This is a genomic window from Corynebacterium glaucum (assembly GCF_002287505.1).
In the GTDB taxonomy this organism is placed as follows: Bacteria; Actinomycetota; Actinomycetes; order Mycobacteriales; family Mycobacteriaceae; genus Corynebacterium; species Corynebacterium glaucum.
Genome location: NZ_CP019688.1, coordinates 395,255 through 506,946 on the forward strand (window position 1 = coordinate 395,255; position 111,692 = coordinate 506,946).

The following is a 111,692-nucleotide window of genomic DNA, read 5'->3' on the forward strand; positions in this document are numbered from 1 at the left end:
GGTCAAAGTCGCGGTTGAACGCGACGCCGAAACGGCATCTAATTGATCCGTCGCTGGCAGCGGCGGCAATGGGCGCATCCCATAGCGCTCTTGCGAAAGACCCCCGCACGCTGGGATTCCTTTTCGAATCTTTGGTGCTTCGTGATCTCCGTGTCTACTGTCAACCACTTCGCGGCACTGCCTATCACTTTCGGAACAAGGACGGTACGGCGGAGATTGACATCGTGCTCGAGTTGCGCGACGGAAGATGGGTAGGCGTTGAGGTGAAGCTCACCCAAGGCGCCGCAATTGATGCTGCGCCTCGTCTGCAACAGGTGGCGGACAGTATAAAGCGGCCTCCTGAAGCCCTATTGCTTGTAACTCCCACCGGTGTCGCCGCCCAGGTCAGTGAGACAGCTTGGATTGTGCCTATCGGTCTCCTCGGTCCATGATCTGAACCGCCCCGCTAACACAAATACTCGGTTTAAAACTCGAGCAGCACTTTGCCCTTCGAGCGGCGCGACTCCAGGCGCTCGAAGGCGTCTGCGTACTCCTCCAACGGGTAGCGGCTGTCCACGATCACTTCGAGCTCGCCTTCGTCGATAAGCCGAACCAGCTCAGTGAGGCCGGGGCCGTCAGGGTGCATGAGGAAGAACTCGAACTTGACGCCTGTCTTCGCGGCTTGGCCGCGCGCCTTGAAGCTGAACACCCGCTCGGCGATGGCCGCGAGCAGTGTGCGGTTGGGTTGTGCGACCTCGGTGAGGCTGCCTGGCGTCGGCGGGCCAACAAGCGAAACCACCTCGCCGCCATTGCGGACGACCGAGAACAACTCCGGCAGGTCGTCCCCAACCAGGTCGAAGACCTTGTCGAAGCGCTTGCCACTATTCTCGACGGCCTCAGTGACCGACTGCGACTTGTAGTCGATCAGCTCATCGGCGCCCATGCGGCGCACCAGCTCTTCGCTCTCCTTCGAGGCGGTGACCGTGACGTGGGCGCCGGCAAGTTTGGCCAGCTGGATCGCGATCAGTCCCACGCCGCCGGAAGCACCGGTGATCAAAAGCCGCTCATTTGGCTGCAGATCGAGGTGCTCCGGGCCAAGCGCCTGCTGGGCGGTAAGGCCGACAAGTGGGAGGCCGGCGGCGTCGACAAGCTCAATGCTCTCCGGAGCCTTCGCCGTCCACCTGGCCGGGACTACGACGAGCTCGGCGAACGCTCCGAGTTTGTTCACGTCGACCTTCGCGATCACCTGGTCACCGGGTGCGAACGCGTGCACGCCGGGACCTACGGCTTCCACGATGCCGCTGACTTCGTTGCCGCCGATTTTCGGGAACTCGTACGGGTCGATCATTTTGAATGTGCCTTCCCGCTGCATGGCATCAACCGGGTTCAAACCTGCCGCGCGGGTGCGGATCAAGACTTTGCCCGCGCCGAGCTCGGGCTTTTTGACTGTGCGGAGAGAGGTAACTTCGGGACCACCATAGGACTCATAAACCAATGCGCGCATGTGCGCGAATATACCTGCGGGCCCAATGCATGGGCGCGGTCGCTGGAATCGGTTGTGTCTGGCTGCGCGGGCGCGCTGCGCTGCGCTGCGGGAGTGGCGTATCGAGAATAAGCTAAGGATTTGCTGAGGAACCTGGCGGGCTGGCTGCCGGGTCAGCTCCAGCCCGAGCCGTTGAGGAGTCCTGATGAACCGTTCTTCCCGTCAACCTGTGCGCCGCTCTATGCGCAGCGCCGTCGCCGCGACAGTCGCGCTCTCGCTCGCAGTCAATGCTGCGCCGGCCGTTGCGGATCCGGCACCTGCACCTTCGGCGATCCCAGTGCAGCACTCTGCCACCGACTTCCAGCATGTGATGAAGCAGCACGTGGTAATCGCCGGTGTGAAAGCCCAGGCGCCTGCCGCACTGGCAGCGGCGGTCGCTGTCGCAGCCGTTCTGGGCGGCATCGGGGTAGCCATCCTCAGCGCGTTGACAAACGCGTTCGGGAGCTCTTCGCCCCTGGGCTCGTCCAATCAGAAGCCAGCGGATACGAACCCCGCTGACCCCGAGCCGGCGGCTCAAGCAGCTGAATACGTCAATCGATTCGACTTTGGCGCAGTGAGTGCGGAAAAGGCAATTGGCGGACTCAGCGGCATTGAGTACGTAGGCAACGGCCGCTACATCGCGATCTCCGATGACAAGAATGAGCACGGGCCGATCCGCGCGTACTACTTCCAGACGAGGGACCTCAAGCAATTCGAAGAAGACGGCATGGTGGCGTTGACCAACGCCGCAGGAGCAGAATATGCCGAGTTCACCGACGCTGAAGAGATCCGGCTCCTTCCGAACGGAAACTTCCTATGGACCACAGAGGGGGATGCCCGCGAGGGACAGGTTGTGCCGCCGCAGCTCGTCGAGTCGAAACCGGACGGCAAAGAAGTGCGCCGAATCGACATGCCGGAGTACCACGTACCGGACGGGAAGACTACGCGAGGCGTCTACCACAACAATGGTCCCGAAGCGATGGCCGTGCTGCCAGGCGGAAAGACCGCGGTGACGATCAACGAGAACGCGCTTGCCCAAGACGGCAAGGCAAATTCGCCCGAGAACAGCTCGCTCTCGCGTGTGACATTCTTCGACCTGAAAACGGGTCAGCCCACGAAGGAATACGCGGTAGGAGTGGATGCCGGGCGCGGCGTGACATCGGTGATTGCCGACGAGCACGGAACGCTCTACATGCTGGAACGCGGCTTCTTCAAGGATCTCGGCGAAAACGGCGAGAACCGCGCAGAGATTTACAAGCTCGATCTCACTGGCGCTGAGGATGTGCTTGACAAAGAGGCGCTCGACGGGGGCGAAGCGACAGTGGGCAAGAGTAAGATCCTCGACTTCGCTGCGCACCCACCGCACCCGGATAACGTCGAGGGACTCGCTTGGGGTCCAGTTCGCGAGGACGGCCACCGCACCATGATCGTCGTGTCGGACGACAACTTCAACGACACGCAGACGACGCTGTTCCACACGTTGTTGCTGCCGTAGCTTCAGGGTGGGCCGCGGTGCCGGGTATTGAAGTCTTCAACCCCAACTCTCTAAACCCCAACTCTCTAAACGGACGCGAACTCGCCTGCGTAGATGCTCATTGAACTTTCGCTGACCAGGCCGGCGAGCGCGAGGCCGGCTTCGCGAGCTAGCTCGACCGCAAGAGAGGACACCTCCGCGGCGGTGACAACTGCTGCGAAGCCGGCCATTGCGGCCTTGCGCACCAGCTCGTAGGACGCGCGGGCGTCGGTGGCCAGGATCAGTCCATTCGCCGGCAGGGCATCTGCCAGCATGAGGTGTCCGATGACCTTGTCGGCAGCGTTGCACGCGTCGACGTCCTCGCGCATCACTACCGGAGAACTGTCAGCGTGAACAGCGCCGGCGATATTAAGGCCGCTGCGCTTCTGGGCGCGAGCGTCGTGAAGCATGCCTGGCAGAGCTGTGACCAGGGCGGGGTCGAGTGCCATGGGTGCGATGGGGCCAGGTAGCCCCATCACCGTCTCCGCCACGTATTGGGATACCGGCACGCCGCACAATCCGGTTGCGGGTTTCGCCGGGGCTGAAGCCAATCCGGGTGCGAGCCCCGCCCGTTCCGGTTCCACCAACGCGATGTCGAGGAGGTTGTAGGTGTTCTCGCCGGTGCCTGCGGCCCCCGCGCAGTAGCGGGCGGTGACTACGTCCTCGAGGTCGCGGATCAGCCCCTGGGTGAAGAGCCACCCGTGCGCGAGCTCGATGTCGTGGCCGGGTGTGCGCATCGCGGTGGTCAGCGTCTTGCCCGCGGCGCGCAGCTCCAGCGGTTCCTCGGCCGGCACCGTGCCGGCTCGCGTGTCCGCGGTGATGTGCCCAGGGCCGTCCGGGCCCGTGTTCACACTGACCGTCGTGACCGCGAAGCGGCGATTGCCCCTACTCATGCCAAATCCAGGTCGAACTCAGTTTCAGCCATGCAGCCCACCCTACTTGCGGTTACGTCGAAGCATCCACAGGGGCGAAACCGCGAATTCCACAGGTTGATGCCGCGACCCTTGGCGGTGTTGGTGCCGTGGGATATAACTTGAGGCACTACAAAATGAAACAAACGAAAATGGGGGACGCCACATGCGTGACATCGACAAGATTAAGGAAAAGGTCCAAAAACTCCTCAACCAAGCGTCCGACCGGCAGGGTACACCGGAGGGCGATTCCTTTTACGCCAAAGCATTCGACTTGATGGCCACCTACGGGTTCGATCAGCGCGATCTCGCCGCACCGGACGATGGGGATGAGGTGATTCACAAGACGTACCGTTTTGCCGGGGCCTACACCGACATGCAATCCCGGCTGCTGTTCGCAATTGCTCGCGCGCTGCACTGCACCGGCTTCTTCCAGGGTGTACGTAACTCCACGCGCGTCGAGGAGGCTACCGTGTTCGGCCTGCGCCGCCACATGGAGCGCGTCGACATGCTCTACTCGCTGCTCGCCCCCGTGATGATCACCGGCGCGAGACGCCTTCGCGCCGACAGCTGGGCGGACTCCACGGTGGTGATCCGCAGATCGTTCATGACAGGGTTCGCAGCAACCATCGAGCATCGGCTCTCGCAAGCAGAGGAGACCATTGCTCAAGGAGATCAGGGGTATGCACTTGCGCTTATCGACGACTCCTTGGCCGCCGATCTCGCTCGCGACGCGTTTGTGCACGAGGCGGGTCTGTATCTAAACAGCAGGCAACAGCACCGGTCGTTGGACGCAGATGCGTACTTCCGGGGCAGGGATGCCGGCGATATGACAGACCTCGGCCAAACGCGGGTCAATGCACGTCCGGCGCTGCCGTTGTGACCACAGGGGGCGTCGATAAGCAATTTGCTTCTTCGCCCTGGAAACGGGTAGCGTAGCCCGTCGGACTTGTGCGCCGGTGATCCGGCGTGCGCAAGCCGTAAAGCAATATACATCCAACTTTGTTGTAGGCCCCCCGCCGTACATGCGGACCGCGTGTCAGGGAGGCGGCGAGCGCCCCACGTTACTGAGCGTGGGGAGCGTGAAGTAGCCCCCGACAGATCACACGGAAAACGCCCGGGTGGGTCATGGGAACCGCAACGAGAAAGGGAAACGGTCACTTATGACCATGACTGATCCGATCGCGGACATGCTGTCTCGCGTGCGCAATGCAACTACTGCGCAGCACGACCAGGTGTCCATGCCGTCCTCCAAGCTCAAGGCGAACATCGCTGAGATCTTGAAGCAGGAAGGCTACATCGACGACTACAAGGTTGAGGACGACAAGGTGGGCAAGAAGCTCACCCTTGACCTCAAGTACGGCCCGACCCGCGAGGCTTCCATCGCTGGTCTGCGCCGCGTGTCCAAGCCGGGCCTGCGCGTGTACGCGAAGTCCACCGACCTGCCTCAGGTGCTCGGCGGTCTGGGCGTGGCCATCATCTCCACGTCCCAGGGTCTGCTGACCGACCGTCAGGCACAGGAGAAAGGTGTAGGCGGGGAAGTCCTCGCTTACGTCTGGTAAGGGGAGGTTGAAAGACTTATGTCGCGTGTAGGTAATGCACCCATCGCCATCCCGAATGGCGTGGAAACCAAGATCAACGGCCAAAGCGTTGAGGTCAAGGGCCCGAAGGGCACCCTGAGCCTCGAGCTGCCGGAACCGATCACCGCTTCCGTCGAGGAAAACGAAATCGTGGTGTCCCGTCCGGACGACCACCGCTCTAACCGCGCTTTGCACGGTCTGTCCCGCTCGCTGGTCAACAACCTCGTTGTCGGCGTGACCGAGGGCTACAAGATCAACATGGAAATCTTCGGTGTTGGTTACCGTGTGCAGCAGAAGGGCAAGAACCTCGAGTTCTCGCTCGGCTACTCCCACCCGATCCTGATCGAGGCGCCGGAAGGCGTCACGTTTGCCGTTGACGGCAACACCAAGTTCTCGATCGAGGGCATTGACAAGCAGCAGGTTGGCCAGATTGCGGCAAACATCCGTCGCCTTCGCAAGGATGACCCGTACAAGGGTAAGGGCATCCGCTACGAGGGTGAGCAGGTCCGCCGCAAGGTCGGAAAGACGGGTAAGTAATCATGAGCAACACTGCAGAAAACACTGCGTCCACCAAGCGCACCCCGGTTGGCAAGGACATCTCGTCCCGCCGCCGCGAGGCACGTCAGCGCCGTCACTACCGCATCCGCAAGGACCTGCGCGGCACCCCGGAGACCCCGCGTCTCGTCGTGCACCGCTCGTCCCGCCACATCCACGTCCAGGTCATCGACGACCTCGCAGGCCACACCCTGGTCTCCGCTTCCTCCATGGAGCCGGAGATCCGCGACATGACTGGCGACAAGAAGGACAAGGCAGCGAAGGTCGGCGAGCTTGTGGCTCAGCGCGCCAAGGAGGCTGGCATCGACGCCATCGTCTTCGACCGCGGCGGCTACAAGTACCACGGTCGCGTTGCGGCCCTGGCTGACGCAGCACGTGAAGGTGGTCTGAAGTTCTAATGAGCACCGCAATTTTCACCATCAACGGAAGGATCGCGTAATGGCCGAGCGTGAACGGCGTGACGGCGGACGCACCGCCGAAGACCAGAACAACAACGACGAGCGCAACAACCGCGGCGGCGACCGCGGCGAGCGCAACGACCGCGGTGAGCGCGGTGGCCGTGGCCGCCGCGACCGCGACGACCGCCGTGGCGGTCGCGACGACGAGCGCGATAAGTACATCGAGCGCGTCATCACCATCAACCGCGTTGCCAAGACCGTCAAGGGCGGCCGCAACATGTCCTTCACCGCACTCGTCGTCGTCGGCGACGGTGAGGGCATGGTCGGCGTCGGCTACGGCAAGGCAAAGGAAGTCCCGGCTGCAATTCAGAAGGGTGCAGAGGAGGCTCGTAAGAACTTCTTCCGCGTCCCGATGATTGGCGGCACCATCCCGCACCCGGTTCAGGGCGAAGCAGCTGCCGGCATCGTGATGATGCGCCCGGCTGCTCCCGGTACCGGTGTGATCGCCGGCGGCGCTGTCCGCCCGGTGCTCGAGTGCGCTGGTGTCCAGGACATCCTCGCGAAGTCCCTGGGCTCCGACAACGCGCTGAACGTGGTGCAGGCAACCGTCGACGGCTTGAAGCAGCTTGTGCGCCCCGAGGAGATTGCTGCCAAGCGCGGCAAGGCTATCGAGGATGTCGCACCGGCTCGTATGCTGCGCGCTCGCGCAGGGCAGGAGGCGTAAACCACCATGGCACTGAAGATTACGTTGCACCACGGCAAGGTGGGCGAGAAGCCGGTCACCCGCAAGAACCTGGAAGCTCTGGGTCTGCGCAAGATCGGTCAGTCTGTGATCAAGCAGGACAACGCCGCGACCCGCGGCCAGATCCTGAAGGTGCGCCACCTGGTCACCGTCGAAGAAGTTGCAGGGGAGTAGATAGCACATGGCTGACATCATCAAGCTCCATGACCTGCGTCCGGCTCAGGGCGCAAACAAGGCTAAGACCCGCGTCGGTCGCGGTGAGGCCTCCAAGGGTAAGACCGCAGGCCGCGGTACGAAGGGCACCAAGGCTCGTAAGCAGGTTTCCGCTGCTTTCGAGGGTGGCCAGATGCCGCTGCACATGCGTCTGCCGAAGCTGAAGGGCTTTAAGAACCCGAACCGCGTCGAGTACCAGGTGGTCAACGTTTCCGACCTGGCAAAGGCGTTCCCGAACGGTGGCTCCATCGCCATCGCCGACATCGTCGCAGCGGGCCTGGTCCGCGCGAAGGAGCCGGTGAAGGTGCTGGGCAACGGTGACATCGACGTCAAGCTCGACGTGACCGCCACCAAGTTCTCCAAGTCCGCAGTTGAGAAGCTCGAGGCTGCTGGTGGCTCCGCGAACGCTGAGGAGTTCTCCTCGCGCGCGCCGAAGAGCACCGACGGCCCGTCCGCTTCCGCTGCAGGCGAGGCAAGCCCGGCCGCTGAGGCGACCGAGGGTGCTCGTGGCGTGCTGGACTCCGACCCGCTGCAGGGTGGCTCCACCGTCGTCGAGGCTGAGCCTGAGGACACCACCGAGGCTTAAGCACACGGTTCGACGCTAACGCGTCGTCATTTCGACCCCCGCTTCCGGACATGCTCCGGGCCGGGGGTCGTTTGCGTGCGTCAACCATCCAAGCGCTGATCGCCCGGCACGGCCACCGCAAATACCGTTTTCGCGCATCCTGCTGCTAGGGTAGTGGGGTCATAGACAGCCGGTGGGCTTTCGCCTGCCTTTTCGCAGCGCACGCGCCGGCTGACGGCAATGAAAACTGTCCGCTACCTCTCGTCGCGCCACTGCGGTGGGAGCCAGGAGGCTTTGTGTCCGCTATTGCTCAGGCGTTCAAGGACCCTGATCTTCGCAAGAAGATCCTCATCACCGTTGCGCTGATGATCCTGTACCGCGTTGGTTCTCAGATTCCGACGCCGGGCGTCGACTACGCATTGATCAACCAGCGTCTGCAGGACATCTCCCAAGGCGAGCAAGCCACGATGTTCTCCATCATCGGCCTGTTCTCCGGTGGTGCGCTGCTGCAGCTGTCGATCTTCGCCATCGGCATCATGCCGTACATTACGGCGTCGATTATCGTCCAGCTGCTCACTGTGGTGATCCCGAAGTTCGAGGAGCTGAAGAAGGAAGGCCAGGCCGGCCAGACGAAGATGACGCAGTACACGCGCTACCTCACCGTCGCGCTTGCGCTGCTCCAGTCCGCCGGCATCGTCGCGCTGGCTGACCGCGAGCAACTCCTTGGCCAGGGCATGCCGGTGCTGGTGGAAGACCGCAACGTCTGGACCCTGATCATGATGATCGTGGTCATGACCTCGGGCGCGATCCTCATCATGTGGCTCGGCGAGATCATCACGGAAAAGGGCGTGGGCAACGGTATGTCGCTGCTCATCGTCGCCGGTATCGCTACTCAAATTCCTTCAGAGGGTGCCTTCATTCTCGCGAACTCGGGCGTGCTCACGTTCACCCTGGTTGTGCTCGCGCTCGTCATCCTGGTTGTCGGCATCATCTTTATCGAGCAGGGCCAGCGCCGTATCCCGGTGCAGTACGCAAAGCGCATGGTGGGCCGTCGCCAGTACGGTGGTTCTTCCACCTACCTGCCGCTCAAGGTCAACCAGGCCGGTGTGATCCCGGTGATCTTCGCGTCCTCGCTTATGTACGTACCGGTGCTGATCACCCAGATCGCCACCATGAACAAGCCGACCCCGCCGGACAACTGGTGGATGAACAACATCATGGCCTGGCTTCAAAACCCGGGTTCGTGGCAGTACATCCTGACCTACGTTGTGCTGATCATCTTCTTCTCTTACTTCTACGTCTCCATCCAGTACGACCCGGTGGATCAGGCAGAGAACATGAAGAAGTACGGCGGCTTCATCCCGGGCATTCGCCCTGGCCGCGCAACCGCCGAGTACCTCGCGTTCGTGATGAACCGCCTGCTGTTCGTCGGTGCAATTTACCTCGCGCTGATCGCGGTGCTGCCGAACCTGGCAATGGACGCTGGCGTGACCGGCTCCGGCCAGATGGGCATGAGCGCGTTCGGCGGTACGGCAATCCTAATTATGGTTTCGGTCGCGCTGACTACCGTCAAGCAGATCGAATCCCAACTCCTCCAATCCAACTACGAAGGACTTTTGCGATAATGCGTCTCGTTCTCCTCGGCCCTCCCGGTGCTGGCAAGGGCACCCAGGCGGCCATCCTCTCCGAAAAGCTCGGCGTCCCGCACATCTCTACCGGTGACCTCTTCCGCGCCAACATCGGCGAGGGCACCCCGCTCGGCCTCGAGGCGAAGAGCTACATCGACGCCGGCAAGCTCGTGCCCACCGACGTCACCGCCCGCATGGTGGAGGCACGCCTGGACGAGGACGACGCGAAGGACGGCTTCCTTCTCGACGGCTTCCCGCGCACGGTGGAGCAGGCAGAGATCCTCACCGACCTGCTGGACAAGCACGGTCACTCCCTCGATGGCGTGCTGAACTTCGTCGTCGACGAGGACGTGGTGGTTGAGCGCATGCTCGCCCGCGGCCGCGCAGACGACAACGAGGAGACCATCCGCACCCGTCTCGGCGTCTACCGCGATGAGACGGCTCCGCTGATCGACCACTACGGCGACGCGATTATCTCCATCGACGCTGTCGGCGATGTGGACGAGATCAACTCCCGCGCGATGCAGGCGCTGGGCAAGTAACGCTCGCTTGTATATCGGCCGGTGCTTGCACCGGCCTTTCGCATTTTCGCTTATCGACGACCCTTTGAAGGACGCATTTCCCACCATGGCTTTCCGTAAACGCAAAATTGCCGCGAAAACCCCGGAGGAGCTCGACGCGATGGAAGCCGCCGGGCGCATCGTCGGTGTTGCCCTGCAGGAGGTCCGCGCCGCTGCGAAGCCCGGTGCGACCACCCTCGATCTCGATACCGTCGCCGAGACGGTGATCCGCGATCACGGCGCCATACCGACGTTTTTGGGGTACAACGGCTTTCCCGGCTCGATCTGCGCAAGTGTGAACGAGGTCGTGGTTCACGGCATTCCAAGCAATGAGGTTGTACTCACTGAAGGGGACTTGGTCTCCATCGACTGCGGCGCCACGTTTAACGGCTGGGTCGGGGACTCCGCTTGGTCTTTTGGGGTAGGGCGGTTGGAAGGTGCCGTCGACAAGCTCAATGCTGCGACTGAGTGGGTGCTGATGGAGGGGCTCAAGGCCATGGTGCCGGGCAACAAGCTGACCGATGTGTCGCACGCGTTGGAGCAGGCGACATATGCGGCGGAGGAGCGCTTCGGGGTGGAACTTGGCATCCTCGATGGCTATGGCGGGCACGGTATCGGGCGCACGATGCACGAGGATCCGTACCTGGCGAATGAGGGTCGGCCTGGTCGCGGGCCGGTGATTCAGGAAGGCTCTGTGCTGGCGATTGAGCCGATGTTGATTCTCGGCGGCGAAACCGATTCGCGGGTGCTTGAGGATGACTGGACAGTTGTCACACTTGATGGTTCACCTGCGGCGCACTGGGAGCACACCGTGGCCGCGACCGCGAATGGCCCGCGCATTCTCACACCGCGGGACACGGCTTAAACCGCTGTTCGCGCGCGTAAGACATAGGGCGCGGGTTATACTTTTGCCCATGTCATACTCTTCCCGCCACGCAGCGCTGTCTGTGCCGTCCAAGGTTAAGCGGCGCGTGCTCTCCGTTGCCGCCAGCGCAGGCGTTGTTGTCTCCCTCATCGTGAACCCTGCTGTCGCCGCCGCGCAGCCGGCATCACCGCTTCAGCAGTTCTCCTCCAGCGCCTCCAGCACCGGGCTTGACGCTTTCGTAAGCCAGGTAAACGCGCAGTACGCTTCGTTGAGCTCGAGCCCGGATGTCGCCGTACGCGACGCCGCGTGGAACCTGCGCACCTCGCTGCGCCAGCAGGCAGATGCCCTTGGCGCACTGAACCCGGAGCTGCCCGCCCAAGCGAAGGCCGCCATCGACCAGACGGTGGAGACGTTCTTCCCGGGTCTGATCGCGGAACGCACTCCTGCACCGGCCCCGGCACCCACACCTGCACCGGAAGCTGCTCCGGCTCCCGCACCTGCACCGGAAGCTGCTCCGGCCCCGGCACCCGCGCCGGCGTTCGACTACGGTTCTTGCCCGAAGGATGCGAAGGCCTGCATCGACCTCGACGGTCGCCGCTCCTGGCTGCAGCGTAACGGCGAGGTGTACTACGGATCCGTGTTCATCGGCCCGGGCCGCCCTGGTCACGAGACCCCGCGCGGCACCTTCTACGTGAACCGCAAGGTGATCGACGAGATCTCCTGGGAGTTTAACAACGCCCCGATGCCGTACGCGGTGTACTTCACCAACAACGGCATCGCGTTCCACCAGGGCGATCCGAACATCCTCTCCCACGGCTGCATTCGCATGCACCGTGCGGACGCGCAGAAGTACTACAACGACCTGCAGATCGGCGACAAGGTTTACGTCTACTAAACCGTCGGCACCCGCCCGCTCCGAGTCGCAACCGCGGCCGGGGCGGGTTTGTCTTTTCGCAGGTGGGTGGCTATTATCGTGGTTTGGTGCAGAGCGGGCGGTGGACGCCGACCCTGCCTGCGCCGCGTAGCAATTCGGAAAATACGTCAAGTACCTGCGCGAACGCGCGGGTGCTGTAGGAAGTGGAGTGTATGGCAAAAGAAGGCGCAATCGAGGTTGAGGGCCGTATCGTCGAGCCCTTGAAGAACGCGATGTTCCGAGTCGAGTTGGACAACGGGCACGAGGTTCTCGCCCACATCAGTGGCAAGATGCGCCAGCACTACATCCGCATCCTCCCGGAGGACCGCGTCATCGTGGAGCTTTCCCCGTACGACCTGGACCGCGGGCGTATTACTTACCGCTACAAGTAACAACTTTCGCCTCCTTACCCACGGCGCATCCCTAGGTGGATGTGTCTTTTCACCTCCGGCCACGGTGGCCGGAGCCGCGTGAAACCCCAGCCCATCCTCCGGCACGGCCCGGACAAAGTGTTGGAAGGCGCGGACGGGTGGGGAGAAAACCACCGTAACAACCCGAAAGGAACGTGACCCTCATGGCACGTCTTGCTGGTGTGGATCTCCCGCGCAACAAGCGTATGGAGATTGCACTCACCTACATCTATGGCATCGGCCCGACCCGATCCAAGGAACTGCTCGAGATGACGGGCATTTCTCCTGACCTGCGCACCGACAATCTGTCGGACGAGCAGCTCTCCCAGCTGCGCGACGCGATTGAGAACAACTACACGGTCGAGGGTGACCTGCGCCGCGAGGTACAGGCTGACATCCGCCGCAAGATCGAAATTGGCTCTTACCAGGGTCTGCGCCACCGCCGCGGTCTGCCGGTTCGCGGCCAGCGTACGAAGACCAACGCGCGTACCCGCAAGGGCCCGAAGAAGACCATCGCAGGAAAGAAGAAGTAACACATGCCACCGAAGACTCGTCAGGGCGCGCGTCGCGGACGTCGCGTCGTCAAGAAGAATGTGACCTCCGGTCACGCATACATCAAGTCCACCTTCAACAACACCATCGTGTCCATCACGGACCCGTCCGGTGCTGTGATCTCCTGGGCATCCTCCGGCCACGTCGGCTTCAAGGGTTCCCGTAAGTCCACTCCGTTCGCCGCACAGATGGCAGCTGAGAACGCTGCGCGCAAGGCGATGGAGCACGGCATGAAGAAGGTTGACGTGTTTGTTAAGGGTCCGGGCTCCGGCCGCGAGACCGCAATCCGTTCGCTCCAGGCCGCTGGCCTGGAGGTGTCCTCGATCTCGGACGTGACCCCGCAGCCGTTCAACGGTTGCCGTCCGCCGAAGCGTCGTCGCGTTTAAGGCAGAAAGGAAAAGAGGTACTACATCATGGCTCGTTACACCGGCCCTGCTACCCGTAAGTCCCGTCGCCTCCGCGTCGACCTTGTCGGCGGCGACATGTCCTTCGAGCGCCGTCCCTACCCTCCTGGGCAGGCTGGCCGCGCTCGCATCAAGGAATCCGAGTACCTGCTCCAGCTGCAGGAGAAGCAGAAGGCTCGCTTCACCTACGGCGTGATGGAGAAGCAGTTCCGCCGCTACTACGAGGAGGCTAACCGCCTCCCGGGCAAGACCGGCGACAACCTGCTGGTGCTTTTGGAGTCCCGCCTGGACAACGTTGTCTACCGCGCTGGTCTGGCCAACACCCGTCGTCAGGCTCGCCAGCTTGTGTCGCACGGCCACTTCACGGTCAACGGCAAGCAGGTCGACGTTCCGTCCTTCCAGGTCACCCAGTACGACATCATCGATGTCCGCGACAAGTCCCGCAACATGCTCTGGTTCGAAGAGGCCCAGGACAACTTGCTTGACGCTGTCGTTCCGGCCTGGCTGCAGGTCGTTCCGGAGACCCTGCGCATCCTCGTGCACCAGCTGCCCGAGCGCGCTCAGATCGACGTTCCGCTGCAGGAGCAGCTCATCGTCGAGCTCTACTCGAAGTAAGCACTCGCTTTTCGACGTTTACTTCAACCGCGTAATCTTCCATCACCTACCGGCATCAAATAGCGGGTGCCGAAAAAGGAGAAGTCATGCTCATCTCTCAGCGTCCCCAACTGACCGAGGAGTACATCGATACCAACCGCTCGAAGTTCGTCATCGAACCGCTTGAGCCTGGTTTCGGCTACACCCTGGGTAACTCGCTGCGCCGCACGCTGTTGTCGTCCATCCCGGGCGCGGCAGTGACCTCGATCAAGATCGAGGGTGTGCTGCATGAGTTCACCACGATCAACGGCATCAAGGAGAACGTCTCTGAGATCGTCCTCAACGTGAAGGACCTGGTGCTGTCCTCCGACTCTGACGAGCCGGTGGTTATGTACCTGTCCGTTGAGGGCCCTGGCGATGTCACCGCAGCGGCAATTGAGCCGCCGGCTGGCGTGGAGATCCACAACCCGGATCTGCACATCGCATCCCTGAACGAGCAGGCTCGCCTCGAGATGGAGCTTGTTGTCGAGCGTGGCCGCGGCTACGTCCCGGCCATGCCGAACTCCGGCGGAGAGGTCGGCCGCATCCCGGTCGACCAGATCTACTCCCCGGTCACCCGCGTCGCCTACAAGGTTGAGGCGACCCGTGTCGAGCAGCGCACCGACTTTGACAAGCTCATCATCGATGTTGAGACCAAGAACTCGATGACTGCCCGCGACGCACTGGCTTCCGCTGGCTCCACCTTGGTGGAGCTGTTCGGCCTGGCTCGCGAGCTGAACACCATGGCTGAAGGCATTGAGATCGGCCCGTCCCCGCAGGAGACGGAGTACATCGCCGCCTACAACATGCCCATCGAGGACCTGAACTTCTCCGTGCGCTCCTACAACTGCCTGAAGCGCCAGAACATCGCGACCGTCGGCGAGTTGGCGGAGCACACCGAGTCCGACCTGTTGGACATCCGTAACTTCGGCCAGAAGTCCATCAACGAGGTCAAGATCAAGCTCGCTAACCTGGGCCTGGCCTTGAAGGACACCCCGGAAGATTTCGATCCGACCCAGATCGAAGGCTACGACGCCGAGACTGGTGACTACATCGACACCGCCGCGGACGACGCCGAGTAAGGCGTCGAGCACAGAGTAGACGCAAGAGACACTCACAAACCGCACACGAGGAGTTACAACCATGCCTACCCCTAAGAAGGGTGCCCGACTCGGAGGGTCCGCCAAGCACCAGGAGCACATCCTGTCCAACCTGGCGCAGTCCCTGTTCGAGCACGGCGCAATCACCACCACCGAGGCAAAGGCGAAGATGCTTCGCCCGTACGCCGAGAAGCTGATCACCAAGGCGAAGAAGGGCACGCTGGCTGACCGCCGCGCCGTGGCCGCTGAGCTGCCGAACAAGGACATCGTTGCGCACCTGTTCAACGACCTTGCCCCGGTGTTTGCAAACCGCGAGGGCGGCTACACCCGCTCCATCAAGGTTGGCAACCGCACCGGCGACAACGCTGCGATGGTCAACATCTCCCTTGTCACCGAGGAGACCGTGTCCAGCGAGGCAACCCGCACCGCCCGCGCCGCTGCATCCCGCAAGGCGCAGGAGGAGCAGGCCGCTGAGGCTGAGGCAGCTGAGACCGTCGACCCGGCTGAGACCGAGACCGTCGAGGCCGAGCAGGCTGCCGAGGTTGAGGCTGCTGAGGCTGCCGACGATGCAGCTGTTGACGCTGACGCCGCTGAGCCGGAGACCCCGGAGCAGGAGCAGCAGAAGTAAGTTCTGACTCGCACCGCTGAACTAGCCGGCAACCGGATTGATTCTCCGGTCGCCGGTTTTTTCGTGCTGCTACGCTGCCAACACGATGGAACCCACACCCAACGCTGCGCCCGAGATGATGCGCCTGCGCCTCGACATCGCCTACGACGGCACCGACTTCCACGGCTGGGCGCGCCAGACCGACGGCACCCGCACCGTGCAAGCCACGATTGAAGACGCCATGTCGCTCGTGCTCCGGGTACCCGTGTCGCTTACCGTCGCCGGGCGCACGGACGCGGGCGTGCACGCCGCCGCGCAGGTCGCCCACACCGATATTCCCCGCGCCAGTTTGCAGCAGCGTTCGCTGGATGGGGATGCGGGCAAAATGGTCCGTCGATTAGCAAAACTGCTCCCTGAAGACGTGCGGGTGTTTGGGGTCCAAGAAGTACCAGAGCTTTTCGACGCCCGGTTTGCCGCACTTTCCCGCAGCTATACGTACCGGGTGACCACCGATCCAGCGGGCGCGCTGCCCACCCGTGCGCGCGACACCGCTGTGTGGGGCAAACCCGTCGACCTCGCGCGGGTGCAGGAGGCGGCAAAGGCACTGGTGGGGCTGAACGACTTCGCCGCATTCTGCAAGCCCCGCGAGCACGCAACCACCATCCGGGAGGTGTTGGGGTTTGAGTGGCGCGACGCCTCGAGCGCGCACGAGCCCGGGTTGCTGGAGGCGCATATCACCGCCGACGCGTTTTGCTGGAACATGGTGCGCGCGCTGGTGGCTGCGAGCCTGACGGTGGGGGAGGGCCGCCGCGATCTGGAGTGGGCGGTTGGGCTGCTGGCGAAGGACGCGCGCGACCCCGAGGTGCCGCTTGCCCCGGCGAAGGGGTTGACGCTGACGGGCGTGGAGTACCCGCGGGAGGAAGACTTGGCGGCGCGGGTGCAAGTTACCCGTGACCGGCGTAGCCTCTAACGCGCAATACAATGCATGCGGTAAGTTTCCTCTGATACATCCCGGAGCTTGGAGGCGCCATGACGACGACTGCCGCCGCGTGGTTCGCCGTCGCATTTTTCTTGCTTCCAGGCTTTGTTATTAACTGGGTTGCGGGCATGCGGGCGCCAGCGGCCGCTGCGGCAGCGCTGCCGGTGACCTTCGGCGTGATCGGTTTGGGCGCCTGGGGCTGGGGGCTCACGACCGCGCCGTTCAACCTGTGGACGTACGGGGTCTCCGTGGTCATCGCGGTGCTTGTGGCCGCGGTGTGGCGCGCCGCGTTCGTGCGCAGGGCCCGCAGGTGGAAGACCGTGACGTGGCGCAGGGCGTTGTTCCCCGGCAAGTGGCGCGAACGCAGCCTGCTTGATCCGTATTGGATTCTGCCCGGCGCGGGCATCGCGGTGGGGGCGTTCATGTTGATCTCGGATCGGCTCGCGTGGCTGGTGCGCCTGCCGCACGGGGTGAACAACATCGTGCAAGGGTGGGACGTGCAGTGGCACGCGAACACGGTGCGCTTCATCATGGACACCGGAATCGCGTCCTCGACGCGCATGGGTGAGCTGCAAAACGTGGAGACGCACGCAGATCTGCTCTACCCGGCGGCGTTCCACGCGGGCATTGCGCTCTTCGGCGAGGCGGCGGGCCTAGACCCGGTGCCCGCGCTGAACATCGGGCATGTGGTGCTGAGCGGGTTGGCGCTGCCGATCACGATGGCGTGCCTGGTGTTCGCGTTCCTGCGCTCGCGCGGGGTGACGGCGCAGATCGGCGCCGGATTGGCCGCGATCGCGATCTACGCCGCGCCGCAGGTGGCGTGGATTGGCGACTACGTCGGCATGTGGCCGTACCTCTTCGCCATGTCCATGACGGGCATTGTCATCTGGCAGTTCATCTCGGTGCCAGGGGCCCGGGCCAGCGCGCTGTCTGCGGCGATCGGGTTTGTCGGGGTGCTGATCGCGCACCCGTCGGCGGTGACCGTGATTGTCATCGCCGTGGTGCTGTTCTGGCTCACCTCCACCCTGGTGCGCCCGGAGCGCAGCCGCGTCATGGACACGGTCTGGATGGCGCTGCCGGCGGTTGGCGGTGCGCTCGCGTTCCTGCCGATCGCACTGGCCGGCTCGGATCAGGCGGAGGAAGTCTCCGGCTGGCAGGCGTATGAGGATCCTTCGAATACCGACGGCTGGGAAACCGCCTTCTCGATGGAGACCCGCCACATCCTTGAGTTCTTCCCGGATTTCGACGCGACCATTGCGCTGTGGCTCGCCGGCTTCGGTGCCCTTGTGGCGCTGTTTTGGCGAGGACAGATCTGGCCGGCGCTGCTTTACCTGATCAGCCTCACCGCCACCGTCAACGCCGTTGAACCGTTCGACACCTGGTACGGCGATGCGTTGGCGGCGATTGGCAACCTGCACTACAACACCGCGCACCGCCTCATCCTGCCGGTGGCGATGTGCGTGGTTGCCGGCGCCGCGATCGCTGTCGCGGCAATGATCCGGCTGATCACCCTGGCACCCATCGCAGCGCGCCGTAACAGCCCCGCCTGGGCGCGGGCGACCACTGCGGCGTCCGCGGCGGTGGCGGTTGCCGTTGGAGCATTCGCCGTTCCCGCGGTGCGTGAGGCGACGTTGGACGGGGCAAAGGACGCGTTCTCGTCCGCTCGCACCGGCGAGCGCATGGTGAGTAACGACGACCTCGCCGCCTTCGACTGGCTCGCCTCCCAGCCCGCGGCGTTCGAGGGCTACACCATGGGCGTGCCTTCGGACGGCCACTCCTGGATCTATGCCATCGAGGGTGTGCCGACGCTGGCGCGTCACTTCCAGTGGCCCACTGGCGGGCGCGGTTCTGACTTCGACATCTTGTACTGGCAGCCCGACTTCATCGGCGAGGGCCTGCGCGGCGACCCGACAGCAGAAACCATCGCAGATAAGGCAATTGAAGAGCTGAACGTGAAGTTCTTCATCTCCAGCCCTGGGTTGTTCTGGTGGTACCAATTGCCACGGTTCGAGATAATCCGCGGGTTCTGGGTATCCAAGGGTGTGACACCCGTCTACCGCAAGGGTGACGTGGTCATCTTCGCGGTGAACAGCCAGTTCACCGACATGGAACTCAAAGACATGCGCCGCGACGCACTCGAGCACGGCTCCGAAGAGTTGGCCGAGCTCTCGCCCTCCGGTTTGCCGGCTCCGCCAGACCCCACCGGCCCCACCGGCCCCACCGGCCCCACCGGCCCCGCCGGCCCCGCCGAAAACGACTCCGCGGGCAGCGGCACCGCCACCTGGAACACCATGGGCGTGCTGAACTAGCCCGGTCTCGTCCGAAGCTCGGTCTTGCACAACCCAGCGCATCCGCCCCTCAAGCGCTAAGGTGAACCCGAAGCTGGTTCGGGGGAGCCGGCGCAAGCACACGGGGGAAATTGCACGCCATGGCGAAACGTCTTTTGCCAACCACAAAAACGCAGGTTTCAGGCCACCGCTTCATGCGCCGACGCGTCGAGCACGGGCTGATCTTCGGCGACGTGCGCATGATCCACGACCCGCTGGGTTCGCGCCGACGCGCCATGATCTTCGGGCTGGTCGCCGTGTGCATGATCTCCGGCGTGATGGGGCTCTTCGCGTGGATGCGGCCCAACCCCGACCCCGGCGACGCCCCGATCCTCCGCGCAGCGGACGGCACGCTTTACGTGCGCGTCGAGGATGCCGCACACCCGGTCACGAACCTCACCTCCGCGCGCCTCATCGCCGGCGGCCCCGCGGAGCCGGCGCGTGTCGGCGACGAGTATCTCACGGCCCTCGCCAGAGGCGTGCCAGTCGGCATCGTGACCGCCCCGTCGATGTTTGCCACCGACGCCAACACCCACGACTCCTGGTCCGCCTGCACCAGCGGCGATGCGATCGTGGTTCGCGCGGGCGATGCCCCACCGCCGCTCGCCTCTGACGAAGCCGTGCTGGCCACTGCCGATAGCCGGGAATGGGTCGTGACCGCCACCGGCCGCACCGAGCTTCCGCCATCAACCACTCCGGAAGGTCGCATTCTGCGTCGTGGCCTCGGCATCGACGCATCCACTCCGCGCTGGGAGCCGCCTGCCAAGGTCCTCGTCGGCATCCGCGAACTCCCACCGTTCGCCTTCCCCTCACCAACGCCCGCCGTGCTGCGCACCGAGGCAGGCTCCTGGTTGCGCACCGCATCCGGAGGGGTCCAGGAGATCACTTCATTGCAGGAGCAATTGCTTATCGACGCCTCGGCCCAACGCATCAATATCACCAGAGCCGACATCGCCACCTACCCGGATGCAGACCCGCCGGTGGAGCTGCAGTTGCCGGAGGTTGCACCAACCTGGGTCGACCCGGAATCGCGTGCGATCTGCGTGAGCCCAGACGGCGGCGGTGCGGTCCTCGCTCCGGATGAAGCGCTGGCGGGTGCGATCGAGCTGTCCGGCTCCGCGGTAGCCACGCATTTCGCAGGTCTTGCCAACGGGTCTGTCGGCGCCGATTCCGGCCACGGCTTTCACGTGATTGCGGGCAACGGGCTGCGCCATTCGGTGCCGCAACGCGAGACGCTGGAGATGATCGGCGTGGAACGGATCGACGAGGTGGCGTGGCCCATTTTGGCGCTGCTGCCGGAGGGTGATGCGCTTACGCGTGAGGCAGCGCTCGTCGCCACGTATTAGCAACCGCGGCCGCGGTGAGCAGTGCGAGCGCTGCAGCCGCAAGCACCCAGCCCCTGACCGCGACGTCCGAGGATTCCTCGGCCGTAGGCGTGATCAATAGCGGCGCCGCCTCTTCGGCACTGTCAGCAGGCAGGTGGGTGATCACCCCGTACGGATCGACCGCGCCGTCGCCGGGCTCGGCCGCGGCGTAGATGAGTTCGCGGATCTCAGCGGGGTTCAAATGCGGGTGGCGCTCTCGCAGCAGCGCGACAGCTCCCGAAACCATCGGTGCTGCGAAGCTGGTGCCGGTGTAGGGCGTCACGGTTCCTTTTGTGCCGTGGGTGCCTGCGGCCCACCCGGATCCGTCGGAGGCCAGCGCCGCTTCCACCTGGCCCGGCGCGGACACGCTGCGATCCGGTGCAGGAACGGAATAGCTTGCCAAGGAATAGTCGTCAGCGCGGGCACCCACCGCAATCACCGTCGGTGAGTGCGCGGGTACCACCGTGTACCCGTCTTGGCATTCATCGCTGGCGTTTCCAGCCGCAGCAACCACCACTGCACCCTCGGCCTCGGCCCTGGCGAGTGCCGCATCAACCACGCGTGTGTCCACCCGTTTTGCGACTTCGGGCGGCAAACACGAGACCACAGAAATGTTGATCACCTTGGCGTGCTCGTCGAGGGCGTTATGGATCGCGTCTGCCAAGGTCTGCAATGTGCCGCCGCTGTCCGCCGCCTCCGTGTCTTCGCCGGGGTCAGTCCAAGGGTCAGTCCCAGGGGCGGTCACAGTGCGTTCGCGGTAGTGGGCCGAGGTCTGCCGGATCGACACCACCTCCGCGCCGGGAGCCACGCCGCGACTGCGCCCCGCGATGATGCCGGCGACCACAGTGCCGTGGCTGTCGCAGTCAAACTGCGGATCGGGTGCTGCGGGGTCGACAAAGTCGCGCCCCGCGATCACGTTGCCGAGTTCTGGGTGCGAGGCCACGCCGGTGTCGATCACTGCGACCCGCACGCTTGCGCCCGTCGCAAAGCGATGTGCCTGGTCAAGGGCGGGATCACCCGCCGGCAATGCGTCTGTACCAATGTGGGCGGGTTCTTTGCAGGCGTAGTCTTGCGCGTCCGCGGCGGGCGCGAGCGATAGCGCGGCGAATGCAGCGACACCCGTTGATGCCCAAAAGCGTGCGGCTCGAATGCGACGAGGTGGACGGCCCATACTTACAGCCCCCGGATCAAGGTGAACAACCCGGTGAGGTGCACCGCCAGAGGAATCACCGCGATGATGGCGGCTGCTTCAGCGCGTTCGAACCACACCACCGTGGTGGGCTCGAATTGCGGTACGCGCGGCGCCCACAGGGGTGCGATGCTGGCAACCAAGACCACCACGATGGCGAGTGCGACTAATACGGGGTGCGGCTCCGGCATCCTCGCCACCACGTAAATGCTTGCTGCGGCCCCGGCTAGCGCGGTGAGCATCAGCGGCACCCGCGCCCCGGGGAAGTGGTGCCGCGAAGCGTAAAGCCCGAGCGCGCCGGCGGCGCTCAACGCCGTCGCAACCACCCAGCCGCCTCCCGCCGCCGCAAGGACAGCAAGCGCAGGGATAGCGCACACGGCAACAGCGCAGGACATTGCCTGCGTGATCGCTACGGCAACAGCACTGCGCGCATCCACGTCTGCCTGGTAGCCGTCGGAAGCCTCGAATTCCTCTCCGGCAGTTGGAATTCGCGGGATCTGCAAACCTGCGGCGCGGCTCGCAACACCAGGAGTCGCCATGACGGTAAGGACGGCCCCGAGCACGATCACCGCAGCAGGCGCGTTCGCCGCAGGCAGCCAAGCGCCGCCAGCTCCAACGCCGAGCAACACGGCAGCGGTGAGATAAAACGCGCTCATTGTGGGCCCGGCCAGACGCAGGACACCGCCGACCGCAACCAGCACCGCGGCCGCGAGTGCACCGGTGAGAACCCCGATGGCGGGATCGCTCGCGCTGAGCCACTCCGCCCGTGGGCCCGCCACCCACATCGCGGCCGCGATTGCCCCAAGAGCTGGAACGGGCCAGAACATGCCGCGCGAACGGGCCACTACGCCGACGACGAGCAAGACTAAGGCGCCGAGGCACAATGCTCCCGGCGTGGGAACAAGCCGATGAGCCAGCAGTGCGAACCCCGCAGCGCCAGCAACCCCTGCCGCCACGTCGAGGCCCTGAATCTCGCGTGCCTGCTGCGCTGCGGCACCCAAGGATTCCGCGGCGTCGCGTACAACGGGTGGTGCTGGCGGTTCGATGGGGTGGAGCGTGAGCACCGAGCCGTCGTAAAGCTTGAGCTTGTGAAGCGGGGTGTGCATGTCGAGGGGTGCTCCGCCGAGTGTCGAGGCCTGCCACGGACGGTGGATGTCCGGCACGTCGATGAGCCGTACGAGCTCGGGCAAGATCTCCGCGAGTGTCGATGCTGTCGGAAGCGTGACGTCGATGTCGCGGTGCAGGTTCGCCACGCTCACGCGCACCGTGACGCGCACGAGGTGGTGGGCCGAAGTGGCAACCACAGTAGATCCCCCCAGGGTCAAACACAGGTCAAACACAGGTCAAACTCGCGCGGACCCCCAATTGCCGCGCGGTGTGTGCGTCAAGTATGGCCGATCAGCGTTTGCGCGTCCACAGGAAATCGAAAAGCCCGGGTGCGGCTGGCTCACTCAGCGCCCCGCGTGCGACTGCGGTTTCCGGGTAGTCGAGTGGGGCGACGTTGCCGAATTCGCGCAGCACGTTCACCAATTGCGGAATCTGGGACACCCCGCCGACCGGGTAGATCGTCGCCGCATTGTTCAAGTTCTGCAGGTTCGCCTTTTTGTGCACCCGCTCCAGTAAGCGTCGGAGGTCATCGGTGACGTAGCGCAATTGCGGCTCGACCTCGGAGCGCAGAATGCCCAACTCGACGGTGTGACCACCGACCCTCACTGGAACGGTTACCACCGGCGAGTGGGAAAGGGCGTGCATTGCGCGTTTCATCTGGCGGAAGAACTCGTAGCGCTCCTCCATGTTGCGCGTGTTGTCCAGCGCGTTGGATAGGTGGGGGTATCTCTCCTCGAGATGGGTGCGTGCCGTCGAGAGCACCGCCTTATCCGTCGCCTTACCGTTGTCGTAGCGGGCAGAATCCGCTAAGACAACAGCAAATTCTCCGCCAGGCTGCGCTTCAAGCACTGCCGCTCGGGTATTGCCCGCGCCGCAGTCGCACACGATGATCCGCTCGCCGGGCCGCGCCCGGTGATGGGATGCGAAGTGGCGGGCGGCGGCGATGGGCTCCGGCATGAACCTCACCGCGGCGTGGGGTAGCCCCAGTGTCGCAGCAGCGTGAGTGATCTGCTGCATGGGGTCGGAGTCCTCGTCCCACTCGTACGGGTGGGTGATCACCACACCGCTCGGCGGGGTGTCGTTGTGCACCGCGATCGCCCGCTGCACCACGGACTGCATCACTATGGCTGCTGGCCAGTGCGGGGGCAGTGCTTGGCCCAGGACGTAGTGGCTCTTGGCGGACAGCATTTCCTTCGCGGACGGGATGAACCCCACCGGGTGCGCGACCTGCCTGGCCACAGCCTCGTGCCCGGCAAGGAATCTGCCCGGGTAGTCCCAGAACACACTGGACGGCATCCCCGGGCCGTCGTTGCTCAGCCACAGCGTCTCGGCCCCGCCGCGCCCCGCGTACGCATGTGCTGCGGTGGTCGTGGCGGTGCCGAGGTCGATCGACAAGGTCCATTCGTTGGCCATTGGGCAAACCTTTCAAGTGCGGTGCGCGATGTCTGCTGTGGTCTCCCCAGTTCAATGGGCTTGAAGCGCCAGAAGTTCCGCCATCGCTTACACTTCGAAGCAACGTCCGCAGAGAGGGGGACTGGTTCGGGGGAGCCGGCATCTGCATCGGACATCAACAGGGGGATTCATCACCCATGCTTGGTCTTGACCACAATCCGGTGATCGCGCCGGTTGCGACCCATCCCGCGCCCGCGGAGCTCGCGCCACCGCTACCGGCAGGCAGCCTCCACGCTGAACCGGTGCCCGCCGCGCAAAAGGATCAGCCGGTGCCGATCATCCGCGTGCTCATCCCCGTGGTCATGCTCGTGGCCATCGGCGCGGTGATGGCGCTGATGGCGCTATCTGGCCGGGGTATGAGCCCAATGATGCTGGTCTTTCCGCTCATGATGGTCATCGGCATGGTCGGTTTGTTCACACCCCAGGAGCGCCAGGGCGACATCGATGAGACGCGCCGGGTCTACCTGCGCCACCTCGGCGCGCTTGCTGTCCGCGCCCGGAAGAACGCGGAAAAGCAGCGCGCGCACTTCGCCTACCTGCATCCCGCGCCGGGCGAGCTTGCCGCGGCGGTGCCCACCGAACGCGTGTGGGAACGCGGCGCGCACGACCCGCAGGCACTCCAGGTGCGCATCGGCACCGGGGCAACGGCGCTGCACACGCCGGTCGAGGTGGACGATCCAGGTTCGCCCGAGGATCTCGATCCGGTTTGCGCGGTGAGCCTGCGCCGCACCGTCGCAGCGGTCAATGCGGTTCACGGAATGCCGATTGTCGTGCAGCTTGCTGCCTTTCCGGCCGTGACTCTCGCAGGTCCACGCGCAGCGGAACTTGCCCGGTCCATCATCTGTCAGCTTGCGTTCTTCCACGGCCCGGAGCTCGTCGGCATTGATGAGCATCGCGCGGGCTTCGGCTGGGCCAAGTGGTTGCCGCACGCTCGCTCGCCCGAGCGGGCACAGTTTCGTCTTTCGCTTATCGACGCCTCGTTGCAGCCGTCATCCACAATCGCCACCGCCATCGCCGTCGAGGACAGTGATTGCGTAATCACGATCCACCCGGACCCGGAGTACTACGTCGACGACTTCGCACTTCACTTGGTCTGCGACGAAACCATCACCGCACACACCGGCAGCGGCGTCGAACATCTTGGCGCGCCCGATGCCTTCCCGGAATCTGAAGCAGAGTTCGTGGCCAGACACCTTGCGTTCTACCGGCGTCCGGAAGACGCGGGTGAAGACGGTAGCGGTGATGCTTTAGCGCTCCTCGGTCTTGACCGGCTTTCAGAGGAAACGGACCCTGCGATGATTACCGCGGCCGACGTCACCGCCATGTGGCCCGGGCGCGAAGGCACCAAATCGCGCCTGACGGTGCCAATCGGTGCCACGCCCACCGGCCAGGCCGTCTATCTGGACTTCAAAGAGGCTGCGCACGGAGGCGCAGGCCCGCACGGGCTGTGCATCGGCGCGACGGGTTCCGGCAAGTCCGAGCTTCTGCGCACGTTGGTGGTGGCGCTGGCCGCCACCCACTCGCCGGATGAGCTCAATTTGGTGCTCGTGGATTTCAAAGGCGGTGCAACCTTCCTCGGCTGTGAGGCGCTGCCGCACACCTCAGCCGTGATCACCAACCTCGAAGACGAGGCTGTGCTGGTGGAGCGCATGTACGACGCGCTGTCCGGCGAAATGCACCGCCGTCAGGAGCTGCTGCGCAAACGCGGCAACTTCGCCAACATCACCGACTACACCGCCGCGCGCATGGGCGGCGCCACCGATCCCGACGGTGCGCCCCTCGACCCGCTGCCGGCACTCATGGTCATTGTCGACGAATTCTCCGAACTGCTCTCCCAGCACCCGCACTTCGCCGATTTGTTCGTGGCTATCGGCCGACTCGGACGCTCGCTTGGAGTGCACTTACTGCTCGCCTCCCAGCGCCTCGAGGAAGGCAAACTGCGTGGGCTGGATTCGCACCTGTCCTACCGCATCGGTTTGAAAACCTTTTCCGCCGCCGAATCCCGCCAAGTGCTCGGCGTGCCCGATGCCTACGAGCTGCCCGGCGAGCCTGGATCCGGCTATCTCAAAGCGGCGTCGCCCGAGCTGATCCGTTTCCGCGCGGCGTACGTCTCCGGGCCGCTCACCCGCAAGGTCACCGCGCAGCATGACGCGGTTCACCTTCCCGTGCGCGAGTTCGTGAGCTGGGACGACGAGCACGCCTTACTCGCGGAACAGCTTGCCGCCGCCCCGGCAGAAACCATTCAGACGGACCCGTCGACAACTGTGCTCGATGCAGTCGTGGCCCGGACGAAAGCGCTGGCGGCGCACGCAGGCATGCACGCGCACAAGGTCTGGCTCGAGCCGCTGCCGGACACGCTCGCGCTGCACGCGATCCGCCGCGGTGAGCCCGACCTAGGTTTCTTGCACGTACCGGTTGGCCTCGTCGACGAGCCGTACTTGCAGCGCCAAGACACCCTCATCGTGGACCTCACGTCCGCCGGCGGCCACCTCGCGATCGCTGGTGCACCGCAAACCGGCAAATCAGAAGCGCTGCGAACGCTCGTCGCATCGCTTGCCCTCACACACACCACCGACCAAATCGCGGTCTACGCCATCGACGCCGGGAGTGGCTCGCTTACCGAGCTCGAAGTTCTCCCGCACGTCGCAGGCGTGGCAACCCGCACCGACGAGGAGCGCGTCCGCCGCATCGTCGACGAGGTCCTCGGGGTCGTCGACGACGTCGCCGTCTCCCAGCACACCCCGCAGCGCCACACGCTTTTGCTTATCGACGGCTGGCACGCGCTGCTGGCCACCGACTCCAAGCTCGAGGACCTGCGCGATGCGTTGACCCGCATCGCCTCCGAAGGCCCTGCTGCGGGCGTGCATTTGGTGCTGACCACGCAGCGGTGGAGTGCGGTTCGCGTCGCGGTGCGTGACTTGATTGGCACCCGTATCGAGCTCGCGCTCACCGAGCCGATGGATTCACTCATCGACCGCAAAGCGCAGCTCGCCCTCCCACAGCGCCCCGGAATCGGCCTCACACCCGAGGCCAAAGTCATGCTGATCGCCCGCACCAGCCTCGAAGACCTCGCCCACATCGCGCGCGTCACCGCCGAACAACCCCGGGTCCCACAGCTCAAGGTGCTGCCTACCCATGTGCATGTGCGCACGCTTATCGACGGCTTCGCTACCGCCGCACCAAGCATCCCAATCGGCGTCGGCGGACCACGTCTTGAGCCGCTCTACTGCGTCTCTGGGCATGCCCTCGCTATTGGCTCAACAGGCGCGGGTAAGTCGACGTTCATTGCCAGTGCGATCACCGCAATCGCGGCGATGCCTCGAGAACACGCGCGCATGGTCATCCTCGACCCTCGGCGCGCCCATCTGGGGCGGGCGCCGGAAGACATGGTGGCGGCGTACGGGGCGTCGGCAAGCACGATCAGCGACGCGGTGCGTGCGCTGACTGTGACCCTGAACTCGAGGTTGCCTGACGCTGACGTTTCGCCGCAGCAGCTCGCGGACCGCTCCTGGTGGGAAGGCCCCGAGCTCTACCTGGTGATCGACGACCTGGACCTGGTCGGCGATGCGGTGCTGCGCGACGTGGTTGAACTGCTGCCGCACGCGCGCGACATCGGTCTTCATGTGGTCTGTGCCCGCAAGTTCGGCGGGGTTTCGCGCGCGTTGTTCGGTGGGTTCCTCGGTGGGCTCAAGGACCTGCACCCGGACGTGATGATCATGGACGGCAACCGTGACGAAGGCGCGCTCTTTGACGTGCGACCCGGCCCACTCGCGCCAGGGCGAGCAACGTTAGTACAGGGCGGCGGCGCAATCGGGACGGTGCAGCTCGTCGCGCCGTTTAGTGAGGGGGAGCAGCTATGACGCAGACGCATGCATTTCCAGCGACGCAGGCCAGCGAGGCCGCGCTGCGCATCACTGTCACTGAGACTTCAACGGTGTTCACTGGGGTCGCGAACTTGCACCGGATGGATGCGCCTTCCGCGCGCGAGATCGCCAATTATGTGCGCAATGTCTTCGGCCCGGAACCTGCGGGCGCGCACGTGCACGTTGCCGCTTCTCCGGCTCGGCTAGCGGAGCTTGAGGCGGCGCTGGCGGGGTACGAGATCAGGTTGACTACGGAAGCGCTGCCCGGCGACGCGGATACAAATGCCTTCGGCCTCTACGACTCCGGTGAACTTGATGCCCTCGTCCGCGGGGTAGATGCGGAGAGCGGTCGCCGACCGGAATGGGTGGTGCTTGCGGTGGCTGCCGCGGTGGCGGTCGTATGCGCGGTGGTGATTGGGGTGACCGCAGCAAACCTGGTCGGCCGCTCGGCGCCCGTTGGTGAACACAACGCTGCTGATCAGAACGACGCTGGCATGACTCCCACCGATAGCGAGGACGCGCCGGGGTCCGCCGCGGCGGTGACGGAGGCGTCGACAAGCGAACAAGCTGCGGACACTGTGGTGCTGGAGCGAGACGGGGTGCGGGTGGAACTGCCTGCGGGCTTCGAGCTGGAAGAGGTCGACGGGATGTGGCGGGCAACGGGCCCCGACCCGGACTTCCGGCTGTTGATTAGTGTCGACGAGCTGTACAACCTGCCTGCCGAAACGATGGCGGAGCAGCTGCTTCGCGATGTGGAAGCTGACCCCGAGACCGAGCTTGTGGATACCGACGGGCACTCGCTGACGTACCGGGAGCTGCCCGCCGACGGATCTGAAGTGCTGTGGAAGACCTGGCCGCACGACAACTATCAGGTGTTCGTCGCGTGCCACACGCGCAGCGCACCGACGACAGTGCAGCAAGCCACTTGCCGGATGGCGTTTGAATCCGCTGTGTTCGAACCGTCCGATCCCTTCGAACCGGAGGAAGAGGTGGGCGCCATGAGCGGATGAAAAAGTTTTGCATCCGGGGGAACCGAACCGCACTTTTGGCAGTCCAATACATGAACAGTTCAACGCAATCCGGCTGTTCTACCTGACACCTTCGAGGGGGAAGCAACCATGAGCCAATTCGCAACTGAAGCCGAGGTCATGCGTGCCACTGCGGGGCACGTCGACGCGGTCAACGCTGAAGTCAACCAAGAGATCGACCGGATCCAAGATGTCGCGCAGTCCGTGCGCGGGTCCTGGGAAGGTCGTGCGCAACGCAGCTTTGACGAGCTGATGGTGCGTTACGACGATGCGCAGCGCCGCCTTACCGAGGCTCTGACCTCCATCGCCGTGAACATCCGCGACAACGCCAAGCACTACGAGCACACCGACGTGACCACCACTGAGGGCCTCGACCGCATCTCCGCCGGCTCCGGCCTGGCGCTCTAATACGAAAAGGACAGATATCATGCAGATCAAATACGACTTCGCGCAGATCTCCGGCACCGCCTCCGACATCCGCGGTTCCGTGGCACGCATCAACGGCCAGCTCGATGACCTGAAAAGCTCTATCAAGCCGATGACCGACTCCTGGGAAGGCGAGGCAGCGGCGAGCTACCGCGCACACCAGGCGAAGTGGGACAACGCCGCCAGCGACCTGAACGCGATCCTCAACCAGATCGCCGACACCGTAGAAGAAGGCAACAACCAAATGATGGCGGTGAACACCGCTGCCGCCAACAGCTGGGGCTAATTTATAGCCTCAGCGCCGCGGGGGCTCGGCCGGTTTGGGGGAACCGTCCGGAGACTTACGGGGGAACTGGGGGACAGGGGGGCTCGGGGGATCACCGGGGGAAGCGCACCCGCGCGCCGCTTGCATGTTGCAGGCGCGTGGGTGCGTTTTTGCGCCAAAGGCGCGGTTTGGATGGGGCAGCGGTGGTGGCGTAAGGTGAAACACCTGTGTGTCGTGCCAATTTGGCGCGCCTCCCGCCGGGTCTCCACCGGCCGCCGGCGGGTTTAGCGGGCACACCTGCTTTGGCCGGCAGCCTTCTAGACAGACTTTGAAGGAGTCATGCATGTCTACTTACCACCCGAAGAGCGGTGACATTACCCGTAAGTGGTACGTCATCGACGCAACCGACGTGGTGCTGGGCAAGCTTGCTTCCACCGTAGCTGACCTGCTGCGTGGCAAGCACAAGCCGCAGTTCGCACCGAACGTTGACACCGGCGATCACGTGATCGTGATCAACGCCGACAAGATCCACATCTCGTCCAACAAGCGTGATCGCGAAATGCGCTACCGCCACTCCGGCTACCCGGGTGGTCTGAAGTCCATGACCCTGGGTCGTGCACTCGACGAGCGCCCGGATCGCGTGATCGAGGAAGCTATCAAGGGCATGATGCCGCACAACAAGCTTTCCCGTCAGTCCATCAAGAAGCTGCACGTTTTCGTTGGCGACGAGCACCCGTACGCCGAGCACAACCCGGAGACCTACGAGTTTAAGCAGGTGGCACAGTAATGACCGAGCCGAACAACTACGCAGACGACGCTGTGAACGCCGCAAGCGCCGTGGACGCAGCGGACAACTTTGCCGCTGAGGACCTTGACCTCGACGCCGCTACCGCTGCGACCGAGGAGTTCAACTACACCATCGGCGATGCAATTGCTCCGGAGGTCGACGAGACCGAGGGTGAGTTCGCTGAGCCGGTGCAGCTGCACGAGGGCCCGATCCAGACCGTTGGGCGCCGTAAGCGCGCCATCGCTCGTGTCACCGTGACCGAGGGCGAGGGCAAGATCACCGTCAACGGCCGCGAGTTCGAGGACTACTTCCCGAACAAGCTGCACCAGCAGGACATCCTGCAGCCGCTGACCCTGCTCGAGCGTGAGGGCCAGTTCGACATCAAGGCCAACATCTCCGGTGGCGGCCCGACCGGCCAGTCCGGTGCACTGCGCCTGGCAATTGCCCGTGCGCTGAACATCTACAACCCGGCTGAGCGCCCGACCCTGAAGAAGGCCGGCCTGCTCACCCGTGACGCTCGTGCCGTGGAGCGCAAGAAGGCTGGTCTGCACAAGGCCCGTCGCGCACCGCAGTACTCCAAGCGTTAATTCGCGCTGGCGCGCAACCGCAGAAGGCCGCCGCCTCCGACGTTTCTTTGTCGGGGCGGCGGTTTTTTCGTCGTTAAGCGAAAACTCTCCGGAGTGCTGCAGGTGACATCGATAAAACCACCCGTGAAGCTTCGGTTGATCATTTCCGGATGGGCCACATGTGTGCAGTTTCGCTGGCCGTTAGTTCAGGCCATTTGTGCAGATGCGGTCGAGCTCAAGGAGTGAATCGAAGACGGGGGAGATAGACCCGATCCCCAATTTATATTTTGATCACATCGTTTACTAAGTGTTATCTCAGGGTTTACTGTGCTTTCACTCTAGGTAAATAGGCTTCTCGCTGGTGGCTTTGGTCTCCACAATCGGCTTTCACCAACGAGGTTCTACAAGTGGCTAGTGTAAGTTTCGAAGACGCAACGCGCGTTTACAAAGCGGGCACTCCTCCTGCCGTTGATCACCTAAATCTTGAGATCCAAGACGGGGAGTTTCTCGTTTTGGTCGGCCCGTCAGGCTGTGGAAAATCTACTGCTTTGCGGATGTTAGCTGGGTTGGAACCGGTCGATGGTGGTGCCATCCTCATTGATGGGGAAGACGTCACCGAGGTGGATCCGCAAAACCGCGATATTGCAATGGTTTTTCAGAACTATGCGCTGTACCCGCATATGACGGTTGCGCAGAACATGTCGTTCGCTCTGAAAATCGCCAAGGTACCCAAGTTAGAGCGCATGGAGATGGTCCGAGATGCGGCGCGGCTTCTGGACCTAGAGCAATTCCTTGACCGAAAACCAGGCCAACTTTCGGGCGGCCAACGCCAGCGCGTTGCCATGGGCAGGGCAATCGTCCGCTCGCCAAAAGTCTTTCTGATGGATGAGCCACTTTCGAACCTCGATGCGAAATTACGTGTTCAAACGCGAACCCAAATTTCTGAGCTGACGGAGAAGCTCGGCGTAACAACCGTGTACGTCACCCACGATCAGGTAGAAGCCATGACGATGGGGGACCGAGTCTGTGTCCTCAAGGACGGCAAGATCCAGCAGGTTGGGACGCCGATCGAAATCTATGATTCTCCCGCGAATCTCTTTGTAGCGGGATTTATCGGCTCCCCAGCGATCAACTTCGTGGCAGCCGAATATGTCGACGGTGATCTTCGGGTTGACGATGCTGTGTTTACACGAGTCGAACTAACCAAGGCGCCGGAGGGCTCAAAAGTTGTTCTCGGTATCCGTCCAGAGCATGTCCACATCGTGGATGGGTCGCAATCCGCGAATTCGCTCCCTCTGGTCGTGGATGTCACAGAACTGCTGGGCTCGGATACGTTCATTTACGGTCGCATGAATGGCGGCCAGACGCGATCCAAATTTGCGGTCCGGACGGACACCCGAGAGCTCCCAGCACTGGGAGACACCTTGCAGGTCGCGTTTGACCCGGCGAAACTGCATGTCTTCGATGCATCGACTGGGTTGCGCCTTAACGGCCACATTCCCGACGAAACCCCGCACTCAGCCCTCGCGGCGGCAGAGATACTTCAAATTAACCAGTAGATAGCTCACAAGGAGAGCAACTCAATGATCAATTTTCGACGCTCAGTAAAATCCATACTGACAACCATCGCCAGCGTCTCTGTTCTTGCCTTGGCTGCTTGCTCCCCAACAGGTGGTGAAGATGCTGGTAGCCCCGGCGAAACAGGTGATGGCTTGTCGGGCTCAATCACTTTTACGGCCACGTTTCCAGAGGAAGCCGTTCAGCCAGCGATTGATGCATTCAACAAGGAATACCCAGATGCGGAGGTTCGCTATGAAGCGCTTCCGTTCAAAGATCTCAACGACGTTATCCAGACGCGAATCGGATCCGGAGATTCCACGCCTGACGTATATGGCGCAGATCAGCCGCGCATCGCAAATCTTGTGAACAGCGGTCTGTTGACGGATATCTCTGAGGAATTTCCAGATGCGGACGAGATTTTCGATCCGGTAACCGTGGAAGTCTCCACAGTTGATGGCAAGCTGTACGCCGCTCCAGTTAACACCTCGTCGATCGTTCTGTACTACAACAAGGAGTTGCTAGACAACGCTGGCATTGAGCATCCCGGCAAGTCCCACGAGGATCGCATGACCTGGGAGGAACTTCGCGACAGTGCTGAAGCGGTTCAGAAAGCCGGTGCCAAATGGGGCTTCCAGTTCTTCCGCATCAGCCAGATCTTCCAGATGCAAGCGCTCCCCGAGTCGCTAGGTGGTGGCAATGGTATGAATACCGAAGTTGAGCCTCACAAGCCAGAAGTAACCAATGACGCCTGGGTCGAATCCATGCAGTTCATGCAGGACCTGCACGAGGACGGTATTTCCCCGCGTGGTGTCACTCCAGAGCAAACTCCCGAAATGTTTGCCGCTGGTGAAATCGCGTATTTCTTGGCAACAACAGCCCACCATGACACTTGGGCCAATGATCTGGACTTTGAATACGGCATCGCACCGCACCCATACTTCGAAGGTGGAGAGGTCATGACTCCTACTGGCGCATGGTCTCTCGGCTTGAATCCGAATTCTGAAAACGCTGAGCTGGCGAAGGCGTTCATCCGTTTTGTAACCGCAACTCCAGAAGGCAGCGGGGCATGGGCAGAAGGCGTCGGCAACATCCCAGCAAATCTTGCTACCCGCGCGGACTACTTCGAAGACCCGTTGTACGCCGACGATCCTAGCTACTCTATCGCCGACCTCCTGAACTACGAGCTGCACAACACTGCCAAGAACCGCGCCCGGACACCGTCTTTCATCGAATTTGAGACTGTGATGGGTACTACGTTCGAAGATATCCGTAACGGTGCGCCGGTCAAGGAGGCGTTGGAGAACGCAGAATCCTCGATGGGCGGAGCTCGAGGTCGCTAGATGGCAACCTCGCCGCAAGCTACTTCCCAAGGGGAGGAAGTACAGCCCACGAGACTGCGCGGGCCCGTGCTCACGTTTTGGCTCTTTCTATCTCCTGCGATCATCCTGCTGGTGGTCACGAGACTCTGGCCCGTTCTCGAAGCGATCACGATCAGCTTGAGCGATCCGGTTTCTGGATCACCATTTGGGGCTTACTCAGCGTTGCTCACTTCTGATTCATTTCGGAACTCGCTCAAAGTTACCTTGTGGTTCAACCTGATTATTAACCCGCTTCAGCTCCTCTTGTCGCTGGCATTGGCCGTTCTGATGTGTCAGAATCTGCCGGCTCAAGGGATCATGCGTTTGATGATCTTTCTACCGGCGGCGATTCCGCAGTCGGTGTCGACCGTGGTGTGGGGCATCATGATGCGCCCGGACGATGGCTTGCTGAACTCGATCCTTGGTCCTTTCGGAATTTCGAATAAGCCGTTCTTAATCTCGCCCGAACTCGCGCTTTATTCGATTATGGTTATCGCTTCCTGGGTGGGTGTCGGCTACTGGATGATGTTCCTAATAGCGGGAATCAATGATATTCCAGCGTCGGTAATTGAAGCCTCGAAGCTCGACGGCGCCGGGTGGTGGCAACGCTTGTTCAACATCATCCTCCCGATGATGACACGATCTTTGGCGTTCGTTCTGGTTGCTACCACGGTTGCAAACTTCTTGCTCTTCGTTCCTGTACAAGTGCTTACTCAAGGTGGTCCAGCAGGATCGACGGATCTTCTCATGCATCAAATTTATCGCCAGGCGTACACGTATTCTGATATGCCGTTCGCGATGGCTGAGGTAGTTGTTCTTACAGCTATCACCCTCATCATTGTCATTATCCAGTTCCGATTCCTGAGGCCTCGAGCATGATCGCCCAACAGTCAAGGTTCATCAAGGTTCTACTAACCGCCATAGCGATTCTGGTGACGCTGACTTTCTTAGTCCCTACGGTGTGGATGATCGCTTCGTCTCTACGTCCGCAGTCAGAAACATTCGCGAACGCTTCCGACATCAGTATCTGGACGTTTGTGCCTGAAACTTGGACGTTCCAGCATTACGTCAATGCGTTGACTGGTGAATTTGCTCGAGCCTTGTTGAACTCGCTATTCATTGCCGTAGTCAGTGTCGTGCTCGGTTTGGGGGTGGCAGCACTTGCTGCGTTCGCGATCTCTGCAATGCAGGTGCGTGGATCGGGGGTCGTGTTCGCGATTATTGTGATCAGCTTCTTGGTTCCTTTCGAAGCTATCGCCGTCCCTCTTTCGGCTAGCTTCCGGGAAATAGGTTTACACAACACCTACGTGGGCTTGATTCTTCCGGGCCTTGGGCACGGGCTGGCAATCTTTTATTTACGCCAGTTCTTTGACAGCTTGCCAAAGGAGCTGACCGAGGCTGCCCGAATGGATGGAGCACACTGGTGGACAATTTTGACCCAGGTTTACCTACCCCTATCGAAGTCATCCCTAGTTGGTGCGGGGATTATTTTGTTCATGTTTCAGTGGCAGGCGTACTTGTGGCCACTTCTGGTCGCGTCGCGCAGCGACATGCTGGTTGGGTCGATCGCTGTCGCGCGCATGTTCGGCGAGTATTCGACGGACTATGGCACGATCTTTGCTGGGTCCGTACTGCTGGCTCTGGTTCCTGCAGCCCTTCTTTTCTTCTTCCAAAGACAATTCACACAGTCGCTAGCAACCTCCGGCATGAAGGAGTAAACGTGTGTTAGATCCGCGAGGACTGTTCCACGATGCGGGCCCGCTTCCGATATTGATTGACACCGATTTCGCTACCAATGTGGATGACTTGTTGGCGGTTCTCTTCGCCGTGGGTTCGGAGAAGCTGGAGCTAGCGGCGGTGACTACAGTTCACGGGTTGCCGGACGTGCGTGCTCGCGCGGCGCGCCGTGTGTTGGACTTTGTGGGGGCGTTCTCAGTCCCGGTAGGTGCTGGGCGGGCACCGGTTCAGGGTGAGCTGTTCGTTTCGGGCTATGAAAGCACGTACGCCCTACCAGGGACTGACCCAGATCACTTTCCGTCTGCATCCGAGGTATTTCGTGAAGTCTCAGGACAGCATGGTGACAATCTAGTGGTAGTCGCCATCGGCCCTTTGACCAATGTCGCTAGCTGGCTCTCTGAACCCCTTGAGCATCGTCCAAGGTGCGTCGTGGCGATGGCGGGTTGCTTCCGAAAAGGCGGAACGGACCGGAACGTACAGTCGGATGCGGTGGCCGCTCGAAGATTGGTTGAGGCCGGCATTCCTGTCATATTCGTAGGTATCGAGATCTGCCGGCAGGTCACCTATGACACGAATGATCTCTATGAGATTCAGAAGGGCGGCAATGGAAGCGAACTTTGTGAGCTGCTAGAGGTTCAGTCAAAGAACTGGTGGAACTTTAAAGGGGCAGGTTTTTCGAACCCGTGTGACCCGTTAACTCTTCTGGCGTTTACCTCCCCAAGCCTCTTCGAGTTCCAGCGGACTGATGTATCGTTCGTCGTGGGCGGGGAGCTGAATGGTCAAACGGTGTGGAGTGACCACGATTCAGGGCAGTTTCTCCGCGCTACAGCCGTTGATTCGGAGCGAGCGCGCTGTGCGATTGTCTCCACGATTAACCGTGTTGTGCGCACCACGGGGCCACACTCGTAAAGGCGCTGCTGCGCAACCGCAGAAGGCCGCCGCCTCCGACGTTTCTTTGTCGGGGCGGCGGTTTTTTCGTCGTTAAGCGAAAAGCTCTTTAGGGTGCCGCGGACGGGTGACCACGAGGAAGGTACCACCAACGAGAAGGCATAGCTTTCGTGGTGCATAATCGTTCGCATGACGCGACTTTTTGGAACCGACGGTGTCCGTGGCCTAGCCAACGAGACACTCACCGCCCCTCTAGCTATGAAGCTCGGGGCCGCAGCTGCCACTGTGCTGACCCGTGAGCGGAGCTCCGGCGGGCGCCGACCAACGGCCCTGATCGGCCGCGACCCGCGTGTCTCCGGTGAGATGCTCGCCGCCGCGATGGCTGCGGGTATGGCATCGAAGGGCGTCGACGTGCTGCGCGTCGGCGTCATCCCCACACCGGGCTTGGCATTTCTTACCGACGACTACGGTGCGGACATCGGAGTCATGATCTCCGCATCCCACAACCCGATGCCGGATAACGGCATCAAGTTCTTCTCCGCGGGCGGCAAGAAGCTGCCGGACGATGTGGAAGACCAGATCGAGGCGGCAATGAAGGAGCTCGCCGAGACCGGCCCGACGGGCACCGGCATCGGGCGCGTGATCGAGGAGGCTCCCGACGCGCGCGAGCGCTACCTCGCGCACCTCAAAGAAGCCGTGCAGACTGACCTCGCGGGCATCAAGGTGGTTGTGGACTGTGCGAACGGCGCCGCCTTCGAGGTCGCCCCGAAGGCGTACGCGGCGGCTGGTGCTGACGTCACCGCGATCTTCAACACCCCGGACGCCTACAACATCAACGACGGCTCTGGCTCCACGCACATCGAGCAGATTCAGGCCGCAGTGGTTGAACACGGCGCGGACATTGGACTCGCGCACGACGGCGATGCTGACCGCTGCCTTGCAGTAGATGCGAAGGGCAACGTGGTCGACGGTGACCAGATCATGGCGATCCTGGCGACCGGCATGCAGGAGCGCAACTCGCTGCAGGACAACACCCTGGTGGCCACGGTGATGAGCAACCTGGGTCTGAAGATCGCGATGCGCGAGCACGGCATCGAGCTGAAAGAGACGGCAGTGGGAGACCGCTACGTCCTCGAGGAGCTCGGCCGCGGCGAATACTCGCTGGGCGGCGAGCAGTCCGGCCACCTCGTCGTGCCGGCGTACGCCACCACCGGTGACGGCACGCTCACCGGCCTGCTGCTCATGGCGCGCATGGCCGAGACCGGCAAGAGCCTGGAAGAACTCGCCAGCGTCATGCAGGTCCTTCCGCAGGTGCTGATCAACGTGCCGGTGTCGGACAAGGCCAAGATCATGGACTCCCCGAAGGTGCAGGAAGCGATTCAGATCGCTGAGGCTGAGCTGGGGGATTCCGGCCGCGTGCTGCTGCGCCCCTCCGGCACGGAGGAGCTCTTCCGCGTCATGGTGGAAGCTGCGGACGAGGAGCAGGCCCGCAAGGTCGCCGGCCAGCTCGCGGCCGTGGTTGCCGCGGTGTAAGTTCTCCAGCGGGAGAAAACTCGCCCGTCGGGGGAACCGGCGGGCGTTGGGGGGAGTCTGAATAGGGGTAAGACTCATTCAGATTCGGGTCGCGCTAGCTGTGCGATCCGCACGTTCTTGGGGGTAGGACATGGATCCAATTGTTGGGCCCGACCTCGACATATCCGCGATGCGCGCGCACTTCACCGCCGCAATCTCGGCGCACGAGGAGGGCCGCAGCAACTTGCAGCGCAACCAGGTTCCGCTGAGCACCGCTGATTTCGGGGAAGGGTTTGCATCGCACGGCCGGGAGGTCATCGAGTCGCTCGAATCGCTGCGCCGCACCACACACCAATTCTTGCTCGCCAGGGAGCAGAGCTGGGGGAGCATTCTTTCGCTTATCGACGACATCGAGGAACGCGACACCACAGCTTCCGACGAACTTCGCGGGGTGACGGGGCGATGAGCACCATGCATGGCGACGGCTCGTCCGCGACAAAAGAACTGCAGAAGTGCATCGCTGCGGTGGATGCTGCTCCGGGGGTTTCCGCTGAGGTGCGATCGCGCGTGCGTACGCGCGTCGATGAGGTGCTGGCGCAACTTGGTCGCTCGGCTGGCAGGGATTTGGACGCACTCGTCGCTGCCTCACACACCCTTGGCGCGAAAGGCTGCGGGCTTGGGCCTGCAAGCGCTGCTACCGCCGCGAGCACCTTGGTTACTGGCGCTAGCGAGGGCTGGGCTGAGGCGGTAGGTGTGTTGGCGAAGGAGCGCAGCGATGAGGAGCGCCAGTGCGAGTTTTTCCGCAGCGTCGACCAACTTGGCCGCGACATCCGCGACTGCTGCTGCGCGGTAGAGACCGTGCAAAACACCACTGACAGCGGCGTTTCACTCGTCCTTGCAGTGCCCCGCAAGATGGTGCAAGCAGCCACCATGACGAGGATGCAGGCGCTCATCCCTGATTCGGTTGAGCTGCTTTTGACCGGACTTGGTTTCGCCCTGCAAATGGTTCGCGACGGCAACCGCACCATCGAGGAATGCCTGACCAGACTGACCACCCAAATCGGCCAAGTGGCGGAAGCCCGCCCTGCCGAGCCCGCGGACTACCGCACGCCTGAACCCGCGAAGTCAGCGCAATGCGATCCGCCGGCAGGGACCGCCCCGGCTGCGCAGCCAGCGCCAGCGCCAGCCCCGGCTCCACCGGCCCCACCGGCTCCACCGGCCCCACCGGTTTCACCGGTTCCACCGTCGGCGCCGGAACAGCCGGGTGTGACAGCGCCCGAGACAAAGCCCGCCGCGGCGACGGTTGTCGACGCTCCGAGTTCGGCACCGGCTGCAACTCCGGCCCCGGCACCGGCCTCTGTGGCCACCACTCCTGCGCAGGTTGTACCGGCTCAACCCCTTCCGCAGACCGCGCCACCGGCGCAGACTGAACCATTCAGCCGACTGTGCCGGTGCGTGCCGGCAGACTGTCCTCCGGTTCCGCAACCTTCCACCACGCCTCAGCAGAGCTTCCAACCTCCGACACTGCAAGAAGCACCGGCAACCCCGGCGAACCCGGTGAACCCGGCCGCCCAGCCGACGCTGCCGGCTTCCACTGCGGTGGTGGACGCTCCGGTTCAGCCCAGTGCCCAAGCATCTGAGCGGGTGACCGTCGAGTTCGATTTTGACATCGATGGCACGGTGAACGTCTCGCTGAACGACATCCCGTGCGAGACCGCCGCCGCGTTCACACCTCCAGCTCCGGAGCACGATCAGGTCAACCGGATGCTCGGCACCTTCGCGGAGATGGGCGCGGCGGCCGTCCTCGGCGGTTTGGAGTGCTTCAGCACTGCCCTGCAGGAGGCCGTTGAGTGTCCCGGCGTTGACTGCGGTGCGCACGCTCCGGAACCTGCGCACCCGCCGGAACCTGCGCCCGCAACGGTTCCTGCGCCCCCGCCGGTAGCGGAACCCGTGGCTGCACCCGAGGAACCGGCTCCGGCTCCCGCACCGGAGCCCACGCCAGACAAAGGCGTAATCCCTCCGCCGCCCGAGCTTGCCCAGGTGGAGGAGCCGGCGCCTCCACCAAAGAAGCAGTTGCCAGTTGACCCGCCAACCGTTGCTCAGGCCGCGCCTGATTCTTCGGCACCGGCCGCGGAGCAACCCGCAATCCCCGATACCAACCCTTCGACCGACAACCCGACCCCGCCCGAGCAAGCCCCGTGGGCTGTGAAAAAGACAGGTGACTGGTAATGGACTTCATCGAGTTCGCCGAGATGTACCAGCGGCGCACCGCCAAGCGGATGCAAGATTTCGAGGCCGTGCTCAAAGATGCGCAGCGGAAGATGGAATTTACCGCTCAACAGCAGGCTGCTGCGCGGGAACTCTATCCGCGCCGCGAGCCCCAGCCAATCGCCCGCGGGGACTATTCCATTCCCCGCAAGCGTGTGAAATCAAACGGGCAAGTCCGTTCGGTGCTGCGTCGTGAGGGGCCGGGCGCTTCCGTCGATAAGTAAAGCCCTGAGAGCGAACCGCTTAGAAAAGCGAGAACGCGGTGTTGTTGCGGGCGAGGCCAGCGGCTTTCGCCAGATTGTCGCCGACCAGCGACTGCACGTTCTTGCCCGCTGCCTCGGGGTCGGAGAATGCGGCGTACTTTTTCTCCTCCGCAAGCTGGTGCAGCAGGTAGCCGGTGAGCAGCGCGCGGGTCGTGGCCTGGTTCTTCTTGTCCGAGGAACCCAGACCCGTCAGGCGCCAGCCGAGTCCGTCTTCGGAGAAGCCTTTCTGCTCGCCCTTCTTCACTGCGCGGTAGACCACCTCGCCAGCCCAGTTGTAGGCCAGCTTCGCTGGGTTGCCGGGGTTGAACAAGGAATCCGAGTCTTCGCCCGGGCCGACCACCATCGCCGGAAGCACGATGTGGCGCGCGGCCTCGACTGCAGAAGGTGCGACATTCGCCGGGTAGAGCGCGGCGACGGCCTTGGCCTTCGGGTTGTCCACCGCCGCGAGTACTGCAGCGCCGCCGCCCATGCCGTGGCCGGCCACGCCCAACTTCTTCGGGGAGACGGTGATGTTGCCGTTACCGATGCGTACACCGGCGAGAATTTGCATCGACGTCTCGAGGTCTGCGGCGAAGCCCCGGTGGTCCGGGGTGAGATCCGTCTCCGTGTTCGGGGCGGCAACAACAAATCCCCAGCTGGCCAGGTGGCGCAGGGTCTCCTCGTACGCACCAATTTCACGACGCCAGTCGTGGCCAAATGCCACACCAGGAAGATCTCGACCCTCGGCCGGTGCGTACACCTTGCCCGGCAGACCGGTGTAGCCGAGGTCGCCCTCCATCACCCGGTGGGGGCCGCGCTTGGACAGCTCAGAAAGTTGTTTCAATTTCGCAGACACGCGCACCACTCTACTTGAATCTTTCTCCCAGGCTGGTGATGTGAAACGGTTTCGGCGAGGCCATGGTCTAGTGTGACTGGGGTGCTAGGCGCCCTCTCGCTCGCGTTCATCGACTCGATCAACCTGCTGCTCATTGCGGTGATCGTGGCCGTCGGCATTCTCGCGCCGCGCGCTGGCGGCCGCTTTGGCAAGATCACCGGTCTGCTCATCGCGGGCGACTGGCTCGGCGTCGCCGGCTTGGCGCTCATCATGCTGCTGATCTTTGACAGCCTCGGCGAAGCGGTCCAGCGCATTGTCAACGGCCCGATCTTTGGCATCGTCCTCATCGCCACCGGCGTTCTCACGGGGCTGCTCGCGCTGCGCGGCGGTGATAACTCTGCGCTGGTCAACCGTATTCTCGCACCGCTGCGCAGCCCGAACCCGCTCACTGTGCTCACCGGGTTCATCCTCGGCCTCGTGCAATCTGCGACCTCCGCGCCGTTCTACGGCGGGTTAATGCTGCTTTCCGCCGCGGGTGTCGATCCGGCGACGCGCTACGCCACCATCCCGCTTTACGCCACCGTCGCGCTGTCCTTGCCCACTCTCACTGCGCTGCTGGTCGCATGGGTACGAGCCAAGCCCGAGTCCGCAGCGGGTCGCGCGTTCGACTGGGCCCGCGCAAACCCGCAGACCGTGTCGCTCGCGGCCACGTGGGCGGTGTCCTTCCTGCTCATCGTGCTCGGTGTGGTGCACCTGCTCTAGCGCGCGCATGGCACACTTAACGCGTATGAGCCCGCTCGTTGCACGCATCGATCTCAGCGCCATCGCCCACAACACCGCCCTTCTGAAGAAGCAGGCCAGCGCGGCGCGGCTCGTTTGCGTGGTCAAAGCCGATGCATACAACCACGGCATCGGGCGGTGCGTGCCAGTCATGGAGGCTAACGGCGCCGATGCGTTCGGCGTCGCCACTCTCGCCGAGGCCCGCGCGGTCCAGGCACTCACCAGCAAACCGGTCATTGCATGGTTGTGGTCACCGCAGGAAGCAATCCCGGAGGGCATCGAGCTCGCCGTCGCCACAAAAGAGCACTTAGCTTCGCTTATCGACGCCCCGTTCAACGCCACGGCGTACCTCAAAGTGGACACTGGTATGCACCGCGCCGGATTCACCGAGTCAGAGTGGGATGACGTCTTCGCCCAAGCTGCCGCCGCGGAACGCGATGGGCACGTGCGTGTCGCTGGCCTGATGAGCCACCTTGCGGACGCCGACAACCCGGACGGCGACTACACCTCTTTACAGGCAGCGCGCTTCCGCGACGCCATCGCGCGCGCCCGCGCCGCCGGGTTAAACCCTGTGTGCAACCACCTTGCGAATTCCCCGGCGACGTGGACTCGGCCCGACCTCGTGTTCGAGCAGGTCCGCCCCGGTGTGAGTCTGTACGGCATGGAGCCGATCCCGGGGGAGGACCGCGGGTTGCGCCCGGCGATGACGTGGGCAGCGACCATCCTCGCGGTGAAACCGCTCGCCGCGGGAGAACCGGTAAGTTACGGACTCACCTGGCGCGCGCCGAGCGATGGATACACGGCCCTGGTACCCGCCGGTTACGCCGACGGCATCGCCCGCTCGTGGCAAGGCGCGATGCAGGTGACCATCGGCGGGCACCGCTACCCAGTGGTGGGACGGGTGTGCATGGATCAAATTATCGTGTGGTTGGGCGAGAACGAGCACAGCGTGCGCGCCGGCGACGAGGCGGTCCTCTTCGGTGAAGGGGGAATGTCTGCCGCCGAGTTCGCCGATTCCGTCGGCACCATCAACTACGAAGTCATCTGCGCGCCGAAGGGCCGCACCCGCCGCGAGTACCTCGAACCCGAACAGGAGCGACCGTGAAACCCCAGTTCCCACACAGCGGTAGCCGCATCTGCACCACCGCGGCCGACACCCGCGAGCTCGGCCGCGAGCTGGGCGCAACGCTTGAAGCAGGAGACGTAGTCATTCTCGATGGCCCATTGGGCGCGGGAAAAACCACCTTCACTCAAGGCGTCGCGGAAGGGCTTGAAGTGAAGGGCCGGGTCACAAGCCCCACGTTTGTCATCGCACGAGAACACCGCTCCACCTGCGGCGGTCCGAACCTCATTCACATCGACGCCTACCGCCTGCTTGGCGAGGGCTCGTCTGGTGACGCCCTCGGCGAACTCGATGCCCTCGACCTCGACACGGATCTTGACTCGGCAGTGGTCGTCGCCGAGTGGGGCGGCGGTCTAGTTGAGCAAATCGCGGAGCGCTACCTCCTTGTCCAATTCGACCGTGACGCGCTGCTTGACACCTCGCCCGACACCGAGCCCGACACCGAGCCGGACACCGACCCGGACGCGGAAGCCCGCGTGATTACCTGGCGAACCGCCGACACCACCCACAGCTTCACCGGTGACGGGTTGTAGGCTGGCACCCATGCTGAAGCTTTCGAATTCCCAGCGCAATTGGGTCATTCTCGCCATCGTGCTGTGGCTGGTGTTGCTTGCTGGTCTCATCTTCATCCCGAAGGAACGCCCGGTGCAGGCGCAAGGCCCGGTAGTTGCACCGACAAACTCCCTGTCCACCACCCTCGCGAACACGCCGCAGACCGGCGGCGCAGTGTCTGGGCAGATCCTCGACCCGTCGGTGATCTACGACGCCAACACCTACGGCGGCTTCACCACGCTGTGCCCGAACGAGCCGCAGGAAATCAAGGACCTCAAGCTCGAGCAGCTGGAGCTTGACGGCGTTGACCTCGACGGCGCCTACGGCTACGTGGTGTTGATCCCGTACGAGGAGGGCACCGACCTGATGCTCGACCAGGTGGCCCTGAACGATGTCGATGTCTGCCTGCAGCCGCTGAACGCGACGCTGCCGCTGAACTCCCCGATCCTGGCTTCCTACGGCGAGGACAAGTGGCACGTCGCCTTCCAGTAGACCATGCTCGTCCTCGCGATTGACACGGCCACCGCGCAGCTTGTCGTCGGTCTCGTCGACACTGGTACCGACACCGACACCGACACCGACACCGTCCTCGCCGAGTCCGTAGAGACCACGCGCGCGCACAACGAACGTCTCGTGCCCACCGTCGACGCGGTGCTCGCTGAGGCTGGCAGGACCTACGGCGACCTCGACGCCATCGTCGTCGGGTGCGGCCCCGGCCCGTTCACGGGGCTGCGCGTGGGCATGGCCTCAGCTTCGGCGTTCGGTCAGGCGCTTGGCATCCCGGTCCACGGGGTGGTCACCCACGATGCGAGCAGCACGCTTATCGACGCCCCCTCCACGCTCATCGCCACCGACGCTCGCCGCCGGGAGGTCTACTGGGCCCATTACGTCGACGGCGAGCGCGTCGCGGGTCCCGAAGTCTGCGCCCCGAGCGCGATTCCGGTCGAGGAGGTCGACGTGCTCAGTGTGCCCGAACACCTCGCGGACCAGCTCACCGTGCGTGCGCGCGAAGTCACCTACGCCGCCCCGCGCCCGGAGGGGTTGGTTCGCGCTGCCGACCTCAACTCGGCGTCCGCGCCGCTGGTGCCGCATTACCTGCGCCGCCCTGACGCTGTGGAGCCAGCGCCGAAACCGAAGTCCCCGGCCCTTCCGGACGTCCATGAAATTTAGGGAGCTTTCGCTTAACGACGCCACGTGCGCCGCAGAAATCGAAGCGGAATTGTTCGCGGGGGACAACCCTTGGTCGCGCGACGTCTACCTCGCGGAGATCGCCCAGCCGTACACCTTCTACGTCGGCGCCTTCGACGACGGCGGCAACGGTAACGGCAACGGCGACGGCGACAGCGATGGCGGGGAGCTGCTGATCGGCTTCGCCGGGCTCGCCATGCTCGGCCCGCGCGATGATCCGGAGTTCGAGGTGCACACGATAGGCGTCGACCGCGCCTACCAGGGCCGCGGCATCGGCCGTGCACTCATGGACCAGCTTGTCCACACCGCCGACCTGCTCGACGGGCCGATGTTTCTCGAAGTGCGCACAGACAACACACCTGCAATCGCGCTGTATGAGAGCTACGGTTTTTACGTGCTGGCCACGCGAAAGCAGTACTATCAGCCCTCCGGTGCGGACGCTTACTCCATGATGCGGCCCCGCAAATCGGAGCAGGGCGTGGAAAGGAGCAACACATGATTGTGCTCGGCATTGAATCCTCGTGCGACGAGACCGGGGTCGGCATCGTGCAACTGCACGATGACGGGCAGATGGAGATTCTCGCCGACGTGGTCGCCTCCTCCATGGAGCAGCACGCGCGCTTCGGCGGCGTGGTTCCGGAGATCGCGTCGCGTGCACACCTTGAGGCGATGCCGCAGGTCATGGAGGCTGCGCTCAAGGACGCCGGAATTGAAAAACCGGATGCTGTCGCCGCGACGGTGGGGCCGGGTCTTGCCGGCGCGCTGCTTGTCGGTGCCTCGGCGGCGAAGGCGTACGCGGCCGCGTGGGGTGTGCCGTTTTACGGCGTGAACCACCTTGGCGGCCACGTTGCGGTGGCCAACCTCGACGGGGAGGCGGAACTCCCGCACTCCATCGCTCTCTTGGTCTCCGGCGGGCACACGCAGCTGTTGGAGGTTGACGCGGTGGGTAAACCCATGCGCGAGTTGGGGTCCACGCTCGACGATGCCGCCGGTGAAGCCTACGACAAAGTGTCGCGGCTATTAGGCCTGGGATATCCGGGCGGCCCGATCGTCGATAAGCTTGCTGCTTCTGGTGAGGCTTCGATTGCTTTTCCGCGAGCCTTGACCCGAGCCGAAGACCTGCGCGGCGAGCACCGCTACGATTTTTCTTTCTCTGGGTTGAAGACAGCGGTGGCGCGCCACGTTGAGGCCGCTGAGCGCGAGGGGCGGGTGATCTCGATTGAGGACACGTGCGCGTCGTTCCAAGAAGCGGTGTGCGATGTGCTCACGATGAAAGCCGTGATGGCCTGCGAAGACACGGGCGCGCGCACCTTGTTGCTCGGCGGTGGTGTGGCGGCGAATGCACGGCTCCGGGAGCTGGCGGGCGAGCGGTGCGCGGCGAAGGGGATCGAGCTGCGAGTGCCGCGGTTCGGTCTGTGCACGGATAACGGGGTGATGGTCGCGGCGCTGGGCGCCCAGCTGATTCACGAGGGGGCGCAGCCGTCTGGACTCGGAGTGGGGACCGACACTTCGCTCGAGATCGAAGTGCCGTTGGTGTAGCTGCCTTCACCCGGCGTGTTCAGGCGTTTCGCACTAGTGTTGTCAATTGCTTGGATAAGCGATGAAGCGCTTGACGCGACATGAAAGGACCTCACAGAATGGACGCTCGCAACGATCGCGAACGCTTCGGGTTCATGGTGAACCCGGATCTGACCTACCGCCGCCTGATCTTCGACCTCGACCATGCCAACCAGTTTCTTGGCCCTGTCGTCCGGGAGAACGTGCGCGTTGCGTTCGTCGGCCAAGACGACATCTTCGAGGCGCTGTTTAGCCCGCAGGCGCGCGAGAACCGCGCGCAACCGAACCCGGTTGCGTCGATGGCACGCAACACCGCTGCGACTGAAAACCCGAACTTCCTCCAAGACCCGGGTAGCGCGATTTCCGGCCCGGTGATCTTCCTGGGTCGAGATGGCCACAGCATCGACGACGAAATTGTGGAGCAGGTCAAGCAGGCCATCCGCGCAGTGCGCAACCACCGCGAGGACAACGAGGAGGAATTCCGCCTCTGGGAGAACGCGGTGCTGAATATGGGCACGCCGCAGGAGTAGTTTGGCGCAGTAGCACGCGTTGTTGTCGGTTAGCACTCGCGTAGGTAGAGTGCTAAACGGGTTGTCTCGAGCACAGTTGTTCACCCGCGACGACGGCTGCGCGACATGGGATACCGCAACACATTCCAACGCTCATAGAAGACACGAAAGGTCAGATACCGATCATGGCTAACGTCAACATCCGCCCGCTCGACGACAAGGTGCTCGTGCAGATCGCCGAAGCTGAAACCACCACTGCTTCCGGCCTGGTCATCCCGGACTCCGCTGCGGAGAAGCCGCAGGAGGCCGTGGTTATCGCTGTCGGCCCGGGCCGCCACGACGAGGACGGCGAGCGCATCCCGATGGACGTCAAGGAAGGCGACACTGTCATCTTCGCGAAGTACGGCGGCACCGAGCTGAAGTACAACGGCGAGGAGTACCTTCTGCTGTCTGCTCGCGATCTGCTGGCAGTCATCGAGAAGTAGTACCGAGAAGTAGTACAAGGGGAGCAAGCCACCCATGGCAAAACTCATTGCATTTGACCAGGAGGCCCGCGAGGGCATCCAGCGCGGCGTGGACACCCTTGCCGACGCGGTCAAGGTCACCCTCGGCCCCCGTGGCCGCAACGTCGTCCTCTCCAAGGCATGGGGCGGGCCAACCGTGACCAACGACGGCGTGACCATCGCCCGCGACATCGACCTCGAGGATCCGTTTGAGAACCTCGGCGCGCAGCTGGTGAAGTCCGTGGCTGTCAAGACCAACGACATCGCCGGCGACGGCACCACAACCGCGACGCTGCTCGCCCAGGCACTGGTCGCCGAGGGGCTGCGCAACGTTGCCGCTGGTGCGAACCCGATCGAGCTGAACAAGGGCATCGCGGCCGCGGCCGAGAAGACCGTGGCAGAGCTCAAGGCGCGCGCCACCGAGGTCTCCGCATCCAGCGAGATCGCGAACGTGGCCACCGTGTCCTCGCGCGACACCGAGATCGGCGACATGGTCGCAGGCGCAATGGACAAGGTGGGCAAGGACGGTGTGGTCACCGTCGAGGAGTCCACCTCCATCGACTCGTTTGTCGACCTCACCGAGGGCATCTCCTTCGACAAGGGGTTCTTAAGCCCATACTTCATGACGGATCCGGACGCCGGGCAGGCAGTGCTTGACGACGCCCGCGTGCTGCTGGTGCGCGGCAAGATCTCCTCGTTGCCGGATTTCCTGCCGCTGCTTGAGCAGATCGCGCAGGCGAACCTGCAGCTGCTTATCATCGCCGAGGATGTCGAAGGCGAGCCGCTGCAGACCCTTGTGGTGAACACGCTGCGCAAGACCTTGAAGGTTGTCGCGGTGAAGGCGCCGTACTTCGGCGAGCGTCGCGTCGCGTTCATGGACGATCTGGCAGTGGTCACCGCGGCCACCGTCATCGACTCTGAGGTTGGTATCAACCTCAAGGACGCAACCCTGGATCATCTCGGCTCCGCGCGCCGCGTCACCGTGACCAAGGATGACACGGTCATTGTCGACGGCGCGGGTACCGCCGAGGCAGTCGAGGACCGCCGCGAGCAGCTGCGTCGCGACATCGCGACTACCGATTCGACCTGGGACCGCGAAAAGACCGAGGAGCGCCTGGCGAAGCTGTCCGGCGGCGTCGCGGTGATCAAGGTCGGCGCTGCCACCGAGACCGAGATGAACGAGCGTAAGCTGCGCGTCGAGGATGCCATCAACGCCGCACGCGCTGCGGTGGAGGAGGGCATCATCGCCGGCGGCGGTTCTGCGCTTGTGCAGATTGCGCGCGAGCTCGAGGAGTTCGCGGAAGGTTTCGAAGGCGAGCAGAAGACCGGTGTGCTGGCTGTGTCGCGTGCGCTGACCAAGCCGGCGTTCTGGATTGCGGAAAACGCTGGTCTCGACGGCTCCGTTGTGGTGTCGAAGGTTGCTGAGATGGGCAACGGTGAAGGATTCAACGCGGCGACGCTTGAGTACGGCAACCTCATCGAGCAGGGCATCATTGACCCGGTGAAGGTCACCGACTCCGCAGTGGTCAACGCTGCGTCGGTGGCGCGTATGGTGCTGACCACGGAGGCTTCCGTGGTGACCAAGCCTGCGGAAGAAGACGAGCCCGATCACGGCCACGCCCACTAATTTCGCTGCAATACCGACGCGCAAGGCCCCGCCCCAGGATCCTGGGGCGGGGCCTTCGTCGATAAGCGAAAAGCTCTTACTTGGCGGAGGCTGCAGCAACCTTGAGGCCGCCGCGAGCGCCGCGGAGGATGGCGTGGCGCTCGGACTCGCTCATGCCGCCCCAGATGCCGTACGGCTCAGCGACGCGCAGCGCGTGCTCGCGGCACTGGGTGAGCACCGGGCACTGGTAGCAGATCGCCTTCGCACGGTTCTCGCGCTGCGTACGCGCGCGGCCACGCTCACCGTCCGGGTGGTAGAACACCTCGGAGGCTTCGCCGCGGCAAGAGCCGTGCAGCTGCCAATCCCAAAAGTCAGCGTTCGGTCCAGGAAGCAGGTGCGGCAGGGACATATTCAGTGGTGCTCCTTCGGTGTGCCTCGACGTGGATGCATCCGTTTATCTGGGGATGCCTCGTTGTCGCGTGTTTCTAGCTGTGGCCGGTGCCGAAAAAGCAGTCTGGCGTGTGATGGTGAACTGTGGGTGACCTCTCGGTAACGCGAATCTTTATCAATTCGTAATCCTGTTGATAAAGTAGCGCTAACCTGGGATTTTGCTAAAGGTTACGTCGAGGTGAACTTCTATGGAAGAAAATATGGCCAGCGGAACCGCTCACGTTGTGCCACCATTTCACGATTCAGACGTAGGTTCCGCTTGTGCGGGATTGGTCTCCGCGTAGTATGACCATTGCGCTGAGATGCGTGTACTGCGTTGAGCTGTTTTGAGGTGCGTTAAATCGCGTTGAGGTGACCGGGGAGCGGAAGGAAAACCGTGGCTGAACAGGGCAATGACGACGAGCTAAGGGAGCTTGTCCCGCTTGCTGCTGGTGGGGACCAGCGAGCGCTTCGCGACGTACTGCGCATCATCTACCCCCAGGTCGTCCGCTACACGCGTGCACGCATCGGCGGGGGCCGGATGCCGACGGCCGAGGATGTCGCGCAGGAGATTTGCCTCGCCGTTGCAACCTCGATTCACAAGTACGAAGACCTCGGACGGCCGTTCATGGCGTTCGTGTACGGCATCGCCTTTAACAAAGTTGCCGACGCGCACCGTGCGCTGTTTCGCGACAAGCTCACGCCCACCGAAGATGTTCCAGACTCGGTTGCGACCGGTGTCACACCAGAAGATTTCGCCTTAGAAGTCGATGGAAGTAATGAAATCCGCGCGTTGCTCGATCTACTGGGTGATAAGGCGCGCGACATCATCGTTTTGCGAGTGTTCGTGGGCCTCTCCGCGGAAGAAACAGCCGAGGCCGTGGGCTCAACGCCCGGGGCAGTGAGGGTTGCTCAACACCGCGCGATTGCAAAGTTGCGCAAAGCGCTTGAAGAACAGGACCGAGACTCATGACACGTCGCGAAGAGCACCACAGCGAGGACGCCCAGTCGGCGCCCGTCGCGGCGACCGACGCGTTCCTTGACGCGTTGGCGCGTGGCGAGGACCCCTCGAACAGCAGCGACCCGCTCGCTGCACTGCTCCTGGATTTGAAGACCGACATTGATCGCCCGATTGCAGCGGATCACGTGTTCACCCCGGGACGTGCGAGCGGCCCGAGCCAGCCAGCTTCGCTGGATGCTGCACGCCAGCGCCGCGAGCAGAGCGGTGTCCGCCCCGGTGGGAAGAAGGCGCGCAAGCACGGAATGAACCCGTGGGCCGCGGGCCTGGTGGGTGCTGCCGCCGCCTCCACGGTGCTGGCCGGCGCTGGCGCGGCGCTGTACAACGCCACCCCGGATTCGGCATTGTGGGGTCCGGCGACCACCGTCTTCGGTGAGCGTGCCGCCGCCGTGGAGTTGGCGACCACGCTGAAGCAGCTCGAGGTTGCGAAGCAAGAGGGCGACGAAGACCACGCCAATGAGCTCCTGCGCCAGGCCCGCGAGTTGGTCGAGACGATGAAGGCGCCGGCTCAGGCGTCCCGCGAGGGCGCAGAAGGGCGAGGGAGCACCTCCACCACCGCGGAGCCGACGCCGAAGACCACGACTGTCACGGTCACCGTGACGACCACGCCGGAGGCCCCGGAGCCAGAGCAGTCTCAAGAGCCGACGCAGCAGCCGACTCCGGCGCCGCAACCGCCTGCAAACTCACCGGCGCCTGCGCAAGGCAACCAGGGCAACCAGCCGGTGAACCCACCGGCCGCGCCTGCACCGGTGCAGCCCCGGCCCGTTGCACCACAGCAGCCTTCGCCGTCGGCCGCGGCCAGCCAGGCGAACGTGTCGCCAGCGCAGCCATCAGCTGACTCAGGCGATACCGGCGGCGGAAACGGCGGGCCGGGCGGGAACGACGCGGGTAACTAGCGGGGGTTTTACTATCGCGCGTCGAGGCCGTCGAGGTAACCCATCGCGTACTCCCACGGCACGTAGGCGTCGACGTTTGGGTCGGCGCTTGGCTCGTGCACCGGCGGCAGCTCGCCGCGCAGGGAGGCGAGCATGTTCTGCTCCATGATCTCCCAGTCGTAGAAGTGCAGCTCCTCGCAGTCCTCGCACTGGAAGTAGATCCCGAGGATGCCGCGCGGGCGCAGCCGCCGCATGCAATCGCGTACGTAATCCAGATCCTGGGTCACTTCTGCACGTTCCTGGGGTGACAACGGCACCGGCTGTTCATCGTCCTCGATGAACGACGCCGGATCGTTCGGATCGTTCGCGAACGGGTCCAGCGGCATCATGTCGTCGTAATTCACAAGGCATAGCCTAGTGGGAGTGCGTGGGTTGCCAAAGACGCCTCGTCGTCAAGCAAAAGCCCCGCGTAATATCATTGGCCAAAGCCAAAAACGGGAGAGGAGACTTGAGGAGCTCATGTCAGAAGAAATCGAGCGCGTACTCACAGGCGGGGATGATCCGGACAAGGTGCTGCTGCGGGGCCTGACTTTTGACGACGTGCTTCTCCTGCCGGCGGAGTCCCACATCGTGCCGTCTGAGGTGTCGACCTCGACGCAGTTCACGCGCAACATTCGCCTTGGCATCCCGGTGGCGTCCGCGGCAATGGATACCGTGACCGAGTCGCGCATGGCGATCGCGATGGCGCGCCAGGGCGGCATTGGCGTGCTGCACCGCAACCTCAGCGCGCAGGAGCAGGCCGAGCAGGTCGACATTGTGAAGCGCTCCGAGTCCGGCATGGTGACCAACCCGGTGACCGCGACGCCGGAGATGACCATCCGCGACGTAGACGCGTTGTGCGCTCGTTTCCGTATCTCCGGCCTGCCCGTGGTAGACGATGCGGGGCGTCTGGTAGGCATTATCACCAATCGCGACATGCGCTTCGAACCGGACTTTGACCGCAAGGTCGCCGAGGTGATGACGCCGATGCCGCTGGTGGTCGCGCAGGAAGGCGTGGACAAGCAGGAGGCGCTCGCGCTGCTGAGCGCGAACAAGGTGGAGAAGCTGCCGATCGTTGCCGACGACGGGGCGCTGGCCGGCCTGATCACCGTGAAGGACTTTGTGAAGTCCGAACAGTATCCGAACGCGTCGAAGGACGAGGCGGGTCGGCTTATGGTCGCGGCGGGCGTCGGCACCGGCGACGACTCCTACGACCGCGCGGGCCTGCTCGTTGAGGCGGGTGTGAACGCGCTGGTGGTGGACTCGGCGCATGCGCACAACAACCGCGTGCTGGAGATGGTCTCGCGGGTGAAGCAGGACTTCGGCGACCGCGTGGATGTCATCGGTGGCAACCTGGCGACGCGCTCTGCGGCGCAGGCGATGATCGACGCCGGCGCCGACGCGATCAAGGTGGGCATCGGCCCGGGCTCGATCTGCACCACGCGCGTGGTGGCGGGCGTGGGCGCGCCGCAGATCACCGCGATCCTTGAGGCTGCGGTGCCTGCGCGCAAGGCAGGGGTGCCGATTATCGCCGACGGCGGCATGCAGCACTCCGGCGACGTGGCGAAGGCGCTGGCCGCCGGTGCGTCCTCGGTCATGCTCGGCTCCATGCTGGCCGGTACCGCTGAAGCCCCGGGCGAGATTGTCGTCGTGGGCGGCAAGCAGTACAAGCGCTACCGCGGCATGGGTTCCATGGGCGCGATGCAGGGCCGCGGGCTGACGGGCGAGAAGCGCTCGTTTTCCAAGGACCGCTACTTCCAGGCCGACGTGGCCAGCGAAGACAAGCTCGTGCCGGAGGGCATCGAGGGTCGCGTGCCGTACCGTGGCGAGCTCGACGCGATCACGCACCAGATTGTCGGCGGTCTGCGCGCGGCGATGGGTTACACCGGTTCGGCGTCGGTGGGGGAGCTGCAGACGAAGCAGTTCGTCCAGATCACCGCTGCCGGCCTGCGTGAGAGCCACCCGCACGACATCACGCAGACCGTCGAGGCCCCGAACTACCGGGGGTAAGAGGATGAGAGATTACGTAGAGATTGGCATCGGACGCGAGGCTCGCAGGGCTTATTCGCTTGACGACGTCGCGTTGGTCCCGGCTCGCCGCACCCGCTCATCCCAGGACGTGGACCTGGAGTGGCATTTCGACGCGTACAGCCTTGAGTCGCCGATTCTGTCCCATCCGACGGATGCGCTGGCCAGCCCAGAGTTTGTCATCGAGATGGGCAAGCAAGGCGGGCTCGGCGTCATTGACGCGGAGGGGCTGTGGGGGCGCCACGCGTCATTCGAGGACGCGGTGCGCGAAGTCGTAGATGCGAATTCGCCCTTGCGGCAGGCGTTCGACCCGCGTGAGCTGGACGAAATGCTGAACACCATGCACCAGGCGACTGCAACACTCCAGCGGCTGCATGCGGCAGAGCTTGACCGGGATCTGCTTTCGGAGCGCATTGCCCAGGTGCGCGATTCCGGTGTCACCGTGGCCGTCCGGGTAAGCCCGCAGAACGCGCGCGAACTCGCTCCGGTTGTGATTGCCGCAGGCGCGGAGATCCTGTTCATCCAGGGCACTTTGATCTCCGCCGAGCATGTGCAGCAGGGTGGCGAACCGCTGAATCTGAAGGAGTTTGTCGGCTCGCTTGACGTCCCGGTGGTGGCTGGTGGGGTGTTCGACTACTCCACTGCGACGCACCTGATGCGCTCTGGCGTGGCTGGCGTCATCGTTGGTTCGGGCGACACCCATCACTCGCAGGCGGTGCGCGTGCCGCTGGCGACCGCGATCGCGGATGTGGCTGCCGCGCGCCGCGACTACTTGGATGAGACCGAGGGTCGCTACGTGCACCTCATCGCAGACGCGGACGTCAACAACGCGAACGGCATCGCGGTGGCGCTGGCGTGCGGTGCCGATGCCGTGATGACCGGCCGGGCGTTCTCCTACGCCTCCGAAGCTGCAGCGGGCGGGCTCTACTGGGAGGCGCAGGCGGCGCACCCACGCAACCCGCGTGGCAGCGTGCAAGACGTGGCATTCGGACCGAGGCAGCCGCTTGAGGTGGTGCTGCACGGGCCGTCGTCGAATCCGCACGGCGCGCTCAACCTGATTGGCGGTCTGCGCCGCGTAATGGCGAAGTGCGGTTACACCACGGTGAAGGACTTCCACAAGGTCCCGCTCACCGTCAGACCGACCTACTAATTTTTTGTAGACGTGTCCTGAACTTCGGGCGGGAGTTCATTACGATCGCCCTCATGTCGAATCGAGTTACTGTACTGCGCGGCGCACCGGACGGGGCGCCGTCGCACGAGGTCGATGTCAATGACATCTTCTTTTCCGTCACCGACGCGAAGGGTGTGATCACCCACGTCAACGACGTGTTCATGCGCCACGCTCAATACTCGGCGGATGAGCTGATTGGCCAGCCACACAACCTGATCCGCAATGCGGAGATGCCGGCGGGCGCGTTCAAACTGATGTGGGACACCATTGAGGCGGGCCGCCCGTTCGCGGCGTACGTGCGCAACCAGGCCAAAAACGGCTCCGCCTACGACGTGTTCGCCACCGTAACCCCGCTTGCGGACGGCAGCTACCTTTCCGTGCGCACCCGCCCGATGACACAGCTCTTCAACGCCGCGGGCGATGTCTACCAAGAGGCTAACGAGGTAGAGCACACCGACGAAGCTCAGGCGCTTAACCGGCGCGAGCGTGCGGAGCGCGGCGTGGGCAAGCTCGCTGAACTCATCCCGGACTACGACGCTTTCATCCGCGACGCGCTGCCCGCCGAAGTGATCGCCCGCGAGGAAGCCGGTTTCCGCTTGCCGGAGGGCGAGGGCGAAACCTACGAGGCTGCCGCCGCGCTGTACCGCGAACTCGACGAGTTCATGGCCGCGCTCACCGCCATCAACGATGCCGTCGAGGGACTGCGCACCGCGAACGCCACCCTCATCGAGGAAAGCACGGTGACCGACACCGTGCGCGCGGAGATGGAGAAGATCGACGCCGACGAGACCACCCGCACGCTGCTGCTCGCGCCGCTGCAGGTGTGGTCGACCATGCGCGGCGTGCTCGATCAGAACGCGCAGCAGCTCGCAGCAATCGCCGACGAGCTCTACGTGAGAACCTCGAACGCGCGCATGGCCATCGCACTCGCGCGCCTCCACACGGCGCAGACCGCGGAGTTCGCCACCGAAACCGTTTCCAATGCCGCAGAGGGCGACGCCGCTGCATCGATGCGCTTGCTTGTCGACGCCCTGGAGACCGACGTCCGCGGCATGGACGACGCCGTGTTCGCCCACACCTCCCTGCACGGCCGTGTGGAGATGAAAGTGAACTCGATCGCCGAGCTGACGAAACTACCCCTCGACATGCTGGGTAGCTGGAGTGAGACCACTGCCGCCTCCAGCATGAGCTCGGAGATCGCACCCTTGGCCGCGAAAATCGATGAGGCCATGCGGGCTGCCGAGGCGTCGGTGGAGGAACTACAGCGGGCCGTCGATAAGCTTGCGAAAGCCCCCTCTGCCGAGGGTGTGCACGCGGCGCTTGCGCGGCTGGACGCTGCCGTCGCCTAGGCGTCGATGGGCAATCGGCTACTATTTGTAGCCGTGAAACCTGTACTTGTCCTGGATTTCGGTGCCCAATACGCGCAGCTCATCGCGCGGCGCGTGCGTGAAGCGAACGTCTACTCGGAGGCCGTGCCGTCGACGATAACGGCCGACGAGCTCAAAGCGAAGGATCCGGCTGCGCTGGTGCTTTCCGGCGGGCCGTCGAGCGTGTATGAGGACGGTGCGCCGCAGCTTGACCCGGCAATCTTCGACCTCGGTCTGCCGATCTTCGGCATTTGCTACGGCTTCCAGGCCATGACGCGCGCGCTCGGCGGCACGGTTGAAAAGACCGGTGCGCGAGAGTACGGTAGGACACAGATGCTTGTCGACGGAGGCGTTCTCCACGCCGGCCTCCCCGAGACCCACCCAGTGTGGATGTCGCACGGCGACTCCGTGACTGCTGCGCCGGAGGGCTTCGACGTGACCGCGTCGACCCCGGGCGCGCCGGTGGCGGCGTTCGAGGATGCTTCGCGCCGCTTTGCCGGCGTGCAGTACCACCCCGAGGTGATGCACTCGCCGCACGGGCAGCAGGTGCTGACGCGGTTCTTGACGGAGATTGCAGGCCTGGAGCAGAACTGGACCGCGTCGAACATCGCGGAGCAGCTGATCGAGGACGTGCGCGAGCAGGTCGGCGAAGGCCACGCGATCTGCGGTCTGTCCGGCGGCGTGGATTCTGCGGTGGCGGCGGCGCTTGTGCAGCGCGCGATCGGTGACCGGTTGACGTGCGTGTTTGTTGACCACGGGTTGCTGCGCCAAGGTGAGCGCGAGCAGGTGGAGACTGACTTCGTGGCCGCAACGGGCGCGAAGCTGGTCACTGTGGATGAGCGTGAGGCGTTCTTGTCCAAGCTGGCCGGCGTGACCGAGCCGGAAGCGAAGCGCAAGGCGATCGGCGCGGAGTTCATCCGCTCCTTCGAGCGCGCGGTTGCCGGGATCCTCGCGGAGTCCGGCGATGCAGGGCAGACCGTCGACTTCCTGGTGCAGGGCACGCTGTATCCGGACGTAGTGGAGTCCGGCGGCGGCACCGGCACGGCGAACATCAAGAGCCACCACAACGTCGGCGGTCTGCCGGACGACGTGGAATTCAAACTGGTCGAGCCGCTGCGGTTGCTGTTCAAGGACGAGGTGCGTGCCGTTGGCCGTGAGCTGGGGCTTCCCGAGGTGATAGTGAACCGCCAGCCGTTCCCGGGTCCGGGGCTGGGCATCCGCATCATCGGCGAGGTCACCGAGGAGCGCCTGGAGACGTTGCGCGCCGCCGACGCCATCGCGCGCGAGGAGCTCACCCGCGCCGGATTGGACGAGCAGATTTGGCAGTGCCCGGTGGTGCTGCTTGCCGACGTCCGCTCCGTCGGCGTCCAGGGCGACGGCCGCACCTACGGTCACCCGGTCGTGCTGCGGCCCGTGGCGTCTGAAGACGCGATGACCGCGGACTGGGTTCGCGTGCCGTACGAGGTGCTGGAGACGATTTCGACCCGCATCACCAACGAGGTGGCGGACGTGAACCGCGTGGTGCTCGACGTGACGTCGAAGCCGCCGGGGACTATCGAATGGGAGTAACCGGGCAACCTCGCCCGGCCTGACCTCGCCCGGCCTGACCTCGTCCGGCCTGACCTCGCCCGATGCGCCTCCGCCTCTCCGGCCCGTCTCTTCGGCCCGTTTATTCCTCGCGCACCACGACGGAGCCGATGAACTGGCGGGCATCGATGACGAGTGCTTCGCCCTCGGCGTCTTCGTTGATCCGCTCAATCGGATTCGGGCAATCTGTCGTGCCGATGCCTACGTCGCATTTGACGTACACCGGAACATTGTCGGGGAGCACGATGTTCATCGTGCCCACATAGTTCCCGACCTCAAGCACGCTCTCCGTGTCGAGCGGCTCCATACTCGTTAGGTCGAGGGTTGTTTCGCCAACAATGCGCCGGATCGGGGGCAGCATTTCCAGTTCATCGACCTTAACTTCGATGTCGCCGACACCTTGGGCGTCTTCATCGAAGTTGTAGTAGCGAACGCTGTCACCCACTGCGATCAGCGTCGCAGTGAACAGCGCCAGGGCGATCGATACCGGAATCCAGAATCGGAACGGTCGGTTTCGACGCTTGCGCTCCCGCATTTTAGTCTTCTTCTGTTTGCCGGACTGTTGTTGCGGTTCGAGATCCGGCAGGTGCCACAGCTCCGGAACGGTGCCTAGCGGGTCCCAGGCTGGGGGAGTGGTGCGCCCGGCTGCAGGGTGCGGGTATCCCTCGGGTGGGCTGAGGTGCGACGTGTCCACATTTGGGGAACTGGCAGATGTGTGCGACAGTTCAGCTGTTTCTTCCATGGGGAAGGCGTTTGGAGGCCGGGTACTGGACGGCCTGTTGTTGGAGCTGGTTACGGGCGGGGCCGACCCACTGATTGCGCCGGATCCCGGTCGCCAAATGGTCGAACCGCCTGCAGCGGGTGGCAAGATGGCTGTCATCTGGTCGGGAGCGGGACCCGCGCCGGTTGTCACATCCGCGACCGTGGCTGCGCCTGGGCGAGCGGCCGTAATTTGGGATTGCGCTAGGACACCGTACGGCGCTTGCGGCAGCCGCGAGTGTAGGCCCCACCACCCCAGCAAACCCAAGGTCAAGGTGGTAAACGTGCCGGCGAGACCGTATTCGCCGACTCCGCCGGCGGTCAGGATGAAGAAGAATAGGACAATCGCAAGCGCCCACCCGGTTTCCTTCTCCTTCTTGCCTACCTCGTCGAGCTGGTCTTTCGGCGTAATCACGGCCTCCCACGGCGTGAGCGTCATGCCGAAGCGCGGCATGTTGATCCAGCACAGAAAGTACAGCAGCAGGCCACCGCCAAAGACGAAACTCAGCGCGACAAACGCGACACGAACCACTACCGGGTCGATCTGGTAGCGCACCCCAATGCCTTCGCAGACACCGGCAAGCACTGCCTTGCCCCCCTGCTTCTCTGGGATGCGGGGCGGGCGGTTTGCCCACATGTCGGAGAACGTGCGCCGGACGGCGGACGAAGCGCTCTCGACTGCGGATCCAGCGAATCCAGCGGATCCAGCGGAGCCGGTGGAGCCGGTGGAGCCATTCGCGTCATGTGTGGTTTCCATGCCCAAATTGTCGCCCGCCGCGCAGGCGAGGGGTATCAGGATCGCCCCTGAAATCTGCCGCGCATGCATCGCAAAAAAGTTCAGGGTTGTTCCCGATACCCTAGGCGCCGCGCACCGTGGGAACATGAAAGTTATGTCTACATCCGCTCCACCTGTGCCGTATGCCGCTGAGCGGCAGCGCCCGTTCCCCCGTCTGCGTCGCAATCGCCCGCTGCGCGTGGTCGCAGGTGTTGCGTCCGGTCTCGCGGGGCACCTCGGGGTGGACGTGCTGTGGGTGCGCATTTTCTTCGTGGTCGCGAGTTTTGCTGGTGGCTTTGGTCCGCTCGTGTACGTGGCGTTGTGGATGACGACGCCGCTGGAGGAAAAGCGGGATCACGAGGGCGTCGATAAGCAAAATGCCCTGAATTATGCGCTGGTGGCCGTGGGCTTTTTTGGGGCCCTGGTCGCGCTGCAGGTGTCGTCTGGGGCAGGCGGGACCATCGTGTTCATGCTCGGCGTGTTGATTGTCGGTGCGGTGATCGCGCTGCAGGCGTACGACCGGGCGACGGGCTCGGTGGCGAACTTCGCCGCGCTTGGACTCGGAGTGGTGCTGGTGATGGGCGGAGTGCTGGCGATCGCGGTCCGTGGGGAGTCCGCCGGAGTGGGCGGCGTGGTGATCTCCGTGCTGGTCACAGTTTTCGGGGTGGCGGTTCTGGTCGTGCCGCTGATTGCGAAGCTGGCCAGCTCGCTGGTGCAGGAGCGCGAGGCGAAGGCGGTGGCGGACCAGCGCGCGGAGATCGCGTCGCGGCTGCACGATTCGGTGTTGCAGACGCTCGCGCTGATTCAGAAGCAGGCGCACGATCCGGATGAGGTTGCCAGGCTCGCGCGCGGCCAGGAGCGAGAGCTCAGGGCATGGCTTTTCGACGCCTCCGAGCAAACCGCGAAACGCACCACCGCTACCGTCTTCGCCGCTCTGCACAAAGCCGCCGGAGAGGTCGAAGACCTGTTCGGTGTGGTGATTCAGCCGGTGACCGTGGGTGATGACGTGGCGTTCGACGCGGCAACCGAGCCGGTGGTGCTTGCGGCGCGCGAGGCGATGGTCAACGCGGCGAAGCATGCCGGGGTGGAGCGCATCGACGTCTACGCCGAGCATCTGGCGGGGGAACTCGCGGTGTTCGTGCGCGATCGCGGTGCGGGTTTTTCGCTGGGCGGCGTGCCGGCGGACCGCCACGGCGTGCGCGATTCCATCATCGGGCGGATGGACCGAGCCGGCGGCCGCGCGCGAATCACGTCTGCACCCGGCGAGGGCACGGAGGTGGAGCTCGCGCTAGCCTTGAGCGCATGACTCGCGTGTTCCTCGTCGACGACCATTCCGTGTTCCGCGCCGGCGTGCGCGCGGAGCTGAGCGCCGCAGAGGGCGTCGAGATTGTCGGCGAGGCGGGCACGGTTGCTGAGGCGGCGGCGGGGATCGTGGCGGCGGACCCGGACGTGGTGCTGCTGGACGTGCACATGCCCGACGGCGGCGGGTTGGCGGTGATTCGCCAGGCGCCGGGGCCGCAGTATCTTGCGTTGAGCGTGTCGGATGCGGCGGAGGACGTTATCGCGCTGATCCGCGCCGGCGCGCGCGGGTACGTGACCAAGAACATCAATGGTGCCGAGCTCGCGGAGGCGATCGGGCGGGTTGATGGCGGTGACGCGTACTTTTCGCCGCGTCTGGCTGGCTTTGTGCTCGACGCGTTCGCGTCCGGTGGGGTGGTTGAGGACCCGGAGGGTGAGCCGGTGAAGGTGGACGATCCGGTCGTCGACGCGCTGACCCGCCGTGAGCTCGAGGTGTTGCGCCTGCTCGCCCGTGGTTACACCTACAAGGAGATCGGCTCACAGCTGTTCATTTCGGTGAAGACGGTGGAGACGCACGCGTCGAATATCTTGCGCAAGACGCAGACGTCGAATCGTCACCAGCTCACGCGCTGGGCCGCGGATCGCGATCTGGACTGAGTTGACTGGGCCAGGCTAGGCGTACGCGAGCCGCCGCGTGCCGTCGACGTGCGGGTAGAGCACCCAGGCCACGCCGAACCCGCCGATTAGCGTTAGCACCGCGCCCCACGTCGGCCACTGGGCGAGCGGCGCCAGCATCAGCGCCAGCCACCACAGCATCACCGGCAGGAGCATGCTTATCGACGGCACCTTCGACACGTTTTCCCGCTCCGCAAACGCCGCCATCTGCTTGCGGTAGGGGTGCGCGAGCGTGACTCCGAGCGTGGCCGCCACGCAAACGAGCGCCACCGCGACTTTGATGCCGATCGGTGCCTGCGAGACCAACGCCGCGGCCGATCCCGCGACCCCGAGCGAGCCGACCGCGCGCACGACCGGCGGCGTGGGGATCGGTGTGATCCGGTTGCGGATGTCGGCGTAGTACATGGTCAGTGAGCCTACCACTAGAAAACGTGTTCTACATTGGCGCTTGTTCGCGTCGGTGTGCGGGGGCATAATTGCGAACGTGAGTGGAACACCTATTCGAACGACTGCGGGCAGCACGGCGGTAGCCGCGCCTGCCTCGTTCAGTCACGTCGAGCAAACCGCTGGGCAGCGGGCTGGGCAGATCGCCGAGCTGCGTGCCAAGATGGCCGCGCTCGGCGGCGAGGTGCCCCAACCTGTCGTCGAGGATGCCGACGTACTCGCCGTCGGCGGGCCACTTGCGCAGCTCTTGCCAGGTGGGGGGTTGCCGCGCCGGGCGGTCACCCACGTCAGCGACACTGCGGCGTTAGTGGTGGAGCTGATCGAACAGGTCGCCATCGCAGGCGGGTACGTTGGCGTGGTCGGTTGGCCGGCGCTGTCGTACGCCGGCATCGGTACGGCCAACGCGGACAACCTCGAGCGCGTCATTGCCGTGCCTGAGCCGGGGATCGAGGACATCGCAGTGGCCGGCGTGCTCGCCGAAGGCCTGGATCTCGTCGTGTGGCGCACCCGTGTCCCGCTGGCGCTGACCCCGGTGCGCGCGCGGCCGCTGCTGGCGCGTCTGCGCAAAGGCAACGCGGCGCTGGTCGCCGTCAACGCCACTGTGCCGTCGCCCGCCATGACGCTTGAGGCGCGTATCACCGACTTCTACGGCATCGGCCGCGGTACCGGCCGCATCAACGGCATCGCGCTGGCGGTGCGCGCAGAGCGCAAAGGTATGCGCCCCGCCAGCGCCACCATCACCCTCGGTACCGCCCCGCAACGCCCGAAGTTGACGGTGGTGACGTAGGCCCATGCGCGTCGCAGCTGTGTGGTTTCCGGATTGGCCGGTGCAAGCAGCGAAGCTTGAGCTCGGCGACGCCGTCGCGGACCCAATTGTCATCGGCAGCCAGCACCGCGTGAAAGTGTGTTCACACGCCGCCCGTCAGCTTGGCATCCGTCGCGGCATGAAACTCCGCAACGCGCAGGCGATCGCGCCCGAGCTGACCGTCGTCGATGACAACGCTGACCGCGATGGGCGGATGTTCGCCTCGCTTGCTGCTAGCTTCGACGATGTCGCCGCCTCCGTCGAGGTCTTGCGCCCAGGCCTGGTCATTGTCGATCTCGCCGCCGCAGCAAGGTTCCACGGCAGTGAGGACACAGCGCTTGAAATGCTTGTCGACGCCTCCGCCAGACGCGGCATCGACGCCTTCGCCGGCGCAGCCGACGAGATCGCTACGGCTGCGCTCGCCGCGCGTACGTCCCGCGTCGTTGCTCCCGGCCAATCCGCGGCGTTCCTTGCCACGCACCCGCTGACCGCGTTGACTGCCGAGACCGCACTCGGTGCCGACGCGGAGACAGTGAACGTCCTCGGCCAACTCGGTGTCGCCACTCTCGGCGATATCGCCGCCATCCCGCCTTCGGCCATGACCACCCGTTTCGGCGCGCATGGCATGCATATCCACCGCATTGCCTCGGCCGCGCCTGATCGCCGCGTCGCACCGGAACTTCCCACCGCTGATCTCGCGGTGGCGATCACGCCGGAGGACCCTATCGAGCGCGTTGACGCCGCTGCGTTTGCCGCCCGCGCGCTCGCCGCGAGCCTGCATGAGCGGTTGAAAGCCACCGGCCGCAACTGCCTGCGCCTGAAGATCACCGCCGAACTCGACGGCGGTGAGCGGGTTGAACGTGTCTGGCGCACCCGCGAGGCGCTGACTGAATCCGGCACGGCGGACCGTGTGCGGTGGCAGCTTGACGGCTGGCTCACCTCGGGCGGAGCAGGGGCGATCACCTCGCTGGTGCTTGAACCGCTCGAGCTCGCTGAACCTGTCGCTGTGGGGGAGCTGTGGTCGCAGGGCGCGTCCACCGACGGCGCGCGCCGCGTGATTGAGCGTGTGCAGTCCCAGCTCGGCATCGACGCTGTGGTGCAGCCCCGGCTCGTCGGCGGCCGCGGGGTCGCAGAACGCGTCCGGCTCGTCGCCTTCGGCGAAGCCCCGCCGTCAACCGCCAGTGCGCTCACACCCGCACGTGCCCGTGCATCAACTGCTTCAACTGCTTCAACTGCTTCAGCTGCTTCAACGCGGCCACATACACGCGCGTCCGCGTCTGCACCCGTAAAAGCTCGGCCAGAAACCAAGGTACAAGCGCTTGCTTGGCCGGGCGCGATCCCGGGGCCGTTGCCCGCACGGCTCGGGGGTGGCATCGATCACCCAGCCTCGAGCATCACGCTTATCGACGCCTCCGCAAACCCCATCACCGTCACCGCCGAGGCCCTCCTGTCATCGGATCCGTACGCACTTGCTTGGGGCGAGAAGCGCTACCTCGTGACAGGGTGGGCTGGCCCATGGCCAGTAGACGAGGGGTGGTGGGGCTCAGACACCAACCTCAGCAAGGTCGCGCGATTGCAGGTGGTTGGCTGCCTCGGTGGCGAGGACGGAGAACCCACTGCGTGGTTGCTCGTGTGGACGCGACGGCGCTGGCGTGTCGAAGCAGTGTATTAGGGCAGTGCATCAGGGCGCGCGCGTGTATTCATCCGCGTGTAAACGTGAGCGAGCGCGTAGGCCTAGGCGCGACTAGCTCTGCACGATGTCGATGACCATCCGCTTCGGATCCTCTAGTACCTCCACCGAATACGGGGCTTCGGAGCGCAAGCCCACGACAATTTGGCTGCGTCCTTCATATGTTCCCCCGTTCACCACGTCCACGACATTGCTGGTTGGTCCTGCCATCTCGACGGTGACTTCGTCGTCAATGCCAAGCTCTCCCGGGTACACCGTTCCGTCGATATTGATGTTCAGAAACGCGCTTCCACTGAGCGGCAAAGCACGACCGGTGGTGGAATGCATCGGTGTCAGGGTGTAATCGACGAACCACCCTGGATCACCCGAGCCGACAAGGTCGATAACCACCCGGTCGAAGCCTTCATGGTTACCCACCCGCACGCTTGAGACCGCGAGTAGCGCAGGCTCAGAGGGGCGCTGCGTCTTCGGCGAAGAATCGGCAGTGCCAAGTGGCTGCAGCACGGTGGTCTGCGAACTCGTGATTGCTGCGAGTTGTGGATCGCCCACCCCGGAGGAATTTCGCTGCGCACCCACCTTGTGCGCACTGCCGTACCCATTGCCGCTACCGTCGCTCGCGTCGCCGCCGCACGCGGTTGCGGCGAGCGCGGAGACAAGGAGGCCCGCCGCTACAGCACGGCGTGCCGCTCCTGAGAGCGGCGTGAGAAAAAATGACACGCAGCTCACCGTATCCACTGGCAGGGCCGCATCAAAACCGAAAACGGCAAAATGCGAAATGGTTACCGAAACGTTAGATATTCCCCGCTCTACGCTGCCATTTCCCTGACTTGGTTACAGTGTTAGGTATGACTCACCTTGCTCAAACTCTCTGCTCGGACGTGCAAACTGAACCGCTGCCCGGAACCGCGAAAACTGGGTCGCGCTACGTGCTCTTCGAGTGGCCCGGAGCGTGGAGCAAGGACATTCTCGACGGTGGGACGTTCAGCCCCGAGCTTTCCGCGCGGCTCAACGAACGCATGTCGCTTTTCGACGCCACTTTGCTGCTGATCCGCCACCCGACGCGGGAAGGCCGAGAGATTGACACCCATCATTGCTATCTCGTCTTCGCGGACGAGGGCATCATCGAAGTCAAGCACATCGACGGGCCTGAGGCGCTGCTGGATTTGGATCTTTCGGGGCCGGGGCGAAACGACGCGTCGGTACGTACTAAGCCCATGCTGTTGGTGTGCACCCACGCGAAGCGCGACCGTTGCTGCGCGGTGAAAGGCCGACCGTTGGTGCGCGAGCTCGCGCAGCGCTACCCGGCCCACGTGGGAAACGACGTGGTGTGGGAAACCTCGCACATCAAGGGACACCGGTTCGCGGCGACGACGCTGCTGATGCCGTGGGCGTTTAGCTACGGGCGGATGAACGTTGATGCGGCGAACGCGCTAATCGATAGCGCGATGGACGGGCGGTACTTCGTGCCCGGCAATCGCGGGCGCGGCACGCTGTCCGCGCCGGCGCAGGCAGCAGAGATCGCAGTTGCGAAGCAGCTTGTGACCGATGGAGTCGAGGTGCGCATTGACCAGTTGCGGGTGCTAAACGCGGAGGAGTCAGAGACTGCTGCGCGCGTTCAAGTGGAAGACCTCAATGCCGGCACTGTGTACCAAGTGCAGCTGAAGCAGCGCGCGATCGAGGGAGTTGTCTCGTCCTGTGGTGACGCGCCGAAGACGGGCGCCGCCTGGTATGTCGAAGCGATCACGCCAACCGATCAGTAGCGATTGCGGTAGCGACACAACACAAGCGTTGACCGTGACGCTCAACACTACTGGTTACCTGCACTGGTTACCTGAACTGGTTGTCAGAGGCGATCGCTGAACAACAGCTGCATCGCACCAAAGGGGTGATGCGAGTTGGGTACATGGAAACCGCGAGGCGATACCCACGTTGGGATGCCGCCGACGTTCTCGATCCGGCCGCGCTTCTTTCGCTTCGGGTCATCGTCGTTGACTCCGTTGTGGTAGCGGCATAGGGGAGCGAGGTTCGCAAGGTTTGTCTCCCCGCCGTGCTTCCATGCTGTGATGTGGTGGATCTGGCAGCTGTCCGCCCCGTGGCGACAATCCGGCACCGGACATACCGGCGTTGTCAACCTGGCAAGATCCCGCTGTTTCTGGTTTGCGAACCGTTCCTCCCGGTACAGGTTCACGGCACCTTCCTGTGGGTGAAACAGTCCCACCTCAAGACCGAGGCCGTATTGTCCAGCCCGTGTCTGCAGGTACTCCGCGCCGGTCATCGTGGTGCCGTCGGTAAGCCCAAGTAATGTGTCGTCGCCATGACCGCCCAGAATCTTGCAGTGCTCTTCAACAGGTACCACCACGATCGGACGCGGATCTGCGTAAGGAACTCCAGCACCTGCATGCTCACCGTTGCCTCGCATTAGCGCGAGGAAATTTTCCAACATTTGCGGTGCAGCTGGCTGAGAGGGATCGAGGTCCTGGCTGACGGCGTGCTCCAAATCTGCGGCGTCGCGTTCGTCGGCAGTGATGCTGACCGTGCGGGTGCCGTTGCGGGACTTCGAAAAGGTCATCTGCCTTTTCGGAGGCTGCGATTTCTTCGGAATGAGCTTCGACGCGAGACGTTGGAGGGCGGCGTAAGTCAAGCGGGCGTCGAGAAGCGATAGGCGCACCACCATGCGGCGCTTTGGTGACTCGATGTTTTTGAGGCGTTCCTCAATCATCGCCAGCTGATCGAGCGAGAACTTTCCGGCGCGAGCCTTCTCGCGGGCGATGCGCTGCAACTTGGTGAATTTGGTGGGGCCGAAGTACGTGCGGTGCAGCTTTTCCCATGCACGGGCTTTCGTCGGCGCAAAGCCAGCTTCGATCGCCGCGTCGCGGTCGAAGCCATCCAACGTGTCCACGGTCATGCCGCGGATCATGGTCTGAAAGGGTGTCATGCACCGCACGCTAGATCATGTCGGCGATAAGCAAAAGTGCAGGTAATGAAACTGTGGATAAGTCTGGAGGGGAAGAAAAAGTTGTCCACAGATTGGGCTTTTGGCGTGCGAAGTGGGTGCGGACACCGCGTGACTATGCGTAGTCTGAAAGGATTTCAGCCACCGTTTCGACGACCTCGTCGACGGCCGCCTGCACCTCGTCTGGCGAATGGGGAAACGCGTGGGAGCGATCTGCGATGCGGTGCATCTCGAGGTCATTCCACGAATCACCGAACGTGTAGAGCTCGACATCGCTGCGGTCTATGCCGATATGCGCGAGCAGCTCGGCGATGCCTGTGCCTTTGTTTCGGCCCGCAGCCATGATGTCGACATAGTCCTGGTTCTGCGCGACCGTGACGTTGCCGAACTGCTCCGCCCAAGTGACTACCTCCGCCCGGAGGGCGTCGTCGTCGGGTACCCAGATTGGAACGACGGCGAACGTGTGCTCGTCGATGTCCGCCTTGGTCATTTCCTTGAAGTGAGCGGTGAACTCGTCGCTGGCGTCGGTGGTGTTGGTGAACACGCCGTCGACGGGGCCGATTGTGGTCCCGAAGACCGCGACCCCCTCCACATCTGCGAACCTGTCGATCGCGGCCTCAAGGATCGCGGTATCAATTGGGTAGGCGTAGATGAGCTCCGCTCCGTCGCCGCTCGCGGCAGAACCGCCGTTAGAGAGCACGCGATAGTCAACGGTGAGGGGTGGTTGCGTGGCATTCGTGGCGGTGTCTGGCGCGGCGGTGTCTGGCATGGCGAAAGCGAGGGCAGACCGGGAGCGGCCGGTGGCGATGAGTGCCATGTGCCCGGCGTCTCGCCACGCGCGAATCGCCTCGAGGTCGGCCTGGTTGAAGCTGTGCGAGCCGTCCTCGCGCCGGTGGTAAAGAGTGCCGTCGAAGTCCAATGCTGCGATCTTCACCCACCCCAGACTAGCGACGGCGGCACGGGGTGGGGGAGAAGCGCGATTAGCGGCGCATGATCCGCTTCGACAGCCAGTTGCCCAGGAATTGGGCGAGCTGCACGATGACCACGATGACAATCACTGCAGCCCAGGTCACGGCCGGTTCGAATTGGCGGTAGCCGTAGACAATCGCGAAGTCACCGAGACCGCCGCCGCCGATGTAGCCGGCCATGGCGGACATGTCGATCACTGCGATGAAGATGAACGTGTAGCCGAGAATCAGCGGGCCGAGTGCCTCAGGCAGGATCACTGATCGGATGATTCTCCATGGGCCCGCGCCCATGGAGCGCGCCGCCTCGATCACGCCTGGATCAATGGCAACGAGGTTCTGCTCCACGATGCGCGCCACGGTGAACGTCGCGGAGAAGCACATGACAAACGTCGCCGCTCCGCGTCCGATGGTGGTGCCCACCACCGACAACGTAATCGGATACAGCATCGCGATCATGATGATGAACGGGATCGGGCGGAAGAAGTTCACCGCGATGTTGATAATCCAGTAGACGGCGCTGTTTTGCAGGATGCCGCCGGGGCGCGTGGTGTAGAGGAAAACGCCCAGGATCAGGCCGAAGAATCCGCCGACGACCATGGTGATGGCCACCATCCACATGGTGTCGCCAATCGCCTCGATGAACGTGGGACGAAGCCGGTCCCAGTTCGCTTCAGCGAGAATGAACTCATTGATGGTGCTGGTCATCGGACGATCTCCTGAATGTCGGTCGTTTGCTGCAGCGTGGTCAGGAACTCGGTGATTGCCGCGTCGTCGCCATTGAGCCGCACGGTCATTTTGCCGAAGGACTGCTCCTGCAGCGTCGTGATGCCCGCATGCACGGGCTGCACGGTCACGCCGCGTCGACGCGCCGCCTCTGCCGCTCCGAAGAACCCAGAGTCTTCCTTCAAATCAACGGTGAAGAGGCGACCCGGCGCAGCGTTGAGCAGCTCGCGCGCCTCGATCTCGTTCGGCGTGTTGCGCAGACTCGTCGACACAAAGCGCTGTGCGACGTGCGTCTGCGGGTTCGAGAACACGTCGTATACAGAGCCATATTCGACGACGCGTCCTGCCTCCATCACCGCAACCTTGTGCGCGATGGAACGGATCACATCCATCTCGTGGGTGATCACCACGATGGTGATGCCGAGCTCCTCGTTCACGCGGCGCAAAAGTGCCAGCACTTCCTCGGTGGTCTCGGGGTCGAGGGCGGACGTGGCTTCGTCAGCAAGCAAAAGCGATGGATTGGTGGCGAGCGCACGGGCGATGCCCACCCGCTGCTTCTGGCCACCGGAAAGCTGCTCCGGGTAGTTGTCGCCGCGGTCGGAGAGGCCGACGAAGTCGAGCAGCTCCGCAACGCGCGGCCCGCGCTCGTCCTTTTTCATCCCGGCGAGTTGCAGCGGGTATTCGATGTTGCCGGCAGCGGTGCGCGACGTCAGCAGGTTGAACTGCTGGAAGATCATGCCGATGTTGCGGCGGAGGCCGCGGAGATCGCGCTCGCGCATGCCGACGACGTCGGTGCCGTCGATAAGCAATTGCCCTGAAGTCGCCTGGTCGAGACCGTTAATGAGGCGGACAAGCGTGGACTTGCCGGCACCCGAATATCCGATGACACCGAGGATTTCGCCCGGCTCGACGGTCAGTGTGACACCGTCGACCGCGACGACCTCGTGGCCGCCCGTGCGAAATACCTTGCTCACGTCCCGGAATTCGATCCGGGTGCCGGTGGAAGCCATTTACCTGTACTCCTCCGTCAGGTTGTCCAGGATCTTGTTCAGATCCTCCTTGCTGCGCTTGACCTGCACCGCGGTGCCGTTCGAGTCTTCTTCGAGGGCCTTGGTGACCTCGTCGGACTGCCAGATCTCCACGATCTTCTCGTAGGTGGCGTTGTCGACGTCGTCGGCGCGCACGCTGAAGACGTTGATGTACGGCTCCGCGAGCTCCGAGTTCGGGTCGTCCGCCGCGACCGAGGTCTTCGGGTCGATGCCCGCGCGGCCGAGGAAGTTGTTGTTGATAACCGCCGGGCGGCCCTCGTTGTAGGCGGACGTGGTCTGTGCGGCATCCACCGGGACGACCGAGACCTTCGACTGCGCTGCGTCGATGTCCGCGGGGGTCGGGGTGAGCTTCGGCGCGTCCGCGTTGAGCGTGACTAGGCCGGCCTGGACCAGCACGTTGATCGAGCGGCCCTGGTTGGACGGGTCGTTGGGGATGGCGACCTCTTCGCCTTCGATGCCGTCGAGGGAGGTGTGGTCCTTCCAGTAGAGGCCGAGCAGGTTGATCTCGCCGGAGCCGACGATGCGCAGGTCCTTGTCCGCGGTTGCGTTGTACTGGGCCTGGTAGTTGATCGTCTGGAACTTCGAGATCTCGATCTGGTTCTCATCCAGTGCCGGGTTGACCGGCGGGTACTCCGAGAACTTCACGATGTCGAGCTCGATGCCCTCCTCCTTCGCCTTGTCGGCGAACGCGGTCCACGCCAGCTGGTCGGCGTCGGTGGTGCCGATCTTGACGGTGACCTTCTCGCCGTCGGCGGGTGCCGAAGACGTATCGGAGGAGTCGCTTGAGCAGCCAGTCAGGCCAGCCGCGGCGATAGCCAGGGCCGCGCCGACGGCGAGAAAGCGGTTGGAACGCACGTTGGACTCCTACTTCTCGTTCTGCTCGAGGCGCTCGAGGATGTCGTTGAGCTCGTTGGCCGGGCGCTCAACCTTCACAGCGGTGCCGCGGGAGTCCTGCTGGACAGCCTCGGTGACCTTCGGGTCGTGCCACAGCTCAGCGAGGCGGACGTAGGTCGGGTTGTCAATGTCCTCCGCGCGGGACGCGAAGACATTGATGTACGGCTCGCCCTGTGCGGAACCCGGGTCGTCCTGGAAGATCGCCTCGGTCGGCTCGATGCCGGCACGGTCCAGCCAGGAGTTGTTGATGATGGCCGGTCGGCCCTCCTTGTACGCGGACGGCGTCTGGGAAGCGTCCACCGGTACGACGGAGACCTTGGAAGCATCGGTGTCGATGTCGGCCGGAGTCGGAGCGAGCTCGTCGGCGCCGTCCTTCAGGGTGACCAGGCCGGCCTGGACCAGCACGTTGATGGCGCGGCCCTGGTTGGAGTCGTCGTTCGGGATCGCGACCTCTTCGCCGTCGATGCCGTCGAGGGAGTCGTGGTCCTTCCAGAACAGCGCCAGCGGGTAGATCTCGGTGGAGCCGACGACCTTGAGGTCGTTGCCGGAGCTGGCGTTGTACTTCGCCAGGTACAGGATGTGCTGGAACTTGTTCAGGTCCAGCTCGCCCTGTGCGAGTGCCTCGTTGACCGGCGGGTAGTCGGAGAACTGCACGATGTCGAGGGTGATGCCCTCTTCCGCTGCGAGGTCGGAGAAGACGGACCAGGCCTGCTGGTCGGCGTCGGTGGTGCCGATGCGCACGGTGACGTTTTCACCGTCTGCGCCGTTGGCGTTGGTGTCGGAGCCGGACTCGTTGGAGCAGGCGGTCAGGCCGGTTGCGGCGATGGTGACGGCCGCGAGGGCGGCGGTGAAACGGGAAGCGCGCATGGGTGCGTCTCCTTCATCGTAGGGAAATCTGACGGTTGCTGAATCTATCACTCAGTGAACCGCTTAGTCTATTCGCGACGGCATAGAATCTGCCCGCACGCCCCAATTCTTTGGCACACACTTTCGAACAGTGCTAGCGTTTCGCGCATGAGATTCAACGGGGGCGAGCCGCTGTCGTGGTCCCGGTTGGAGCGGATTCTCTCCGGCCGCCCGGGGCCTGCGCCCGTGCCCGTCGAGCACACCGGTACCCCCGCCGGGCTGGTCTACGCACCGGGGGATGCGGGTGCCGGATCAAGCGCGTCGCCGCAGCACCCCGCCAGCCCCGCCAGTGCTCCCGCACGGAGCAGCGCCACGCCGTTCGCCGAGCTGCACGCCGTGTCGTCGTATAGCTTCCTCGGTGGCGCGAGCGAGCCAGAAGCCATGGTCGCGCGCGCCGCTGAGCTGGGCATGACCGCACTCGCACTCACCGACCGCGACGGTTTCTACGGCGCGGTCAAGTTCGCCGAAGCAGCCGGGGCCGCAGGGCTCGCCACAGTGTTCGGGGCAGAGCTTTCGCTTGACGACGGCCCGCAGCAACGCATTTTGCCCGTCCTCGCACGCGGTCCGGAGGGCTACAAGCGGCTCTCACACTTGATGGCCGACGCGCACATGGCAACGCGTGAGAAAGACGCCGTCGCCTACCCGCCGCTGGAGCTGATCGCGGAGCGCCTCGGGGACACGTGTGTGGTGCTCGCCGGGTGGCAGTGGGTGGACGAATTCGAGCACCTGATCGACTGCTTTGGTGAATTGAATATTGTTCGCGAATACGAGGTCGCGATGCTGCCCGAGGACGTCGACCGGCACGCGGCATTAGACCGCTTCGTCCAGATTCCGGCGATTGTCACCGCCGCCCCCGCCGCCGCGACCCGGAACCAGGCCCGCCTCGCCGCGGCGAAACGCGCCCTCGCAAGACGCGAAGCGCTCGGCGACGCCCACGCTAACCTTCACCCGATGGGCGCGAACTGGCTGCGCTCGGGCGACCAACTGCGCACGATGCTGCCCGGGTGCGAGGAGAAGCTCGCCTACAGCGTCGAGCTCGCCCGCGAATGCGCGTTCACGCTCAACCTCGTCGCCCCGGAGTTGCCGACCTACCCCACGCCGGAAGGCCACGACGAGATGAGCTACCTCCGGGTGCTCACCATGACGAGTGCCCAGGTGAGGTATGCGTCGCGGCCCGAAACGGTGCGTCGACAAGCAATGGCCCAGATTGACTACGAGCTTGAGGTGATCGAGGAGCTGAATTTTCCCGGCTACTTCCTGATCGTGCACGACCTCGTGGATTTCTGCCGCAAGCAGGACATTTTGTGCCAGGGCCGGGGCAGCGCGGCGAACTCGGCGGTGTGCTTCGCGCTGGGGATTACCGCGGTGGAGCCGATCTCGGCGGGGCTGTTGTTCGAGCGTTTCCTGTCGCCGGACCGCGACGGGCCGCCGGACATTGACATTGACATTGAATCGGGCAGGCGCGAAGAAGTGATTCAGTACGTCTACTCCCGCTACGGGCGCGACAACGCGGCGCAGGTGGCCAATGTGATCACGTATCGGCGCAAGGGCGCGATCCGTGATGCGGCGCGCGCGCTCGGCTACGCGCAGGGGGCGGCGGATTCGTGGTCGAAGGAGGTCGCCGAGCCGCCCGCGCTTGTCGCCCAGCTTGCTGACGAACTCCGGGGCCAACCCCGGCACCTGGGCATTCACTCCGGCGGCATGGTGATCTGCGACCGCCCGATCGCCGACGTCGTCCCCGTCGAATGGGCGCGCATGGAAGGCCGCAGCGTCGTGCAGTGGGATAAAGACGACTGCGCCTCCGCGGGCCTGGTCAAGTTCGACCTGCTCGGCCTCGGCATGCTCGAAGCGCTGCACCACATGATCGATCTCGTGCGCGACACCACCGGCCGCACGGTTCGCCTCTGGGAGCTTTCGCTTGAGGACGAGGGCGTTTATTCCATGCTCTGCCGTGCCGATTCCGTCGGCGTGTTCCAGGTTGAGTCGCGTGCGCAGATGGGCACCTTGCCGAGGCTGAAACCGCGGTGCTTTTTTGACCTGGTGGTGGAGGTGGCGCTGATCCGCCCGGGCCCGATCCAGGGTGGGTCGGTGCACCCTTACCTGCGCCGGCGCGATGGCGTGGATGCCGTGGAGTACGACCACCCGGTGCTCGAGCGCTCGTTGGGCAAGACGCTCGGCGTGCCGCTGTTCCAGGAACAGCTCATGCAGATCTGCGTGGACGCGGCCGGGTTCTCGGGCCGGGAGGCGGACGCGGTGCGCCGCGCGATGGGGTCGAAGCGTTCGCCAGCGAAGATGGCGGCGCTGCGCCAACGGTTCTTCGACGGCTGCTGGGAGACCAACCGCATCGGCGAGGACGTGGCGGAGCGGCTGTGGCAGAAGATCGTCGCGTTCGCCGCCTACGGGTTTCCGGAGTCGCACTCGCAGTCGTTCGCCTCGCTGGTGTACTTCTCCGCGTGGTTCAAGCGCTACTACCCGGCGCAGTTCTGCGTGGGGCTCTTGCGCGCGCAGCCGATGGGGTTCTACTCGCCGCAGTCGCTGATCCAGGACGCGCGGCGCCACGGCGTGACCGTACTGCCGGTGTGCGTTAACGAGTCTGGCCGCGAGGCGCGCTGCCTCGACGGCGACGAGCACGGCGGCACGATGCGCGTCGGTCTCAACCTGGTCAAAGGGCTCGGCGAGGCGGCCGCAGACCGGATCGAGGAAGCGCAGCCGTTCACCGGCATCCCGGACCTGGCCCGCCGCGCCGATTTGAGCGTCGAGCATGTGGAGGCGCTGGCGCGCGCCGGGGCGCTGGACTGCTTTGACGTGGACCGTCGACAAGCGATGTGGCAAGCGGGCATTGCTGCGACCGAACGCGAAGGGATGCTGCCTGGACTTTCCGCCATCAGCGCGCCGAGCTTGCCCGGCATGAACGCCTTCGAACTCATGGCTGCCGACGTCGCCGCCACCGGTGTGACCCCCGGCCTGATGCCTGTGGAGATGCTGCGCGGCGCGTTCGAGCGTGTCGGCATCGTGCCCGCGAACCGGCTCCTAGATATAGAGGACGGCACCCGCATCCGCTGCGCCGGCGTGATCACGCACCGCCAAGCACCGAGAACCGCCGGTGGCGTGATGTTCATCGGCATGGAGGACGAGACGGGCCTGATCAACGTGGTCATCCCCGTCGGCCTGTGGAGCCGGCAGAAGGTGCTCGCGCGCACGGCGAAGGCGCTGATCGTGCGCGGGATCATCCAAAACGCCTCGGGTGCGGCGAGCCTGGTCGCGGACCGGCTCGAGCCGCTGGAGATGGGGGAGTGGCTGTCTCGCGGCTCGCGCGACTTTCGCTAGGTTGGGGCACATGCTTATCGACGGCCCCTTGCCAGCGCACGTCCCGGAGCCGCTGCCGACATCGGTGGAGTCGATGCACCGGGTCTCGCCGAAGCTGATGGTGCCGCGGCTGGTGGGCAACGTGATCTGGGCTGCGATCCTGCTTGGCGCGCTGTGGTGGGCGTACCTGCGGTGGGGTCGGTGGCTGCTGATCCCGTTTGTGATCTTGGCCGTCGTGTTTGCATGGAACATGGTGCTCGTCCCGCTGCGTGTGCGCAACTTGGGTTACCTGGAGACGGAGAACGAGCTGGTTTTGAGCGAGGGCAAGCTGTGGCACACCATGACGGTGATTCCTTATGGGCGCATCCAGTTTGTGGACGTGGAGTCGGGGCCGATCGCCCGCGCACTGGGGTTGAAGCAGCTCGAGGTGCACACCGCGTCAACGACGTCGAATTCAACGTTGCCTGGGTTGCCCGCCGCCGAGGCCGATGCGCTGCGCGATCGCCTGGCCGCGAAGGCACGGGAGAGGATGAGTGGTCTGTGACCCCACCTGCCGAGCCTGCGCAACCTGACCAGCCTGCGCAAACTGCTCAGTACCGCCGCGTCCACCGGCTCAGCCCCGTGTTGCAGGTGTGGGCGACACTGCTGGCGCTGCTGACCCTGCTTGTCTTCAACTTCGCGACCCCGTTGTTGAACTGGGTGCGCGAAGAGGCCCTGGGGTCGGCTCAGTTGTTGTGGCCGGTGGTCGCGGTTGTGGTGGCGCTGATTGTCGTTGTGGGCGTGTCGCAGCTGTGGTGGTCGAAGACCGGGTTCCGGGTTGGGGCGGAAGAGATTGAGCATAAGCGGGGAGTGCTGCACAACCAGGTTCGCACCGCGCGCTACGACCGCATCCAGGCCGTCGACGTCGTGGAGCCGCTCGCCCCGCGATTATTTGGATTGGCAGGAGTGCGCATCGAAGTCGCAGGTGGCGTGAACGCGGCGATCGATATCTCCTACTTGCCGCGCGAAGAGGCTGAGGAGTTGCGAGCAGAGATCCTGACGCGCATCGCCGCGAAAGGCCCGAACGCGGCCATGGCCGAAGCAGCAGCCGAGGAGCTCGCGGCGGGGGAAGAGCTGGCGGCGGAGGAGCTCCAAGAAAGAGAGCCGGGGGGACTGCGGGCGGATGGGTCCTCATCCGCGGGGCCCCCAAATCACAGGCAGGACTTCCTCGTCCCGCCGATCCCGATTGGGCGCTCGATGGTGGCCGCGTTGTTCCAGCTCTCCACTATCGCCACCGTGGCTGCGTCGTTGGTGCCGCTGCTCACCGACCTGACCCTGGCCGCCATCGTGCCGATCCTGGTCGGCTTCATGCCACTCATCTGGCGCACCATCGACCAATCGTGGCGCTTCAATGCGTCCTTCGACGGGGAGGTGTTCAAGTTGAGGTATGGGTTGGCCAATAGGCGTCGACAAGCAGTGCCCCATGAACGAATCCATGCGGTACAACTCAAGCAACCGCTATTGTGGCGACCTTTTGGGTGGTGGACGGTGTCGATCACCTCGGCTGGCTTCGGCGCCGAGGCGAGCGCGGCGACTGGGACCGCGAAGCTCCTGCCGGTGGGTACCTACGACGAGGCCGTCGCCGTCGTCGGCGCCGTCGGTCCTTTGGGCGCTGAAGCGTTGACCGACCTGAGCCGCGCCGACTACGCCTCGCCGCGACGCGCGCGCTGGGTCTCGCCGCTGGACTGGAAGCGCCAAACCGTGACCGTGCGCGACGGAGTCGCCCTGACCTCGTTTGGGCGGCTCACCGGCCGCTACCAAATGGTGAAAACGCCGCACATCCAGGAGCTTTCGTTTGAACAAGGCCCGCTTGAGCGCAAACTCGGCCTTGCAAGCGTGCGCTTCGACCTTGTGCCCGGGCTGGTGAAAATGACCGCCCGCGACCTGGACGACGCTGACGCGCGTGCGCTGCTTGAAGCGCTGCGCGCCCGCCATCTGCCCCCGATGCGCGATGAAATGGCAGACTTGCCTGCATGATCGAACGAACTTCGTGTTGTGTGTTCTCGGAGCGTGGGTATTCGTCGACAAGCGAAGAAATGCTCCGTGAGCTGCTGAGTAAGGGGGAGGCGGTGTCGTGGCTGGGCGGGCCCGGCATCGCGGGGATCGAGTGGCCGCGCAACGCGGACGGGGCGCCGCTTGCGCACGTAGCTTCTTTTAACCTGAGCGACGCGCAGTGCGCGACTGACCTGCCGGGCGGCTACCTCGAGCTGTACTCGGACTTGACCACCTACGGCGACGACGCCGCCGACGCGGCGCAAAACGGGTGGCTGGTGCGCTGGGTTGATAAGCGCCCGGACGAGCTCACCCTGACCAATCCGGAGACGCCCCCTGAGGCCGTGCCACAACCCGTGCTGCAACTCGGCCGCCTCTACCCAGGGTTCACCCTGCCGTATTTCGAAGACCTGGGTGAGCTGAGCGAGACCCGGTTCAACGAGCTGCAAGAAGCCACAACGGAGCTCAACGTGAGCTGGCACCGCCACCGGTTTGGCCGCGAAATGCACGACGAAGTCGGCTTCACCACCGTCGGTGAGGCGGACTCCCAGCACGGATACGAACCGTACCGTTACTACCTGGACGAGTGCCTCCCGCTCAACGCTGACGATGCGCACGTGCTAGTGGCGGCGGTTGAGTCGTGGACGGCGCTGAACGGCTGGTTCGGTGACGCCGGTAGCTTCGAGGTTTGGATGCGCCGCTCCGACCTGCAGGCTCGCATCTTTGATGCCGCGTGGTGCTGCATCCGAACCGACTAAACACCCACTAGACGCTTAGACGCCGCCTGCGAAGCCGAGCTGGCGCCACGCCTCAAACACCGCCACCGACGCGGAGTTCGTCAAGTTCATCGAGCGCCGCCCGGGCACCATCGGGATGCGCAGCCGGTCGGTCACGCGCGGGTGGTGCGCATGCTCGTGCGGAAGGCCGGACGGCTCGGTGCCGAAGAGCAACGCGTCGCCGTCTTGGTACGCCACCTCGTGGTAGTAGCGCGTGGCTTGCGTGGTGAAGGCGAAAACGCGGCTGGTACGAAGCGTCGATAAGCAACTGTTCAAATCCGGGTGAATGGTGACTTCCGCGAGGTCGTGGTAGTCCAGCCCCGCACGGCGCAGGTGTTTGTCGTCGAAGTTGAAGCCGAGGGGCTCGACGAGGTGCAGCCGCGCGCCCGTGTTCGCGGCGAGCCGGATCGCGTTGCCGGTGTTGCCGGGAATGACGGGGTTGTCGAAGATTATGTGCAGCATGCGGCTAAGTTTAAGGACTCCGCTCCATGGGTAAAATAGCCGCGTGACTGCGATCAAACTGGACGGAAAGCTCTACCGCGAGGAGATTTTCGCGGACCTGAAATCGCGCGTGGCGGCGCTCAAGGAGCAGGGGATCACTCCAGGCCTGGCCACGGTGCTGGTCGGCGAGGATCCCGCGAGCCAGAACTACGTACGCATGAAGCACAAGGATTGCGAAGAGCTCGGCATCGCTTCAATTCAGAAGGAGTTGCCGGCTGACACCACTCAGGAAGAGCTTGAATCGCTTATCGACGAGCTGAATCGGGACGAAAGCGTGACCGGCTACATCGTGCAGCTGCCGTTGCCGAAGCACCTCAACGAGAACCGCATTCTGGAGCTGATCGACCCGGCGAAGGACGCTGACGGGCTGCACCCGGTCAACCTGGGCAAGCTGGTGCTGAACGAGCCGGCGCCGCTGCCGTGCACGCCGAATGGCACGATTAAGCTGCTGGAGCGCTTCGGGGTGGATTTGAACGGCGCGATCGTGTGTGTGGTGGGCCGCGGCGTGACGGTGGGTCGGCCGATCTCGCTGATGCTGACTACGCGGGATGTGAACGCGACCACTGTGCTGTGCCACACCGGCACCAAGGATCTTGCGGCTGAGACGCGTCGCGCCGATGCCGTGATTGCGGCGGCCGGCAAGCCGCACATGATTACGGCGGACATGATCAAAGAGGGGGCAGCGCTTGTCGACGTCGGCGTGTCCCGCGTTGACGGCAAAACCGTCGGCGACCTGCACCCCGATGTTTGGGAGAAGGCTGGCTGGGTGTCCCCGAACCCGGGCGGTGTCGGCCCGATGACGCGCACGTTCTTGGCGCGCAACATTGTGGAAAGTGCAGAGCGCCAGGTAGCGCAGGCCGCGCAGGCGAAGTAGGCGGATTTCGTGCCTGCCGTGTCCGAGCCACCTGCTCCCGCGTCTGTGGACGCTTCACGTGAGTCACCCGCGTCTGCAGACGCCGCGCCGTCGGGGCTGAACCTGGACAACCCGCACGACATTGGCAACCGCCCTTCAGTGTTGCCGGTGTGGGTGCAGTGGGTGATGGTGGCGCTGTTCGCGGTGGGATTCGTCGCGTCTGGTGTGTTCGCGGCGACGGAGCACTGGCGTCGCGCGACGTTCACCCTCGGAGCGGTGATGGTGTGGGTCGCGGTGTTGCGAATGACGTGCGATTCGAAGCTCATCGGGCTGATCGCGGTGCGTTCGAGGCGTTTCGACGCGCTGTTTTGCACTGGGGTCGGTGCCGCGATGATGTGGCTGGCATGGTCTGTCGACTCGCTCGGCTCGTAGGCTTAAAACCCTCCCATGGGGGACTTACTATGTTCTTAGGTTAGTATCTTCCGGGTGCAAACCTACGAACAAGCTTTTACTGATTCCGAAGTCCTGTCACGGCAGTGGGTGCAGATGCGCAGCGAGAACACCTCTCCCGAGTTCGCCGTCGCCTGCAGCGTCGACGCAATCTACTCGCTGGGTACCGAGCACCCAGTCGACGGCCCTGGCGAGCAGTCGAAACCGAAGCGGATCTTCGGGTTCATGTCCAGCCGCTCGAAGTGGTTGAACTTCCTCGAGCAGGCCTACGGCGTCACCTCGCGCGAGTCTGCGATTGAGGTCGTTCGGGCATTGCTTGAGAACGCCGGCGATCCGGTCTACGACCTCTTCCGCCCCGGCCTGGAACAGCTCGTCGCCGCCCCTGTTGAGCAGCGTCCCGCCGCGTACCAGCAGCTGCGCGAAACCGCGGCACAGATCAGCACTGAAGCGGGGATCGAGGAGCTGGTGGGAGAGTTCGACGTCTGGGCACATATCTTGCTCGATCCGAGGTCTGTCGAGGCGTTGCCATCGCAACTTCCGCGCAACCTCGTCGGCTGGGATACCACTCGTGCGGCCTGGGTATTGCGCCTGGCGTACCGCAGCGGTTTGCTCAACGACCAAGATCTCGGCCAGCTGCTGCAGAATTGCCTCGCAGTCACCCGCGAGCACTGCGCGAACTGGCGCGAGCATGCCGAAGGCTTCCTCTACGGTCGTGCCAAGTGGTCGGAAACCATCGACGAGAGTTCCATCGAGTTCCGCGACAAGGCGATCTTCTGTCTCGAGTCGCAGGAGATGCCGTGGGCGCGCTTCCCGCTGCACCCAAGTGCCCACTCTTAAGGCACTTAAGGATTTGCAATCGCGTCGAATTGTTCAATCAATTCACCAGAAGTTCACCCATTCCCGACTATCTATTAACCCGGGTAGCGTAGCTTCGCCCGGGTGACTTCAGCTGTATCCGCAACCAGCCTGGGCGCGCCCCAGGTCGCGTTGCACAACGTGCGTCGGGAATTCCCCGACGGCACTGGTCTCCACGAAACCTCCCTGACCATCGGGAAGGGCGAATTCGTCTCCATTCTCGGCCCCTCCGGCTGCGGCAAATCAACCATGCTGCGCTGTATCGCAGGCCTTGAAACGCCCGACGCGGGCGTCATTGAGTTCGCTGGCAAGGAGGTGTTCGGGCCCAACACGAACGTGCCGGTCAACCGTCGCAACCTTTCGATGGTGTTCCAGGATCTGGCGCTCTGGCCGCATATGACGGTGGCAAAGAACGTCGAGTTTCCGCTGACCACCGGCTCGCAGAAGGTCAGCAAGTCCGAGCGCGAGGAGCGTGTCGCCCGCGCGATGGGCATGGTCGGCATTTCGCAAAAGGCAGAGCAGCGCCCCAATGAGCTTTCGGGAGGGCAGCAGCAGCGCGTCGCAATCGCCCGTGCGCTTGTCTCGGATCCGGAGCTTTTGCTTATGGACGAGCCGTTGTCCGCCCTCGATGCCGCCTTGCGCACTCAGATTCGCAGCGAGCTCACGCGTCTCGCCTACGAGCTCAACCTCACCGTGATTTATGTGACGCACGACCAGGCCGAGGCGCTCGCCATGTCTGATCGGGTAGCCGTGATGAATGCCGGCGACGTGCGTCAATTCGATGATCCGGTGGAGCTTTACGATCACCCAGCAGACGATTTTGTGGCCGGGTTCGTCGGTGTTACGAATACACACGAGACGCTGCCCTCGAACCGGCCGGAGAACGTCGAAGTGGCACCGATTGATGGAAAGCGACCGGACACGCTCCCGGCGAACTCCGTCGTCGGCGAGGTTTTGGAAAGTCAGTACACAGGCGGGCGCTACGACATCCGCTGCAATGTGGACGGCGCTCCGGAACCGTGGCTGGCGTACACCCGGCACCGCCTCAACCGCGGAGATCGAGTCCTGTTGACCGTCAACGCGCGTTCTTAACCCCCTATCTCACCCCATTGTTTCCCTACAAGGAGATTTCCCGACATGAAAAAGTTTGCCGCGGCCATCGTTGGCCTCACCGCTGCATTCTCGATGGCTGCCTGCGGCTCCGTCGAATCCAACGACACCGCCACCACCGGTGCGAACGACGCCACCACTGCCGCCACGTCCGGCGAGACTGCCGGCAAGTGGGAGGCCCCGGAAGGCTTGTCCGGTTCCATTGACTACTACTCCGCTAACCCGCAGGGCTTGACCGACGCGCTCGTCGAGGCGTTCCAGGAGCGCACCGGCGTGACCGTCAATGTTTTCGCTGGCACCACCGGCGAGATCACCGCGAAGATCACCGCTGAGGAGGCGAACCCGCAGGCCGACGTGGTCTACCTCGCGTCCTGGAACGCAGCGGCGAAGCAGGGTGAAAGCGATGCGCTCGAGGCGTACGCTCCGGAGAACATCGCCGATGCGAACCCGAAGTGGAACGCTGATGATGAATCCTTCCACGGCCGCGACGGCTCCGCGCTGGCTATCGTTGCCAACACCGACGTGGTCTCCGATGTCCCGTCCGACTGGGAGGAGCTCGCCGACGAAAAGTACAAGGACCTGGTGATCATGCCGGATCCTCGCGAGTCCGGTACCGCCGCTGACCTGCTTGCCGCCATGGTCGCTGAGTGGGGCGAAGACAAGACTTGGGAGCTGTTTGACAAGCTCTTCGACAACGGCATGATCGTCCAGGGCGCAAACGGCCCGGCGCTCGACATGGTCACCTCCGGTTCCAAGGGCATTGTCTTCGGCGGCGTCGACTACTCCGCCTACTCCGCGCGCGACAAGGGTGAGCCGCTGGAGATCGTGATCCCGTCCTCCGGCACCACCGTCACCCCGCGCCCGGTGATGATTATGAAGAGCACCGACAACATGGATGCGGCGAAGGCATTCGTCGACTTCATGTTCTCCGAGGAGGCTCAGGAGATTTCCGCGTCGAAGAACATGATCCCGGCGAACAAGAACGTTGAGCCGAAGAACGGCCCGGCTCTGTCCGACATCAAGCAGATCTCCGACGATTGGAAGGCCATCTCCTCCGAGTCGAAGAACATCCGTGAGGTCTTCGCGGAGCGCTACCTGTAACCGCAAGCGATCGCTGTAACTATGAGGACGAAACGGGGAGTCAACGCGGGCATTTACCTGGTGCTGCTGATCCTGCTTATCCTGGTCGCCGCGCCGCTAGCGTCGGTGCTGGTGACCGCGGTGACGGGATACCGGGGTGATGATCCTGCCCTGGATACGCTGTGGCAGCCGCAGATGGTGCGAGTCATTCTCAACACCGTCTGGCTCTCCGTCCTCGTCGTATTCTTCTCCACGTTGTTTGCCGCTCCACTCGCGTTCTTCCGCGCGTGGACGCCGATGCGTCGCGCCGGCTGGGTCGAGATCGTGATCATGATCCCGTTCATGACACCGCCGTTCGCCGCCGCCATGGCTTGGATGGACTTCACGCGAGTGCGCGGCGTGGCCGACATGCTCCTCGGGCCAATGCTTGGCGACGCCGTGCGCTCTGCCATCAACTCCGTCTGGGGCATGGGATTTGTGATGGCCGCCGAGCTGTTTCCATTCCTGTACCTGATCTTGCGGAACAGTCTGGCCTCCATCCCAGCGTCGCAGCTTGAAATGGCCCAGGTTGCCGGCGCGAGCCGCTGGCAGCAATTCTCCCGCGTTATCTTGCCGATGGTGCTCGGGCCTTTCTCGCTGGGTGCACTGATTGTGTTCATCAAGGCAGCCGGCGAGTTCGGTACACCGGTGACGCTGGGCAACGCGATCGGTTACCCGGTCCTGGTTTCGTCCATCTACCAGGATGTGACCATCGACCCGCTGAACTTCAGTAAAGCGGCGGCGTCGTCAAGCGTGCTCTTTTTCTTGGGCGTTATGGCGTGGGCGATGCAGCAGTGGGCAGGCCGCGGTGGCTTGGCGAGTGGTGGGCGTGTCTCGCGCCCGGTCTCGCTGAACATCTCACAGGGAGGCATGGCACTTGCCTGGCTTTACACGGCCATCGTGTTCGTGCTGACGGTGCTGATCCCGTACATCTCCATCATCTTGGCATCGATGACGATCCTGCGCTCCAAGCCGCCGACTCTGAACAACCTCACCTTCGACTACTTCGGCATCGTCCTATCGATGCCCTCAGGACAGGAAGCGCTCACGCGTTCCATCGCCCTTGGCGCAATTGGCGCCACCACATCGGTGGTGTTGGCATTGGCGGTGACGCTGCTGACGATGCGTCGACAAGCATTCTCTGCCCGAATTTCCGACTTCCTTGCTGTGGCTCCCGACACTGTGCCCGGCATCGTGCTTGCGATCGGCTTTATCCTGCTGTGGAACTCCCCGAGCCTGCCGTGGACCCCGTACGGCAGCCAGCTCATCCTAGTGATGGCGTTCACCGTGCTGTTCATGCCGATGGCGGTGCAAAACATCAAGACCTCCGCCGCGTCCATGTCGCCGACCTTGCACGAAGCAGCGGCGATTTCTGGCGCGACCAGGGGACAGGCGTTTTGGCGGGTGACGCTGCCGATGCTCGCGCCGGGCATTTTTGCTGGCTGGCTGCTCGCGTTCTTCGTGGGCATCCGCGAGCTGGTGATGTCCTCGCTGATCCGCCCGACCAGCATTAATCTGCTTGCGCCGTGGATCATGAACCAATTTGATCAGGGGCACCGTGCTGAGGCGATGGCGATGACCCTGATTGGCGTGGGCACTTCCACGGCGGTGCTGGTGCTGATCCGTTGGTGGCAGGGGCGTGCGCGGCGCTAGCAGTCGTTGCGCGGACTATCGGCCTGCTCGGCGGCGTAGTGCTCCGTCAGTGTGATGAACTGCCGCAGGATGCGGTCCATTTGGCGCGCCTCCACCAGGAACGCGTCGTGGCCGACGGGGGAGGACAGCTTCGACATTGCGAGCAGGTTGCCGAGGTTTCGCGACAGGTGTTCTTGCTGGTGGTAGGGGTAAAGAATGTCGGTGTCAACGCCGACGACCATGGTCGGCACCGTGATGGAATGCAGCGCCTTGTTCAACCCGCCGCGATCGCGGCCGACGTCGTGGCGGTTCAGTGCTTCGGTCAGGACGACGTAACACGAGGCGTCGAAACGCTCTGTGAGCTTTTTTCCCTGGTGCTCGAGGTAGCTCTGGACCGCGAACCGCTGATCGTCGGCGCGGAACGGGCCGAGCGGGTTTTCGCCGGACTGGGCGGAGGTGCCGAAGCGCTCGTCGATCTCTAACTCGCCGCGGTACGTCAGGTGCGCGATGCGGCGCGCGGCGGCGAGACCAGCATCGGGGGAGCGTCCGGTGCCGTGGTAATCGCCGCCGTGCCAGTCCGGGTCGCGGGTGATCGAGCTGATCTGGGCGGACTGGATGCCGATCTGCCAGGCGCTCGCCCGCGCGGAAACGGCAAGCACCAGCGCGAAACCGACCCGCTCCGGGTGCAGCAGCGTCCACTCCAGCGTGCGCGCACCACCCATGGAACCGCCGAGCACCGCGTGCACCCGCGTGATTCCGATCGTCTCGAGCAGGGCCGCCTCCGCGTTCACTTGGTCGCGGATTGAGATGGCGGGGAAGCGTGAGCCCCACGCGTTGCCGTCGGGGTGGGTGCTCGCGGGGCCGGTCGAGCCGTAACAGGAACCGAGCGCGTTGGTGCACACCACGCACCACACGTCGGTGTCCAACGCTTTGCCTGGGCCGATGACTGCGTCCCACCAGTTGGCGGCGTTCGCGTCGCCGGTCAGGGCGTGCTCAAGAAGCAAGACGTTGTTTTGTCCGTGGGGGTCGCCCTTGAAAACGCCCCAGCGCTGGAACGCGATGGCAGTCTCAGCAATGTCCGCGCCTGCCTCGGTTCTGAAGTTCCCGATGGCGACGGTGCACAATTCCCCTTCTATCGGGAGCTGGGGCGCGGCCGTGCTGGTGTCAGACATGCGAACAACTGTAGACCGACCCACCGTGAGGCGGACTAAGCGGTCTAGTATTTATTCAGCTTCTGGCTAGGCTCGCGAGACCGTCGCGATAAGGGGTCGGAGCCCAATCGAGGTCGGATTCGAGCGCCCGCGGGCTGTCCCACAGCCACGTCATTTCGCGCAGCCCGCCAACATTCTCATCGGCTATGCCGGCTACGCGCAGCATCCACGGTCGCAGCGTCAGTGGTCGGTGATGTTCGGCGTTGAACGCCTCCGCCGCGAGCGTCGCAAAGTCGCGCTGCGTAATCGGTTCGGCGGTGGGGGTGAGGACGATCCCGGTTGCGCGCCCCGCGGAGGCGTCCACCAGCGCGCGGGCGTAATCGTCGATGTAGGTGAAAGCGTGTGGCGTATCGGCGTCAACTAACGCCAGGGGTCGTTTACCTTTGTGCACCCGGTCAATGATCAGCGCGTGGGCCACCATCGATTCGCCGCATCCCGGCCCGTACAGGTCGGAAGCGACTACCGAAGCGGTAGGCGCGGCAGCAGCGTCTCTTGCGGCAAGCAGTTCAGCACGCACGCCAGGCTTGCCGACGGTCGCGCCCACCCGGCTCTCCGCCGTCACCGTGTGCACGCCTGGGCCGAAAGCGTAGACAGACTCGGGAAAGGTGACGTGCGCGCCCACTTCCGCGCTCACTTCTGCTGCGGCGTTGAGCACCGCCTGTTCCAGCGGGATGAGCTGGGAACGCCAGGCGGCTTCCGTGTACGCGGCGTGGGCACAGCAGATGATGCGGTCTGCGCCGCTGGCATCGAGGGCCCGGTGTAGGTCGGTCGAGGACGAGGCGTCGCCGATGAAGAGGTCCGCTCCTGCGGGTACCTGACGGTCCGACCGGGCCATCACGGTGACGCCTGCTTTCTGCGCACTCGATGTTTGCGCAATGAGACGTTTCGTGACCGCTCGCCCAACCGCTCCAAAACCGATAACCAATGTTGAACTCATGTCCGAGACTCCTGCTCTCAAAAGTGAATGCTGTTCTTGTTTGGAGTGTAAGCCAAGGTAATGGCCGAAACAAGAACAGGGTTCGCGTTTGATAGGGTGGCGGTATGACCGTCGATAAGCTGGGCCCGCGAGCCCTGGCGAGGCTGCGAACCGAGGAGCGGATCGAGCAACTTGCCTTTGCCCACCTTGACGAGGGGGGAGTGGAGGCTGTGAACCTGCGAGCAGTTGCGCGCGACCTTGGGATTAGCCCGTCGGCTTTGTATCGCTACATTCCGGACCGGGATGGGTTGCTGACGGCGCTCATTGCCGCGTCGTACACGCAGCTAGCGGAGGTGGTGGAGTCGGAACTGGGCGCGCAAGCGGCGGATACGGCGGCGGCTGATTGTTGCCGGGTTTTGGCGGCGGCGATGCGACGGTGGGCGCTTGCGTACCCGCAGAGGTGGGCGCTAATCTACGGCAGCCCTGTAGCCAATTTTCATGCACCGGCGGAAGCGACTGGTGCGGCTGGCACTCGAGTGATTGCGCGCCTCGGTGAGCTCCTTCAGCATGCGCGGCCGAGCGCGGTGGCGGGGACGCGCAGCGAAGTGCTTATGGAGGACCTCTACGCGATCGGGCAGGATGAGACTCCAGGGTTGGAGCTGGACGTGGTGGAGTTGGGCCTGGAGCTGTGGGCGAAGCTCATCGGCTTGATTTCTGCCGAGGTGTTTGGGCACTTCGGCGAGGCCACGCTGCGCGACCCGGAGGAGTTCTTCCTGCGCTCAGTCGACCGTTCGATGCGCGCGCTGTTCGGCAAGTAACTAGCTAGGCGGCGAGTAGCGGGCGAGGCGGAGATCGTCTACGAGGGGGTGCCGTCGACCGCAGCGAAATCTCGATCGAGGTCCGCTGGGCGCACGCAGATACACAGAAAAGCGGCCGAGCCGGGAAACACCATCCCGGTCCGGCCGCTGTCTTGGCGGGCGAAGCGTTACTTCAGGCCGTCGATAAGCTGGTTGAAGGTCGCGGACGGACGCATCACAGCGTTGGTCTTGTCCTCGTCCGGCCAGTAGTAGCCGCCGAGGTCAGCCGCGCCGCCCTGCGCGCCGATGAGCTCCTTGTCGATCTGCTCGGCGTTAGCGCGCAGCTGCTCTGCCACCGGCGCGAACTTCTCTGCCAGCTCGGCGTCCTCGGTCTGCTTCGCCAGCTCCTCAGCCCAGTAGAGGGAGAGCCAGAAGTGAGAGCCGCGGTCGTCGATCTCGCCGACCTTGCGCGACGGGGACTTGCCCTCGTTGAGCAGGGTCTCGGTCGCACGGTCCAGGGCGTCGCCCAGGACACCAGCGCGCTCGTTGCCGTTCGAGTTCTTCTCGTGGCGGAAGGACTCGGCCAGCGCAAGATACTCGCCGAGCGAATCCCAGCGCAGGTGGTTTTCCTCCTGCACCTGCTGCACGTGCTTCGGTGCGGAACCGCCAGCGCCGGTCTCGAACAAGCCGCCGCCAGCCATCAGCGGGACCACGGAGAGCATCTTCGCGGAGGTGCCCAGCTCAAGGATCGGGAAGAGGTCGGTGTTGTAGTCGCGCAGCACGTTGCCGGTCACAGAGATGGTGTCCTCGCCGCGGCGGATGCGCTCGACGGATGCCTTGGTGGCCTCTACCGGGGACATGATCTCGATGTCCAGACCCTCGGTGTCGTGGTCGCCGAGGTACTTCTCCACAAGCGTGATCATGTTGCGGTCGTGCGCGCGCTCCGGATCCAGCCAGAAGATCGCCTTCATGCCGGACAGGCGTGCGCGGTCCACGGCCAGCTTGACCCAGTCCTGGATCGGGGCGTCCTTGGTCTGGCACGCACGCCAGATGTCGCCATTCTCAACGTCGTGCTCGATCAGTACGTCGCCGGCGGAGTTCACGACCTGCACCTTGCCGTCGGCCGGAATCTTGAAGGTCTTGTCGTGGGAGCCGTACTCCTCGGCCTTCTTCGCCATTAGACCAACGTTCGGCACGGTGCCCATGGTGGTCGGGTCGTAGGCGCCGTTCGCGCGGCAGTCGTCGATCACTACCTGGTACACACCGGCGTAGGAGGAATCCGGGATGGTGGCCAGGGTGTCCTGCTCCTGGTCGTCCGCGTTCCACATGTGGCCGGAGGTGCGGATCATTGCCGGCATCGACGCGTCAATGATCACGTCGGACGGCACGTGCAGGTTCGTGATGCCCTTGTGCGAATTCACCATCGCTAGCGCCGGGCCGTCGTGAAGCTGCTGCTCGAATGCGGCCTTGATCTCATCGCCGTTGTCCAGCGAACCAAGACCGTCCAAGATTGCGCCGAGGCCGTTTTCGCCGTCGAGGCCTGCCGCGAGCAGCTCCTCGCCGTACTTGTCAAAGACTGGCTTGAAGTACGCGCGCACGACGTGGCCGAAGATGATCGGGTCGGAGACCTTCATCATGGTGGCCTTCAGGTGGGCGGAGAAGAGCACGCCCTCGTCCTTCGCGCGCTGCACGGCGTCGAGCAGGAACGCGTCCAGCGCCTTGGCGGACATGTAGGTGCCGTCGATAACCTCGCCCTCGATGACCTGCAGGCCGTCCTTGAGCACTTCCTCGGAACCGTCGGCCTTGACCAGCTTGATCTGCAGCGTGTCGTCGGACGGCATGATCACGGACTTCTCGTTGTGGCGGAAGTCGCCTGCGTCCATGGTGGCCACGTTGGTCTTCGAGTCAGAGGACCACTCGCCCATGGAGTGCGGGTGCTTTTTGGTGAAGTTCTTCACGGCCTCCGGCGCGCGGCGGTCCGAGTTGCCTTCGCGCAGCACCGGGTTCACGGCGGAGCCCTTTACCGCGTCGTATTTCTCCTGCGCATCCTCGTACTCCGGGATGTCGAAGCCGGCGGCCTGCAGCTCCTTAATCGCGTTCTTCAGCTGGACCAGGGACGCGGAGATGTTCGGCAGCTTGATAATGTTCGCCTCCGGCGTCTTCGCCAGCTCACCGAGCTGCGCGAGCGCATCGTCCATCCGCTGTTCATCGGTCAGGCGATCCGGGAACTGCGCCAGGATGCGGCCGGCCAGTGAGATGTCAGCGGTTTCCACGTCGATGCCAGCCTGGGATGCGAATGCCTCCACGATCGGCTTGAGCGAGTAGGTCGCGAGCAGCGGCGCTTCGTCGGTGCGGGTCCAGATGATCTTAGACATAGTGCTCCTCTAAATACGGTTGCTTTGTGTTCAGCCCCACAGCTTACAGTTTCCTGTTGCCCGGTAGGGTCGGAATCCATGATCCTCACCATCGCATCCGTCAACGTCAACGGCATCCGCGCCGCCACCAAGGTGCGAAGTGAGGTCAACCCAGGCATGCTCGCCTGGCTCATCGACACCCCCGCTGATGTTGTACTCATGCAGGAGGTCCGCGCCACCGAAGCCGAGGCACGCGCCGCGCTGGCACCGGCATTGGAGCAGGGCTGGCACTTGGCGGTCGCGCCTGCTGAAGCGCCGGGAGCAAAGGGCCGCGCGGGCGTCGGCATCCTCTCGCGCACCCCACTTTCCAACATTGCGGTGGGCATCGCAGGCTTCGAGGATGCAGGTCGCTTCATCAGCGCATCGCTTGACGACGGCACCGTTGTCGCCTCCCTCTACCTTCCTTCAGGCTCTGCCGGTACCGCCAAACAGGATGAAAAGTATCGGTTCTTGGACGCCTTCGAGCCACTGCTTGCGAAGTGGGCCGATGAGCATCCGGACATGGTGATCGGCGGCGACTGGAACATCTGCCACCGCCGCGAGGACCTGAAGAACTGGAAGACCAACCAGAAGAAGTCCGGGTTCTTGCCGCATGAGCGCGCGTTTATGGATGCGGTATTCGGGTGCTTCCCGGATGAGGAAGCGCAAGACATCGACGCAAAGTCTGTCGCCGGCTGGGCTGGCGCGGTGGATTACGCCTCCCGAAACCCAGCGCGCGTCGCCTGCGACGACCCGCAGTGGTTTGATGTCGCGCGTCGTTTGAACCCGACTGACGCGGGTTACACGTGGTGGACTTTCCGCGGGCAGGCGTTCAACAACAACGCGGGCTGGCGCATCGATGTCCAGGCCGCCACAGCGAACATGCTCGAGCGCGCTGAACGTGCGTGGGTGGACAAAGTGCCAACGGTGGAAGAGCGGTGGTCCGACCACGCGCCTCTTCTGGTGGAGTACCGCTAAATAGCCACGCTGCTAAAGGCTGATGCGCGCGCGGCGGCGACGCAACTAGTACGCGGCGAAGTTTTGCGTCGCGTAGCGCTTTCCTTTGGCGGTGTCGGCGACACCGACACCGATGTGGGTGATGTCCGGGTTGAGCATGTTCGCTCGGTGCCCGGGTGAGTTTGCCCACTGCGCGACGAGGGCTTCCGCGTCTGCGGTGTTCCAGTTCTGCAGCACGTTCTCCAAGGCGCGTCGCCACCCCTTCGGGTACTGCTGACCGAAGTCGGGATTGTGGTACATGCGGTCTTGGTTCATTTGGATATCGGACCAATCCTGCGCGACCTTGTTGAGCTCGGGCAACGGCTTGAGTGGCGGGAGGCCGTTTTCAGCGCGGAAACGGTTCGTCGCGTCGATGATCGCTTCCTGAATGGTCGGCTCCTTGACCGTTGCCGGCGCCGCCGGCGCGGCTGGTACCGCGGCAGGAGCGGCGGCGGCAGGTGCACCGGGAATCGGTGCAGCTGCTGAAGCGGGTGCGGGAGCAAGCGCGGCCGGTGGAACAGGAGCCCCAGCGTCAACCTGAGGCAAATTCGGGGCGGCGTCCGCCGGCGGCGCAGCAGGCACAGGTGCTGCATCTTGCGCGTTCGGTGCTGCGTTGTTCGGAAGCGGCAGACCCGGCGCCGGTGCCGGTGCCGATGGATCGAGAGACGTGGGGGCAGCTGTCTCGTGCGCGACTGCGCCATCCGGTTTGGCTGGTTCGGCCGGGGGGACGGGTGTGCCGTGCCCAGTCGTCAGGGAAGCCAGGATCGCGAGAAGCGTTGCAAGTCCGGAGACGAGTTTGGAAAGCGGGATGGGTGGCATGTTCGCCCTCTCAATCAAGGTCACTCACGTTTAATGCAGGTCCGCTAATGGCTTACGTCCGACGAGAGACCTTAGCGCAAACAGCTTCGTTACTGAAATGTAACACAGGAAGTTATTATGCAACTCCAATACTTCGGAATAACGCTGAACGTTGTTCAATGACTCGGCTACACTCCATTGCAATCGCGCACGCAGCCGCGAAAGAACGGAGTTGATCACCATGACTGCTACTACTGCCCACACCGAATCTGGCACCAGCACCGACATTCTCGACATTGCCCGTGAGAAGTGCCTTGAGCGCGGCGAAGGCCTCAATCAGGAAGAGATCCTGCAGATCCTGCAAATCGAGGACGACCGTCTCCAGGAACTGCTCGACCTCGCCCACCAGGTGCGCATCAAGCACTGCGGTGTGGACGTGTCGCTGGAAGGCATTATCTCGTTGAAGACCGGCGGATGCCCGGAGGACTGCAGCTTCTGCTCTCAATCCGGTCTTTTCGAGTCGCCCGTACGCGCCGTCACCCTCGACATTGCTGAATTGGTCGAGGCTGCGAAGCAGTCGGAAAAGATGGGCGCAAGCGAGTTCTGCATCGTCGCCGCAGTAAAGAGCCCGACGGACGCTCTGCTCGACCAGGTCGCCGAAGCGATCACCGCGATTACGGAGGAGGTTGACATCTCCATCTCCGCGTCGCTCGGCATCCTCACCCGCGAACAGGCCCACAGGCTCGCCCAGATGGGTGTCATGCGCTACAACCACAACTTCGAAACGGCGAAGTCGTTCTTCCCCAACGTGGTCACCACCCACACTTGGCAGGAGCGAAAGGACACCCTCGAGCACGTCCTGGCCGAGGGTATGGAGACTTGCTGCGGCGGCATCATCGGCCTCGGCGAAACGATTGAGCAGCGTGCGGAGTTCGCCGCCCAGCTCGCTGAGGTCGAGCCGCACGAGGTGCCGATGAACTTCCTCGATCCGCGCCCGGGCACCCCGTTCGCCGACCGCCCGCTGGTTCCGCAGGGTGAGGCGTTGCGCGCGGTCGCGGCGTTCCGCCTAGCCATGCCCTCAACCCAGTTGCGTTTTGCGGGTGGCACCGAGCTTGCGCTTGGCGACGACGGTACGGAGGCCGGCCTGCTCGGCGGCGCGAACGCCATCATCGGGGGCAATTACTTGACGACGTTCGGCCGTCCGATGGAGAAAGACCGCGACGCCGTCGACCGCGTCATGGATTCCAACCTCAACCTTTCCATCACCCCGGTCGGCCAGAAGCAGAACTCCGGCCACGGTGCGCTGTACGACACGTTGAAGTCCCTCTAATGCGCGTTCCCGATTCAACGGAGCTCGCTGATGCGGTGCTGAGCGGCGAGATCCAGCTCCCGCTCGACCCGGCCCGTCCCTACGACGCACCGCGCATCTGCCCGTTGTGCGGGCGCCGCATGGTGGTGAAAATGAACCCCGTGGCGTGGGAAGCTACCTGCTCCCGCCACGGGATCCTGCGCTCGGAGTGGCTCGAGCGCTAACGTACTCGCTACTTCACAAAGCGCGGGGTGCGGGCAATCGCGGCTATCGCGGTACAAGCGATCACGAGTGCGCCGCTGCCGAGCATGATCCAAACGACGCTTGACGACGGGGTCGCCATTCCTTCTGTTTCTGCATAGCCCCAATATGCTTGCGCGTAGGCGAAGCCGAGGAGCAGGCCAGCGACCGCGATACCGACGATCAACGGCACCCACCTGTTAGCGGCATCCTCCGACACCCCGATTGCGATTCCGACAATCGCGGCCAGGAACAGGAAGGCGAACGTCACCGCCAACGTCGCAAGCATGGTGGAGGCGTCTTGACCCGCACGTGGCACTTCTAAGATCTCGTCGGGTTGATTATTGGTGACAAGAAAAATGTCGTACGCCCGGTAGTGGGGGTTGCGGTACTGGTTCGCAATCGACGAGGCAGATGTGGCGGCAGCGAGAATGCCCGTAACGGACAGCGCGACGATCAGCGCCGACTTTAGCCACTGTCGGAAACTCGTGCCCAACTGATTCAGCGCTGGCCACTTGGATGCGCCGTACGCGAACATTGCGAGCAGCGCGACCCCGCCGAAGATGGTCCATAGTTCGCCGTCTCCGCTGTAAAACCGCCCAAAGGGCATCGCAATGAGCAAGGCGACGAACGCTGCGAGGGTTAAGGCGGGTGCGAATGGGTTCAAGAAAGGTTTCATTGTCTCGCTCCTATTTCACGAAGCGCGGCGTGCGGGTGATTAAGAAGGTGGCGAATCCAGTCACCACCAACGCGGCGACGATGATCGCAGCAATCTCAGCAGCGACGTTTGCGCTTTCCGTCACCCACACAGCACCGGTTTCGAAATCGTAGTGGGTATACGCCTGGTGGACGAGTTTGTAGGTGAATGCGTAACCGATCCCGGCAGCAACCACGCCGAGCACGGTCGCTGCAATTCGGTGTGAGGTCGCAGCGAGGCCAAGCGCGGTTCCGGCAAAACACGCCACAAGGTAAAGCAGTGCCGTCGTCGACAAGGTGAGCGCCACGGTGGTGAGGTCTTGCCCCGCAGCATCCACCCAATACATTTCTTCGTGAGTGTTCACATGTTGTACCGGCTGATTGTTGGTGACCAGAAACGGGTCGCCGTACTTGTAGTACGGGGTTCGAAGCTGGTGGTAGGCGGCGGACACTGTGGCGGCACCAGCCAGCGGAATCGCCGCGAAAAGGGCGGTGCTGGCGGCTGAGTTCATCCACGCGTTAAAGCTGGTGCCGAGTTGGTCGTATGCCCGCCATTCCGCCGCAGCAGCGGTGAAGAGCACGACCAGCATGATGCCGCCGAGCAGAGTCCAGTCGTATCCGGCACCGGCCCAAAAACGACCGAGCGGGACAGCGATGATGGTAGCGAGGTAGACCCCTGCGAACAGGGAGGGTTTATATGAGCTGAGGAAGAGTTTCATTGCAGTGCCTTTCCGGTCTGCAGGTTCGCCGGAGATTGGGCGAGGAGGTCGATGAGCATTGCGTCGTCGGGGTATCCCACTGGGAGGGCGGTGGCAGATTCTGGAATGGGCGCGCTGAACGTCGCGCGGGTGGTGGGCCCGAGTGTCGCTTTGTCAACAACCGGGTATTGGGCTGCCAGCTCTTCGATTTCGGCTGTGGGTCCGGTGACGGTGGGGTAGAGGAGGCGTGCGTCGTCAAGCGAAAGCCCATAGGAGTGAGTCTCGCGGCCAAAAACCTGGATCACGTGGGTGGCGAGGCCGACGAAGTCCTCGGGGCGGTGCGAAGCCATGACGATGGTGCGCTCCGGGTCTTCGGCGACGTAGTCGATGAGTTGCTGGCGCACCTGTTTGCGGGTGGTGGTGTCGATGCCGTCGAAGGGTTCGTCGAGAAGCAAAAGTGGTTCCTCCGCGGCGAGCGCAACGGTGATGGTGAGCAGGCGGCGCTCACCGACGGAGAGATCCTTGATGCGAGCGTCGGGGAAATCGATCGGCGCGAGCGGTTTCGCGGTGTTGGCGGCGCGCAGGTGGCTGGCGACCGTATCGCCGGCGAACTTCGCATCGGCACCGGCGGGCACGAACGCAGCGCCGGGGCCCATGAGCGAGCGAAGCAAATGGGTCTTGCCGGCGGCGTTTGGGCCGACGAGCGCGTAGAAGCCGGGGTGGGGAGGTCGCTGGGGGCTGGGTTGATTCACCGGGTGCGCTCCTTTTCGATCATGGCGGTCAGTTCCGCGGTGGTGAGACCGAGCTGGTCGGCCTCGTGGACGAAGGGTCGGACGAACTGTTCCTGGAACGCCGCGCGCCGGGAGCTGAGCAGCTGCTCGCGCGCGGTCTCGAGAACGAACATGCCGAGCCCGCGACGTTTCTCGACGAGGCCTTCGTTGAACAGTTCGGTGAGAGCTTTCGCTGAGGTGGTCGGGTTAACGGAGTGGTAAGCCGAGAGCTCGTTGGTGGACGGGACGCGGTCTCCGGGTGCGAGCACACCGGAGGAGATCATGTCGCGGAGCTCGTCCGCGATCCCTTGGTATATGGGTTTACCACTCATGTGGGTAACCATAGAGGCACAGGAGCCGTATTGTCAAGAAAAAACCAGGCCTTCGCGCGGATGGCGACGAAGACCTGGATATTTAGCGAAGAAACTACGGGAGCTCGTGGGCAGCGAGCTCACGGATCCTTGGGGTAATTACTACGCGACCTTTTCCTTCTTGATCGCGCTTGACTATCAGCTTCGCGGCGGCGATTTGTCCTCGCGACGGGCGTTTACCGATATTTTGGTGATCCACCCGAGTTGAATGTGTTGGCGTGGACATTGTTCCTCCCTTCCTTCTGTGCTGAACATCCTAGATCGAATCGCCATTTCAAGGAACGCCATTTATGTCATCGTGATCCAACGTGGCTTTGTGCAACAATTTGTCTATCAGTGCGTTCTGCTCCTCAGACAGGAATGGTAAGTCATCCAACGCATCCAAAGCCGCCACTCCAATCTCCACTGATCGTTCTTCACTTGAACTGCACAACTCTGCGGCCCATCTCAGGTTCGTGTACCACTCCTTCGACTGATCTAACCGCTTTGTGTTGCGTACTGTGTGGTCTACGCCTGCCCATGCGATCAGTGCCGCTCCAATTGGGCCGAGAAGCTTTCCAAGAAAATCGAGAGTCAACCTGACCCCGTCGGGAGTGGCAAAAGCTAAAAGGGTTGCGAAAACCGTTGACGTAGCCGCTGATACGCCCGTAATAAGCCAAGGAAGATGAGACTTCCACCCGGTTTGGCCTGGCTTTCCCATATCTACGACTCCAAAAACTGTCCGCAACTAATCAACGGAAATCCTAGTGAAGTTGCGCCTGGCGTCCATCGATAGACTGATGCGCATGACAAAGCAGCGCGTCCTCTCAGGCATCCAGCCCACCGCAGACTCGTACCACTTGGGGAACTATCTCGGTGCGCTCAAGCAGTGGATCGACCTGCAAGACGGCTACGACGCGTTTTACTTCATCCCGGACCTGCATGCGATCACCGTCGAACAGGACCCGGAAGAGCTACGCCAACGCACCATTGCTGGGTGTGCGCAACTCATCGCGCTCGGCATTGACCCGGAAAAATCCACACTGTTTGTTCAGTCGCACGTGCCGGCGCACGCGGAGCTGACCTGGGTGCTGCAGTGCCTCACCGGCTTCGGCGAGGCGAGCCGCATGACGCAGTTCAAAGACAAGTCCGCCAAGCAGGGCCAAGACCGCACTTCGGTTGGCCTGTTCACCTATCCGATGCTCATGGCCGCGGATATCCTGCTGTACTCCCCGCAGCTCGTGCCGGTGGGTGAAGATCAGCGTCAGCACCTCGAGCTGACCCGCAACCTCGCGGAGCGCTTCAACGCGAAGTACGGCCAGACGTTCGTGGTGCCCGACGGTTTCATTCCGGAAGGCGCTGCGAAGATCTACGACCTGCAGGAGCCCACCGCGAAAATGAGTAAATCCGGCACCAATCCGAAGGGGCTGATCAATCTCCTGGACGAGCCAAAGGTGTCGTCGAAACGCATTCGCTCCGCCGTAACTGATGCGGGCGGCGAGATTACTTACGACAAGGAGAACAAGCCAGGGGTGTCCAACTTGCTCGTGATTCAGTCGGCGCTTACGGGCAAAACCGTCGATGAGCTGGTAGCGGGGTACTCCGGCCAGGGCTACGGCGCGCTGAAGGTGGACACGGCCGATGCGCTCGAGGCGTTCACGACGCCGCTGCGTGCACGTTACGACGAGCTCATGGCCGACCGCGGTGAGCTCGAGTCGATCCTTGCCCGCGGTGCGCAGCGCGCGCGCGAGGTTGCAGAGCCATTGCTTGCCGACGTCTACGCCAACGTCGGATTCCTCCCTCCCAGACGCTAAAGAGCGGGAACTTCCTCTACGATGTTGTCCTGGAAATGGACGAGTAGAGGAAGTGAGACCGTCGATGGCAACTTCAACATCACCGCGCAACGCGTACACCGACGATCGGGGCATTGAGCGCGCCACCAAGCAGCAAAAGCAGGGGGGCGCAGACGAGCTTGAGAAGAAGGCGCCCGCCGTTGGCCATGTGATGCGGATGCAGGATCGCTTCGCGTCCGAGGGCGGAAATCAGCTGTCGGCCGGTATTACCTACTTCTCGGTGCTCTCACTCTTCCCGCTGCTCATGCTGCTGTTTGCCGGGCTGGGCTTCTTCCTGAACAGCCGCCCGGATCTGATGACCGAGATCCAGGATCAGATCTCCGCTAGCGTTGACGGCGACTTGGGGGAGATGCTCAACGGTCTCATCGAGTCCGCGATTGAGCAGCGCGGCGCGGTTGCAGGTGTCGGTTTACTGACCACGCTGTGGTCTGGCCTGGGGTGGATGAACAACCTGCGCGTCGGCATCTCAGCAATGTGGGGCCTGGATGCCAACGAGGGCGGCGGCAACTTCGTGGTGAAGAAACTGTGGGATCTGGTTGGCCTGATCGTGCTGATCGTGCTATTCATTCTGGCGTTCGGTGTGACCGCAGTCGGTACCTCTGGTCTGACCACGCAGGCGATGGAGCACTTTGGTCTCGGCGACTTCCCCGGCTCGCGCTTCCTGGTGTGGCTGGTCGGTCTGGCAGCTGGCATCCTAGCGAACTACATCGTCATGGTGTGGCTGATGATCTTCATGCCCCGCACGAAGGTGCCGAGGAAGTCTGGCCTGCAGGGCGCGCTCGTGGGCGCGGTGGCATTCGAGCTGATTAAGCAGTTCGCCACCCTCATCGTTGGCTCTGCGACGAACAACCCGGCGGGCGCGATCTTCGGCCCAATCATTGCCCTGATGGTTGTGCTCTACCTGGTGTGGCGCGTCGTGCTCTACGTCGCGGCCTGGACCGCCACCACGAAGGAGTCCCTCGCCGCGCAGCCGGCAGAACTGCCGGAGCCGGCGGTGATTAACGTGCGCGCTGGCGCGACGAACCCGTCGAGCCAGAACAACACCGGCACTGCCGTGGGGGTCGGCGCGGCGCTTGGCGCCATCGGCGTCGGCGTGCTCTCGCTGCTGACGCGCAACTAGTCGCGAAGCGCGCTGCGGGCGTTGTGGGCGTTGTGGGCACCGCGGGAGCTAGGTGTTCTGTGTCACGGTGCGCACATCGCTGAAGTCGCCGCGCGCTAAGGCTTCGTTTCGAATCAGGAAGTACGTCTCCCAGTCGCCGATGCGGTAGTTCCAATCCTCAAACGCGAACTGGAAGAGGAGGCGCCATTTGGTCGGATCGGCCTCTACCTCCGACAGGTCGGCGAATTCTTTCAGTTCGTAGCGCGGGTCGCTTTGCACCGGATTCGGCACGCCAAGTAACTGATATTTTCTCCACTCTGGATCCGCCAGCGGAGGATTGCCCTCCCAGAGATAGTCACTGACTTCGTCCGCGAACCCCGCTTCTCTGAACTTTGCGAAACCGTTTTTCAACTCTGGGGGATCGAGCTCCGGTTGGTGTATCGAAGGAGGCAGCGTGATGCCTTCGTATAGCCTTGCTCCCACAGCCGGCACAAAGAACGCGCTGAGGTCACCCGGTTCTCCGAAGTTCTTGAGGTACTCCTGCAGCTCAGCTTCGTGCTCGCGGCGCAGGTCGTCGGGAAGCGTTGCTTCTTGCAGCTGATCCACAGGAGTCGTGTCGTGGATAACGCGTGCTGCACTCCGAACCGGCAGCCACGGCGCGATGCGGTAATCCCAGAAGAACAGCAGACGACCCTCAGCCGGAAGGTCAGCCGAGACCGCGCCGAGCGCGTGCGCCTCGGCGAGATTGACCTGGGCGATGAATGGCACCGACGGGCTGCGCAAGGCGTTTTCGACATCAAGGTCCGGGATGGGCCGACCCCCGATGTCGGATTCTTCAAACTGAAGCTGCGGCCATTCGAACCCCTCGGGCACGTCCGGGTTACCGCCGATGCGCGTGCCGCCCAACGTGTTGGCACCCACCTCACCCGTCGGTTCGAGACCGATGCATGGGACGAACAGGTCAACAACCTGGGGGATGATCTCTTCGGGGAGCATCTCGTGGGCTAGCTCGATGGCCTGTTCGCGTGATTCAAACATGCGCCCACGCTACGCGAATCACGCCTGATACACCGCGCGCACGTTGCTGAAGTCCCGGCGGGCAAGCGCCTCAGACTGGATGAGAAAGTAAACGGCACCGTCGCCACCATCGCCGAGCTGCCAATCGTTCATTGGAACTTGGAAAAGCAGGCCCCAATCAGCGGGTTCGACATCGTCGCGGGGGTCACCCTGGATAGGATCCGGTAAACCGAGCAGCTGATAGCCTTGCCATTCGCCGACATCGAGGCTGGCTTCGTAAAACACCTCAAAGTCTTCTTCAAGGCCACGCTGCTCAAGGGATTCGAACACTTCGCTCACCTCGACGACCCCCGCGTAACGCGGCGGCAACATCACACCGGCGTAAAGCTCCACATCACGGCCCGGGGCGAAATAGTTGGTCGCGTGGTGCCACTGGGAATACCGCTCCTCCCAATACCACTGGTCAGCCTCGTGCTGGGTGCGAAGATCCTCAGCCAGGTCCGCGGTATTAAGTTGCTCAATCGGGGTCGTGTCCCACACAACTCGGGTGTAGGTAGAGTCCGCAGAATATTGGCCGACTCCGCCATCCCAGAAGAACAACAGGCGTCCAGAATCGGGCAATGGACTTGCGACGTCGCCGAGCGCGTGCGCCTGAGCAAGGTCGATCTGACCGATGAACACCAATGGACGGCGGGTGCCAGCAACGGCGCGATATTCTTCGGGCAGATAGTCCGGTAGACGCGCGACGTCGTCAAGCGAAGGCTCAATGTGCGGCCACTCGAAGTTTTCGGGCGCATCGGGGGTGCCACCGATGCGGGTGCGACCGAGCGTGACGGTGTCCCATTCTTTCGAGGGGGTGAGCCCAATCGCAGGAGTGAGCAGGTCGGCTATCTCGTCCTGGATATCGCTGGGGAGATGTTCTTCGATCAGGTTTAAGGCTTGGCGGCGACTTTCAAACATGCGCCCACGCTACCCGCGCCGGGGTGGCTAGGACTGTTGGTAGATCGTGCGCACATCGCTGAAATCACGGCGGGCGAGCGCATCGGCGCTGATAAGGAAGTAGATTTCGCCTTCGCCGAGTTCTTTCTCCCAGTCACCGAAGGGCACCTGGAAAAGTAGCCGCCAAGCGGCGGGGTCATCGACAAACGTGCCGAACTCGTTGAGATATGCGCGTGGCTCGGTCTGGATCGAGTGGGGGAGGCCAAGCACCTGGTACTTGTGCCAGTACGGGTCTCCGAATTCGTCGTCGTACTCGGCGAACTCGAAAAACTCGCCGGCGTAATCGGTGTCTTCGATGCGTGCAATCTCGTCCTTGACTTCGTAGAGCAAGGCATGGTGCGGCGGCAGCATCACGCTCTCGTACAACGCCGCGTCGCGGCCCGGGGTGAAGTACGAGCTGGACTCGTAGTGCCTGGCAAAGCGTGTGTGAAAATCCTGTTGGAACGCTTCGTGGGCGGTGCGCAGATCGTCGGCAAGTGGAGCGGTGGTGAGCTGGTCTTTCGGGGTGGTGTCCCAAATAACCCGGGTGGTCTGGGGGATGCTGAGAAACACTCCGGCAGTGAAATCCCAGAAGAACAGCAGCCGGCCGGTGTCGGGGAGGTCGCCAGCTGTATCGCCGAGGGCGTGCGCTTCCTCCAAGTCGATTTGCCCCGATGAACGTCAGGGAGTGCTCGCGGGTGATGGATTCCAGCTGCTCGCCGTCCACCCAGTCGGGAAGCAGCGCAAGGTCGTCGGCGGTGGGTTTGATGCGCGGCCATTCGAACCCTTCGGGCACGTCGGGGGTGCCGCCGATGCGGGTGCTGCCCAACGTGGTCTGGCCCCAATCCTTGGACGGCTTCAGCCCAATCGCGGGGGTGAGCAGGTGCAACACATCCGCACGGATGGGCGCGGGCAGGATTTCCTCGGCGAGTTCAAGCGCCCGCTTACGGCTTTCAAACATGCGGCCCACTGTAGCGGCGCAGCTACTGGCTGTGGCGACCGCCCGTGCTGGGCCCGATGTGCCCGCTGACCCGGAGGATGACGCCCGCAAGTGCAAGCACGCCGACGAGTATCGCGATGAGCGCCCAGGGGGAGCGCGCGGCACCGGTAGACGCACTCGGTGCACCGGTGAACTGCGCGGCGCTGGCCGGGTCGGGGGTCAGCCCCGCGGGCGGCACGGGTGCGGTTGCGGACGCGGCCGAGACCGGCGCAAGCTGCGCCACCCCTGCTCCCGGCGCGATTGGGTACGCGGCGTGCAGCAGCTTCTGGGCCTGCTCCCAGGCGCGCGTGTCCCACGCGGTGGTGTCCAGCACCACCGCAACCAACCGCCGCCCACCGTGGTTCACCGCACCTACGAACGTGTGGTTCGCATCGTCGGTGTAGCCGGTCTTGCCGCCGATGCCTTCCGGGTCGTTCAAGTACAGCTTGTTGTCGTTCCACATGTCGAACGGCGGCAGTTCGCCGTAGCCCGGGAACTCGTACGACTCCGTGTCCGCGATCTGCGCGAACACCGGATTCGCAAACGCCGCCCGGTACGCCAACCCCATGTCCCACGCAGAGGTCGACATGCCCGGCGCATCCAACCCGGAGTAGGATGCAGCGCGGGTGTCGGCCATCCCCAATTCACTCGCCAGCGCGTTCACCTTGCGCAGCGTCACCTCGTCGCCGCCGAGCGCCTGCGCCAACGCGTGCGCCGCGTCATTGCCAGAGGACAAAATTAGCCCGTACAGCAGGTCGCGCACCGTGTATTCGCCGTCCGGGCCGATGCCGGCGGCGGAACCCTCCTGGTTCGCCGACTCCTCGCTCACCGTAACCGGCGCATCCAGGTCCAGCTCGTCGATCACCACCAGCGCCAGCAGCACCTTGATAATCGACGCCGGCCGGTAGCGCCCGTGCGGGTCCTTCATCGCCACTACTTCGCCGGAATCAATGTCCGCCACCAACCACGACGAGGCCACAACTTCCGGGTCTACCCGGTACCCGCTCGGCGCGATCACGCCGCACGGCCCGCCGTACACTGCCGGCAAAGGCGTCGGGGTCGAGCCGTCGACAACCCGCTCAGAGGTGCTCACCGGTTCGGGAGGCACCAGCGACCGAGCGCAGTTGTCGGTGTCCGGTGCCCGGTTGCGGCTCGGCGGGATCCACTGGCCGTTTTCGTAGTATCCGGTGGTGGGTGGGGAGGAGGTCACCGGGGCGTCGCTAAGCGCAATGCCCTGGGCAAGGAGGAGGGGAGCAATCACCCTTTCCTCCTCTCCTGGTAAAGCCGCTCGATCAGCTCGTCGGTCAGTTGCTCGTCGCGCAGCACAAGGTCGAGCATTTCGCTTGACGACGCCTCTTCCGCACGCATATCCCGCCGCACCTGCTCCGCCTCTTTCATGGCGCTGGAGCGGCGCTTGCCCTTCTTCACGTCCGCCTCAATACGGCGCTGCAAGGCCTTCTCCATTTGGCGGTGGCGCCAGGCACGCAGCGAGCGCGGCTCCAAACCGCGCGCCACCGCGCGGGAACTCTGCTCCGCCTTCTTCGCCGCGCGAACGACTTGGGCCGCGGTCTTGTTCACAGGCGCGTAGTCGCTGTTCGTGCCTAATTTCCAGTTGCCGTAATAGCCGACGAGGAAGAGCGCGTAGCTGACAATTGGGCCCAGCACCATGCCCCAAGCCGTGAACCCTGTGGCGTTTGCGGCGAGCAGCACGCCCGCGCAGGCGACCGCGGGCACCACTGCTGGTTGGTTGTTGCCGAACACGGATGGTTCGCGGGCCATGACCACGTCGCGGATCATGCCGCCGCCGGTTGCGGTGAGCACGCCCATGAGGATCGACGGAAGCATCGGCAGGTCAAAGACAATCGCCTTCATCGTGCCGGTCGCGGCCCAGAGCGCGGCGATGAGGCCGTCGCCGTGCGACTGCACAAACTCCCACGTGCGGCCTTTGAAGTACGTGAACCGCGCGATGAGGGTGCCAGTTAGGGCAAGGATGAGGTACTCGGGCTCGCTCATTGCGGCGACGGTGCCTTGGTTGATCAGCACGTCGCGCAGCATGCCGCCGCCGAGCGCGGAGAACATGGCGATGAAGAAGAACCCGACGATGTCGTAGCCGCGCTGGCGTGCGATGGTGCCGCCGATGATGCTCATCATCAGCACACCCGAGACATCAAACCACCGGTAGATGGTGGTGATGAGGGGATCGACTTGCTCCACAGGCATAGGTGCTCATTGTAAGAGCGGCGCCCGCCCCCGCACATTGGGGGTGATCTGCTTTTGTGGACATTCGTCCAACTGGCCACAGGAAGCGTACAGACAGCGTTCAGGAAAGTGGCGCAAAGCTCCTTAGGGCCCAGCAGTGATATACGTGGGTACCTACATAGTTTGGTTGCACACTTATTCCCATGTTCAACACCTTCACTACCTTCACCACCGCCGCCATCGATCTTGCGGCGGTCGCGTTCCTTGTTTTCGCCGTCTATTACCCGCGCCACCGCCGCAGCGACCTGGTTGTCGCGTTCCTCGGGGTCAACGTCGGCGTTCTCGCTGTCTCAGCTGTGCTCGCCACCGCGGATGTCGGAGCGGGCTTGGGCATGGGGCTATTCGGCGTGCTGTCCATCATTCGACTGCGTTCCTCCGAGATTTCGCAGCGCGAGGTCGCGTACTACTTCGCGGTGCTCGCCATCGGCCTGATCTGCGGCATCTCAAACTCGCCCCTCACCGCTGCCGCCGCAAGCGCACTCATCGTCGGCGTGCTCGCCGCAGCGGACGGGATGTCCAAGGCCACCCACCAGGAAGAGATTGTCGTCGACCGCGCGCTCGCTGATCGGGATGAGCTCCAAGCGCGCGTGGAGGAGCTCACCGGCGCGACAGTCCTGGCGCTCGAGGTGCTCCGCCTCGACACAGTCAACGACACCACCCTCGTTGCCGCGCAGCTGCGCCGCGAGGCTCCCATCAACCTTCCGGTGGGTGTCTAGATGGAAACGATCACGCTCGACGAACTCACTCGTACCGACGCCATGATGACGCGGGTCGACCGCAAGTACCTCCTGCACGAGTCCGAGGCACAACAGCTTTTCGACGCGTTGCCAAACGCCACCCGAGTCCTCACCGTCGCCGGGACCACCTCTCAGCGCTACGACACCACTTACTTCGACACCGCCGATCTCCAGAGCTACTACGGCGCCGCCCGAAAGCGCCGCGGCCGCTTCAAGGTGCGCGTCCGGACGTACGTGGACACCGGCGCGCAATTCCTCGAGGTGAAAACCAAAGGCCCGCGAGGAGTGACTGTGAAAAACCGCGTCCCTTATGACGGGCCCGGCGCGTGGAACTTCGTCACCGACACCCTCGGTCCCCTCGATCTCGCCCCGGTTATGCGAAACACCTACCGGCGCACCACGTTGTCGCCGCCGGATCCCGGCCGCGCGACCGTGGACCGCGACTTGGTCTGGGAATCCGCGGGCCGGCGCATCGCAGACCTCGATCTCGTCATCATCGAAACGAAATCGGGCCGCACGCCGTCCTCCATCGACCAGCTTCTCTTCGCCCACGGCCACCGTCCCCGCCGCGTCTCCAAATTTGGCTGCGGCATGGCGGCGCTGCACCCGCAACTCCCGGCCAACAACTGGCACCGCACACTCACCGATTACTTCGAAAGGACCCCCAACCATGCGTAAACCCATTCTTGCCCTCGCCGCTGCGGCAGCACTGACGATGTCCGCCTGCTCGACCGAAGTGGCCGTGAAGCCTGTGGCTGAAACGGCTGAGGTGACGTCGACCGTGGCGTCAACGGTGGCGTCGACAAGCGAAAGCTCCACCGTGAACCCGCCCACCGCAAGCGAGCAACTGGCCGCGCTCGGCGCGCCCGAGATTGTCGAGGCCGCGGGCGAGGCCGTCGATTGGGACGGCGGGGCGATCACGGAAGCTGGCACCTACCGAATCAGCGGCGACGCGCGCAACGTCACCGTCGACGCGCCGGGGGAGACAGTGGTGCTCGTGCTCGACAGCGCCGACATCACGGGGCAATTGCTTATCGACGCTTCGTCCGCCGCGCTCGTTCTCACCGGCGACTCGCACCTGGATGCCTCCAACATCCTCACCGACGAAGGCGCAATCCATGCCACCGGCAACCTGACGGTGACTGGCGATGGTTCGCTTGAGGTCTCCTCCGACGGCGACGGCGTGGTGGCCAAGGACGATCTCGTGGTCACCTCCGGGCGTGTCACCGTGGACGCAGGCGACGACGCGCTGCGCGGCACCGATTCCGTCACCGTGGCCGACGGCACGCTCGAACTGAAGGCGGGCGGCGACGGTATCGCCTCGTCGAAGGATGACGACGAGCAGAAGGGCTGGATCGCGGTTACCGGCGGCGACATCACCGTCGATGCAGGCGACGATGCGTTCAGCGCCCACAACGACGTGCTGGTCACCGGCGGCACGATTGAGCTCCGAGCCACGGATAAGGGGGTCAACGCCGGGCGCTTCGCGCTCATGTCCGAGGGGGCTTTGCTTATCGACGTCTCCGACGACGCCATCCACTCCGACGGTGCGCTCCGTTTAAGCGGCGGCACCGTCGGGGTAGCAGCCGGGGATGATGGCGTGCACGCCGAGGTCGCCGCAGTCCTTGACGGCGCGGATGTCACCGTCACCGAATCCGAGGAAGCCCTCGAGGCCGGCCTGATCACGGTGTCCGGTGGAAAAGTTGACCTCACGGCCACTGATGACGGCATCAACGCCTCCGGCTCCACCACCGTAGAGGAGGGCCTTGCCGCGGCGGAGGCGGACGAGGCCGAGGAAGAGGCGGAGGAAGAGGCGGCAGAAGATGCGGCAGGTCCTCAGGAGATGGGCGGCGCGCCGGGTGGCCCGATGGGCGAACCCGGGGGTGGCCCGATGGGCGAGAACACCGGCGAGCACCTCGCTATCACGGGCGGGGCTGTCACCGTCAACGCGGGCGGTGACGGTATCGACTCGAACGGCACCGCAGCGGTCACAGGCGGCACTGTCACTGTTTTCGGGCCGACGAACGACGCAAACGGTGCAATCGATGTCGCGGGCGGACTCGACGTGAGCGGAGGTGAGCTATGGGCTCTCGGTTCGGCCGGAATGGCTGAGTCGCCGTCTTCGTCGAGCTCGCAAGGGTGGTTGCAAAGCAGCGTGACGGCGGGAGCCGGCGCAGAAATTACCGTGAGCGATCAGGCGGGCAACCCTGTTGCCTCCTTGACCACCCCGAAAGATGTGGTGAACGTCGTGTACTCGTCGCCGGACATTGATCCTTCCGCCACGTACAGCGTCAACGGCACCGAGGTGAGCGCGAACACCGCGTCGCGCGGTGGTGGCATGGGCGGACCCGGCGGCGGCCAGATGCCCGGAGGCGGCCAGATGCCCGGAGGCGGCCAGATGCCCGGAGGCGGCCAGATGCCCGGAGGCGGCCAGATGCCCGGGTGACATGGGTATGCCGGGGGCACCGGGGATGGCTCCGGACGCGCAGCGTGAGGACGTGGCGGTGTTGCCGCAGCGGCGCGACAGCGATCGCGACACCGCCTAGCGCAGGAAATCTGGGGGCGGGCCCGGTGGCGGGCCGGGGTGCTGGCCGCGTGGCGGGGGAGGTGGGCCCCAGGCGTCGCCGGACGGCGAAGGTGGGGGCCATTTGAGGGGGGTCGGCGGGAAATCTTCGGGGGTCATGTGGGATTCTGCGGCGGCGATTAGCTTGTCTAAGAATCCAGCGAGGCCTACTCGCTCCCGCTCAGAGAGAGCGCTAAATGGGTCGAACTCCTCGGCGGTGTCGTGTTCCTTGGCGGCTGCTTTGCCGCCGTCGGTAAGCGTCACGATGCTCGTGCGCTTATCCTGCGGATTCGGAGCGCGCGATACGAGCCCCTTGGCCTCCATCTTCGAAAGCAACTCCGCCAGCGACTGCGAGCGGATCCCAAGCACCGCGGCCAGGTCCTTTTGTGTCACTCCGTCTTGCAGCGAAAGGAGCTTCAACACGCGGCCCTGGCCGGAGAACGCGTTGCGGCCCTGCGGGTCCGCACTCGCCACGCGCATCAGGTGCATGAAATGCCGCAGCTTCGCTTGGAGCTCCGCAGATTCCCCGCCCGCCATGGTTGCCTAGAACCCCTAGAACTTGGAGAACCGCTTGGTCAGCTGGTCTTCCATCTCGGTCCACGCCTCAGCCTTGTCAGTGAACGGGGCAGAGGGTACGTAGCCGGCGGACTCGGTCGAGCCCATCATGTACGCCAGGTAGTCCTGCATCCGCGGGTTAGCCAGCAGGAAGGAATTCAGCGAGTCGTCCTTCGCCCAGTCTGCGGCATCGGCAAGCACCTCGTAGGCCTTCGTCATCTGCTCGGTGTCGACTGCGTCCGGCCCCTTCGTGATGTCCTCGGCAATGCCGTTGAAGGAGTAGGCGTTGTCCGGGTGGACCTCCACTTTCAGCTCGCCGGCGTTCGCCGCGTTCATCAGGTCTTGCCAGGTGGACACGCCCGCGAGCTCGTGGTCGTCGTTCTCCAGAATCCAGCGGCCGAGGTGCTTCGGGGTGGGGAAGGTGAAGATTTCGCCGTACTTGCCCAGGAACACCGGCGCCGAACCCAGGTAGGTGCGCAGCGTGTAGACGGTTTTGCCCTGGACGGTGATCTTCACTGGATCGATGCCTGCCGTCGCCCACGGCGACACGTCGTACGGGTCCTCGGCCGCAGCCTGCGCAACTTCCTGCTTCTGTTGCTCCTCGCGGCGGCGGGCGCGCTCCTCCTGCGCCGCGGTGATCGCGGTCCCAGCGGAAGCGACAGCCTCCGCGTCCAGCTCGCTGGTTTCCACTACTCGCACGGCACCATCAAGTGAGTGCACGACGTTTTCCCAGTTCGCCAGAACTACACGGCCGACACCGGACCACTCGTCGAGGCCAGCGTCGCCCGAGTAGTGCTCGGAGCCGCGCGCGACGTTCGCCAGAATTGAGTGAGACGCAAAGAAGATCTGCGCCTGCTCCGCGTTCGCCACCTCAGCGAGCGAGCGCGAAAGCTGCAGCACGCGCGACAGCTGCGAGACGTTCCCGTGGCTGGGGCGATCTGCCAAGAAGTTCGGCGCCCCGACGATGTCGTAGTACTGCTTCTCGCTCGGCACCACGCGATCGTCGCCCTGTGCCTGGAAGTTCGCCCACTTCGGGTGGTCGGTCAGGTCATGCTGCGCGGTGGTGTTCAAAAACACCAGCAGCTCCTCAGGCGAGTGGAAGGCGAGGACGGATTCGTCGTCGCCCAAGAACGCCTGCCACTCAGAGCCCTTCTCTTTCCATGTGGGGGCCCACAGCGTGTAGAAGTCGCCGGCGGTCAGCGAAACCTTGACAGGGAGGATTGCACGGGTGCTCATGGAGGGAAACTCTACTAAATTGTTTCCCTACCGCTGTCTATCCGGTAGGCCGCCAGAACCCCATGAACGGCATGCCGATATTTTCGGTGCGCACCGGGTTCATCTGTACGGGGTCACCCGCCTCAATCATCATCCCATCGCCCGCGTACATCGCCGCATGCCCCGACCAAATCACCAAATCTCCAGGTTGCAGCTCCTCATAGGACACTTGCTTGCCGACGGCCTGGTCAGCCGCCACCCGAGGAATCTCATGCCCAGCCTGTTGGTACGCCCACGACGTCAACCCGGAGCAATCGAAGCCACCGGGCTGGCTCCCGCCCCACACATATGGCGTGCCCAGCTGTGTTTTTGCAGCCTCAACCGCTGCGACTCCGATGGCCGAACCGGCAGTCGTGGTGGCTGGTGCTGCGGCGGTCGGTGCAGCGGTGGCTTCCAAGGTTGGCTCTGCGTGCGCAGTCGGTTGCGCTGCGGTGGCCGGTTGCGCTGCGGTGGCCGGTGAGACAGTGTGCGCGGGTTTCGGCTCCGCCGGTACCTCAACCGGTTTGACCTCGGGAGGTGCTGACGGAGACGGCTGCGGCGCAGCCGCTGGATCGGTGTGCGGCGGATCGGCGACAGTTTCTCCTGACGCTGCGGGAGACAGCGTGCCCGCCAAGCGCTTGAGCTGCTCGACTGCCTCGCCCGCGCCCGGGGCGGTGCCGGGAAGCTGGACTCGCATTGAACGTTCGGTTTCCTTGGAGAGTCGTTCCGCGATTTCGTCGAGCCCGTCTTGCAAGTCGAGGATCGTCATCGCGGCTTCGTTGAGCTTGATCATAACGGCGCTTGCTACTGCCGCCAGCTGCGCTGCTGGCCCCGCCGGAGTCGCCAGTGCCGCGGCGGCACTCGCGGCAGGGACAACGCTGGCTGCGATCGCCACCATCTGTGTCGCTGCAGTCGCGGTGAGGGTGTTGCCGCCGACGAGGGCGTCGCTAATCGCGGCGCGATGCTCTGCCAGCGCTTCAACGGCATCGAAGTGGGCGCTCGGGTCTGCGCCGACGAGCTTGGCCAGCGGCGTGAACGCTTCGAAGCTCGGCGTTGCGTAACCGGGCAGGGTGGGAATGAGTTCTGGTTTTTGGGCCATGATCTGGACCGCACAGAACAGCGGGTCGATTCCGAACTTGTTCGGTCCCAGCACATCAAGCGCGAGGCCGATTCGCTTATCCACGAGATCAGACGCCTCCACGGAGGCTTTCGCGGGGATGATCACAGGAAACCTCCCAGTGTGGTGCAAGTCTTCCCGTCTACCGTGTCCGCAGCGCCGACAGTGAGGTCCATGGCGCCCGCGACCCGGCGAGCTTCGTCGCTGACGGCCGTTGCGCGCCAGTTCGCCCACTCAAGCGCGTGGGTGATGGCGGCGCGAAACGCGGGTGAAGGGGTCTTGGGTGGCATGACGATGGGGTGCAAGGGTTGCAGAGTCGAAGCATCCCTTCGAAGGGACGTGGTGTGCGCGGCGACGACTGAAGAATCGAGTTCGAAGACGTTCATGCCTACTTAGACGCACAAATGTTGGGCTCGGTTCCACCGCAATGCTCGCCGAGTACTTTTCCGCTGCCCGGGCTTCACGCTGGCTTACCATGGTGCGCATGGATATCACCGTTGTAAACCACCCGCTGGCCGCCTCTCGGCTGACCATCATGCGCGACGAGCGAAGCAATAACGCCGCCTTCCGTGCCGCGCTTTCGGACCTGGGCACCATGCTGATCTACGAGGCTTCCCGCGATCTACCTGTAGAGACGTTTGACACCGTCACGCCGGTGGGCGCCGCGACCGGCGCACGGTTGAAGACACCGCCAATCATTGTGCCGATTATCCGTGCAGGCCTGGGCATGATCGACCCAGCGCTGAAGATGATCCCGGACGCTCAGGTGGGATTCATCGGCATGGCTCGGGACGAAGAGACCCACCAGCCGGTGCCGTACCTTGAGGCGCTGCCGGAGGATCTGTCGGGTCAGCCTGTGTTCCTGGTCGACCCGATGCTGGCCACCGGCGGGTCGCTCATTCACGCCATCGACCTGCTCGTCGAGCGTGGGGCGGACGATATTACGTGTGTGTGTATGGTGAGCGCTCAACCGGGCGTCGATAAGCTTGAAGCTCATGGGGGACCGGTCCGGCTTGTGACTGCGACGATTGATCCTGCCCTGAACGAGCAGGCCTACATTGTGCCCGGCCTGGGTGATGCCGGCGACCGCTTGTACGGCCCGCGCAACATCGAGCTGTAGCCCCCGGCAACCGAACCGTGGCGCAGTGCCGGTGGCTGCGATACGCTATTGCCGCGAGCACGAAATGTGCGGGGGATGAAGCTGGGGGGCTTTGCTGATGGGGGAGTTGTTGCCGCAGGCGTATTGGGCATCGTATGCCTTGAGCTTGGGAAACCGCGTGAAAACGATCCGGGTGATGCGGGGGCTGACGCAGACGCGGCTGGCGGAGCTGGCGGGGGTCTCGCGAAGCCTGATCTCGAATCTGGAACGCAATGATTACAACGGGGCTCGGGCTGCGGACCCGACCTTGAGCACGGTCTACCGCCTCGCCGCAGCGCTCTACGTGCCGCCGGCTGCGTTGCTGCCAGGCGCGGGGGAGCTGGTGGGCAAGCCGTTTGTGGCGCAGGGTTTGGTGCGGGAGGTTGAGGCCGCGGTGGAGATCGCTCTGCGGTGGCCGAACGAACCGCTGGACACGGCGCGGTTTCATGAGTCTTACCTGCGCCAAGGTGCCCCCGCGGCAGAGCCGCGGTTCGACGACGCGGTGTACCGCCTGCCGTAGCGCCGCGCGTGCGAGGGACCTGTTGACCTCGGCGCAACGCGGATTCGGCGCTGGCGTAAGCTTCTGCCCAGAACAAAGCACACAACGGTGAGGAGGACAAGCGGGTGGCGGAGGCGATCTCGGCAGGCGTGGACGCGTGGT

At 63.9% G+C, this 111,692-nt stretch carries 114 protein-coding genes and 1 pseudogene (2 of these 115 running past the window's edge); 80 read left to right on the forward strand and 35 right to left on the reverse strand.

Annotated features, from left to right (window positions below; all coding sequences use genetic code 11):
- Positions 1-431, forward strand: partial view of an ATP-binding protein gene (locus CGLAU_RS01975; protein WP_095659242.1) — the end only. The gene continues 823 nt to the left of window position 1, outside the view; only the last 431 of its 1,254 coding nucleotides appear in the window; its start codon lies beyond the left edge, outside the window; the stop codon is at positions 429-431.
- Between the two features lie 32 nt (positions 432-463).
- On the opposite strand, the gene CGLAU_RS01980 is transcribed toward CGLAU_RS01975, so the two are convergent.
- Positions 464-1,483 carry an NADP-dependent oxidoreductase gene (locus CGLAU_RS01980; protein WP_095659243.1) on the reverse strand — a complete coding sequence of 340 codons (1,020 nt, stop codon included), beginning with the start codon at positions 1,481-1,483 and terminating at the stop codon, positions 464-466.
- Between the two features lie 184 nt (positions 1,484-1,667).
- Here CGLAU_RS01980 and CGLAU_RS01985 point away from each other — a divergent pair, with 184 nt between their 5' ends.
- Complete coding sequence (locus tag CGLAU_RS01985; RefSeq protein ID WP_095659244.1) at positions 1,668-2,996, forward strand: esterase-like activity of phytase family protein; 1,329 nt, start codon at positions 1,668-1,670, stop codon at positions 2,994-2,996.
- Positions 2,997-3,061: 65 nt separating this feature from the next.
- On the opposite strand, the gene CGLAU_RS01990 is transcribed toward CGLAU_RS01985, so the two are convergent.
- Positions 3,062-3,907, reverse strand: a complete 846-nt coding sequence (locus CGLAU_RS01990; protein WP_095659245.1) for a formate dehydrogenase accessory sulfurtransferase FdhD — start codon at positions 3,905-3,907, stop codon at positions 3,062-3,064.
- A gap of 184 nt (positions 3,908-4,091) precedes the next feature.
- Here CGLAU_RS01990 and CGLAU_RS01995 point away from each other — a divergent pair, with 184 nt between their 5' ends.
- From CGLAU_RS01995 to eccB, 20 genes and pseudogenes are all read left to right on the forward strand, one after another.
- A complete protein-coding gene (locus CGLAU_RS01995; protein WP_095659246.1) occupies positions 4,092-4,808 on the forward strand; it encodes a DUF2786 domain-containing protein in 717 nt (238 codons plus the stop codon).
- A 280-nt stretch (positions 4,809-5,088) separates the two neighbouring features.
- Positions 5,089-5,487, forward strand: a complete 399-nt coding sequence (gene rpsH, locus CGLAU_RS02000) for a 30S ribosomal protein S8 (protein ID WP_095659247.1) — start codon at positions 5,089-5,091, stop codon at positions 5,485-5,487.
- A gap of 18 nt (positions 5,488-5,505) precedes the next feature.
- On the forward strand, positions 5,506-6,042 hold the full coding sequence (rplF, locus tag CGLAU_RS02005) for a 50S ribosomal protein L6 (RefSeq protein WP_095659248.1): 537 nt from the start codon (positions 5,506-5,508) through the stop codon (positions 6,040-6,042).
- A gap of 2 nt (positions 6,043-6,044) precedes the next feature.
- Positions 6,045-6,458, forward strand: coding sequence for a 50S ribosomal protein L18 (gene rplR / locus CGLAU_RS02010; RefSeq protein ID WP_095659249.1), 414 nt, complete (start codon positions 6,045-6,047; stop codon positions 6,456-6,458).
- Between the two features lie 40 nt (positions 6,459-6,498).
- A complete protein-coding gene (gene rpsE / locus CGLAU_RS02015; protein ID WP_095659250.1) occupies positions 6,499-7,182 on the forward strand; it encodes a 30S ribosomal protein S5 in 684 nt (227 codons plus the stop codon).
- A 6-nt stretch (positions 7,183-7,188) separates the two neighbouring features.
- Positions 7,189-7,374, forward strand: coding sequence for a 50S ribosomal protein L30 (rpmD, locus tag CGLAU_RS02020; protein ID WP_095659251.1), 186 nt, complete (start codon positions 7,189-7,191; stop codon positions 7,372-7,374).
- 7 nt (positions 7,375-7,381) lie between these two features.
- Positions 7,382-7,822: pseudogene (gene rplO / locus CGLAU_RS02025) on the forward strand (50S ribosomal protein L15); the annotation flags it as partial.
- A 452-nt stretch (positions 7,823-8,274) separates the two neighbouring features.
- A complete protein-coding gene (gene secY, locus CGLAU_RS02030; protein ID WP_095659253.1) occupies positions 8,275-9,603 on the forward strand; it encodes a preprotein translocase subunit SecY in 1,329 nt (442 codons plus the stop codon).
- Positions 9,603-10,148 carry an adenylate kinase gene (locus CGLAU_RS02035; protein ID WP_095659254.1) on the forward strand — a complete coding sequence of 182 codons (546 nt, stop codon included), beginning with the start codon at positions 9,603-9,605 and terminating at the stop codon, positions 10,146-10,148. The genes secY and CGLAU_RS02035 overlap by 1 nt, the downstream gene beginning before the upstream one ends.
- An 85-nt stretch (positions 10,149-10,233) precedes the next feature.
- Positions 10,234-11,031 (forward strand): type I methionyl aminopeptidase, encoded by a 798-nt coding sequence (map, locus tag CGLAU_RS02040; protein WP_095659255.1) that lies wholly within the window; start codon positions 10,234-10,236, stop codon positions 11,029-11,031.
- 49 nt (positions 11,032-11,080) lie between these two features.
- Positions 11,081-11,926 carry a L,D-transpeptidase gene (locus CGLAU_RS02045; RefSeq protein WP_095659256.1) on the forward strand — a complete coding sequence of 282 codons (846 nt, stop codon included), beginning with the start codon at positions 11,081-11,083 and terminating at the stop codon, positions 11,924-11,926.
- 191 nt (positions 11,927-12,117) lie between these two features.
- Positions 12,118-12,336, forward strand: coding sequence for a translation initiation factor IF-1 (gene infA / locus CGLAU_RS02050; protein WP_018017508.1), 219 nt, complete (start codon positions 12,118-12,120; stop codon positions 12,334-12,336).
- Between the two features lie 182 nt (positions 12,337-12,518).
- On the forward strand, positions 12,519-12,887 hold the full coding sequence (gene rpsM, locus CGLAU_RS02055) for a 30S ribosomal protein S13 (RefSeq protein ID WP_095659257.1): 369 nt from the start codon (positions 12,519-12,521) through the stop codon (positions 12,885-12,887).
- Positions 12,888-12,890: 3 nt separating this feature from the next.
- A complete protein-coding gene (gene rpsK, locus CGLAU_RS02060) occupies positions 12,891-13,292 on the forward strand; it encodes a 30S ribosomal protein S11 (protein ID WP_095659258.1) in 402 nt (133 codons plus the stop codon).
- A 27-nt stretch (positions 13,293-13,319) separates the two neighbouring features.
- Positions 13,320-13,925, forward strand: a complete 606-nt coding sequence (gene rpsD, locus CGLAU_RS02065; RefSeq protein ID WP_095659259.1) for a 30S ribosomal protein S4 — start codon at positions 13,320-13,322, stop codon at positions 13,923-13,925.
- A gap of 86 nt (positions 13,926-14,011) precedes the next feature.
- Complete coding sequence (locus tag CGLAU_RS02070) at positions 14,012-15,025, forward strand: DNA-directed RNA polymerase subunit alpha (RefSeq protein ID WP_095659260.1); 1,014 nt, start codon at positions 14,012-14,014, stop codon at positions 15,023-15,025.
- Positions 15,026-15,086: 61 nt separating this feature from the next.
- Positions 15,087-15,671 carry a 50S ribosomal protein L17 gene (gene rplQ, locus CGLAU_RS02075; protein ID WP_095659261.1) on the forward strand — a complete coding sequence of 195 codons (585 nt, stop codon included), beginning with the start codon at positions 15,087-15,089 and terminating at the stop codon, positions 15,669-15,671.
- 85 nt (positions 15,672-15,756) lie between these two features.
- A complete protein-coding gene (gene truA / locus CGLAU_RS02080) occupies positions 15,757-16,620 on the forward strand; it encodes a tRNA pseudouridine(38-40) synthase TruA (protein WP_095659262.1) in 864 nt (287 codons plus the stop codon).
- Positions 16,621-16,679: 59 nt separating this feature from the next.
- Positions 16,680-18,938, forward strand: coding sequence for a DUF6541 family protein (locus CGLAU_RS02085; protein ID WP_198304980.1), 2,259 nt, complete (start codon positions 16,680-16,682; stop codon positions 18,936-18,938).
- A gap of 119 nt (positions 18,939-19,057) precedes the next feature.
- A complete protein-coding gene (gene eccB, locus CGLAU_RS02090) occupies positions 19,058-20,302 on the forward strand; it encodes a type VII secretion protein EccB (RefSeq protein ID WP_095659263.1) in 1,245 nt (414 codons plus the stop codon).
- On the opposite strand, the gene CGLAU_RS02095 is transcribed toward eccB, so the two are convergent.
- The 3 genes from CGLAU_RS02095 to CGLAU_RS02105 form a co-directional block, all read right to left on the reverse strand.
- Positions 20,268-21,491, reverse strand: coding sequence for a S8 family serine peptidase (locus CGLAU_RS02095; RefSeq protein ID WP_232507154.1), 1,224 nt, complete (start codon positions 21,489-21,491; stop codon positions 20,268-20,270). The genes eccB and CGLAU_RS02095 overlap by 35 nt on opposite strands.
- Before the next feature lie 2 nt (positions 21,492-21,493).
- On the reverse strand, positions 21,494-22,813 hold the full coding sequence (eccD, locus tag CGLAU_RS02100; protein ID WP_157731237.1) for a type VII secretion integral membrane protein EccD: 1,320 nt from the start codon (positions 22,811-22,813) through the stop codon (positions 21,494-21,496).
- A 94-nt stretch (positions 22,814-22,907) separates the two neighbouring features.
- Positions 22,908-24,029 carry an Hsp70 family protein gene (locus CGLAU_RS02105; protein WP_095659265.1) on the reverse strand — a complete coding sequence of 374 codons (1,122 nt, stop codon included), beginning with the start codon at positions 24,027-24,029 and terminating at the stop codon, positions 22,908-22,910.
- Between the two features lie 176 nt (positions 24,030-24,205).
- Between CGLAU_RS02105 and eccCb the strand changes: the two genes are divergently transcribed.
- The 15 genes from eccCb to CGLAU_RS02180 all read left to right on the forward strand — a co-directional run bounded on the left by eccCb (position 24,206) and on the right by CGLAU_RS02180 (position 40,550).
- Positions 24,206-27,928 (forward strand): type VII secretion protein EccCb, encoded by a 3,723-nt coding sequence (gene eccCb, locus CGLAU_RS02110; RefSeq protein ID WP_095659266.1) that lies wholly within the window; start codon positions 24,206-24,208, stop codon positions 27,926-27,928.
- Entirely contained in the window at positions 27,925-28,941 is a 1,017-nt protein-coding gene (locus CGLAU_RS02115; RefSeq protein ID WP_095659267.1) for a type VII secretion-associated protein, read from the forward strand. The genes eccCb and CGLAU_RS02115 overlap by 4 nt, the downstream gene beginning before the upstream one ends.
- Positions 28,942-29,049: 108 nt before the next feature.
- Positions 29,050-29,367: a WXG100 family type VII secretion target gene (locus CGLAU_RS02120; protein ID WP_095659268.1), complete on the forward strand. Its 318-nt coding sequence runs from the start codon at positions 29,050-29,052 to the stop codon at positions 29,365-29,367.
- A gap of 19 nt (positions 29,368-29,386) precedes the next feature.
- Entirely contained in the window at positions 29,387-29,671 is a 285-nt protein-coding gene (locus CGLAU_RS02125; RefSeq protein WP_332461818.1) for a WXG100 family type VII secretion target, read from the forward strand.
- Between the two features lie 322 nt (positions 29,672-29,993).
- A complete protein-coding gene (gene rplM, locus CGLAU_RS02130) occupies positions 29,994-30,437 on the forward strand; it encodes a 50S ribosomal protein L13 (protein WP_095659270.1) in 444 nt (147 codons plus the stop codon).
- Positions 30,437-31,024 carry a 30S ribosomal protein S9 gene (gene rpsI, locus CGLAU_RS02135; RefSeq protein WP_095659271.1) on the forward strand — a complete coding sequence of 196 codons (588 nt, stop codon included), beginning with the start codon at positions 30,437-30,439 and terminating at the stop codon, positions 31,022-31,024. Before rplM ends, rpsI begins: the two co-directional genes overlap by 1 nt.
- A 386-nt stretch (positions 31,025-31,410) precedes the next feature.
- Positions 31,411-32,562: an ABC transporter ATP-binding protein gene (locus tag CGLAU_RS02140; RefSeq protein ID WP_095659272.1), complete on the forward strand. Its 1,152-nt coding sequence runs from the start codon at positions 31,411-31,413 to the stop codon at positions 32,560-32,562.
- Between the two features lie 24 nt (positions 32,563-32,586).
- Positions 32,587-33,903 (forward strand): ABC transporter substrate-binding protein, encoded by a 1,317-nt coding sequence (locus CGLAU_RS02145; protein ID WP_095659273.1) that lies wholly within the window; start codon positions 32,587-32,589, stop codon positions 33,901-33,903.
- Positions 33,904-34,800: a carbohydrate ABC transporter permease gene (locus CGLAU_RS02150; RefSeq protein ID WP_095659274.1), complete on the forward strand. Its 897-nt coding sequence runs from the start codon at positions 33,904-33,906 to the stop codon at positions 34,798-34,800.
- Positions 34,797-35,639 carry a carbohydrate ABC transporter permease gene (locus tag CGLAU_RS02155; RefSeq protein ID WP_095659275.1) on the forward strand — a complete coding sequence of 281 codons (843 nt, stop codon included), beginning with the start codon at positions 34,797-34,799 and terminating at the stop codon, positions 35,637-35,639. The genes CGLAU_RS02150 and CGLAU_RS02155 overlap by 4 nt, the downstream gene beginning before the upstream one ends.
- Positions 35,640-35,643: 4 nt before the next feature.
- Positions 35,644-36,567: a nucleoside hydrolase gene (locus CGLAU_RS02160; protein ID WP_095659276.1), complete on the forward strand. Its 924-nt coding sequence runs from the start codon at positions 35,644-35,646 to the stop codon at positions 36,565-36,567.
- Between the two features lie 168 nt (positions 36,568-36,735).
- Positions 36,736-38,079: a phosphoglucosamine mutase gene (glmM, locus tag CGLAU_RS02165; protein ID WP_095659277.1), complete on the forward strand. Its 1,344-nt coding sequence runs from the start codon at positions 36,736-36,738 to the stop codon at positions 38,077-38,079.
- 130 nt (positions 38,080-38,209) lie between these two features.
- Positions 38,210-38,524 (forward strand): hypothetical protein, encoded by a 315-nt coding sequence (locus CGLAU_RS02170; RefSeq protein WP_095659278.1) that lies wholly within the window; start codon positions 38,210-38,212, stop codon positions 38,522-38,524.
- The gene (locus CGLAU_RS02175) at positions 38,521-40,287 is read left to right on the forward strand and encodes a hypothetical protein (protein WP_095659279.1); all 1,767 of its coding nucleotides are present in this window, start codon (positions 38,521-38,523) and stop codon (positions 40,285-40,287) included. The genes CGLAU_RS02170 and CGLAU_RS02175 overlap by 4 nt, the downstream gene beginning before the upstream one ends.
- Positions 40,287-40,550: a hypothetical protein gene (locus CGLAU_RS02180; RefSeq protein WP_095659280.1), complete on the forward strand. Its 264-nt coding sequence runs from the start codon at positions 40,287-40,289 to the stop codon at positions 40,548-40,550. The genes CGLAU_RS02175 and CGLAU_RS02180 overlap by 1 nt, the downstream gene beginning before the upstream one ends.
- 19 nt (positions 40,551-40,569) lie before the next feature.
- Here CGLAU_RS02180 and CGLAU_RS02185 read toward each other — a convergent pair whose 3' ends face one another.
- Entirely contained in the window at positions 40,570-41,424 is an 855-nt protein-coding gene (locus CGLAU_RS02185) for a poly(ethylene terephthalate) hydrolase family protein (protein ID WP_095660978.1), read from the reverse strand.
- Between the two features lie 81 nt (positions 41,425-41,505).
- Between CGLAU_RS02185 and CGLAU_RS02190 the strand changes: the two genes are divergently transcribed.
- The 10 genes from CGLAU_RS02190 to groL all read left to right on the forward strand — a co-directional run bounded on the left by CGLAU_RS02190 (position 41,506) and on the right by groL (position 49,242).
- Entirely contained in the window at positions 41,506-42,165 is a 660-nt protein-coding gene (locus CGLAU_RS02190) for a hypothetical protein (RefSeq protein WP_095659281.1), read from the forward strand.
- A 25-nt stretch (positions 42,166-42,190) separates the two neighbouring features.
- On the forward strand, positions 42,191-43,288 hold the full coding sequence (gene alr, locus CGLAU_RS02195; RefSeq protein ID WP_095659282.1) for an alanine racemase: 1,098 nt from the start codon (positions 42,191-42,193) through the stop codon (positions 43,286-43,288).
- Positions 43,285-43,839 carry a tRNA (adenosine(37)-N6)-threonylcarbamoyltransferase complex ATPase subunit type 1 TsaE gene (gene tsaE, locus CGLAU_RS02200; RefSeq protein ID WP_095659283.1) on the forward strand — a complete coding sequence of 185 codons (555 nt, stop codon included), beginning with the start codon at positions 43,285-43,287 and terminating at the stop codon, positions 43,837-43,839. The genes alr and tsaE overlap by 4 nt, the downstream gene beginning before the upstream one ends.
- A 10-nt stretch (positions 43,840-43,849) precedes the next feature.
- Positions 43,850-44,350, forward strand: a complete 501-nt coding sequence (locus CGLAU_RS02205) for a hypothetical protein (protein ID WP_095659284.1) — start codon at positions 43,850-43,852, stop codon at positions 44,348-44,350.
- A gap of 3 nt (positions 44,351-44,353) precedes the next feature.
- On the forward strand, positions 44,354-45,028 hold the full coding sequence (tsaB, locus tag CGLAU_RS02210; RefSeq protein ID WP_095659285.1) for a tRNA (adenosine(37)-N6)-threonylcarbamoyltransferase complex dimerization subunit type 1 TsaB: 675 nt from the start codon (positions 44,354-44,356) through the stop codon (positions 45,026-45,028).
- Positions 45,018-45,545, forward strand: coding sequence for a GNAT family N-acetyltransferase (locus tag CGLAU_RS02215; protein ID WP_095659286.1), 528 nt, complete (start codon positions 45,018-45,020; stop codon positions 45,543-45,545). The genes tsaB and CGLAU_RS02215 overlap by 11 nt, the downstream gene beginning before the upstream one ends.
- Positions 45,542-46,585 carry a tRNA (adenosine(37)-N6)-threonylcarbamoyltransferase complex transferase subunit TsaD gene (gene tsaD, locus CGLAU_RS02220; protein ID WP_095659287.1) on the forward strand — a complete coding sequence of 348 codons (1,044 nt, stop codon included), beginning with the start codon at positions 45,542-45,544 and terminating at the stop codon, positions 46,583-46,585. Before CGLAU_RS02215 ends, tsaD begins: the two co-directional genes overlap by 4 nt.
- Positions 46,586-46,683: 98 nt before the next feature.
- The gene (locus CGLAU_RS02225; protein ID WP_095659288.1) at positions 46,684-47,133 is read left to right on the forward strand and encodes a hypothetical protein; all 450 of its coding nucleotides are present in this window, start codon (positions 46,684-46,686) and stop codon (positions 47,131-47,133) included.
- A gap of 164 nt (positions 47,134-47,297) precedes the next feature.
- Positions 47,298-47,597: a co-chaperone GroES gene (gene groES / locus CGLAU_RS02230; protein ID WP_095659289.1), complete on the forward strand. Its 300-nt coding sequence runs from the start codon at positions 47,298-47,300 to the stop codon at positions 47,595-47,597.
- A 34-nt stretch (positions 47,598-47,631) separates the two neighbouring features.
- Positions 47,632-49,242, forward strand: coding sequence for a chaperonin GroEL (gene groL / locus CGLAU_RS02235; RefSeq protein WP_095659290.1), 1,611 nt, complete (start codon positions 47,632-47,634; stop codon positions 49,240-49,242).
- 76 nt (positions 49,243-49,318) lie between these two features.
- On the opposite strand, the gene CGLAU_RS02240 is transcribed toward groL, so the two are convergent.
- Positions 49,319-49,630, reverse strand: a complete 312-nt coding sequence (locus tag CGLAU_RS02240; protein WP_095659291.1) for a WhiB family transcriptional regulator — start codon at positions 49,628-49,630, stop codon at positions 49,319-49,321.
- A 417-nt stretch (positions 49,631-50,047) separates the two neighbouring features.
- Here CGLAU_RS02240 and CGLAU_RS02245 point away from each other — a divergent pair, with 417 nt between their 5' ends.
- Together CGLAU_RS02245 and CGLAU_RS02250 are read left to right on the forward strand one after the other, a co-directional pair.
- A complete protein-coding gene (locus tag CGLAU_RS02245; protein WP_095659292.1) occupies positions 50,048-50,623 on the forward strand; it encodes a sigma-70 family RNA polymerase sigma factor in 576 nt (191 codons plus the stop codon).
- The gene (locus CGLAU_RS02250; protein ID WP_095659293.1) at positions 50,620-51,564 is read left to right on the forward strand and encodes a hypothetical protein; all 945 of its coding nucleotides are present in this window, start codon (positions 50,620-50,622) and stop codon (positions 51,562-51,564) included. Before CGLAU_RS02245 ends, CGLAU_RS02250 begins: the two co-directional genes overlap by 4 nt.
- An 11-nt stretch (positions 51,565-51,575) precedes the next feature.
- Here the strand turns inward: CGLAU_RS02250 and CGLAU_RS02255 are convergent, their stop codons facing one another.
- Positions 51,576-51,932, reverse strand: a complete 357-nt coding sequence (locus tag CGLAU_RS02255; RefSeq protein WP_095659294.1) for a DUF5319 domain-containing protein — start codon at positions 51,930-51,932, stop codon at positions 51,576-51,578.
- A 130-nt stretch (positions 51,933-52,062) separates the two neighbouring features.
- Here CGLAU_RS02255 and guaB point away from each other — a divergent pair, with 130 nt between their 5' ends.
- From guaB to guaA, 4 genes are read left to right on the forward strand one after another with little or no spacing between them, the layout of a single operon-like run.
- On the forward strand, positions 52,063-53,592 hold the full coding sequence (gene guaB / locus CGLAU_RS02260; protein WP_095659295.1) for an IMP dehydrogenase: 1,530 nt from the start codon (positions 52,063-52,065) through the stop codon (positions 53,590-53,592).
- A 4-nt stretch (positions 53,593-53,596) separates the two neighbouring features.
- Complete coding sequence (locus tag CGLAU_RS02265) at positions 53,597-54,760, forward strand: GuaB3 family IMP dehydrogenase-related protein (RefSeq protein WP_095659296.1); 1,164 nt, start codon at positions 53,597-53,599, stop codon at positions 54,758-54,760.
- A gap of 53 nt (positions 54,761-54,813) precedes the next feature.
- Positions 54,814-56,130, forward strand: coding sequence for a PAS domain-containing protein (locus CGLAU_RS02270; RefSeq protein ID WP_095659297.1), 1,317 nt, complete (start codon positions 54,814-54,816; stop codon positions 56,128-56,130).
- Positions 56,131-56,163: 33 nt separating this feature from the next.
- On the forward strand, positions 56,164-57,717 hold the full coding sequence (guaA, locus tag CGLAU_RS02275; protein ID WP_232507156.1) for a glutamine-hydrolyzing GMP synthase: 1,554 nt from the start codon (positions 56,164-56,166) through the stop codon (positions 57,715-57,717).
- Between the two features lie 100 nt (positions 57,718-57,817).
- Here the strand turns inward: guaA and CGLAU_RS02280 are convergent, their stop codons facing one another.
- Entirely contained in the window at positions 57,818-59,251 is a 1,434-nt protein-coding gene (locus tag CGLAU_RS02280; RefSeq protein ID WP_198304982.1) for a PspC domain-containing protein, read from the reverse strand.
- A gap of 133 nt (positions 59,252-59,384) precedes the next feature.
- Between CGLAU_RS02280 and CGLAU_RS02285 the strand changes: the two genes are divergently transcribed.
- Entirely contained in the window at positions 59,385-60,575 is a 1,191-nt protein-coding gene (locus CGLAU_RS02285) for an ATP-binding protein (RefSeq protein ID WP_095659300.1), read from the forward strand.
- Entirely contained in the window at positions 60,572-61,225 is a 654-nt protein-coding gene (locus CGLAU_RS02290; RefSeq protein ID WP_095659301.1) for a response regulator transcription factor, read from the forward strand. The genes CGLAU_RS02285 and CGLAU_RS02290 overlap by 4 nt, the downstream gene beginning before the upstream one ends.
- A 15-nt stretch (positions 61,226-61,240) precedes the next feature.
- Here CGLAU_RS02290 and CGLAU_RS02295 read toward each other — a convergent pair whose 3' ends face one another.
- Positions 61,241-61,666, reverse strand: coding sequence for a hypothetical protein (locus CGLAU_RS02295; RefSeq protein WP_232507157.1), 426 nt, complete (start codon positions 61,664-61,666; stop codon positions 61,241-61,243).
- A 61-nt stretch (positions 61,667-61,727) separates the two neighbouring features.
- Between CGLAU_RS02295 and CGLAU_RS02300 the strand changes: the two genes are divergently transcribed.
- Positions 61,728-62,474 (forward strand): hypothetical protein, encoded by a 747-nt coding sequence (locus tag CGLAU_RS02300; protein WP_232507158.1) that lies wholly within the window; start codon positions 61,728-61,730, stop codon positions 62,472-62,474.
- A gap of 4 nt (positions 62,475-62,478) precedes the next feature.
- Positions 62,479-64,164, forward strand: coding sequence for a Y-family DNA polymerase (locus CGLAU_RS02305; protein ID WP_095659304.1), 1,686 nt, complete (start codon positions 62,479-62,481; stop codon positions 64,162-64,164).
- 72 nt (positions 64,165-64,236) lie between these two features.
- Here the strand turns inward: CGLAU_RS02305 and CGLAU_RS02310 are convergent, their stop codons facing one another.
- Positions 64,237-64,899: an AMIN-like domain-containing (lipo)protein gene (locus CGLAU_RS02310; RefSeq protein ID WP_095659305.1), complete on the reverse strand. Its 663-nt coding sequence runs from the start codon at positions 64,897-64,899 to the stop codon at positions 64,237-64,239.
- Between the two features lie 128 nt (positions 64,900-65,027).
- On the opposite strand from CGLAU_RS02310, the gene CGLAU_RS02315 reads away from it, so the two are divergent.
- Entirely contained in the window at positions 65,028-65,942 is a 915-nt protein-coding gene (locus CGLAU_RS02315; protein ID WP_095659306.1) for a sucrase ferredoxin, read from the forward strand.
- An 83-nt stretch (positions 65,943-66,025) separates the two neighbouring features.
- On the opposite strand, the gene CGLAU_RS02320 is transcribed toward CGLAU_RS02315, so the two are convergent.
- From CGLAU_RS02320 to CGLAU_RS02345, 6 genes are all read right to left on the reverse strand, one after another.
- Positions 66,026-67,117 carry an HNH endonuclease signature motif containing protein gene (locus CGLAU_RS02320; RefSeq protein WP_095659307.1) on the reverse strand — a complete coding sequence of 364 codons (1,092 nt, stop codon included), beginning with the start codon at positions 67,115-67,117 and terminating at the stop codon, positions 66,026-66,028.
- A gap of 133 nt (positions 67,118-67,250) precedes the next feature.
- Positions 67,251-68,069 carry an HAD family hydrolase gene (locus CGLAU_RS02325; RefSeq protein WP_157731238.1) on the reverse strand — a complete coding sequence of 273 codons (819 nt, stop codon included), beginning with the start codon at positions 68,067-68,069 and terminating at the stop codon, positions 67,251-67,253.
- A gap of 46 nt (positions 68,070-68,115) precedes the next feature.
- Positions 68,116-68,808 carry a methionine ABC transporter permease gene (locus CGLAU_RS02330; protein WP_232507159.1) on the reverse strand — a complete coding sequence of 231 codons (693 nt, stop codon included), beginning with the start codon at positions 68,806-68,808 and terminating at the stop codon, positions 68,116-68,118.
- The gene (locus tag CGLAU_RS02335) at positions 68,805-69,836 is read right to left on the reverse strand and encodes a methionine ABC transporter ATP-binding protein (protein ID WP_095659309.1); all 1,032 of its coding nucleotides are present in this window, start codon (positions 69,834-69,836) and stop codon (positions 68,805-68,807) included. The genes CGLAU_RS02330 and CGLAU_RS02335 overlap by 4 nt, the downstream gene beginning before the upstream one ends.
- Positions 69,837-70,730 carry a MetQ/NlpA family ABC transporter substrate-binding protein gene (locus CGLAU_RS02340; protein WP_095659310.1) on the reverse strand — a complete coding sequence of 298 codons (894 nt, stop codon included), beginning with the start codon at positions 70,728-70,730 and terminating at the stop codon, positions 69,837-69,839. It lies immediately after the preceding gene.
- Positions 70,731-70,739: 9 nt separating this feature from the next.
- The gene (locus CGLAU_RS02345) at positions 70,740-71,636 is read right to left on the reverse strand and encodes a MetQ/NlpA family ABC transporter substrate-binding protein (RefSeq protein ID WP_095659311.1); all 897 of its coding nucleotides are present in this window, start codon (positions 71,634-71,636) and stop codon (positions 70,740-70,742) included.
- Between the two features lie 147 nt (positions 71,637-71,783).
- Here CGLAU_RS02345 and CGLAU_RS02350 point away from each other — a divergent pair, with 147 nt between their 5' ends.
- The 4 genes from CGLAU_RS02350 (at position 71,784) to CGLAU_RS02365 (ending at position 77,770) form a co-directional block, all read left to right on the forward strand.
- Positions 71,784-75,002: an error-prone DNA polymerase gene (locus CGLAU_RS02350; RefSeq protein ID WP_095659312.1), complete on the forward strand. Its 3,219-nt coding sequence runs from the start codon at positions 71,784-71,786 to the stop codon at positions 75,000-75,002.
- Positions 75,003-75,075: 73 nt separating this feature from the next.
- On the forward strand, positions 75,076-75,525 hold the full coding sequence (locus tag CGLAU_RS02355; protein WP_095660980.1) for a PH domain-containing protein: 450 nt from the start codon (positions 75,076-75,078) through the stop codon (positions 75,523-75,525).
- A complete protein-coding gene (locus tag CGLAU_RS02360) occupies positions 75,522-76,997 on the forward strand; it encodes a PH domain-containing protein (protein ID WP_095659313.1) in 1,476 nt (491 codons plus the stop codon). The genes CGLAU_RS02355 and CGLAU_RS02360 overlap by 4 nt, the downstream gene beginning before the upstream one ends.
- A complete protein-coding gene (locus CGLAU_RS02365; protein WP_095659314.1) occupies positions 76,994-77,770 on the forward strand; it encodes a DUF1963 domain-containing protein in 777 nt (258 codons plus the stop codon). Before CGLAU_RS02360 ends, CGLAU_RS02365 begins: the two co-directional genes overlap by 4 nt.
- Positions 77,771-77,785: 15 nt before the next feature.
- Here CGLAU_RS02365 and CGLAU_RS02370 read toward each other — a convergent pair whose 3' ends face one another.
- On the reverse strand, positions 77,786-78,250 hold the full coding sequence (locus CGLAU_RS02370; RefSeq protein WP_095659315.1) for a tRNA (cytidine(34)-2'-O)-methyltransferase: 465 nt from the start codon (positions 78,248-78,250) through the stop codon (positions 77,786-77,788).
- Positions 78,251-78,293: 43 nt separating this feature from the next.
- Between CGLAU_RS02370 and CGLAU_RS02375 the strand changes: the two genes are divergently transcribed.
- The 6 genes from CGLAU_RS02375 (at position 78,294) to CGLAU_RS02400 (ending at position 84,329) form a co-directional block, all read left to right on the forward strand.
- Positions 78,294-79,163: a bifunctional methylenetetrahydrofolate dehydrogenase/methenyltetrahydrofolate cyclohydrolase gene (locus CGLAU_RS02375; RefSeq protein ID WP_095659316.1), complete on the forward strand. Its 870-nt coding sequence runs from the start codon at positions 78,294-78,296 to the stop codon at positions 79,161-79,163.
- Positions 79,164-79,172: 9 nt separating this feature from the next.
- Positions 79,173-79,574, forward strand: coding sequence for a DUF3017 domain-containing protein (locus tag CGLAU_RS02380; protein WP_332461819.1), 402 nt, complete (start codon positions 79,173-79,175; stop codon positions 79,572-79,574).
- Positions 79,575-79,628: 54 nt separating this feature from the next.
- Positions 79,629-80,429, forward strand: a complete 801-nt coding sequence (locus CGLAU_RS02385) for a DUF1266 domain-containing protein (RefSeq protein WP_095659317.1) — start codon at positions 79,629-79,631, stop codon at positions 80,427-80,429.
- A 102-nt stretch (positions 80,430-80,531) separates the two neighbouring features.
- Entirely contained in the window at positions 80,532-81,539 is a 1,008-nt protein-coding gene (locus tag CGLAU_RS02390) for an ABC transporter ATP-binding protein (protein ID WP_232507161.1), read from the forward strand.
- Positions 81,540-81,584: 45 nt separating this feature from the next.
- Entirely contained in the window at positions 81,585-82,658 is a 1,074-nt protein-coding gene (locus CGLAU_RS02395) for an ABC transporter substrate-binding protein (protein WP_095659318.1), read from the forward strand.
- A 21-nt stretch (positions 82,659-82,679) separates the two neighbouring features.
- A complete protein-coding gene (locus tag CGLAU_RS02400; protein WP_095659319.1) occupies positions 82,680-84,329 on the forward strand; it encodes an ABC transporter permease in 1,650 nt (549 codons plus the stop codon).
- On the opposite strand, the gene metX is transcribed toward CGLAU_RS02400, so the two are convergent.
- Both metX and CGLAU_RS02410 read right to left on the reverse strand, forming a co-directional pair.
- Positions 84,326-85,480 (reverse strand): homoserine O-acetyltransferase MetX, encoded by a 1,155-nt coding sequence (gene metX / locus CGLAU_RS02405; RefSeq protein ID WP_095659320.1) that lies wholly within the window; start codon positions 85,478-85,480, stop codon positions 84,326-84,328. The genes CGLAU_RS02400 and metX overlap by 4 nt on opposite strands.
- Positions 85,481-85,535: 55 nt before the next feature.
- Positions 85,536-86,456 carry an NAD-dependent epimerase/dehydratase family protein gene (locus CGLAU_RS02410; RefSeq protein ID WP_095659321.1) on the reverse strand — a complete coding sequence of 307 codons (921 nt, stop codon included), beginning with the start codon at positions 86,454-86,456 and terminating at the stop codon, positions 85,536-85,538.
- Between the two features lie 104 nt (positions 86,457-86,560).
- Between CGLAU_RS02410 and CGLAU_RS02415 the strand changes: the two genes are divergently transcribed.
- The gene (locus tag CGLAU_RS02415; RefSeq protein WP_095659322.1) at positions 86,561-87,253 is read left to right on the forward strand and encodes a TetR/AcrR family transcriptional regulator; all 693 of its coding nucleotides are present in this window, start codon (positions 86,561-86,563) and stop codon (positions 87,251-87,253) included.
- 167 nt (positions 87,254-87,420) lie between these two features.
- Here CGLAU_RS02415 and CGLAU_RS02420 read toward each other — a convergent pair whose 3' ends face one another.
- Positions 87,421-89,607, reverse strand: coding sequence for an NADP-dependent isocitrate dehydrogenase (locus CGLAU_RS02420; protein WP_095659323.1), 2,187 nt, complete (start codon positions 89,605-89,607; stop codon positions 87,421-87,423).
- 78 nt (positions 89,608-89,685) lie between these two features.
- Between CGLAU_RS02420 and CGLAU_RS02425 the strand changes: the two genes are divergently transcribed.
- Positions 89,686-90,603 carry an exodeoxyribonuclease III gene (locus CGLAU_RS02425; protein ID WP_095659324.1) on the forward strand — a complete coding sequence of 306 codons (918 nt, stop codon included), beginning with the start codon at positions 89,686-89,688 and terminating at the stop codon, positions 90,601-90,603.
- Positions 90,604-90,648: 45 nt separating this feature from the next.
- On the opposite strand, the gene CGLAU_RS12550 is transcribed toward CGLAU_RS02425, so the two are convergent.
- Positions 90,649-91,440 (reverse strand): CAP domain-containing protein, encoded by a 792-nt coding sequence (locus CGLAU_RS12550; protein WP_157731239.1) that lies wholly within the window; start codon positions 91,438-91,440, stop codon positions 90,649-90,651.
- Positions 91,441-91,660: 220 nt separating this feature from the next.
- On the opposite strand from CGLAU_RS12550, the gene bioB reads away from it, so the two are divergent.
- Both bioB and bsaP read left to right on the forward strand, forming a co-directional pair.
- Positions 91,661-92,749 (forward strand): biotin synthase BioB, encoded by a 1,089-nt coding sequence (bioB, locus tag CGLAU_RS02435; protein ID WP_095660983.1) that lies wholly within the window; start codon positions 91,661-91,663, stop codon positions 92,747-92,749.
- Positions 92,749-92,952, forward strand: a complete 204-nt coding sequence (gene bsaP, locus CGLAU_RS02440) for a biotin synthase auxiliary protein BsaP (RefSeq protein ID WP_095659326.1) — start codon at positions 92,749-92,751, stop codon at positions 92,950-92,952. Before bioB ends, bsaP begins: the two co-directional genes overlap by 1 nt.
- Before the next feature lie 8 nt (positions 92,953-92,960).
- On the opposite strand, the gene CGLAU_RS02445 is transcribed toward bsaP, so the two are convergent.
- From CGLAU_RS02445 to CGLAU_RS02460, 4 genes are read right to left on the reverse strand one after another with little or no spacing between them, the layout of a single operon-like run.
- On the reverse strand, positions 92,961-93,647 hold the full coding sequence (locus CGLAU_RS02445; RefSeq protein WP_095659327.1) for a hypothetical protein: 687 nt from the start codon (positions 93,645-93,647) through the stop codon (positions 92,961-92,963).
- 10 nt (positions 93,648-93,657) lie between these two features.
- The gene (locus CGLAU_RS02450) at positions 93,658-94,383 is read right to left on the reverse strand and encodes a hypothetical protein (protein WP_095659328.1); all 726 of its coding nucleotides are present in this window, start codon (positions 94,381-94,383) and stop codon (positions 93,658-93,660) included.
- Positions 94,380-95,114 (reverse strand): ATP-binding cassette domain-containing protein, encoded by a 735-nt coding sequence (locus CGLAU_RS02455; protein WP_095659329.1) that lies wholly within the window; start codon positions 95,112-95,114, stop codon positions 94,380-94,382. Before CGLAU_RS02455 ends, CGLAU_RS02450 begins: the two co-directional genes overlap by 4 nt.
- Entirely contained in the window at positions 95,111-95,464 is a 354-nt protein-coding gene (locus tag CGLAU_RS02460) for a GntR family transcriptional regulator (protein WP_095659330.1), read from the reverse strand. The genes CGLAU_RS02455 and CGLAU_RS02460 overlap by 4 nt, the downstream gene beginning before the upstream one ends.
- 824 nt (positions 95,465-96,288) lie before the next feature.
- Here CGLAU_RS02460 and trpS point away from each other — a divergent pair.
- Together trpS and CGLAU_RS02470 are read left to right on the forward strand one after the other, a co-directional pair.
- Positions 96,289-97,296, forward strand: a complete 1,008-nt coding sequence (trpS, locus tag CGLAU_RS02465; protein ID WP_095660984.1) for a tryptophan--tRNA ligase — start codon at positions 96,289-96,291, stop codon at positions 97,294-97,296.
- Between the two features lie 64 nt (positions 97,297-97,360).
- Entirely contained in the window at positions 97,361-98,455 is a 1,095-nt protein-coding gene (locus tag CGLAU_RS02470; protein ID WP_095659331.1) for a YhjD/YihY/BrkB family envelope integrity protein, read from the forward strand.
- A 48-nt stretch (positions 98,456-98,503) separates the two neighbouring features.
- Here CGLAU_RS02470 and CGLAU_RS02475 read toward each other — a convergent pair whose 3' ends face one another.
- The 5 genes from CGLAU_RS02475 to CGLAU_RS02495 all read right to left on the reverse strand — a co-directional run bounded on the left by CGLAU_RS02475 (position 98,504) and on the right by CGLAU_RS02495 (position 103,628).
- Positions 98,504-99,472: a DUF1963 domain-containing protein gene (locus tag CGLAU_RS02475; RefSeq protein ID WP_095659332.1), complete on the reverse strand. Its 969-nt coding sequence runs from the start codon at positions 99,470-99,472 to the stop codon at positions 98,504-98,506.
- Between the two features lie 18 nt (positions 99,473-99,490).
- Positions 99,491-100,411, reverse strand: a complete 921-nt coding sequence (locus CGLAU_RS02480; protein WP_095659333.1) for a DUF1963 domain-containing protein — start codon at positions 100,409-100,411, stop codon at positions 99,491-99,493.
- A gap of 27 nt (positions 100,412-100,438) precedes the next feature.
- The gene (locus tag CGLAU_RS02485; protein ID WP_157731240.1) at positions 100,439-101,089 is read right to left on the reverse strand and encodes a DUF1963 domain-containing protein; all 651 of its coding nucleotides are present in this window, start codon (positions 101,087-101,089) and stop codon (positions 100,439-100,441) included.
- Positions 101,090-101,412: 323 nt separating this feature from the next.
- Complete coding sequence (locus CGLAU_RS02490; protein WP_095659335.1) at positions 101,413-102,669, reverse strand: D-alanyl-D-alanine carboxypeptidase family protein; 1,257 nt, start codon at positions 102,667-102,669, stop codon at positions 101,413-101,415.
- Complete coding sequence (locus CGLAU_RS02495; RefSeq protein WP_198304984.1) at positions 102,666-103,628, reverse strand: TRIC cation channel family protein; 963 nt, start codon at positions 103,626-103,628, stop codon at positions 102,666-102,668. Before CGLAU_RS02495 ends, CGLAU_RS02490 begins: the two co-directional genes overlap by 4 nt.
- A 182-nt stretch (positions 103,629-103,810) precedes the next feature.
- On the opposite strand from CGLAU_RS02495, the gene CGLAU_RS02500 reads away from it, so the two are divergent.
- The 3 genes from CGLAU_RS02500 to CGLAU_RS02510 are packed head-to-tail and all read left to right on the forward strand — an operon-like array spanning position 103,811 to position 106,850.
- Positions 103,811-104,383 carry a DUF4956 domain-containing protein gene (locus tag CGLAU_RS02500; protein ID WP_095659336.1) on the forward strand — a complete coding sequence of 191 codons (573 nt, stop codon included), beginning with the start codon at positions 103,811-103,813 and terminating at the stop codon, positions 104,381-104,383.
- Positions 104,384-105,082 carry a polyphosphate polymerase domain-containing protein gene (locus CGLAU_RS02505; RefSeq protein ID WP_095659337.1) on the forward strand — a complete coding sequence of 233 codons (699 nt, stop codon included), beginning with the start codon at positions 104,384-104,386 and terminating at the stop codon, positions 105,080-105,082.
- Complete coding sequence (locus CGLAU_RS02510) at positions 105,075-106,850, forward strand: carbohydrate-binding domain-containing protein (protein WP_095659338.1); 1,776 nt, start codon at positions 105,075-105,077, stop codon at positions 106,848-106,850. The genes CGLAU_RS02505 and CGLAU_RS02510 overlap by 8 nt, the downstream gene beginning before the upstream one ends.
- Before the next feature lie 96 nt (positions 106,851-106,946).
- Here CGLAU_RS02510 and CGLAU_RS02515 read toward each other — a convergent pair whose 3' ends face one another.
- From CGLAU_RS02515 to CGLAU_RS02530, 4 genes are read right to left on the reverse strand one after another with little or no spacing between them, the layout of a single operon-like run.
- Positions 106,947-107,504, reverse strand: a complete 558-nt coding sequence (locus CGLAU_RS02515; protein WP_095659339.1) for a MarR family winged helix-turn-helix transcriptional regulator — start codon at positions 107,502-107,504, stop codon at positions 106,947-106,949.
- 15 nt (positions 107,505-107,519) lie between these two features.
- Positions 107,520-108,758, reverse strand: coding sequence for a hypothetical protein (locus tag CGLAU_RS02520; protein ID WP_095659340.1), 1,239 nt, complete (start codon positions 108,756-108,758; stop codon positions 107,520-107,522).
- Between the two features lie 37 nt (positions 108,759-108,795).
- Positions 108,796-110,001, reverse strand: coding sequence for a C40 family peptidase (locus tag CGLAU_RS02525; protein WP_232507162.1), 1,206 nt, complete (start codon positions 109,999-110,001; stop codon positions 108,796-108,798).
- A complete protein-coding gene (locus CGLAU_RS02530) occupies positions 109,998-110,279 on the reverse strand; it encodes a hypothetical protein (RefSeq protein WP_095659341.1) in 282 nt (93 codons plus the stop codon). Before CGLAU_RS02530 ends, CGLAU_RS02525 begins: the two co-directional genes overlap by 4 nt.
- A 98-nt stretch (positions 110,280-110,377) precedes the next feature.
- On the opposite strand from CGLAU_RS02530, the gene upp reads away from it, so the two are divergent.
- The 3 genes from upp to CGLAU_RS02545 all read left to right on the forward strand — a co-directional run.
- Positions 110,378-111,013 carry a uracil phosphoribosyltransferase gene (upp, locus tag CGLAU_RS02535; protein WP_095660987.1) on the forward strand — a complete coding sequence of 212 codons (636 nt, stop codon included), beginning with the start codon at positions 110,378-110,380 and terminating at the stop codon, positions 111,011-111,013.
- Between the two features lie 157 nt (positions 111,014-111,170).
- A complete protein-coding gene (locus tag CGLAU_RS02540) occupies positions 111,171-111,551 on the forward strand; it encodes a helix-turn-helix transcriptional regulator (RefSeq protein ID WP_415877140.1) in 381 nt (126 codons plus the stop codon).
- Positions 111,552-111,655: 104 nt separating this feature from the next.
- On the forward strand, positions 111,656-111,692 hold the 5' portion of the coding sequence (locus tag CGLAU_RS02545; protein ID WP_095659343.1) for an amidohydrolase. It continues 1,175 nt past the right edge of the window; the window shows 37 of its 1,212 coding nt (coding positions 1-37); the start codon lies at positions 111,656-111,658; its stop codon lies off the right edge, out of view.

What these genes read in the sequence shown, in the direction of transcription:
- CGLAU_RS01980 (WP_095659243.1), bottom strand. Translation starts at nt 1,483, where the DNA reads ATGCGCGCATTGGTTTATGAGTCCTATGGTGGTCCCGAAGTTACCTCT.
- CGLAU_RS01985 (WP_095659244.1), top strand. Translation starts at nt 1,668, where the DNA reads ATGAACCGTTCTTCCCGTCAACCTGTGCGCCGCTCTATGCGCAGCGCC.
- CGLAU_RS01990 (WP_095659245.1), bottom strand. Translation starts at nt 3,907, where the DNA reads ATGAGTAGGGGCAATCGCCGCTTCGCGGTCACGACGGTCAGTGTGAAC.
- CGLAU_RS01995 (WP_095659246.1), top strand. Translation starts at nt 4,092, where the DNA reads ATGCGTGACATCGACAAGATTAAGGAAAAGGTCCAAAAACTCCTCAAC.
- rpsH (WP_095659247.1), top strand. Translation starts at nt 5,089, where the DNA reads ATGACCATGACTGATCCGATCGCGGACATGCTGTCTCGCGTGCGCAAT.
- rplF (WP_095659248.1), top strand. Translation starts at nt 5,506, where the DNA reads ATGTCGCGTGTAGGTAATGCACCCATCGCCATCCCGAATGGCGTGGAA.
- rplR (WP_095659249.1), top strand. Translation starts at nt 6,045, where the DNA reads ATGAGCAACACTGCAGAAAACACTGCGTCCACCAAGCGCACCCCGGTT.
- rpsE (WP_095659250.1), top strand. Translation starts at nt 6,499, where the DNA reads ATGGCCGAGCGTGAACGGCGTGACGGCGGACGCACCGCCGAAGACCAG.
- rpmD (WP_095659251.1), top strand. Translation starts at nt 7,189, where the DNA reads ATGGCACTGAAGATTACGTTGCACCACGGCAAGGTGGGCGAGAAGCCG.
- CGLAU_RS02035 (WP_095659254.1), top strand. Translation starts at nt 9,603, where the DNA reads ATGCGTCTCGTTCTCCTCGGCCCTCCCGGTGCTGGCAAGGGCACCCAG.
- map (WP_095659255.1), top strand. Translation starts at nt 10,234, where the DNA reads ATGGCTTTCCGTAAACGCAAAATTGCCGCGAAAACCCCGGAGGAGCTC.
- CGLAU_RS02045 (WP_095659256.1), top strand. Translation starts at nt 11,081, where the DNA reads ATGTCATACTCTTCCCGCCACGCAGCGCTGTCTGTGCCGTCCAAGGTT.
- infA (WP_018017508.1), top strand. Translation starts at nt 12,118, where the DNA reads ATGGCAAAAGAAGGCGCAATCGAGGTTGAGGGCCGTATCGTCGAGCCC.
- rpsM (WP_095659257.1), top strand. Translation starts at nt 12,519, where the DNA reads ATGGCACGTCTTGCTGGTGTGGATCTCCCGCGCAACAAGCGTATGGAG.
- rpsK (WP_095659258.1), top strand. Translation starts at nt 12,891, where the DNA reads ATGCCACCGAAGACTCGTCAGGGCGCGCGTCGCGGACGTCGCGTCGTC.
- rpsD (WP_095659259.1), top strand. Translation starts at nt 13,320, where the DNA reads ATGGCTCGTTACACCGGCCCTGCTACCCGTAAGTCCCGTCGCCTCCGC.
- CGLAU_RS02070 (WP_095659260.1), top strand. Translation starts at nt 14,012, where the DNA reads ATGCTCATCTCTCAGCGTCCCCAACTGACCGAGGAGTACATCGATACC.
- rplQ (WP_095659261.1), top strand. Translation starts at nt 15,087, where the DNA reads ATGCCTACCCCTAAGAAGGGTGCCCGACTCGGAGGGTCCGCCAAGCAC.
- truA (WP_095659262.1), top strand. Translation starts at nt 15,757, where the DNA reads ATGGAACCCACACCCAACGCTGCGCCCGAGATGATGCGCCTGCGCCTC.
- CGLAU_RS02085 (WP_198304980.1), top strand. Translation starts at nt 16,680, where the DNA reads ATGACGACGACTGCCGCCGCGTGGTTCGCCGTCGCATTTTTCTTGCTT.
- eccB (WP_095659263.1), top strand. Translation starts at nt 19,058, where the DNA reads ATGGCGAAACGTCTTTTGCCAACCACAAAAACGCAGGTTTCAGGCCAC.
- CGLAU_RS02095 (WP_232507154.1), bottom strand. Translation starts at nt 21,491, where the DNA reads ATGGGCCGTCCACCTCGTCGCATTCGAGCCGCACGCTTTTGGGCATCA.
- CGLAU_RS02105 (WP_095659265.1), bottom strand. Translation starts at nt 24,029, where the DNA reads ATGGCCAACGAATGGACCTTGTCGATCGACCTCGGCACCGCCACGACC.
- eccCb (WP_095659266.1), top strand. Translation starts at nt 24,206, where the DNA reads ATGCTTGGTCTTGACCACAATCCGGTGATCGCGCCGGTTGCGACCCAT.
- CGLAU_RS02115 (WP_095659267.1), top strand. Translation starts at nt 27,925, where the DNA reads ATGACGCAGACGCATGCATTTCCAGCGACGCAGGCCAGCGAGGCCGCG.
- CGLAU_RS02120 (WP_095659268.1), top strand. Translation starts at nt 29,050, where the DNA reads ATGAGCCAATTCGCAACTGAAGCCGAGGTCATGCGTGCCACTGCGGGG.
- CGLAU_RS02125 (WP_332461818.1), top strand. Translation starts at nt 29,387, where the DNA reads ATGCAGATCAAATACGACTTCGCGCAGATCTCCGGCACCGCCTCCGAC.
- rplM (WP_095659270.1), top strand. Translation starts at nt 29,994, where the DNA reads ATGTCTACTTACCACCCGAAGAGCGGTGACATTACCCGTAAGTGGTAC.
- rpsI (WP_095659271.1), top strand. Translation starts at nt 30,437, where the DNA reads ATGACCGAGCCGAACAACTACGCAGACGACGCTGTGAACGCCGCAAGC.
- CGLAU_RS02145 (WP_095659273.1), top strand. Translation starts at nt 32,587, where the DNA reads ATGATCAATTTTCGACGCTCAGTAAAATCCATACTGACAACCATCGCC.
- CGLAU_RS02150 (WP_095659274.1), top strand. Translation starts at nt 33,904, where the DNA reads ATGGCAACCTCGCCGCAAGCTACTTCCCAAGGGGAGGAAGTACAGCCC.
- CGLAU_RS02155 (WP_095659275.1), top strand. Translation starts at nt 34,797, where the DNA reads ATGATCGCCCAACAGTCAAGGTTCATCAAGGTTCTACTAACCGCCATA.
- glmM (WP_095659277.1), top strand. Translation starts at nt 36,736, where the DNA reads ATGACGCGACTTTTTGGAACCGACGGTGTCCGTGGCCTAGCCAACGAG.
- CGLAU_RS02170 (WP_095659278.1), top strand. Translation starts at nt 38,210, where the DNA reads ATGGATCCAATTGTTGGGCCCGACCTCGACATATCCGCGATGCGCGCG.
- CGLAU_RS02175 (WP_095659279.1), top strand. Translation starts at nt 38,521, where the DNA reads ATGAGCACCATGCATGGCGACGGCTCGTCCGCGACAAAAGAACTGCAG.
- CGLAU_RS02180 (WP_095659280.1), top strand. Translation starts at nt 40,287, where the DNA reads ATGGACTTCATCGAGTTCGCCGAGATGTACCAGCGGCGCACCGCCAAG.
- alr (WP_095659282.1), top strand. Translation starts at nt 42,191, where the DNA reads ATGAGCCCGCTCGTTGCACGCATCGATCTCAGCGCCATCGCCCACAAC.
- CGLAU_RS02205 (WP_095659284.1), top strand. Translation starts at nt 43,850, where the DNA reads ATGCTGAAGCTTTCGAATTCCCAGCGCAATTGGGTCATTCTCGCCATC.
- tsaB (WP_095659285.1), top strand. Translation starts at nt 44,354, where the DNA reads ATGCTCGTCCTCGCGATTGACACGGCCACCGCGCAGCTTGTCGTCGGT.
- CGLAU_RS02215 (WP_095659286.1), top strand. Translation starts at nt 45,018, where the DNA reads ATGAAATTTAGGGAGCTTTCGCTTAACGACGCCACGTGCGCCGCAGAA.
- tsaD (WP_095659287.1), top strand. Translation starts at nt 45,542, where the DNA reads ATGATTGTGCTCGGCATTGAATCCTCGTGCGACGAGACCGGGGTCGGC.
- CGLAU_RS02225 (WP_095659288.1), top strand. Translation starts at nt 46,684, where the DNA reads ATGGACGCTCGCAACGATCGCGAACGCTTCGGGTTCATGGTGAACCCG.
- groES (WP_095659289.1), top strand. Translation starts at nt 47,298, where the DNA reads ATGGCTAACGTCAACATCCGCCCGCTCGACGACAAGGTGCTCGTGCAG.
- groL (WP_095659290.1), top strand. Translation starts at nt 47,632, where the DNA reads ATGGCAAAACTCATTGCATTTGACCAGGAGGCCCGCGAGGGCATCCAG.
- CGLAU_RS02240 (WP_095659291.1), bottom strand. Translation starts at nt 49,630, where the DNA reads ATGTCCCTGCCGCACCTGCTTCCTGGACCGAACGCTGACTTTTGGGAT.
- CGLAU_RS02250 (WP_095659293.1), top strand. Translation starts at nt 50,620, where the DNA reads ATGACACGTCGCGAAGAGCACCACAGCGAGGACGCCCAGTCGGCGCCC.
- CGLAU_RS02255 (WP_095659294.1), bottom strand. Translation starts at nt 51,932, where the DNA reads ATGATGCCGCTGGACCCGTTCGCGAACGATCCGAACGATCCGGCGTCG.
- guaB (WP_095659295.1), top strand. Translation starts at nt 52,063, where the DNA reads ATGTCAGAAGAAATCGAGCGCGTACTCACAGGCGGGGATGATCCGGAC.
- CGLAU_RS02265 (WP_095659296.1), top strand. Translation starts at nt 53,597, where the DNA reads ATGAGAGATTACGTAGAGATTGGCATCGGACGCGAGGCTCGCAGGGCT.
- CGLAU_RS02270 (WP_095659297.1), top strand. Translation starts at nt 54,814, where the DNA reads ATGTCGAATCGAGTTACTGTACTGCGCGGCGCACCGGACGGGGCGCCG.
- CGLAU_RS02280 (WP_198304982.1), bottom strand. Translation starts at nt 59,251, where the DNA reads ATGGAAACCACACATGACGCGAATGGCTCCACCGGCTCCACCGGCTCC.
- CGLAU_RS02285 (WP_095659300.1), top strand. Translation starts at nt 59,385, where the DNA reads ATGTCTACATCCGCTCCACCTGTGCCGTATGCCGCTGAGCGGCAGCGC.
- CGLAU_RS02290 (WP_095659301.1), top strand. Translation starts at nt 60,572, where the DNA reads ATGACTCGCGTGTTCCTCGTCGACGACCATTCCGTGTTCCGCGCCGGC.
- CGLAU_RS02305 (WP_095659304.1), top strand. Translation starts at nt 62,479, where the DNA reads ATGCGCGTCGCAGCTGTGTGGTTTCCGGATTGGCCGGTGCAAGCAGCG.
- CGLAU_RS02315 (WP_095659306.1), top strand. Translation starts at nt 65,028, where the DNA reads ATGACTCACCTTGCTCAAACTCTCTGCTCGGACGTGCAAACTGAACCG.
- CGLAU_RS02320 (WP_095659307.1), bottom strand. Translation starts at nt 67,117, where the DNA reads ATGACACCCTTTCAGACCATGATCCGCGGCATGACCGTGGACACGTTG.
- CGLAU_RS02330 (WP_232507159.1), bottom strand. Translation starts at nt 68,808, where the DNA reads ATGACCAGCACCATCAATGAGTTCATTCTCGCTGAAGCGAACTGGGAC.
- CGLAU_RS02335 (WP_095659309.1), bottom strand. Translation starts at nt 69,836, where the DNA reads ATGGCTTCCACCGGCACCCGGATCGAATTCCGGGACGTGAGCAAGGTA.
- CGLAU_RS02345 (WP_095659311.1), bottom strand. Translation starts at nt 71,636, where the DNA reads ATGCGCGCTTCCCGTTTCACCGCCGCCCTCGCGGCCGTCACCATCGCC.
- CGLAU_RS02350 (WP_095659312.1), top strand. Translation starts at nt 71,784, where the DNA reads ATGAGATTCAACGGGGGCGAGCCGCTGTCGTGGTCCCGGTTGGAGCGG.
- CGLAU_RS02355 (WP_095660980.1), top strand. Translation starts at nt 75,076, where the DNA reads ATGCACCGGGTCTCGCCGAAGCTGATGGTGCCGCGGCTGGTGGGCAAC.
- CGLAU_RS02365 (WP_095659314.1), top strand. Translation starts at nt 76,994, where the DNA reads ATGATCGAACGAACTTCGTGTTGTGTGTTCTCGGAGCGTGGGTATTCG.
- CGLAU_RS02370 (WP_095659315.1), bottom strand. Translation starts at nt 78,250, where the DNA reads ATGCTGCACATAATCTTCGACAACCCCGTCATTCCCGGCAACACCGGC.
- CGLAU_RS02395 (WP_095659318.1), top strand. Translation starts at nt 81,585, where the DNA reads ATGAAAAAGTTTGCCGCGGCCATCGTTGGCCTCACCGCTGCATTCTCG.
- CGLAU_RS02400 (WP_095659319.1), top strand. Translation starts at nt 82,680, where the DNA reads ATGAGGACGAAACGGGGAGTCAACGCGGGCATTTACCTGGTGCTGCTG.
- metX (WP_095659320.1), bottom strand. Translation starts at nt 85,480, where the DNA reads ATGTCTGACACCAGCACGGCCGCGCCCCAGCTCCCGATAGAAGGGGAA.
- CGLAU_RS02410 (WP_095659321.1), bottom strand. Translation starts at nt 86,456, where the DNA reads ATGAGTTCAACATTGGTTATCGGTTTTGGAGCGGTTGGGCGAGCGGTC.
- CGLAU_RS02415 (WP_095659322.1), top strand. Translation starts at nt 86,561, where the DNA reads ATGACCGTCGATAAGCTGGGCCCGCGAGCCCTGGCGAGGCTGCGAACC.
- CGLAU_RS02420 (WP_095659323.1), bottom strand. Translation starts at nt 89,607, where the DNA reads ATGTCTAAGATCATCTGGACCCGCACCGACGAAGCGCCGCTGCTCGCG.
- CGLAU_RS02425 (WP_095659324.1), top strand. Translation starts at nt 89,686, where the DNA reads ATGATCCTCACCATCGCATCCGTCAACGTCAACGGCATCCGCGCCGCC.
- CGLAU_RS12550 (WP_157731239.1), bottom strand. Translation starts at nt 91,440, where the DNA reads ATGCCACCCATCCCGCTTTCCAAACTCGTCTCCGGACTTGCAACGCTT.
- bioB (WP_095660983.1), top strand. Translation starts at nt 91,661, where the DNA reads ATGACTGCTACTACTGCCCACACCGAATCTGGCACCAGCACCGACATT.
- bsaP (WP_095659326.1), top strand. Translation starts at nt 92,749, where the DNA reads ATGCGCGTTCCCGATTCAACGGAGCTCGCTGATGCGGTGCTGAGCGGC.
- CGLAU_RS02445 (WP_095659327.1), bottom strand. Translation starts at nt 93,647, where the DNA reads ATGAAACCTTTCTTGAACCCATTCGCACCCGCCTTAACCCTCGCAGCG.
- CGLAU_RS02450 (WP_095659328.1), bottom strand. Translation starts at nt 94,383, where the DNA reads ATGAAACTCTTCCTCAGCTCATATAAACCCTCCCTGTTCGCAGGGGTC.
- CGLAU_RS02460 (WP_095659330.1), bottom strand. Translation starts at nt 95,464, where the DNA reads ATGAGTGGTAAACCCATATACCAAGGGATCGCGGACGAGCTCCGCGAC.
- trpS (WP_095660984.1), top strand. Translation starts at nt 96,289, where the DNA reads ATGACAAAGCAGCGCGTCCTCTCAGGCATCCAGCCCACCGCAGACTCG.
- CGLAU_RS02470 (WP_095659331.1), top strand. Translation starts at nt 97,361, where the DNA reads ATGGCAACTTCAACATCACCGCGCAACGCGTACACCGACGATCGGGGC.
- CGLAU_RS02475 (WP_095659332.1), bottom strand. Translation starts at nt 99,472, where the DNA reads ATGTTTGAATCACGCGAACAGGCCATCGAGCTAGCCCACGAGATGCTC.
- CGLAU_RS02480 (WP_095659333.1), bottom strand. Translation starts at nt 100,411, where the DNA reads ATGTTTGAAAGTCGCCGCCAAGCCTTAAACCTGATCGAAGAACATCTC.
- CGLAU_RS02495 (WP_198304984.1), bottom strand. Translation starts at nt 103,628, where the DNA reads ATGCCTGTGGAGCAAGTCGATCCCCTCATCACCACCATCTACCGGTGG.
- CGLAU_RS02500 (WP_095659336.1), top strand. Translation starts at nt 103,811, where the DNA reads ATGTTCAACACCTTCACTACCTTCACCACCGCCGCCATCGATCTTGCG.
- CGLAU_RS02505 (WP_095659337.1), top strand. Translation starts at nt 104,384, where the DNA reads ATGGAAACGATCACGCTCGACGAACTCACTCGTACCGACGCCATGATG.
- CGLAU_RS02510 (WP_095659338.1), top strand. Translation starts at nt 105,075, where the DNA reads ATGCGTAAACCCATTCTTGCCCTCGCCGCTGCGGCAGCACTGACGATG.
- CGLAU_RS02515 (WP_095659339.1), bottom strand. Translation starts at nt 107,504, where the DNA reads ATGGCGGGCGGGGAATCTGCGGAGCTCCAAGCGAAGCTGCGGCATTTC.
- CGLAU_RS02520 (WP_095659340.1), bottom strand. Translation starts at nt 108,758, where the DNA reads ATGAGCACCCGTGCAATCCTCCCTGTCAAGGTTTCGCTGACCGCCGGC.
- CGLAU_RS02530 (WP_095659341.1), bottom strand. Translation starts at nt 110,279, where the DNA reads ATGAACGTCTTCGAACTCGATTCTTCAGTCGTCGCCGCGCACACCACG.
- upp (WP_095660987.1), top strand. Translation starts at nt 110,378, where the DNA reads ATGGATATCACCGTTGTAAACCACCCGCTGGCCGCCTCTCGGCTGACC.